Here is a 105,786-nt window from a genome sequence, read left to right on the forward strand (position 1 = left end):
TAAGGGTCCAGCTTGCTGGGACGATCTGGCGCGTGAAACGCAGGTTCAACAATCCCCTCCCGCAAATACTTCTTGATCGTGTTGCGAGACACGCCCGTCCGCCGCGCGATCTCGCGAATGGGCATCTTGTCACGCAGCGCCCATTTCCGGATAACTTTTAAAAATCCCATGTCTATCACTCCAAGTGCTCCCAGCTGATTCAAGCCGGGGTAAGGTTGCACATGGGTCAATTCTCGATGACAATTTCTGCTGCTGCCGGGTCAGTTCTCAGTGACAATCAACAAAGATGGCTCAGACTCACCGTCCGCTCGGTTTGCAAATCGAAAAACCTGGGTTGCGGACTCCAGCGTCCGATTTCGTCAGGTTGCCCAATTTAGTTTGCGGGCACAGCTAAGGTCGGCTCGCCGCCGATGTCGATCGCCGACCATCAACCCTGGACGCCATACAACTCCCGCAACTGCTGTGGTACCGGCTCGGCAAGGTCGCACTGCACCGTTATCGGAGCTTTGCCCTCCCAGCCTGCGAATTGCACCGGCCCAGCATAACGGAACGGGGCTGCGCGCCCATCGCGCAGTTTCGATTTTCGAAGGAACAAGTGAACCGTCCAGCCGGGCTCCACGCCAGAAATTACGCGACCGCGCATGTCGTCGCGGCGGGTACTGGTCTGGGTCTGCCAGACAAAGCGCGTAGGGCTGGCGAACTGGTCGGCGTAATGGCTGCCGACTGACATGCTACCTTTGTCCATTGTTACCAGCAGGATCATGCTCGCACGCCCTTGAGAACTACGATACCGGCGTTCCATGACCCTGTGTTGAACACCGCTCCGAAATGCGGCGCGATCTGGTCGCGCTGGTATTCCTGCCATAGGGTCAGGCCATGGGTGGGGGCGACCGGTGCGGGGGCTGCATCTTCGGCGGCTTCCGCCAGGCTGGTGCCCTCGGGCATGTCATAGGTCACATCGCGCGCTTGGAGATATCGCAGCAGCCGCCAGTCCACGAGTTCCGAGGCGAGCGCGGCAAGGGCCGCGTTCTCGCCCTCCGCAAACGTGGTTTCGAACGTGCCTGGGCCCAACTGGAACCAGACCGTCTCGGCCAGGATCTTCAGCGGTTGCTGCATTAGGACCGCGCGCAGCCGGGGCGCGTCGTCCGGATCGACGCTCAGGTCCGCCTTGATCTGCGGGTTTCGCCGGGCGAGACGGGAAACGCGCTCCACCAGGTCGCTCAGGGCGATCCGGCCTGGGAAGGCGTCGGCCTCGATCATCGCGCGCAACACCAACATCTTGTAGCTGCGGGTCATGCGGGTTGTCTCGATCTCGTCCAGAAGCGCGCGATGCGCAGTCCAGGCGGTGCGTTGCGCCTCTGAAAGGTCGCCCATGTCGGCCACGAACCCCAGCCAGCCCGCATGCCCCGTGCGGCCGGGGTTGAAGCCCGCGTGCTGCACCTCGGACGCTGTAGGCCGTGTGCCGTGGCGTTCTCGGAAGTCGCGGTAGAAGGCGGCCAGTTCCTCGCCGTCGCGCGGCTGGCGGATCAGGGACCGCAGGATGTCGAGCGCCTGCAGATCATACTGCACCTCGCAACCGACTGGGAACTGGATCAGCTTGTCGGTCAGCCGCTCTAGCGCCAGCCGCAGCGCACCGTCGCCTGCTCCTAGTTTGAGAAGCGTGCGGAACTTCGTCAGGAAAATCCGGTGGTTGCCGATATAGTCGATGACAGCCAGATGTGTTTTCTCTGCCGACTTACGAAGGCCGCGCCCCAGTTGCTGCAGCCAGATCACCGGGCTCTCAGTCGGGCGCAGCATCAGCACTGTGTCGATCGAAGGTACGTCCACGCCTTCGTTGAACATGTCGACGGCGAAGACGATGTCGAGATCACCGTCTTCCAGCGCCTTCAGCGCGCTGGCGCGTGGGGCGGAGGTGTCCCCGGAATGGACCGCCACGGCCCGCAGGCCGCGCGCTTGCGCGAAATCGGCCATGAAATCGGCATGGCGGCGGGAAACGCAGAAGCCGATTGTCTTCTTGCCGCCGCGTTTCGCGAGCTGTTCAAGGGCATTCTCGGCGCGGGCCTGAGTGGCGACGGCTTCGGTAAGCGCAGCCTCGTCGAACCGCCCGCTGCGCCAAGGGATCTGGGAATACTCGACCGGGTCGGGCACGCCGAAATAGTGGAAAGGGGCCAGAAGCCCCCGGTCGATACCCGACCAGAGATCGCATTCGTAGACAAGGTTTTCCTCGCAAAGCCCCAGCAGATCACCACCATCGCTGCGGTCGGGCGTGGCGGTCAGGCCCAGCAGGAAGCCGGGCTGGAAATGGTCGATGATCCGCCGATAGGTGGCAGCGGCCGCGTGGTGGAATTCGTCGACGACGATGTAATCAAAGGCCCGGGGGTCGAACCGGGTCAGGTGCGCATTGCGCGCGAGAGTCTGGACCGAGGCGAAGACAATGTCGGCCTCTGCGTCCTTCTCCTCGCCGTTGTAGCGTCCAAGTCGGGCGCGGGGCCGGACCGCGCGGAAGGCGGCCATGGCTTGGGTCAGGATTTCCTCTCGATGCGCGACGAACAGGACGCGGGCTGCATCCGCGCTGTCGAAGGCCGCAAGGAAGGTTTTGCCCAGCCCCGTGGCCAGCACGACCAGCCCCGCACCATAGCCTTTCGCCCGGGTTGCGCGCAGGCCCGCCAGCGCCTCGTCCTGAACCTCGTGCGGGGTGGGGGCGGTTTCCTGGGCTTCGTTAGGTGCGCCGCTGGCCGTGGGCTGGGGTGCGATGCGGCGCGCCTCGTAGGCGTCGATCCAGGCGGGCGTCAACTCGATCACCTCGGGCCGGGCAAGCAGCGCCTCGAATGCCGCGCGGGCGGCCAGAAGCGGGGCAGGATCGACCGGATCGACATGGCGCAGGTTCCACTCAACGCCATCGGTCAGCGCTGAGCGCGACAGGTTCGACGACCCGACGATCAGCGCCCCGCCGTCACCCGTGAAGGTGAACATCCAGGCCTTGGGGTGAAACGGGATCTGTGCGGCCTGGAACACATGCAGCCTGCGCGCGCCCTCAAGGTCGGAAATCAGCCGAAGCGCCGCCGGTTCCGTCACGCCCAGATAATCGCCGGTCAAGAGCCGCAGCACGCCGCCACGGTCTAGCAGATCGCGCAGATGCGGCAGCACCAGCCTGACGCCGGAGGTCATCAGGAAGGACACCGACAGATCGACGGCGCGCGCCCGGTCGATCATGGGACGCAGATGGGCATGCAGCGCATCTTCGCCGCCCGAGATCAGCGGGCGATCATGGGGCATGCCCGGCAAGGGACCGGGTGCCGCCAATGGCGGATCGAGGCTCAGGTGGACATGGTCGCCAGTCTCGACCAGCGTTACTCGCGCGTTCGTCCCCTCGGTCTCGAGGAGGGCTTGCGCGGGTCCGATCCTAGCGGCAAGGGCCGCTTGCTCTCCGGCGGAAAGCTCCCCCCAGCGGGCCACATGACGGCGGGGCGCGAGAGCAAGGCCTGCGCCGTGGCGGATCAGGATAACATGGGCGTCACATTCCACGATATCGCTGGCGGCGGCATCGCATACAGAGCAGGCAGGGTTGCTTGACCCCTCAGCAGGAACACTCGATCCGCCGGTCACGTCTTATTCACCACTGCATTTACCCACACCTCCGACGTCCGATCCGGGCGACAATCGCGGCTCTCCCAGAGGTCAGGTTCGTTGAACGCGCCACATCCGTCGAGCAACGCCGCCAGACCTTCCGCCGTCATGTCGGTAAACCGGCGTCCGTCCTTCACCCGCGCGCCGGTGCCGCGCTTGAAGGACAGGTAGAGCGCGCCACCAGGAACTAGATGGGCGGCAAGGCGGTCGACGACCCCAGACAGGTCCGCATCGGACACATGCAGTAAAGACGCGCAGGCCCAGATGCCTTCGAACGAATGCTCCCAGGCGAAATCCTCGAAACACATCAGTCGGGTCTCGACTGCCGCATGCGCTTGCGTGGCAGCAACCATGGCAGGCGAGGCATCGAAGGCCTTCACATCGTAGCCCAAGACGCGTAAAGCCAGCGCATCGCGCCCCGACCCTGATCCGGCATCGAGAATACGTGCTGGACCATTCGCCCGCGCAGGTACAGCTGCCAGAAACCGCTCCCTTGCGTCTGACATGTCGACGTCGCGCGTGGTCGCGATGAAAATGGTAGCGTGGCGGTCGTAGTAGTCGGCCAAAATGGCGCTCCAATCGGTCTGATCTCATATCTTCGCTAGAAATCAGAGATTTGACCAGGTGTGGTGCAGCGGTTTTCTTATCAAAGCCGATGCAAGGCCGAGTGCCATGCGATTAGGGGCGCAAATGGGCAAATATGCTCTGCGGTTTATAATCCAGACGACATGGGTGCGTCTTGCTTAGCCTAGCCTATCCGTGCTGATCACTCAGACCGATGATGCGCACCCTCGCATCTTCGAAACAGGCCCTTAGCGATTCTTTCCGGCTACCAAGGCCCTGCACGCAATAAGTATTTAAAAACTGCCGCCCGGCAAAAAGCTTGGCATCCACGGGGCTCAGTGCCGCCTCGTCGCACAAGGCTGCCCAGTTTTCAGAAATGGTCTCGATCTGTCGTGCGATGATCGCGGCAGCATCGTCTTCGCTCAGGTGGTAATCGGTCGCCGCCGACAGGCAGGCGGCAAGCGTGCTCATCCGCGACCCGCCCTTGATCAGCATCGCTTGGGTCGCCTCGTTGCCTGCGCGGCCCTGCGGGCAAATGTCATAGGCTGGCGTCAGAGTCAGCATCTTGCCGTCCCAGAAGGCGGCATGGTTGCGCGCGTGATCGTCGATGTTCCCGCAGAGCACGTTGAAGCAGATCCGCCCGTAAAGCTCGCGCAGCGTTTCCTTGGGATCGGCGAAGCGGTGGCGGATTAACTCGGCAAGGTCCTCGTAGGACGCATAGCGCGCTTCCATCTCGCCCAGACCCAGAATGGTCAGCGCCGAGACCATGGCGCGGCGGTGCCATCCGGCCTCCGCTTTGATCCGGTCGAAACGTTCGATCAGTAGCACGTCCTTGCCCGCCGTCTCGAAAATCGCGACACGGGCCACATTCAGCCCTGACAGCGCCGCCAGACGCATAGCTATGAACTCTGCCTTCACGACGCTGTAGACGTCCTTGCTGGACGAGAATTTGGCGATCAGCTTGCGGTCGTCATCGTCGATCAGTGCTTTGGGTCGGGCGCCACCGATCGAGGTGCCATGATGGATCGCCTGGTCCAGCGTCGGCGTCAGGGGCAGGCCCTTTTCCACGCGGTCCGCGGCCTCAATCAGCTCCTGATAGCTCGCCTGCGTCGACAGACGTGGGACGTATTCGCTGGCTGAGTGCTGGAAATCCAATGCGCCGATCCTGTCCGAGCCGGATTCGAGCAGGTAGGTCAGTTCGTTCAACTCGCCCGCGCCTTGATCCGCGGCTTTTGGGCCGACGAGCCGGTTGATGATCACGCGGCGGCCCCAGGCGTCTGGCGATCCGTCGCGCAGGCAGCTGGCCATTTCCATGTTCGGCGGCGGATCGAGCCGGCCACGTCGGAGGGGCAGCTCGGGCGTGTAAAGAGGGATGGCGTTTGCCCGGTCCAGATAGCTTGCACCATAGTTGAAGGCGTAGCGGCCGCCCTCAGACGTGATGCGACCGGCCACGACTGGCTCGGTCTCGCCCGGCAACCAGACCCAGACGAAGGCGCTGTCAGGTGTCCTGCGGTCAGAAGTCATCATCGACCTCCGTACGGGAAGGGCGGACACTCTTGGGCAGAAGGGTCAACTTTTCGGCAAGCCGGGCGTTTTCCGTGCGCAGGGCCGCGTCGTCCTGGTCGAACAGGCGAACGCCTGACAATGCCGCGGCCTCGAACACGGTGCCGATCTCGGGCCCCGGCGCGCCCTTCTCGATGTTGTAAAGCGTTGTGCGGCTGATGCCGACGCGGTCTGCGAGTTCTTGCGCCGTCATCCCGCGCTCCATGCGCCCGATCCGGATCAACTTGCCTAGAACCGACAGGGCTTCACGCGTCTGGCGCGCGTAGGTTCTTTTGCGCTTCATGGTGGGCTCCAGACGTGTCATTCAGTTTGATGGACGTGAGCTTTCCTTGCGTCCGCTTAGTTGAACATCGTTGGCGTGACTTGATACCATTGTCAATGCATTCGTTCGGTTAAATGAACATTTGGCATCGTTGTGTTTACTTAAATGGACGCTATCAGTCCCTTCTGGTCGATAGAGGGCGTTGCGCGACTTCAAATTTCGACGAGGCCGCCCGAAGCGAGACATGTTCCTCGATGACCAAGGCCGGTCGGCATTCGGTGACCTGCCTCGCCGACGCGACTGATCTCTGCTTGCAGTCCGTGGACTATATAGCTCGAGCACTGTATTCTTGTAATATAGCTCATGAACTATAGGTGTCGGCCGATGGACTTGTCCTTGTTTCCGATCCGAAGCCTGCGCTAGGCAGGTGTTGCGCTCCGCGCCCGGCGGATCGCGCGAAAGCTCAGCCAGAAGGCGTTGGGCAAGATGACCGGCACCGCCCAGTCCACCATTTCGGACGTCGATAATAGCGTCGTGTCCGTGAGCCTTGATGTCTATTTGCGCCTTCTCGAGGCTCTTGGTGCCGAGCTGTCAGCCAAAGACCGTCAGGTTGACGGGGCGAGCACTGATCGCGTAAATCGTCTTGATTTGCTGCCATAGCTCAACAATCTTGGGTCCCGACCCCGGCGATCAATAGGACGCCGGCCCTTTCGATTGCACCCCCTCCAGCGCCTTGTCGACCTTGCGCGTCTTTGCGGCCAACTGTGCCTCCCACAGGATGCGAAACGCCTCGGCGAATTCGACCAGCCCCCCGGCGAAGGTGCGGATCGTGGTCATGTCATCGTCGGTAAACGGGATCGGGCGGCCGCGCAATTTGGCCTCGTTCAGCTTGCGGGCGATGTGGTTGACAGCGGTGCCTTCGGTCGCGACCTGCGCGCACTAGGCTTGCAGATGGTCCAGCACGACCGGATCGACCGGACACAGCAGGATGTCGGCCGCCCCCATAAGGCGGCGCAGCGCGGCAGGTTGGTCGGTGATGCCGCGGCGCTCAAGCGCGCCCTGGAACCCCTTCAGCTGGCGTGCGCTCAGGCGGGTGCTGATCGTCGTGGTGGGGCCAGGGCGCGTGCCTTTGGCCCGGCTCAGCGTGTTGTAGATCGTCCGGATCGAGACGCCGAAGCGGCGGGCCAGCACGGCGGCAGGCGTGCCCCCGGCGCGTGCCTCGATGATCTGGCGGCGTTCGTCGTCGGTCAGTTTGCGATGGTGGCGCATGTGAAGTTTACGTTCCTATTTCTTGCCAACTTCCTCCAAGCCTCCCGCCTCCCAGCGTCAGCGGAGGCGGGTCAGCGGCTTGGAGTCCGTTTCGGTGGGTTCTCTCGGCGGGACGGGCTGCGGGATGCGCGATGCGGGAAACGCGATACGCGCAACACAGTACAGTACACCGGACGCGGCGCAAAGGACGCGATGCGAACGACACGGCGCAGGGGACGCAGGACAGGGCGCACGCTTCGGAAAGCGCGATGCACAACACGCGATACGCGGCGCATTTTGCAGAGGACGCGCCGTTCATCCCGCCAAGCCCGCGGCGCGCAACTGGCCGTCGGTCACCAGCCCCGCCGCCACCAGCGCGGTCACCTGCGGGGCGGTGATGTGTTTGCACATCGGGCTGCGGTCGCGCACCCAAGCGGCCAGCCGTGGATGATGATCGGCGGCCAGCGTTGTTCGGGCCTCTCGTTCATCGGCCGCCACTTCGAGGAAGCGCTGCCAGCGGCGGCCAGCGAACCAGTTGTCGGCGAAACAGACCTTCGCACGTGTGAAACCCGCGCTCTCGGTCGCGTAGGCCTGCACGGCGCGCAGCAGGTCGTCCGGGTTGATCCCCTCGGCCAGCGCTTCGACAATCGCGCTCAGACTCGCCGCCTTCCCGCGCTGCCAGTCCTTCGGGTAGGCAGCCCAGATCTTCTCAACCCTGTCATCTACCGCCGCCTCCGCGCGCTTGCGCGTAGGTGGTTTATGGACGGTTTTAGGGTGGTTTGGGGTCCACGCTGGACGGGGTCCACTGTGGACCCCGTCCCTTCGTCAGGTTCGGCAGAGCTTTCCAGCGCCATCACCCGGTCCAGCGCGATCCGGTAGATCACGGTGAATCCGTTCTTGCAGGGCCGCCGCCCGGTCTCGACCAGGATGCCCTCGCGCAGGAAATCGGTGATGGTCCGCTTGACCGTGCTTTCGCCCAGCTCGGTGTGGCGCTGGATCGTGCCCTTGGAGCACCAGATGCCGGAGCCGTCGTCGCTCGCCTTATCGGCCAAGAACATGATGATCTGTTTGCGCGAGGCGCTGCCGAAGATCCGGTCGGCGCAGAGATTGGCGACCTTCCAACTCATGCGCGGGCCCCCGGGAAGGAGGCGCGGCGCCCCCTTGACCGTGATGGATCAAACCGCTTGACAGAACGGAAAACGCCTCCGCACCATCCGCCCAAAGCCCCTTTCCGGGCCCACAAATGGTTTGACAATCGGCCCGTAAGTGCCTGATTTTCCATGGTGGGTTTGACAGAAATTTCGCGCCTAACCGACTGATCTTCCATCCACAATTTGGGATTGAAAATCCTCGTGTCGGTGGTTCGATTCCGCCCCCGGGCACCACTTTCAGGCACATGGCGCTGCGTGCCGCGGCTGCCGGACGTCCGTGACTCAGAAACTGAATTGCATACCGACAAATCCGGATATCGCGCTTTGCCCGGTGATGTTGCCGTCGTTTCGGCTGTGCATGAGGCCGACGCTCAGATTGCCCGCTCGGGACACGGGAACCTGATATGCGAGGCCCAGATCAAGCTGACGTGCGACTGGCGCAAGGCTGATATCGTGGCTGGCAAAACGAACCTGGCCATTCGTCAATTGCACCGGCAAATCCATGCGCGCCGACCCCCGCGTTATGCCGATCGGCTGGCGGACGAAAATCGAGAGGACATCCCCCGCTTTGCGGACATCCGCCTGCGCAACAGCCAGCCCGACCCGGTCATAGCTGAGCGCGCCGAGATTGCTGAGCAGTCCCGCGCCGTCCCCTGTCGCGATGCCGATCTCTGCGGTCATGCGCAGGGCTGTGACCGGCGACAGGCCAGCTGCCACATCGATATGCAGCGCATTGGTGACAGAGCTGATGTCATCCGCATTGCCGGGCTGGCCGATGCCAAGGATCGTGCCATCCGTGCGCATCGTCGTCAGCCCGACTTGCGCCTGCCCCCAAGCCAGATCAAACCTGCGATGCAGCGAGAGCCCGGTCGTTGCGTTGCCTGTGACGAGCGCGGCACCAAGATCGCCCTGCGGCGCCGTGAGCGGAACAATTTCGCCGCCCAAAAGCTCGGCGCCGGATTGATCGCGCCAGGCATTCCGATAGCCGGCAAGATCACCGCCGCCGCGGATTGCAGCGTTCATCGCGTGACGGTTGCCCCCCATATCGGTCCGCAACACCGCCATCAACGCCGCGGCCGCGGGGTCTTCGCGGCGGTCAGTGCCCGCCAACACGGCTCCGGACACCGAAAAACTGCCGTAAAGCTGGTCCGTGGTCAGAATATCCACAGCGGCCAAGGCCTGCGACAACCCGTCCCCGACAGCTGCGCCAGCCGTGATCGCCGCCGTGCCCAGATCAACAAAGCCACCATCGGCCATCGGCACGATTGCCTGCCCGATCGGCAGCAAGGCCGACCGGAGATCCAGAAAGCCGTGCCCGAATTCCGCGTTGTATCCATGCGTGATGCCCGGCGCGAATTCGTGCACGAAGTCATGCGTGAAAAATCCATTGTCCGCCGTCGCAAGCAGCCTGTCGCGCAATTGCGCAGCGCTCAGTTCGGGGAACGCCTCGGCCAAAAGCGCGATGGAGCCTGCGACCTGCGGCGCAGCAAAGGAGGCACCGACGCCGATCTGATAGCTGCTGTCGCTGCTTTGCGCGGCAACCTTGATCTGCCCGTTCGCCGCCATGCAGAATCGCGCGGTTTCAAGACAGGCCGTGGACACGCGTATTGCGTCCCTGATGCCGGTATCGTCGAATTCGGGGATCACGTTGATCACGCTGATCCAGTTGGCTTCCAGGTCAGGGGCGCCCAGGGGCAGCGCCGCCATCAGGCTTGCACTCGTGGCATTGTAATCGTTTTGCAGCGCGAACACGATCACACCGTCTTTTGCAAAGGTGCGCAGGCCGCTGACATAGGGGCGCGTCGCCCACAGGAAACTGCCCATGTCGCTGTTCTGGACGGTCTTGTCGGCCAGACCCCAGGAATTGTTGGATACAATCGCGCCGATCTGGGCTGCGTCGCGCATGTGGTTGCCAAGCGTCGACCAGCTGACCGAGGTTGCATAATTCAGATAGCCTTGATGAAGGTCGGCCCCCGGCGCAAAGCCAAGAGTGCCGCCGTTCGTCCCGTTTCCCGCCAACACAGACGCGACGGCGGTGCCATGAAAATCGCCCGATGCAGGTGCGCCCCCGGACGTATGGATCGTCTTGCCGCTGAATTGGTCGTGCGACAGCCGGATACCATCGTCGATCATCGACACTGTCTGCCCCGCCCCGGTCAGCCCCGTTGACAGCGCGTAATCAAGCCGTGCCGCAACAAGCGGGTGCGATCTGACGATCCGGCCACCACCACGAAAGACCGGGTGGGCGGTGACGCGCAGGTTGAAACCAAAGCTGTTCGCGACAAAGCCCGACAGGCTGCGTATCCGTTGCACGTCTGCCGGATCGAATTCCGTAACGAAGTACCGGTTCCAAGGAAAAGGGTTGTCGCCCGACGTCGTGCCGATGATCGCCGGGGGCCCATCATCGGGCGGCGCGGTGACGACGCCTCCGGCTGTCCCCGACCCTGCGTCATCCAGATTGCAGGCTGCAAGCGAAAACAGCAGAACAAGAGAGAGCGATCTTTTCACGTCGTCTGGTCCTTTGTCAGATGCCTGTCGGATCAAAGGCCCCGAGTGTTAAAAAACCCCTTCAGTCGCTGGACTGATCGCTTAAAACACTATGAAAAATTGGGGCTTTTCAGTCCGCCAAGGCGCAAGCACAGGCAAGACCGCCTGCGCGCAATCGGTGACTTTCGCGTCCCGACGCCCTGGGCGATCGCAGGTCTGCGATGTCAAAAACCTGTGTCAGATGCGGCGTGATCGGTGCTGCCTTTCGGCACGGGGCTGCATCATCGCGCCAAGGTCAGGCGGCCTCTGTCGGTAATCGTCAAATGCAGTTGCAAACGCTTCTCATTTGCATACATATTGCGAACACCACGTCACGATTCGAAGGAAACCCGCATGTTGGCCAAAAGGTTGAACCCCACACTTGTCGCGACGGCTGCCGCCATCGCAATCACAACGCCTGCCCTGTCGCAGGACCAGCCGCTGAACGTATTGACCACCGTTACGATGATTGCGGATGTTGCGGCCAATGTGGCGGGCACATGCGCCGAGGTCACTTCGCTGCTGGGTGCTGGCAGCGATCCGCATCTTTACCGGCCGACCGCAGCGGATGTCCAAAAGCTCGCCAGTGCTGATCTGATCCTCTACGTCGATCCCGCACTCGAGGCGCGACTGGCCGAGGTGCTGGCGGGCTTCACCGACAGAACCGCGACAGTCGGCCTTGCGCGCGCGGCCTTTGACGACAGCATATTGATGGGCGATGCCGAAGACGCGGATCAGATCGACCCGCATCTGTGGATGGATGTCAGCCTCTGGGCACGGATTGCCCCCGTGATCGCCGATGCCATCGCCGCCCAGCGCCCCGATTGCGCCAGTGATCTGGCCGCGAATGTCGCGGATTACACGGCCCAACTGGACGCCCTGCATGGGTGGGTGACAGCCGCGATCGGTTCGATCCCCGAGGACCAGCGCCTGTTGGTCACCGCACATGACGCGTTCGAATATTTCGCTGCGGGCTATGATATGCAAGCCTCGGAAGCCATCGAAGGCATCAGCACTGAATCCGAGGCGAGCATCGCAGATATCCGCGGTGTCGCGGCCTTTGTCGCTGACAGCGGCGTGCCTGCGGTTTTTGTCGAAACCACCATCAACCCCCGCACGATCGAGGCATTGGTCGCAGAGGTACAAAGCCAAGGCCATGATGTCGTCATCGGCGGCGCGTTGTTTTCGGACGCGATGGGTGATGACGGCACCCCCGAGGCGACCTATATCGGAATGATCCGCGCCAATACGGTCACTCTCACCGAAGCGCTTGGCGGAGAGCTGCCGGACTGGCCTGCGGCGTTGCAGGACTGGGCGCAGGATTGGAACTTGGACTGACGCCACCGCGCTAGCGGCGCATGGCTTGCCCTGCGCCGCCCGCACTGGAGAGATGATGATGCGTGACGACACCCTGCACGAGCCTGATCAGGCGCTGCATGTCGAGGACCTGACCGTCACCTACGGCGCCAATCCGGTGCTATGGGACATCGACCTTGATGTCCCGCCCGGTGTGATGTGCGCCATCGTCGGCCCCAATGGAGCGGGCAAATCGACGCTGATCAAGGCGGCGCTCGGACTGGTGCGCCCGGTGGCAGGTCATGTCCGTTTTCTGGGTCGTCCCATCGGGCAGATGCGCGGGCAGATCGGCTATGTCCCGCAGCGCCACAGTGTTGACTGGGATTTCCCCACAACCGCGCGCGATGTGGTGGAAATGGGGCTTTACCGGCATCTGGGCTGGCTGCGTCGTCCGGGCAAGGCCGAACATGCCCGCGCGCTGGCGGCCTTGGCCGAGGTCGGGATGCAGGATTATGCCGACCGCCAGATCAGCCAGTTGTCGGGCGGCCAGCAGCAGCGCGTCTTTATCGCCCGCGCCCTTGTGCAGGACGCACCTATCCTGATCCTTGACGAACCGATGGCGGGCGTCGATGCCAGCACCGAGGCGATCATCATCGCCCTGCTGAAAAAACTGCGCGACGCCGGGCGCACAATCATCGTCGTGCATCACGACCTGACAACCGTGCAAAGCTATTTCGACTGGCTGGTCATGCTGAACGTCCGCATCATCGCGCAAGGCCCAGTCAGTGAGACCTATTCGGCGGATAACCTGCGCGCGGCTTATGGCCGTCATCTGGCGATGATCGCGGTGCCCGCAGAGGAACCTGCGCCGTGACCGCAATCGCCGCTCTGCTGTCCAGCAGTATCGTTCAGACCGTTCTGGTCGGTGCGGCGATCCTTGGGGCGATTTCAGGGATGCTCGGGGCTTTTGCCGTTCTGCGGCGGCAGAGCCTTCTGGGCGACGCGCTGAGCCATGCCGCCCTGCCCGGCGTCTGTCTGGGTTTCCTGATCGCGGGCGGGCGCGATCTGGGCAGCGTGATGGCCGGAGCCTTTGCCACAGGCGCGCTTGCCGCGCTGATCATGATGCTGATCGTGCGGCGCACCACGCTCAAGACCGACGCCGCACTTGGCATCGTGCTGAGCGTGTTTTTCGCGGTCGGGATTGTCCTGCTGACGGTGATCCAGTCAGAGGGCGGATCCGGCAGCCTTGGGTTGATGACTTTCCTCTTCGGGCAGGCCGCCGCGATCCTGCGGAGCGATCTTTGGATCATGGGCGGGATCGGCCTTGCCGCCTTGATGCTGGTGCTGGCCTTGTGGAAGGAATTCAAACTGGTCAGCTTCGACGCCGATTTCGCGCGTGCGCAGGGCTTTCCGGTCACCGTGCTGGAGGCCGGGCTGACCGTGATGGTGGCCCTCGCCATCGTTGTGGGCTTGCAGCTTGTCGGCGTGGTTCTGATGGTGGCGCTGCTGATCGCACCGGCGGCAGCCGCGCGGCAATGGACCAATTCGCTGGGCGGCATGGTGCTGTTGTCAGCCTTGATCGGGGCTGCGTCCGGTGCGGGAGGCGCATTGGTCAGCGCCACGACACGGGGGCTGGCCACCGGCCCGGTCGTGGTGCTGATCGCCACGGGCATCGTTGTCGTGTCCTTGCTGGTCGCCCCCGGGCGGGGGCTTTTGTGGCAGGCAGCCGCGACGCGTCAGGCGCGCGCACGGATCAGCGACGGGCGGGTGCTGGCCACCTTGCAAGGCTTTGCGCGGATGCATGACGACGCGGGCTATCCGTCCGAGCGCGGCATGTTGCAGGTCGCCTTGGGCGCCAAGCCGCCCGCAGCACGGCTGGCATCGCTAGAAAGCCGCGGGTTGATCCGGTCGGTCATGCATCCGCCCGAAACCACCCCGCATTGGGAACTGACGACCGCGGGCCATACCGAGGCGGCCGCTTTATCAGGCCAGCCGGGCGACACCGCGAAGGGGGGCACGGAATGATCGCCGCCTTCTTCAACTCAATCCCGATGATGATCGTGCTGACCGGCGTGCTGACAGGGATTTCGGCGGCGCTGCTGGGATCGTTCCTGATCCTGCGCGGCAATGCGATGCTGACCGATGCGATCAGCCATTCCATCGTCTTCGGGATCATCGTGGTCTGGCTGCTGACAGGCCAGACGTCGGGCCCGGTACAAGTGTTGGGCGCGGCCATCACGGGCGTGCTGACGGTAGTGTTGTCCGAGCTTCTGGCACGATCACGGCTGGTCAAGATGGACGCCGCGATCGGGCTGGTCTTTCCCGCCCTTTTTGCCGCCGGTGTGATCCTGATTTCGATCAACGCGCGCAACGTGCATCTGGACGTCGACAGCGTCCTGCTGGGCGAGATCGGGTTTGTCTGGCTCAATACTGTGCCGCTGTTCGGCGTCAATGTCCCTGTTGCCGTGGCCACGCTTGGCGTGGTGACGGTCGCGAACCTTGCCTTCGTGCTGGTGTTCTGGAAAGAGCTGAAGCTTGCGACATTCGACGCAGGACTTGCTGCCGCGCTGGGGTTCCTGCCGGGCATCTTGCATTATGCGATCCTGACGCTGACCAGCGTGACGGCAGTCGCGGCTTTTGACGCGGTCGGCGCGATCCTGTTCATCGCGTTTGTGATCGTCCCGCCTGCAACCGCCTATCTGTTGACCCGCCGCCTATGGCTGATGGTCGTGCTGGCAGTGGTTTTTTCGGTCGCAGCCTGTGTCAGCGGCTATTTTCTGGCCCTGCGCTGGAATGTGTCGATTGGCGGCATGATGGCCAGCATGACCGGCGTCTGGTTCGCGCTGGCCTTGCTGTTCGCGCCGGCGCAGGGGTTGATCGCACAGGCGCTGCGCTGGCGGACCGAGCGGTTGGACCATGATTGCCGGGCGCTGGTGGCGCATCTTTTCACCCATCAGGACACCCCCGCCATGGCCGAGGAAAACACGCTGCGCGCCTTGGTGGATCACCTGCGCTGGACCGAGCCGCGTGCCCGCGCCGCCGTGCTGCGCGCACATGACCGCGATCTGATCGAACGCCGCGCGGGGCTTTTGGCCCTGCGCCCGAAAGGCAAGGCCGAGGTGGAGGCGATCTTTGGCCGCTAAGCGGCGCAACACGCGTCCTTTCAGCAGCTGCGCTCCTGACGCTCTGGCCGCCGCCGGCACGGGGGGAAGGGGCCGGCGGCGTCACCTCGCCGGGTGAGACGGCGGAACGACAAGCGGCGTCAGAGGCTGCGCCGCGCTGTGATCCGAATATGTAAATGGTACTCACTTGCGTCAAGCGGAAAGTGAGAGAGACTTACTTTTGGTACGGCAAACCGTCGGAATCAGCCTTGAGAGACGACTTTCTGCGTCTGCACGCCCAACCCGTCGATGCCGAGCCGGACGGTTTCGCCCCCGGCAAGATAGCGTTGCGGCTTTTGGCCCATTCCCACGCCCGGCGGTGTCCCGGTCGAAATGATGTCGCCCGGTTGCAGGCTCATGAATCGCGAACAATAGGCGATCAGATGCGGCACCTTGTAGACCATCGTTGCGGTGGTCCCATCCTGGTAACGTTTGCCGTCCACATCGAGCCAAAGCCGCAGGTTGTCGTGGTCGGCCACTTCATCAGGCGTGACCAGCCAAGGCCCCGTTGGCCCGAAGGTATCGCAGCCTTTGCCTTTGTCCCATGTACCGGCGCGTTCCATCTGGTATTCGCGCTCCGAAACGTCGTTGATCACGCAAAAGCCCGCGACATGGGCCATGGCATCCGCCTCGTCGATATGGACGCCGCCCTGCCCGATCACCACGCCCAGTTCCACCTCCCAGTCGGTCTTGACCGATCCGGGCGGAATCATGATGTCGTCGTCGGGCCCGATGATCGCCGAAGTCCATTTGCCGAAGATCACCGGTTCGGGCGGTACGGCAAGACCGCTTTCGGCGGCGTGATCCGCATAGTTCAGCCCGATACAGATGAATTTTCCGACCTGCCCGACGCAAGGACCAAGGCGCAGATCATCCTGCGGCGTGCCGTCGACGATGGGCAGGCTGTCGATCTCAAGCGCCCTCAACCGGGCGATTTCATCCGGCAGCAGCGCTGCGCCGGCGATATCCGCGACATGGGCAGACAAATCGCGCACACGCCCCTGCGCATCCAGACATCCGGGTTTTTCCTGACCGCGCGCGCCGTATCGCAATAGTTTCATCTGCTCTTCGTCTTTCCAGTTTTGGGCATTGGCGAACCCGGACGACATCAGGGGCCGCGTCTGTTTGCAGGGCCGGTCACAATGGACGGCATGGGTTTCACCGTCATCGATAGTCGACCGATCACAAAAGTAAAAGCCGGTGTTGATGCTTGCGGAACCTTCTGCGCCGCTTATCGCGGCGATCGCGGCTTGGCCCTTTGCATGACCCCAGCCGACAAGGTGCTGCATGATTCTCCCGGTCCGGGCAGTGCCGCCAGTATGCTTGCGCCAGCGTGAAAAGGTCTGCGGCATCCACCCAGATGCAGGTTTACCCCGGCCTTGATTTGGGCAAATATGCCGGAATACGGGAAAACGTGCCAGAAGAGGCGCAGGAGTCACGCCACGACCTGCTGAGTTCAATGACACATTTCTTTCATGACAAAGCGTTTTTCGAGACCCTTCGCGACGAGGTGCTGCAACCCCTGTTCGCCAACGTCCCCGATGATGGTATTCGTGCATGGACGGCCGGCGTCGCAGCCGCCACAGACGCTTACAGCCTTGCGATCCTTTTGCTGGAAGACACCGCGCGTCGCAACGTCTCCGTCCCGATCCACATAGTTGCCAGCGATGAGGACGAAAGCGTGCGCGCCGGACGCTTTCCCCGCACCATCGAAGCCGATGTGTCGCAAGAACGGCTCAGCCGCTTTTTCATCGACAAAGGCACGCATTACCGCGCCTGCAAAGACTTGCGCGCGCTGGTGCTGTTTTCCGACAACAACCCGTTGCAAGACCCGCCTTTCACCCAGCTTGACCTGATCATCTGTCGTGACCTGCTGATCAATCTTGAACGTCCCGTCCGGGACCGGGTGCTGCGCCAGTTTCACGACGGGCTGCGGCCCGGCGGTGCGCTATTGCTGGGCGCGGCCGATCCTCCGCCATCGCTCTCGGACCTGTTCAAGATGCGCAATCCGACAGCGCAGCTTTACAGCGCGCTTGCGGGTGCCGGACAACGCAATCGGGCGATGCCCCTCGCATCAAGAGACCAGACAGCGCCGGATCGGGTGTCCGAAGTGCCCCCCGCCACGATGCCCGGGCTGACACAGGCCGCGGCGGCGGACCAGCTTGCCCCGCCCGGCATATTGGTCGACGCAGCGGGCAAGATCATTCAGATGTCGCCGGGCGCTGGCCGCTTCATCCTGCCGTCCGGCGATGTCTTGACGATGCCGCTGGTCAAAGTGCTACGGCCCGAATTGCGCGCAGGTTTTGGTCCGGCCTTGGACAAGGCCCGGGAGAGCGGACTGCCGATACTCAGCCAGCCCGAAAACGTGGCCCTTGAAGGCCACACGCACGGTATCGCGCTGCATATCCTGCCGGACATCAGCGATGACGCGACAGGCGGTCAGGCGATGGTCATCTTCATCGACGCAGGTCCCAGCCCCGACGACAGGCGCAATGACTTGGCAGAACTGATGGCGGCAGCCGGGATCGGCATGCTTTCACTGGATACGCACATGCGTATCCGCGTGTTCACGCCGCCCGCGGCGGACCTGTTCGCCATCACCGAAACGGACACCGGGCGCCTGATCACGGATGTCACAAGCAGGCTGGTCTATGACACGCTGGACAAGGACGCACGCCAGGTCTTGCGTGATCTGATCCCCGTCGAGACCGAGGTCCAATGTCAACTTGGCAGATCGTACCTCCTCCGCATCCACCCCGACCGGCGGACCGACGGCAGCATCGCAGGTGTCGTTCTGAGCTTCGTCGATATCTCGCCCGCGCGGCGGATCGAAAGCGACTTGCGCGAAAGCCAGCAGAATTACCAGACGCTGTTCGATTCCATCGATGAAGGTTTCGCCATCATCAAGGTGCTGTTCCAGAACGACATTCCCGTCAATTACCGCTTTATCAAGGTCAACAGCGCCTTTGAGCGGCAAACAGGCCTTGCCAATGCCCAAGGCAAGACAGCCCGGGATATGGTGCCGCACCTCGAAAGGTATTGGCCACAAAGATACGGCAAAGTCGCCATCTCGGGCGAACCGGAAAGGTTCGAGGCCCCGTCCGACGTGATGGGCCGCTATTTCGACGTCTACGCCTTTCCCGTCGGGCAGAAGGGCGCGCACATGGTCGGCATCCTGTTTCGCGATGTCAGCGCACGCAAGGAGGCCGAACAACAGCGCCAATTGCTGACCGATGAGTTGAGCCACCGGGTCAAGAACACGCTGGCCGTCGTGCAGGCACTTGCCCGGCAACCGGGATCACCGCAGATGACGGTCGAACAATACCGCGACCGTTTCATCGGGCGCATTCAGGCGCTGGGCCATGCACATGACCAATTGCTGCAAACGCATTGGAAGTCCGCCGATCTTGCGACGCTGGCACGCAAGGCGCTGGCACCCTATCGTGTCGAGGGACGGCGCGACGTGGACATCAGCGGCCCAGAGGTCGTGCTGACCCCCAAGCAGGGGCTTGGGCTGGCGCTGATCCTGCATGAGCTGGCGACGAATGCCTCGACATATGGCGCGCTGTCGGTGGAAGGCGGGACGCTTGGCATGACATGGGAACTGACCTCGGTCGGGACGGCGCAGATGGTCCATCTGATCTGGCACGAAAACGGGGGGCCACCTGTCGAACCTGCCCACGATCCCGGCTTTGGGATGCGACTGATCAAGCAAGCCTGCACCTACGAGCTTGACGGAAACGTGGAACTTTTGCCGCTGGCGACGGGTTATCACGCAGAGATTTCTTTTCCCATGGATAGGACAGGGCATGGATGACCAGATACCGCCCGCAACCGCGCTGGCCGGGAAAAAGATCCTGATCGTCGAAGACGAGATGCTTTTGGCGCTCGATTTGCAGTTGCTTCTCGAAGATGAGGGCTGCGAGGTTCTGGGGCCCGTTCAAGACGCAAAACGCGCACTTGAAATGCTGGCGGACAACCGCCCTGACGCCGCGACGCTGGACATGAACCTGAACGGGCGGTCGTCGGCACCGATTGCGGTCGCCTTGCGTGAAAAAGGAATTCCCTATGTCGTGATCAGCGGATACAGCGCCCCGCCAGACGCTGAACCCGCGCTGCGGGATGTACAGCTGTTGGCGAAACCGATCTCGAACGCCCTGCTGCTGCGGGAATTGGCGGCACTTCTGGATGGGTCCGCGCGCGCCTGACGTGCCATGGCCAAGCGGTCAACGGGCAGATCCGTCAACAAGGCATCGACGACGTGGCAGTCCGCTCAGCGCCGGGACGCACCGACAGAGCGCGCATCCGGTTGCTCGCGTTCGAGATACCGGGCGACATAGGTTTCGCGCACAAGCGTAAGCCCGACCGCCGCCAGCGGGGTCGCCAGCGCCAAGCCCAGAATGCCGAACAGCGTGCCCATCAACAGCTGCGCCGAGATGATCAGCGCGGGCGGCAATGACACCTGTTCCTGCTGGATCAACGGGGTGATCACATAGCTTTCCAGCGACTGCACCGCGACATAGACGCCGACGGCCAGCAAGGCGATTGTCGGCCCCTGCGAAAACCCCAGCAGAACCCCCGGCACAGCCGCAAGAATGGGGCCGATATTCGGAATAAAGGCCAGTAGCGCGGCGATCAGCCCGAGAACCGGCGCAAGCGGCACACCGATCGCCCAAAGCCCCAGCCATGTCAGCACCCCGACGATCGCCATCGCAAAAAGCTGTGCCAGCAACCAGCGTTTCAACGTATTCACGATTTCCATCAGAACGTCCTTGCCTTGGGACCGCAGGGATGGTGCAAGCATGGCGATCACGCCCTTGCGGTAGATGGTTGGTGCCAACGCGACATAAAGGCCGATGAACAGCATGATGATCATGTTGCCCAGCGCGCCGAAAGTAGACGTGACCGCACCCGCCGCCGATGCGCCACCTTCTGCCGACAGCAAGGCGCTTGGGGTTGCCCGCGCCAGCAACGCGTCGCCCCAGGAATATTGGGCGATCCGGTCACGCAGATCGCTGATCGCCTCGGGGACGCGCTGCAGCAATTGTTCGAACTGGTCGGCGACAACAGGCGCAAAGCCGACACCGAACATCACAAGGGCCGCGATGATCCCTGCGATCACAACAAACACACCGAAAATCCGGTTCAACCCCAAACGCCGGGCCAGCCAATCCGCGCTACCGCCGAAAAACACGCCGACCAGCAACCCGGTGAAGACGACAAGCAACACGTCGGGTGCAAAGATCAGGACAAGGATCAGGACCGCTGCCAGTACCGCCAGCGACACCGGGCGCGGTGCCCATCCGGGTGATGTTTCATCGTGATGCGTCAGATCGTCGGTCAAGATAGTGCCCCGTGCTAAACGCCTTGCAGCCTTGGCCGCGCGTCATTGCCTATGCGCGCCCAACGCGCCGCTGCACAAAACAGTTCCCGTCAGGATCGCGCGCGCGCCCGCTCGCCCCGGTCTTACCTGCGCCGATACAGCCAGAGCACGACCGGGGCGAGCGTGATCGTCAGCACGACCGGCGCGATCAATGCAAGGCAGACCTGTGTCAGCGTCGCCGTTCCCGCCATCAGCCCACGCAAAGCCGTCGTCATCAGGGACACCGGATTGACCGCGACGAAACTGCGCAACCAATCGGGCATGGTGGCCGGATCGACAAGAATGTTGGACGCAAAGGTCAACGGAAACAGGATCGTGAAGCCCAGCGTCATGACCGTCATCGGCGTGCGCACCAGCAGGCCCAGCACGATGAACACCCAGCCCATCCCGAATCCGATGGTCAGCAGCAGCGCAAAGGCCAACGCCGTGCCGACAAAACCCGCCTCGGGGCGATACCCAAGGATCAGCCCGATCCCGAGGATGATCCCGCCCGCGATCAGGTGGCGCATCACATCACCGACCATCAGCCCGGCAAAGGGGGCCAGCGACCAGATCGGCAATGTCCTGAACCGGTCGAACAGCCCCTTCTGGAAATCCGTCGACAGGCCCATCCCCGAATAGACCGAGTTGAATACAACCGTCTGGACCAGAATCCCCGGCAGAAAGAATTGCAGGTAGTCCCCGGTCGACCCTGCCAAGGCGCCGCCGAAAACGAACGTAAAGAGAAGGGTGAACATCAGCGGCGTCATGACCAGATCGAACAACTGCTCGGGGACATGCCGAAACTTCAGGATGGCGCGCCAGCCGAACACGAGCGCATTCGACACCGGCCCCGGAGCGCGCGGCGGCGCGACTTGGCGCAAGGCCGCGATCGTCACATCATTTTGCGCCGTGTCAGCCGGCGACATTCGGGCGGTTTGCGCGGCTGCATCCGTCATGTCATAGCCTCCGTTGTATTGCGCTTGCCGTCTTTCGCCCTGTCGGGTCCGCCGGTCAGCGCAAAGAACACCTCGTCCAGACTGGGCGCGCCCATGCGGAAATCCGTCAGATCAAAGCCCGCTTCGATCAGCGCGGCCAATGCGGCATTCGCCGCCGTCGCGCTGCCTGCCAGAACCGACAATTCGGCACCTTCGGGGCTGCGCTGCACACTGCCGCCAAGATGCTGCATCAACAAGGCGGCTGCCGCGTCGCACTGCCCCGGATCTGCAAGCGACACATGCAGGAACCCCGATCCGGTCGCGGCCTTCAGTTCGCGGCTGGTGCCTTCGGCGATCTTGCGGCCGTGGTCGATGACCGCGATCCGTTCGGCAAGCTGATCGGCTTCTTCCAGATATTGCGTGGTCAGCAGGATCGTGACGCCTGCACCGGCGAGTTGCCGGATCAGATGCCAAACGCCCTGCCGCGCAGATGGATCAAGGCCCGTCGTCGGTTCATCCAGAAACAGCACGCCCGGTGTCACGATCAACGATGCCGCGATATCCAGCCTGCGGCGCATCCCGCCGGAATAATTCTTGACCTGTTTGCGGGCCGCCGCCGACAGATCGAAGGCCGCCAAAAGCTCGTCCGCCCGCGCCCGCGCGGCACCGGACCGAAACCCCCACAAGCGCGCCAGCATCACCAGATTGTCGCGCCCCGTCAGATCCTCGTCCAATGATGCGAATTGGCCGGTCATAGCGATCGAGGCGCGTACCTTGTGCGGCGCGGTGGTGATATCGTGTCCCATCACTGTGGCCGTGCCCGCATCGGCCGCCGTCAGCGTCGCCAGCATCCGCAGCAAAGTGGTCTTGCCGGCCCCATTCGGCCCAAGCACGGCAAAGATCGTGCCGCGCCGCACATCAAGGTCGATCCCGGCAACCGCTGTCAGGTCGCCGAACCGTCGCACGAGACCGCGAGCCCTGATCGCCAGATCCTGTTGGTCCGTCATCCGGTCACCTCTCGCGGGTATGCCCTTGGCCAAGGCGGGCCTGTCGGGGTCAGATTAACCGCGGTGCCGGGTGATGGGAACCGTGTTTTGGGCTCAGACCGTCCGCTCGCCGGTGATGGCAGCGTCCAGTTCGCGGATCAGACGGCTTTCCTCTTGCGCCTTGGGCTGCGAGAACCGCGCCAGCAAAAGATAGGCGACCGGCGTCAGATACAGCGTCGATACCGTCGCAAGCCCCAGCCCGCCCACGATGACCCAACCCAGCGCCTCGCGCGCTTCGGCCCCTGCGCCAAACGACAGGATCAGCGGCACACCACCCAGCACGGTCGAAATCATCGTCATCATGACCGGGCGCAGGCGGATCGTGCTCGCATGTTCGATGGCATCGCGGATCGGTTCGCCCCGGTCGCGCAACTGATTGGCGAATTCGACGATCAGGATACCGTTCTTGGCCATGATCCCGATCAGCATCACCAGTCCGATCTGGCTGTAAAGGTTCAGGCTTAGCCCGGTCAGCACCAGCGCGACCATGGCACAGGCAATCCCGAAAGGCACCGTCGCCATCACGACGATCGCCGAGATGAAACTCTCGAATTGCGCCGATAGCACAAGGAACACCACCAGCAGTGCAAAACCGAAGGTCAGCAGCAGCCCGGCAGAGGTTTCATCCAGCGTCGCGGCCTCGGCCAGCGGCACAAGGTTGTTCTGCGGTGCCAGCACATCGTCCGCGATCGCCTGCACCTGCGCCAGCGCTGCCCCCAGCGGCAGGTCAGGCGTAAGCCCTGCCGAAATCTCGACCGACCGGTTCTGCCCCTCGCGTTCGAGTTCGGGCGCGACTGCGCGTTCCTCAAGCCGGACGAAAGTCGACAGCGGCACCATCTGCCCATCCCCGGATTGCACAAAGACATTCTCCAGATCTCCGGGATCATTCACCGGGTTTGTCGTCGCCAGCAACTGGATGTCATAGCTTGTATCATCAAGGAACACCGTCCCGACGCTGCGCCCGTCAAGTACCGCGCGCAGGGCATCGCCCAATCCCGTGATGTCGATACCCAGATCGGACGCGCGGGTGCGGTCTATCTCGATGAACAATTGCGGCTGGGTGGTTTCATATTCCAGCCGAACCTGTCCGAACGCGGGGTTTTCCTGCATCCGCGCCACCAATTGTTCGGCCACGGTTGCAAGTTGGTCATAATCGTTGCCGGTGACCGCAAAGGTCAGACCGCGCCCTGCCCCGCGAATACCCAGCGAATTGGGCTGGATTGCAAAGGCACGCACCCCGATCACATTGCGCAAGGCCGCGTTGATGTCGCCCACGATCTCTTGCTGGCTGCGGGCGCGGTCGTCCCAATGCGCCAGCGTCATCACCATGAAGCCGCGTGCATTGGACCCCGTGCCGCTGATCGAAAACAGGTTCGTGATCTCGCCGCTGTCGCGCAAAGGCTGCATCAGGTCCTCGATTTCGCGCATCTTGGTGGCGGTATAATCGAGCGACACACCCTGCGGCGCCGACACGCTGAGCAACGCGACCGCCCGGTCCTCGGGCGGGGTCAGTTCCTGCCGGATACCTGTGGCCATCATCGCCGCGGTCAGGGCAAACAGAACGGCCACGATGATGACGACCGCCGGATTGGCCAGCGCGCTGCGCAGGGTCGCGGCATAGAATGCCGCAAGCCTGTCGCCAAGCCATCCGAAAAACCCGCCCGAGGACGGCGCACTGGCATCCGCACGCAACAGGCGGCTGGCCAGCACCGGGCACAGGCTCAATGCCACGACCGAGGACAGCCCCACCGCAAAGGCCAGCGTAAAGCCGAATTCGCGGAACAAGCCGCCCGCCTGCCCCGGCAGGAACGACAGCGGGATGAACACCGCGGCCAGCGTCGCCGTTGTTGTGACGACGGCAAAGAACACCTCTTGCGTGCCCAGAACGGCGGCGGCGCGCGGCCCCATACCTTCGGCGCGGCGGCGCACGATGTTTTCCAGCACGACGATCGCATCGTCCACGACCATCCCCGTCGCCAGCACCAATGCCAGCAACGTCAGAATATTGACCGAAAACCCGACCAGATAGATCGCCGCAACCGTGCCGATCAGGGCGACCGGGATGGTCAGCACCGGGATCAGCGTGGCGCGTAGATCGCGCAGGAAAATGAAGATCACGACGACCACGATCGCGACGGCCAGCATCAGCGTCTTGAGCACCTCGGAAATCGATCCGCTGATAAACACCGCATCGTCGGAGGTGATGAAAATGTTGACGTCCTCGGGCAGCGTCCGCCGCAGGGTCTCGACCGCCTCGTGCACGCCTGCGGAAATCGCCAAAGTATTGCTGGTCGCCTGGCGCACGACACCAAGGCCAAGGCCGGTTTCCCCATTCGCCCGCAAGATCGTTTCGTTCGGCGCCGGGCCAAGCGTCACGCGCGCCACGTCACCAACACGCACGTTATCGCGGATCACCAGATCCTCGAACGCTCCGGGCGTGGCCACGGCGGCGGTCGTGCGCACATTGATTGACTGGCGATCACCCGCCAGATCGCCCGCAGGCGCATCATAGGCGACATCCGCGAGGGTGTTGCGCAGATCGGCGAGCGTCAGCCCCCGGCTGGCCAGTTCCATCAGGTTGATGTCGATCCTGAAAATCGGGGTACGGTCGCCGTAGACCTGCAAATCGGCGACACCGTCGATGGAAATCAGCCGGTCCTCGATATTGTCGCTGACCAGGCGGGTCAGGTCCTGGGCGCTGCGTGTCGCCGACGTCACAGCGATCCGCACCACCGGCTGTGCATCTGCATCGGCTTTGACGATGCGCGGGGCCTCTGCGCCATCGGGCAGGCTGTTGATGATCCGCGCCACCGCATCGCGCGCATCGGTTGCGGCGACGTCGATATCGGCATCGCTTGCGAATTCCAGTGTCACGCGGCTGCTGCCGAAACGCGACGTCGACGAAATCGAGCGCACGCCGGCGACGCGCCCCACGGCGCCTTCGATCCGTCCGGTGACTTCCTGATCGACTGTTTCGGGGGACGCGCCGGGAAAATCGGTCGAGATCGAGATGACCGGACGGTCGACATTAGGCAATTCGCGGACTTCGACCCCAAAGAGGCTTGCGACACCTGCGATGATGATCAACGCGCTCAGCACGAAGGCAAGTATCGGCCTGCGCACGAACAGCGCGGTACCCGAACGTCCGGCATCCTCGGCTGTGCGTTGTTTCATCGTCCGTTTCCTTTCAATGTCTCATGATTTTCGGCTCATGCCATACCGCAGTGCGGAACCGGCGTTCGCCGCATCGTCGGTGGCGATATCCACCGATGCACCGGGGCGCAGGGTCTGGACGCCCTCGATGATCACCAGATCGCCGGGCGCAAGATCGCCTTCGACGATCACGCTGTCGCTTGTGCGCTGTCGGATCATGACGGGCACGCGCTGGGCCGCGTTGTCTCTGACCACCCAGACAAACGATCCGTCGCCGGTCCATTGGATCGCCAGCGGATCGACGACGGGCAGCGTGTCACCCGGAAAGGACAGCGTCACCGAAAACGCCTGACCCGCACGCAGGTTGTCGTCGGTATTCTCGACCTCACCCTGCACGCGCAACGTCCGGCTGGCACGGTCCACAACGTTGTCGAGCGCGGTGATCCGCCCTGCAATCACTTGGTCGGGCCGCGACAGCGGGGTCACATCCATCGACATCCCGATGGACAATTCGTTGATATAGCGTTCCGGAACGCGGAATTCGATCTGCAGGCTGGATCTGTCGGTGATCACGGCGATCGGTTCCTGCGCGCCGACGCGGTCACCCAATGCGGCCTCCAGCAGGCCGACCCAGCCGCTGATCGGCGCGGTGATGCGCCGCTGCTGAAGATCAAATTCCGCCTGCTCGACCTCAAGCTCGGCCGTGCGCAGCGCCAGTTCAGCCGCACGTATGCTTGCGCCGGCCACGGTGCCCGACGACCCCAACTGGCGCAGACGATCAACCTCGTCCATGGCATCGGCCACGACAAGGCGGGCGCGTTCCAGCGCGATCCGTTCGGCGGCATCATCGAATTGCGCGACAAGCGCGCCCGCTTCGACATAGCTGCCGGGGGCGACGGGCATATCGCGGATGATCCCGGTCGTGACGGACCGGATCGTCACCGTCTGCGCGGCACGGCCGTCACCGATGGCCGATATCCGGGCATTGACCTGCCCTCTCGTCACCTCGGACACGATGACCCTGCTTGCCCCGCCACCGAACCCGCCGCGACGTTCCTCTTCGGGCGCGGGTGGTGCAAGGCCGATCAGATCGTAGAAACCGGCCCTTTCCAGATAGGGCGCGGCCGCAGGGACGAAAGCGACCCAGATCGCGATGGTCGCGACAATCGCGACGATGCCTAGAACAAACTGCTTCATCGGGTTCACGCGGCTCCTGCCGTTCATCATTGGTACACTTGCTAGCCTGCGACGGGATATAGCGCCGCGCGCCCTTGACCCAAGAAATAATTTCAAACGCCAGATCAAACCGGGTCGTCATCGGCACCCGATCCACGATTGGCCAGCGACAAATCAACCGGCCCGGTCACCGCAGACGCGGGGCTGGTGACATGCGCCATCCTCTTTATCTGCGGCGCGTGTTTGGCTCTCGGTTCATTCGACAAGGACCGCGGCAAGCACAGCGTTCAAACACAGTGCGAAGAGGTCAAATATTTTGTGTATGATGCGCCCCATAACGGCAGGTTTTCTCAAATTTGTGAGAGAGACGCATGAAATTTCAGCGCAAACGCATGACTGCCTGCGGCACTAAGGCAAAAGCAACTGAGCCGGATCCTGCACCAACCCGACCGGGCGCGAATGCGCGTCGCCTGGAAACGACGCAGCCTGCCGGGCGGCCTCGATGCTTTGCGCAACCAACCCTGAAAGGGCTGACATCGCGGCGGCGTCGGTGCATCTTGCCGCGCGCAGCCCCTGGCATTGGGTGCCGACCCGCCACAGGCCCAATGTCATCGCCGCCCCTTTCAGCGTGTGCAAAGCGTCGTCAAGCCTATCGCCGGTGGAATAATCACCGTCCGGCGTGGCGATCAACGCAAGCGCATCGGCATCATGACGCAGCTGATCAAGCAGGTCACAGAACAGGTCCGACCCCAATTCATCCCGCACCGCATGCAATTGCGCCAGATCAAGCAGCGTGTCAGGGTCGGCGCGCGCGGTGGCGGCGTTGTCAGGCGGAACAGACGCAAAGCCGCGCAGCACCGATCCAAGCTTGTCTCGGGTCACCGGCTTGGCCACGAAATCCGTCATTCCCGCCTCAAGGCAGCGCTGGCGATCCTCGGCAAAGGCATTGGCGGTCAGGCCGATGATGGGCAGGTCGATGCCAAGCGCACGGATCGCGCGGGTCGCGGACAGACCGTCCATGACGGGCATCTGCAAATCCATCAGGACAAGGTCGAACACATCCTGCTGCACCCGGGCCAGCGCGATCTGCCCGTCCGCAGCTGTGACGACGCGCGCTCCGAAACTGTGCAGCAATGCTGCCGCCACCTCGCGGTTGACGGGGTTGTCCTCGACAAGCAGGACCCGCATGTCACGCGGCACGGCCGGCACGACAGGTGTTTCGCTGGCGGTGGGTGCCGCCGCCGGGGCAAGAACCGCAACAGGCAATTCCAGACAGAACGTGCTGCCCTTGCCGATCGCGCTGTCCACGCCGATCCGGCCTCCCATCCCCGTGACGATCCGTTTGCAGATCGCAAGGCCAAGGCCGGTGCCGCCGAAGCGGCGTGATGCCGAGCCTTCGATCTGGCTGAAATCGCGGAACAGCTTGTCGTGATCTGCCGGTGCGATCCCGATACCGCTGTCCTGCACGGCGATCCGCAAGCCCCCCTGCGGCAAAAGCAGGCCGCGGACGTTGACAGAACCTTCGGGCGTGAACTTGATCGCGTTGGCGACAAGGTTCAGCAACACTTGCCGCAGCCGTGTCTGATCGGTCACAACGGTGACGGCCGGCAAGTCGACATCGAACGACAAACCGGCATCCGCGACCCGCGTCTGGAACACGTCGCGCAAGACCACCGCGATTTCCGGCAGCGACACAGGCGCGTTGTTGAAAGTGACGCCGTTCGCGTCGAGGTTGGAATAGTCGAGAATATCGTTGATGATCTCCAGCAGCACGTGGCCGGACCGCCAGATCGTCAACGCGCGGCGGGCTTGCTCCGGATCAAGATTTGTCGTCCGCAACAGATCAGCGGATCCGATGATGCCGTTCAGCGGCGTTCTGATTTCGTGGCTCATCGTCGCAAGGAACATCGACTTTGCGGCGCTCGCCGCCTCGACTGCGGCGGCGCTGCGGGAATTGCGCACAGACAGGTCGCGCAATTGCTGCTGCGTCTGGGAAATGATGCGCAGATCCATGAACTGCAAGGTGATCGTCCCGACAAATGCCAGCGCGGCGATAGCCACAATCGTGGCCAGACGCTGGTACGCGACGAAGGTCTGTTGTCTGCCGTCGACCCGCGCGATGTTCAGCTGTTCGTTGGTGGCGATGACCAGATCGTTGCTCTTGGTCTGGATCAGACGGGCCTGATCCCGGATCAGCGGCAAGGCCTGTTCCAGCGCCGCCCTGTCGCTCGTACGCGCGTCTATGACTTTTGAAAGTGCGACGATCTCGTTCAGGACATCGCGGCCGATAGCCTGCAACGCATCAGAACCGCGAAAACTCTCGGCGAACACGCCCTTATGCAGCAACGTGATCCGGCTATAGACAAGGTCGAAACTGAGAACGACAGCGTCGATTGCCGCTGGGGCCGGGGCGTTCTTGGCCTCGAGCACCGTTTCGACCAGGCGGGATGCTTCGCGGTGGGTCTGGAACACCGCCCACATGGCGTCTTCACGGACGCTTTCCACCACGACTTGCTGACGGTCCTGCAAATTGGTGAAGAGATAGGCCGTGGTCGCGATCAGCACCACACCCAGGGCCGTCAGGACAAGCGTTGCCCATCCAACGGGCACCGACCAGCCCAGGGCCTTGGGCTGGTCCATATCAATCCTGCACTTCAATCCGGGCGATCTGCCAGACAGACCGCCCGAAATAGACTTCGTCGAACAGATCGGGGTTATCGTCGAACGGATAGATCAGGAACAACGGCCCCTTGTCGCGCACGGACATCATCTGCCCGTCGAGATGGGTTGCAAGCACCGCACCGAGATCGCGCAGGTCGGCAGCGGGCACGGTGGCGGCATAATCATTCAGCGCGACAACACGCAAGGTGCCACCTTGCGCGCCGACAGCTTCCAGCACGGCCAGTCCCAAAGGTCCGCTGAAATCATGCGTCGCGTCGAACCAGGGCGTTGCCGCGGTGATGGTGGCCTGTTGCAGGTCTTGCAGCATGGCGCGGTCGAACCGCGCGACGCCATCCCCGTTGGTATGCGTGATATTGCCGGAAACCGTCAGGACCACGTCACCCTCCGGGGAGCGCAATCCATCGGCCTGCGCCACCGATGCGATCAGCAGAACAACAAAAGTCATATTGTGTTTCATCTTGGGCATCTTTCCTTGTGGCATGTCAGGCTACATGTGTGGCCACAGAGTGATCGGGGTAATATCTTGCGATTTCGTTCAGTCCCGCGGTGAAAGCGGTGACGCATTGCGGGTCAAAATGGCGGCCGGACTGACGCAGGATTTCTGCATAGGCCTCATCGAACGACCAGGCCCTCTTGTAGGGCCGATCCGAACACAATGCGTCAAAGACGTCGGCAACGGCGGTGATCCGGGCCGCCAGCGGAATATCGGTGCCAGCCATGCCTTGCCCGTAACCCGTGCCGTCCCATTTTTCGTGGTGATGCAGCGCGATCTGGTGGGCCATGCGGATCAGGTCGCTTTCGCCGTCCTGCAGGATATCGGCCCCAATATCGGTGTGGCGCTGGATTTCGGTGCGTTCCGCGGGCGTCAGCGCGGCAGGCTTGTTCAGCAATGCATCGCTGATCCCGATCTTGCCGGTATCGTGTAGCGGCGCCGCCAGATAGATCGTCCGGCAATAGGTTTTGCTTTGCCCAAGCGTGCGGGCGATGATTTCGGCCACTGCGGCAACACGCGAAATATGCTGCATGGTCGTGCCATCGCGTCGTTCGATAGCACACGCGAGCCGCCAGATCAGTTCTTCCTCACGTTCGACCAGCTTGCGTGTCGCCTCCCGCACCTCGGCGTCGAGGTGACGTGCGCGATCCATCAGCGCAAGCTGCGCCTCGCGCAGCGCCAAAAGGTTGTGCGTCCGTACCCGCAGTTCTTCGGGGTCAAAGGGCTTGTTCAGGAAATCAGTGGCCCCTGCCCGCACCGCCGCAAGGCGCAGGTCCCTGTCATGATCAGCCGTCAACATGATGATCGGCACGAATTGGTAATCGGGTAACGTGCGCAGATGGGTGATGCAGGTGATCCCGTCCATATCCGCCATGCGGTAATCGACGAGCACCATGTCAAAGACGATATCCCGGCATCTGGCCAGCGCCGATATCCCGTCGGAAAAGCATTCGACGTCGTAGGTGTCGGTGCGGGATAAAACCGCCCGGTTGACACTGCGGCTGATCCGTTCGTCATCGACGATACATATGCGCATTGTCTGTCCTTCCTGTTGGTCTTCGTCCGGATTTGCCAGGCCCACTTATCCCAACGTCTGCCGGTTCGTTAAGCCTCTAAGAATAGACAATTCTAAGCGAATTCAACGTATCGGTGTTCCCCGACAGCAGCCAACCCGCGGGCGGCATCACGGTGCCAGCCGCGCCTTTCGGGCTGCCAGAAATACCCGTGCCGCCGGATCATGGCTCAGTGCGATCGCGCGGTCATAGGCCAGATCGGCGGCCTGCGCCTGTCCGGTCGCGGCCAGCAGATGGGCCCGGACGGCCCACCAGGGTTGGTACAGCGCCGCGCACGCGGGCGCGACCTCGTCCAGCACGGTCAGTCCCGCCGCAGGCGCGCCGGCGGCTGCCGTTGCAGCGGCAAGACCGGTCAGCGCGCCGGTCGTCGGATGGAGCGCGACCAGACCACGGTAAAGATCGACGATGGCCCCCCAGTCTGTCGGTCGCCCACTGCGCCGGTCGGCATGCGCAGCCGCGATGGCCGCCTCGATCTGGTAACGGCCAAGCGACGGACGGCGCGCGGCCAAGCACAGCGCCGCGTCTGCATCGTCCATCATGCGCGCGTCCCAAAGATCGGTGTCCTGGTCATCAAGTGGGACAAGGCACCCCGCCGCATCCACCCTTGCAGCCCGGCGCGCCCGCGTGAACAGCATCAGCGCAAAAAGCGCCTGCGCCTCGGATTCCTCGGGCATCTGTGCCGCAACAACGCTGCCCAGCCAGAGCGCCTCTTGCGCGAGAGAGTTGGATTTCGCGTCGCCCGCACCGCCGCCGTCGATCCCGACGGTAAAGGCCGCATAGATCGCATCAAGCACATGACCAAGGCGCGCAGCGCGTTCGGCCCCATCGGGCAGCGCAAAGCCGATCCCAACCGCCGCAATCTTTGACCGCGCGCGTGTCAACCGCTGGCCAAGCGTACCGGGCGCAATCAGAAAGGCCGCCGCCATCCGCCGCGCATCCAGCCCCAGCACGAGTTGCAGCATGAGCGGTGTGCGCATCCGGGCGTCGATTGCCGGATGGGCGCAGACGAACATCAGGTTGAGCGTCCGGTCCGGGGTCGCGTTTGTTCCCGCCGCGCGGCGTTCGTCGTCCAGCAGCGCAAGAGTATCGGCGGCGCGCGCGGCACGCGCTGACCGGCGCCCCGCATCGGCTGCGCTGTTGCGCGCCGTTGCAATCAACCATGCCTCTGGATTGGCCGGGATACCACGGTCAGGCCATGTTTCAAGCGCACGCACCACCGCCTCGGACAAGGCGTCCATGGCGTCTGTCATGCCAGTGCTGGCGGCCAGAATGGCGACGAGCCTGCCATGCGACAGGCGCGCCACCCTTTCGATCTCGTCAAATGCGCTCATGCCGTCGCGCGCATGACGACCGGTCGGACCTCGACCGCACCGGCCGCCGCCGCGGGGTTGAGCGCGGCCCAGTGCAATGCGGTATCCAGATCGGCCACGTCGATGATATAATATCCGCCGAATTGTTCCTTGCTCGCGGCATAGGGACCGTCCTGGATGTCGCGTTCCCCTGCACGCAGACGCAGCGTGGTCGCGGTATGCGACGGGTGCAAGGCGTTGCCGCTGACGAACACGCCCGCATCAATGAGGGCGCGTGTATACCGCTCCCAGACGGCACCGTCAGCGGCGGCGGCAATGGCCGCGGCATCGGCATTTTCGGACGCAAGCGTATAGTTGAGGATCATGTATTGCATGGCATCGGTCTCCTTTTCAGCGGGCGACGACGGCGGGCAGCAGCGCGGTCGGAGTCTTGTCGGCAGAGCACATGTCGTTGTCGGCGGGTCGGACGCCAAAATGCAGTCCATCGTCCGAAAATGCCAGAAGATCGTGATCCTGCCCGCAATCAGCCACCGGACGCCAGGCGGCGCAGCCCGTTTCGGAAATGTCGGCTTCGAGGTTAACGGTCAGTCCGCAGTCGGCCATCCCCATCGCAGCGGCAATTTCGGGGACCGGCGTCAACAGCGTCAGATGCTTCCAATCCTCATCAAAGACAGTGTGAAACGCGCCCGGCAGCTGGGTTGAAGCCGCCTGGACGTCATACCCGCCGCCGGTGCGGAACTGAAACGTGCGCTGGGTCATGCCGGGATCGAGCGCGTGGATGAATGTCAGGCTCCACTGGCCATCCGAAAAGACGAACTCTCGGGTGCCAAAGCCGCCATACCATTCCTCGACATGGGGACTGTGAAAGGTCCCGTGCAGGCCAAGAAGGGCCGCGCGGCCAGCATCTTGTGCAAACGCAGGTGTGGTCAGGGCCGTTGCGACTGCAAGGGCTGCATAAAGTGATTTCATGGGATCGTGCCTCCTTGGTTGGCGGCGCCCCCGATGGGCACCGATACCCCATGACGTTCGACCTACTCCCGTTTTCTACAAAGGCTGCGATTTTTTTCTCGACGACCACCGCGCATCTGCCCCGCGGGGGCAGGATCTGCGACACGGACGGGTCCGCCAGATTTGGTCCCAGTGCAGGCCTGCTGCCCGTGCGCTGATGGCGCAGGTTCCGCGCGCATGCCGGACCTTTCGGCACCCAATCACCGGACGGTCGAGATTGCCAAGGCATCGGGGCGCGCGGCCCCCACTGTTGATCATGGATGAGCCGACCGCCGTCCTGACGACGACGTGGTTATCGGTGCGCTGGAAGCCATCGCGCAGAACGCAGCGCAGTTTTGTTTGCCCGACAGCCCGTTCTGATCCTTTACCGTATCGGCGGATACCCGTCGGTCTGGGCCCCGTGATCGGCAAGATCGACGTTCGGCAGTCTTTTTTGCGACCCGTGCTTTCGCCCCCAGATTTGCGCGCAACCGGGCTTGCATTCTTGTAGCCTGCGGAAACCTTCCCATATCTCTCGGTGACGGCAACGGACGAGTTTGCGGAGACGACGATGGGCTATCTGAAAACAGGGATCCTGATGGCGGCGATGACCGCGCTTTTCATGGGCATCGGCTATCTGATGGGCGGTGTCGGGGGCGCTGTTATCGCGCTGGCGGTCGCAGCGGCGATGAACGCCTACACCTGGTGGAATTCCGACAAGCTGGTCCTGCGGATGCACGGTGCCCAGCCCGTGATGCCTGGTGATCGCATGGGCCTGCATGCCCTGACAGCCGACCTCGCGCGGCAGGCAAGCCTGTCCGAACCAAAGGTCTATCTGATCGACACGCCCCAGCCCAATGCCTTTGCGACCGGGCGCAATCCCGCGCATGCGGCGGTCGCCGTGACGACGGGCCTGATGCGCAGCCTGAACCGCGAGGAACTGGCCGGGGTGATCGCGCATGAACTGGCCCATATCCGCAACCACGACACCGCGATCATGACGGTGACCGCGACCTTTGCCGGTGCGATTTCAATGCTGGCCAATTTCGCGCTGTTCTTCGGCGGCACCCGGGAACGGCTTGGGCTGATCGGTACGTTGTTGCTGATGGTCCTCGCGCCCTTCGCGGCGGCGCTGGTGCAGATGGCGATCAGCCGGACGCGCGAATATGCCGCCGACAAGGCCGGGGCAGAGATTTGCGGCAACCCGCTCTGGCTCGCCTCGGCGCTGGAAAAGATCGCCGTGGGCGCAGCGCGGATCGACAACACCGCTGCGGAACGGAACCCCGCAACCGCGCATATGTTCATCATCAATCCACTGCATGCGCACAAGCACGATAATCTTTTCGCGACCCATCCCGCGACCCAGAACCGCGTGGCCGCGCTGCGTGCCATGGCGGGACAGGCCCGCCCCGAGGCCGCACGACAGCCCGCCCGCACGGGCGTCCCGTCGACACGCAGGCGCAGCGGACCCTGGTCCTGACGCGCGGGGCGGCGGCCGGGGCGCCCCCGGTCAGGCGCCTGTCGCGTTGCGCTGTGCTGCGATCGTCACGGCGGTATTCCAGCCACGGCACTCAGCGTCGAGTCTTCTGGGCAAGGCCGCGTCCGTATAGAACCCGTCAATCTGCGCAATCGACCCGATCCGCGCAGGCGCGCGCCGTGCGAATTTCGACTGGTCGGCCACCAGAAAACTGCGCCGTGCCTGCCGCAGGATCGCCTGGCTGACGCCCACTTCGTGAATGTCATAATCGAGCATGTCGCCGTCTTCATCCAGCGCCGAACAACTGATGACGGCCAGATCGAACTTGAACTGGCCGATGGCCTGTGTCGTCACGGTGCCCACAAGCCCCGCATCGGTGCGCCGCAGCAATCCACCGACGACGATGATCTCGCAATGCGGATTATCGACCAGAATGTTCGCGACATTCAGATTGTTGGTCAGCACCATGATATCGCGATGCCGCAGCAGCGCGCGGGCCACAGCCTCGGTCGTGGTACCGATGTTCAGGAACAGGGAACAGCCATTCGGAATATCGCGTGCGCAGGCCTGCGCGATGGCGGCCTTGCCTGCCTCGTTCAGGTCGCGGCGGTCCTGATAGCCGATATTGGCCACCGTCGAGGGCAGGATCGCGCCACCATGCACGCGCTGCAACTTGCCCTGATCGGACAATTCGGACAGATCGCGCCGGATCGTCTGCATCGTGACGGCAAATTTCGCGGCAAGATCTTCGACGCTGACCCGCCCGTCGCGGCGGGCGATGATCTGGATATCGCGCAAGCGTTCAGCCTGTGACATGGCAAAGACCCTTTCCGGGGCGGAGTGTATCAATTTTTGCCGACGATCCGAATCGCGGGTTTCGGACGGAATGTTCGTTTTCACGATATGCTGCGCCGCCGCGATCATGCAACAAGGAACATAATGGCAACAAACCGCTTTTAATTTTTCGTTTTTACGAAAACGAACAAATAATGCGGCGAAAACGAAAAAACTTGCGCATCGAACGGGGCCGCGTCTAGGTTTGCGGTGGTCGTCCCGACGACCCACGCGAGGGGAGAGCGTATGGCACAATCTGCGCAAAACAGCGCTGACATCCACGACCTGCTGGTCATCGGAGGCGGCATCAACGGCTGCGGCATTGCGCGTGATGCGGCCGGGCGCGGGCTGTCGGTGGTGCTGGCCGAAAAAGGCGATCTGGCGGGAGCCACATCCTCGGCTTCGACCAAGCTGTTTCATGGCGGGCTGCGGTATCTGGAATATTTCGAATTCCGGCTGGTCCGCGAGGCGCTGATCGAACGCGAGACCCTGTTGCGCGCGATGCCGCATATTTCATGGCCGATGCGTTTCGTGCTGCCGTATCACAAGGACATGCGGTTCGACAGCGACACGCCGACATCGCGGCTTTTGGGCGTCGTCATGCCGTGGATGAAAGGGCGCAGGCCCGCATGGCTGATCCGGCTGGGTCTGTTTCTTTATGACAATCTTGGTGGGCGGAAAATCCTGCCGGGGACGACGACAATCAGCCTGACGGACACACCCGAAGGCAAGCCGCTCCAGGACCGCTTTACCCAAGCCTATGAATATTCCGACGCCTGGGTCGAGGATTCACGCCTTGTCGTGCTGAACGCCCGCGACGCCGAGGCGCGCGGCGCCACGATCATGACACGGACAGAGGTTGTGTCGGCGGAAGCCACGAACGGCATCTGGCGCGCCACGGTCCGCGACGACGACGGTGATCGCATCATCGCAGCGCGGATGCTGGTCAATGCATCGGGGCCATGGGCCGGAGAGATCATCCACGAAACGCTGCGTCTGAACAGCCCCGAGAACGTGCGCCTTGTGCGCGGCAGCCATATCGTCACGCGCAAGCTTTACGATCATGACAAATGCTATTTCTTTCAGGGCACGGACGGGCGGATCATTTTTGCGATCCCCTATGAGCAGGATTTCACGCTGATCGGCACAACCGATGCCGAACATGATGATCCATCGCGCAACCCCGTCTGCACGGACGAGGAACGCGATTACCTGTGCGCTTTCGCGACCCAGTATTTCAAACGCCCGGTGAACGAGGACGATATCGTCTGGACCTATTCCGGGGTTCGCCCGCTTTATGATGACGGTGCAAGCTCGGCCACCGCCGCGACCCGCGACTACACGCTCAAGGTCGACACATCGGCGGGCGCGCCCGTGCTGAACATCTTTGGCGGCAAGATCACGACATACCGGCGGCTGGCGGAATCCGCACTGGACAAGATCGGGGCCGTGCTGCCCTTGTCGCAGGACAAATGGACGGCGGGTGTGGCTTTGCCAGGGGGCGATTTTCCGCATGACGGCGTGGCCGATCTGGTCGCGGGATTGCGCCGTGACTACCCGTTCCTGACCGATTTCTGGGCGCGGCGGCTGGTACGGGCCTATGGCACCGAAGCCCGCGATCTGCTGGGCCAGGCCAAGGACGCCGCCGGTCTCGGCCGCGATTTCGGCGCGACCCTGACCGAGGCAGAGGTCCGCTGGCTTCTGACCCGGGAATATGCCCGCAACGCCGAGGATGTCCTTTGGCGACGGTCGAAACTGGGCCTGCGGCTGAACCAACACCAAGTGGCGGCGCTGGAGGAGTGGATCGCCAGCCATGCAAGGAAAATCATGCGCGCCGCAGAGTAACGACGGCGCATCGGGGGAGGAGAGAACATGTCGCTTGAACTGGATGGCGTCAGCAAGGTGGTTGACGGGCAGAGCCATATCTACCCGACGGACCTGACGCTGGAACGCGGGACGATGAACGTGCTGTTGGGGCCGACATTGTCGGGCAAGACCACGCTGATGCGCCTGATGGCGGGGCTGGATGTCCCCGCGACCGGGCGCGTCATCTGGGAAGGCCGTGACGTGACCGGGATGCGCGTGCAGGACCGCAAGGTCGCGATGGTCTATCAGCAATTCATCAACTACCCGTCGATGACGGTTTACGACAACATCGCCTCGCCGTTGAAGCTGATGGGGCTGAACCGCGCCGAGATTGACCGCAAGGTGCGCGAGGCTGCCGACCTGATGCAACTGGCCCCCATGCTGGACCGCAAACCATTGGAATTGTCGGGCGGGCAGCAACAGCGCTGCGCGCTGGCCCGCGCGCTGGTCAAGGGCGCGGGGCTGGTGTTGCTGGACGAACCGCTCGCCAACCTCGATTACAAGCTGCGCGAGGAGTTGCGCGCCGAAATCCCCCGCATCTTTGAAGAATCCGGCGCGATCTTTGTCTATGCCACCACCGAACCCGAAGAGGCGCTATTGCTGGGCGGCAATGTCGCCACAATGTGGCAGGGCCGGATCACGCAGTTCGGACCGACGCCCGCAGTTTACCGCCAGCCCAAGGATGCCACGACCGCGCGGGTCTTTTCGGATCCGCCGATGAATTTCACCGGCTTCGTCAAGACTGGCGACAAGATCGACTTTGGCAAGGGCCCGATGCCTGCAAGAGGCGCCTTGGCGCATCTTGCCGAGGGCCGCTATGTGGCCGGGTTCCGTCCTGATCATCTGCATCTGAAGGCGCAGGGCAGCGACGGTCTGGATTTTGACTGCACGTTGCGGGTGACGGAAATCACCGGGTCCGAAACCTTTGTGCATCTGGACCATACCGGCGACCGTTGGGTCGGGCTGATCCACGGCGTGCATCACCTGCAATTCGGTGCGCCGATCAATGTCTGGCTTGATGTCGCCCATGTCTATGTCTTCACCGAAGCGGGCGATCTGGTCGCGCCGGCATCTTATGCGGCGGCGGCCTGAGGGGAACGGCATGGTACAAATCACACTCGACAATCTGGCACATTCCTATCTGCCCAACCCGCAGGGCGAGGATGATTTCGCGCTCAAGCAACTTGATCATGTCTGGAAGGACGGCGAGGCTTATGCCCTGCTGGGGGCCTCGGGCTGCGGGAAATCGACGCTGCTGAATATCATCTCAGGCCTGCTGGTCCCGTCACGCGGGCGCATCCTGTTCGGTGACCGCGACGTGACGCATCAGGACACCGTGGCACGCAATATCGCGCAGGTGTTCCAGTTTCCCGTGGTCTACGACACGATGACCGTGGGCGACAATCTGGCCTTTCCGTTGCGCAACCGCGGGATGGCCCCGGCCGCAATCGCCGAACAGGTGCAAAAGATCGCTGCCATGATCGGGATGGAAGATCAGCTCAAGCGCAAGGCGCGCGGCCTGACGGCGGATGCCAAGCAAAAGATCAGCCTTGGCCGCGGCATGGTGCGCGAGGATGTGAACGCGATCCTGTTCGATGAACCGCTGACCGTGATCGACCCGCATATGAAATGGGAATTGCGCACGCAATTGAAGGCGCTGCACAATGAATTCGGTCATACGATGATCTATGTGACCCACGACCAGACCGAGGCGCTGACCTTTGCCGACAAGGTCGTGGTCATGCATGACGGCCGCGTCGTCCAGCTTGGCACGCCGGAGGAATTGTTCGACACGCCGGAACATACCTTTGTCGGCTATTTCATCGGATCACCCGGCATGAACCTGATCGACGCAGAGGTCGCGGGCGACACCGCCCAGTGCGGCGGTCATGCGATTGATCTGGGCGGCCATTACCGCACGCCCAAGGGCCGTGTGCAAATCGGTATCCGCCCTGAATTCGTCACACTGACGGCGGGCGATCGTGGCCTGCCCGTCACGATCAAACGGATCGAGGATGTGGGCCGTCACCAGATCCTGCGCGCCGAATTCGCAGGCAAGCCGATCAACGCGATCCTGCCCGAAGGCTTTGCCGTCCCCGCAGGCGCGAACCGTCTGCATTTCGCGCCTGACCGGATCAACGTCTATGCCGATGACTGGCGCGTGGCACCGCTCCATGCTGTCGCAAACCCCGTGAAAGAGGCTGTCTGATGGATAAGGTACAAAACAACAAGGCATGGTTTCTGGTGTTGCCAGTGCTGGTGCTGGTGGCGTTTTCCGCCGTCATCCCGCTGATGACCGTAGTGAATTATTCGGTGCAGGACACGTTCGGCAACAACGTCTTTTTCTGGGAAGGTCTGGGCTGGTTCGAACAGGTCCTGACCGACAGCCGCGTGCATGGGGCCTTGGGCCGGCAGCTTGCGTTTTCGGGGATCATTCTGGCGATCCAGATTCCGCTCGGCATCGCGATTGCGGTCTGCATGCCGAAAAAGGGGTTCTGGGCCTCGGTCTGTCTGGTGCTGATGGCACTGCCCTTGCTGATCCCGTGGAACGTGGTCGGCACGATCTGGCAGATCATGGGGCGCGGCGATATCGGGCTGGTGGGCTACAGCCTGTCAGCGCTCGGCATCGACTGGAACTATGCCCGCGACCCGCTGCATGCCTGGATCACCGTCATCGTGATGGATGTCTGGCACTGGACATCGCTGGTGGCCCTGCTGGCCTATGCCGGTCTGCAATCCATCCCGCAGGCCTATTATCAGGCGGCGAAAATCGATCAGGCGAGCCGCTGGTCGGTGTTCCGCTATATCGAATTGCCCAAGATGCAGGGCGTGCTGCTGATCGCGATCCTGCTGCGCTTCATGGACAGTTTCATGATCTATACCGAACCTTTCGTCGTCACTGGCGGCGGGCCGGGATCGGCGACATCGTTCCTGTCGATCGATCTGGTGAAAATGGCGCTGGGACAGTTCGATCTTGGCCCTGCGGCGGCATTTTCGCTGATGTATTTCCTTGTGATCCTGCTGGTGTCCTGGGTGTTCTACACCGTCATGACCAACCTTGATAAAGCGGAGGGCCGGTAGAATGGTTGCCACAACAGAAACCTTCACCGCCACCGCCCGCAGGTCGGCATTTCCCAAGGTGCGCGCCCGGCATGTCGTGATGGTCGCCTACCTGCTGTTCATGCTGATCCCGATCTACTGGCTGACCAAGATGAGCCTGCAGACCAATCAGGAGATCCTGGGTGGTTTCACGCTCTGGCCGCAGAACCCGACGCTGGACAATTACCGCGTCATCCTGACCGATCCGTCGTGGTACATGGGCTATGTCAATTCGATCACTTACGTCGTGATGAACACCGTGCTGTCGCTGGCGGTGGCGCTGCCTGCGGCCTATGCCTTTAGCCGTTACCGGTTTCTGGGCGACAAGCATCTGTTCTTCTGGCTGCTGACAAACCGCATGGCGCCACCGGCCGTTTTCGCGCTGCCATTCTTCCAGCTTTATTCCAGCGTGGGCCTGTTCGACACGCATATCGCGGTCGCGCTTGCGCATACGCTATTCAACGTGCCGCTGGCCGTCTGGATCCTTGAAGGGTTCATGCGCGGCGTGCCCAAGGAAATCGACGAGACCGCCTATATCGACGGCTATTCGTTCCCGCGCTTTTTCATCAAGATCTTCATGCCGCTGATCGCCAGTGGCATCGGGGTCGCCGCGTTCTTCTGCTTCATGTTCTCGTGGGTCGAATTGTTATTGTCACGCACGCTGACGGCGGTGAACGCGCAGCCCATCGCGTCGATCATGACGCGGACGGTGTCGGCCTCGGGGCTGGACTGGGGCGTGCTTTGTGCGGCGGGGGTCCTGACCATCGTGCCGGGTGCCTTGGTGATCTATTTTGTCCGCAATTACATCGCCAAGGGCTTTGCCCTGGGCCGCGTCTGAAGGGGGGGAAACCGATGTCATTTGCATGGATGGCCTGGACCGGCCCGACCGCGATCTTCTTTGGTGTGATCGCCTGCGTGCTGCTGCTGTTCACGTTTCTGGGCATAAAGTACCCCGAAACACCCCGGCGCGGCATTCTGATGATTGAAACGACGCGGGGTGACCGGTTGTTCATCACGCTGCTGGGATCAGCCTTTATCAACGCAGGCTGGCTCGCGACAACTGGGCTGCCGCAATACTGGGCTTTGGGAATTTGCGCGTTCTATGCCGCAGCGGTGTTCCGCTGGGTGTAGGTGCGCGCAAGTAAAGGCATGACCGGACCGGAGGGATGAGGCCCGATGACGTCCCGGTCATGCAAGACTGAAAAGAAGGTTCAATCCATGGGAGGATTTACACAATGAACCACATGTTTAAGACGTCCACAGCGCTGGCTTTAGCGCTGACAGTGACGGGGGTTCCGGCATTCGCCGATATGGACGCCGCCCGCGCTTTCCTTGACGAACATATCGGCGACATGTCCGCGCTGACCCGCGAGGAGCAGGAAGCCGAACTGCAATGGTTCATCGACGCCGCCGAACCGTTCCGCGGCATGACGATCAACGTCGTGTCCGAGACGATCACGACGCATGAATGGGAATCCAGCGTGCTGGCCCCCGCCTTCAGCGAGATCACCGGCATCAATTTCACCCACACCCTGATCGGTGAAGGCGATGTGGTCGAACGGCTGCAAACGCAGATGCAGACCGGCGAGAACGTGTTTGATCTGTACATCAACGACGCCGACCTGATCGGCACGCACTGGCGCTATCAGCAGGCGCGCAACCTGACCGACTGGATGGCCGGCGACGGTGCTTCCGTGACCAACCCCGGTCTTGATCTGGACGATTTCATCGGTCTGTCCTCGGCCACCGGCCCGGACGGCAAGCTCTACCAATTGCCGGTCCAGCAATTCGCCAACCTCTACTGGTTCCGCCACGATTGGTTCACTGACCCTGAAATCATGGCCGCCTTCGAAGAAGCATATGGCTATCCGCTGGGCGTGCCGGTGAACTGGTCGGCCTATGAAGATATCGCCGCCTTCTTTACAGGCCGCGAGATTGACGGGCAGACGGTCTATGGTCACATGGATTACGGTCGCCGCGACCCGTCCCTTGGCTGGCGTTTCACCGATGCGTGGCTGTCGATGGCCGGTGCATCCGATCTTGGCCTGCCGAACGGTGTGCCTGTCGATGAATGGGGTCTGCGCGTCAACGAGAACTTTCAGACTGTCGGGTCCTGCATGGAACGCGGTGGTGCCACCAACAGCCCCGCCGCCGTCTATTCGATCGAGAAATATGTCGACTGGCTGCAGAACTACGCACCGCCAGAAGCCAACGGCATGAACTTCTCGGAATCGGGGCCTGTGCCTGCGCAGGGCGCGATCGCGCAGCAGATCTTCTGGTACACGGCCTTTACCGCCGACATGGTCGCCCCCGGTCTGCCCGTGATGAACGAGGACGGCACACCGAAATGGCGCATGGCCCCCAGCCCGCATGGCACCTACTGGCAGGACGGCATGAAGGTCGGCTATCAGGATGTGGGTTCCGCCACCATTCTGGAATCGACCCCCGTGGACCGCGCACAGGCCGCATGGCTTTACGCGCAGTTCATCGCGTCCAAAACGGTGGATGTGGCCAAGTCGCACTACGGCCTGACCTTCATCCGCGAATCCACAATCAACCACGACAGCTTTACCGAGCGTGCGCCACAATTGGGCGGTCTGGTGGAATTCTACCGGTCGCCAGAGCGTGATCTGTGGACCGACACAGGCTTCAACGTGCCCGACTATCCACGTCTGGCGCAATTGTGGTGGCAGAACATCGGTGACGCCTCATCCGGCGCACGCACCGCACAGGAAGCCATGGACGCGCTTTGCGCCGAACAGGAAGCCGTGATGGAACGTCTCCAGCGTGCGGGCGTGCAAGGGGAATTCGGCCCGTTGCTGAACGAACCGCAGGATGCGTCCTTCTGGCTGGAACAGCCCGGCGCACCATGGCCCAAGCTCGACGATGAAAAAGGCGCACCGCAGACCATCGCCTATGAAGAGCTGATCCGCCGCTGGACGGAATAACGATCATCGGGGGCGACCTCCACGCCCCCGATCCCGTGGCGAAGCGGCCCGCTGGCTGCTTCGCCACATTCATGACAGGCTGCCAAGAAAATACACAGGAGCGAGCACATGGGATATATTCTGGCACTGGACCAGGGCACGACATCCAGCCGGGCAATCGTCTTTGGCCCCGACATGAAGATCGCCGCCACCGCACAGGAAGAATTCCCGCAGCATTACCCTGCATCCGGCTGGGTCGAACATGACCCCTCCGATCTGTGGGCCTCGACGGCGGCGACGGCGCGGGCCGCCATCGAAAAGGCGGGCCTGAACGCGCGCGACATCGCCGCGATCGGCATCACCAACCAGCGCGAAACGACGATCGTCTGGGACCGCAAGACCGGCAAACCGATCCATAACGCCATCGTCTGGCAGGACCGTCGCACCGCAGATTTCTGCGCCAAGCTGCGCAAGGACGGTCACGAGGACATGATCACGCGCCGCACCGGGCTGCTGGTCGATCCGTATTTCTCGGCCACCAAGGTGAAATACATCCTCGACAAGGTGGACGGTGCCCGTGACCGCGCGCGCAAGGGCGAACTGGCCTTCGGCACCGTGGACAGCTGGCTGATCTGGAACCTGACCGGCGGGCGCAGCCATGTGACCGACGCGACCAACGCCGCGCGCACGATGCTCTACGACATCCACAAGGGCCGGTGGAGCCGGACAATCTGCGACCTTTTCGATATTCCGCTGGACATGCTGCCGGACGTGCAGGATTGCGCCGCAGACTTCGGTATGACCCGCGCCGACCTGTTTGGTCATGAAATCCCGATCCTTGGTGTCGCGGGTGACCAGCAGGCCGCGACCATCGGGCAGGCCTGTTTCCAGCCCGGCATGGTCAAATCCACCTATGGAACCGGTTGTTTCGTGGTGCTGAACACGGGCGATACGGCGGTGACATCAACCAGCAAGCTGCTGACCACCATCGCCTATCAGCTGGACGGCAAACCGACCTATGCGCTGGAAGGGTCGATCTTCATCGCGGGCGCCGTCGTGCAATGGCTGCGCGACGGGATCAAGGTGATCCGCGCCGCACCCGAAACCCAGGGGCTTGCCGAAACGGCCGATCCTTCGCAAGACCTGATCCTTGTGCCTGCCTTCGTCGGGCTTGGCGCGCCTTATTGGGCGCCAGAGGCGCGCGGCGCGATCTTCGGCATGACTCGCAATTCCGGGCCTGCCGAATTCGCGCGCGCGGCTCTCGAATCCGTCGGCTACCAGACCCGCGACCTGCTGGAGGCAATGCAGGCCGACTGGGCCCGCGATGCCGCCCAGCCATCCTTGCGCGTCGATGGCGGGATGGCCGCGAACGATTATGCGATGCAGTTCCTGTCCGACATCATCGGTGCGCCGGTAGACCGCCCGCAGGTGCTTGAAACCACCGCGCTGGGTGCGGCATGGCTGGCGGGGATGCGCGCGGGCGTCTGGCCGGACATGGCCGAATTTGCCAAAGGCTGGGCCATCGACCGCCAGTTCACCGCTGAAATGGGCGCAGATGCACGCGACGCCCGCTATGCCCGCTGGGGGCGCGCGGTCAACGCCGTGCTGGCCGTGTGATGATCGCACCTTTCGGTTTCGCCACGGCCGGGACGCTCCGGTTTGGCCGTGGTGTCCTGTCAGAGGCGGCCCCCTTTGCCGCAAGGTTCGCGCGGGTGCTGCTGGTGCGGTCCGCATCGGTCACGGCGGCGGACAGGCTGGCACATGACCTGCGCCAGACAGGCGAGGTGCTGGATCTGGTCGTGAAAGGCGAACCAGACCTGCCAACCATCACTCGGCATCTGGCGCGCGTGCGGCCCTTCGCCCCCGATTGCGTGATCGCGGTCGGCGGTGGTGCTGTCATCGACCATGGCAAGGCGCTCGCCGCGCTGATCCCCGCCCCGCATGACGCGCTGCGCTATCTGGAGGTCGTGGGCGAGGGCAGGCCGCTGGACAAGGCCCCCCTGCCCCTGGTCGCGGTCCCGACCACGGCAGGAACCGGCACCGAAGTCACCCGCAACGCCGTGATCGGCGTGCCTGAGGCGGGCCGCAAAGTATCCTTGCGCGATCCACGGTTGTATCCGACGCTTGCGCTGGTCGATCCCGACCTGTGCCTGTCCTGTCCCAAGGGCGTAACGCTGGCATCAGGGCTTGACGCGATCACGCAGGTGATCGAACCCTTCATCAGCGCACGTGCCAATCCCGTGACCGATGCTTTGTGCCGCGATGCGATCCCGCGCGGTCTGGCCGCGCTGCACCAGATTCTCGATGACGCTGACACCAGCGCATGGGATGACATGGCCCTGACGAGTGTTTGCGGCGGACTAGCCCTGGCGAATGCCGGTCTGGGTGCCGTGCATGGATTTGCGGGGGTGATCGGCGGCCGGACAGGCGCGGCGCATGGCGCGATCTGCGGCACATTGCTGGTGCCGGTCCTGGAGGCCAATCTTGCCGCCTCTGACCATGACGGCGCTGCGCGCATCACTTGGGTGATCACGCGCATCGCGGATGAATTCGGCAGCCTGTCCGACTTTGAAAAATGGACCCGCAGTCACGGCCTGCCACGGCTGGAGACGCTGGGCCTCACGACTGCAAACCACGATCAGATCGCACGCGAAACCACGGCGTCGTCATCCTACAAGGCAAATCCGGCCGATCTGGACATGGCGGCCCTGCTGGGCATCCTCGCGCGCGGCTAGGTTTTCCCACCAACGCTTGCGTTTTCCGGCCCTGTGGGCGGTGACACGCTGCGCGGTTGGCCAGTGAGGCCGTGGCCATCTTTGCCTGATAAGCCGCCACTCCCGGACTTTGAATTGTGTGCGAATGACCACGCCCGCAGCCGGGCAATGTGGGCCTGCCGCCTTTCAACTGCCCCTGTAGGTCGAAAAACCGAAGGGCGAGACCAGAAGCGGCACATGATAATGCGACGCAGGGTCGTTGATGCCGAACCGGATCGGGATGTCGTCCAGAAAGCGCGGGTCGTCGCTGCGCGCGAAATACGCGCCAGCCTGAAACACCAGTTCATAGCGACCGACAGTGAAATCCGCGGCTGGCAGGATCGGGCCATCGGTGCGCCCGTCGGCATTCGTGACCTTCGTCGCCAGATGCACCCGCGCACCGCCGTCCAGACGGTAGAGATCGACATTCATGCCTGCGGCAGGGACGCCGTTTGCGGTATCAAGCACATGGGTCGTCAGAAATCCGGTCATCGTCGTCCTCGGGTTGCCTAAAATTGCGCGCGACAGGGGGCTGACATGCGATTCATGTCGGCGCGAAATCAACCGCTTGACGGCTCCGCGCCTTGCTGTCGCACCCCACTGACACGGTGGCTATACCTGCTATATGAGGGTCAACGATAGCGTAAAGGCGAAATAAAATGATGGAAACACTCCTTTTGTCCCGCATCCAGTTTGCGGCGAACATTTCATTCCACATCCTGTTTCCGACGATCACCATTGCGCTGGGCTGGCTGCTGCTGTTCTTCAAAATCCGTTACAACCAGACCGGTCAGGATCGTTGGATGGAAGCGTATCGCTTCTGGGTCAAGATCTTTGCGCTGTCCTTCGCAATGGGGGTGGTATCCGGCATCACCATGTCGTTCCAGTTCGGGACAAACTGGCCGGGCTTCATGGAAAAGGTCGGCAATATCGCGGGCCCCTTGCTGGCCTATGAGATCATGACCGCCTTCTTCCTTGAGGCGGTGTTCCTCGGCATCATGCTGTTCGGCTTCAGCCGCGTGCCCAACTGGGTGCATACAGGGGCGACGTTCCTTGTGGCCTTCGGCACGCTGATGTCGACTTTCTGGATCATCGTGCTGAATTCGTGGATGCACACGCCCCAGGGCTTCGAGATGCGTGACGGTGTCGCCCATGGGACCGACTGGTTCGCGATCATCTTCAACCCTTCGATGCCCTATCGCTTTACCCATATGGTGCTGGCCAGCTTCCTGACCGTCAGCTTTCTGGTCGCCGGTGTCAGCGCGTTCCGCTGGCTGATCGGCGGGCGGACCGAAGGTGTGCGTGTCGCGCTGAAAACCGCCGTCTTCACCGCTGCCCTGTTGATGCCGGTGCAGATCCTTGTCGGCGACATGCACGGGCTGAACACCAAGGAATTCCAGCCCGCCAAGGTCGCGGCGATGGAAGGGCATTGGGAAACCGGCGGCAACGTGCCCCTGATCCTGTTCGCCCTGCCCGACGAGGAAGCGCGCGAGAACCGGTTCGAAATCGGTATCCCGAACCTCGCGTCCTTCATCCTGACCCACACATGGGACGGTGAAGTGCAGGGCCTGAACGATTTTGTCGCCGAGGATGGCACCGTTCTGCACCCGCGCGTGGCACCCGTGTTCTGGTCGTTCCGCGTGATGATCGGCACCGGCATCGCGATGCTGCTGCTCAGCTGGACCGCCGCTGTGATGATGCTGCGGCGCAAGCGCGGGGTCGAAGGCCTGCCCAAGCCGATGCTTTACGCCTTTGTCGGGATGAGCTTCAGCGGCTGGATCGCGACACTTGCGGGCTGGTACACGACCGAGATCGGCCGCCAGCCGTGGCTGGTGCAGGGCGTAATGTCGACGGCAGAGGCCGTGGCGGATGTGCCCGCGCCGATGGTTCTGTCAACGCTGATCGCGTATCTCGTGGTCTATGCCCTTTTGTTGGTGGCCTACATCTATGTCATCTTCTATCTGGCGCGCAAAATGTCGCGCGGCGAAGAGATCGGCACACGGATCGCACCGGCCCCTGCGGCGGTGCCCAAAGCCATGCCGGCGGAGTAACTGATATGAATACCTTTGGTGATCCCACGATCTGGCTACCATTCGTCTTTGCGGGGCTCATGGGCCTGTCGATCGTGATCTACGTGGTGCTGGACGGTTTCGACCTTGGCGTGGGCGTCCTTTTCCCGTTCGCCACCGAGGACGAAAAAGACCGCATGATCGCGTCGATCGGCCCGTTCTGGGACGCGAACGAGACGTGGCTGGTGCTGGCGGTCGGGCTGTTGCTGGTGGCCTTTCCGGCAGCACATGGCGCGATCCTGACCGCGCTTTACCTGCCGGTCGCGATCATGCTGGTGGGGTTGATCCTGCGCGGCGTCGCCTTCGAGTTCCGCGCCAAGGCCCCCGCGCCGCACAAACGGCTCTGGAACAACGCGTTCTTTGCAGGCTCGCTGATGACGTCACTGTCGCAGGGGTTCATGCTTGGCATGTATATCATGGGGCTGGAATGGACGCTGCCACATGCGGCCTTTGGGATGCTGACGGCGGTGTTCCTGACCGTGGGCTACAGTTTTATCGGGGCGACATGGGTGATCCACAAGACCGACGGGGACTTGCAGGCCAAATCCGTGGACTGGGCCAAGGGCGGTATCTGGGGGCTGATGCTGGGCATCGGGCTTGTGTCGATGGCGACGCCGCTGGTCAGCACGCGGATCTTTGACAAATGGTTCAGCTGGCCCGAGGCGCTGTTGCTATCGCCATTGCCGATCGTCTCGGCGCTGCTGGTATTCGGCCTGTGGTGGATGCTGCGCCGGATGCCGTTCACCAATGACCGGCTGTCGTGGTTGCCATTCGCGGCCGCCTCCTCGCTCTGGGTGATGGCGTTCATCGGGATGGCCTACAGCTTTTATCCCTATGTGGTCCCCGAACGGTTGACGATCTACGAGGCCGCCAGCGCGCCCGAAAGCCTGTTCATCATCCTGATCGGCACGCTCTTCGTGCTGCCCACGATCCTGGCGTATACGGTGCTGGCCTATACGGTGTTCCGCGGCAAGGCGACGGAACTGCGCTACGACTGATGCAGAGCGGATCATGATCCACCTGACGGGGGGTGAAATCGGGCAGAATCGGTTTGACACCCCCCCGCCCTTTGCGTAATCGGACGCACAAGGTTCGGCGCGGTAGCTCAGTTGGTTAGAGCGATCGACTCATAATCGATAGGTCGGGAGTTCAAGTCTCCCCCACGCCACCACAACCCTTTCCACTGCCTCAAAACCCCATTAGCTTGCGGCCAAGACTGCACGAAAGGCCGCCCCATGTCCGTCATCGACCAGATCGCCGCAGCCATCGGCGCGGATCGCATCCTGACCGGCAAGGACGCCGCCCCCTACGGCGCGGACTGGACAGGGGCCTATACATCCACCCCTCTCGCCGTGCTGCGGCCCATGTCCACCACCGAAGTCGCGGCCATCATGCGCATCGCCCATGCGACGCGCACGCCGGTTGTGCCCTGTTCCGGCAGGACAGGGCTGACGGGGGCCACGATGGCCGATCGCGCGCTGATGCTGTCGGTCGAACGGCTGAACAAGATCACCGAGATCAATGCCACCGGCCGCACCGCCACTGTCGGCGCTGGCGTGATCCTGTCGAACCTGCACGATGCGGCGGCCAAGCATGACCTGATCTTTCCGCTCACCTTGGGCGCGCGCGGGTCCGCGATGATCGGCGGCTTGCTGTCCACCAATGCGGGCGGGTCCAATGTCGTGCGCTACGGCAGCACACGCGGCCTGTGTCTGGGACTGGAGGTCGTGATGGCCGACGGGCGCGTGATGAATCTGATGAGCGCGCTGCACAAGGACAATTCCGGCCTTGATCTGCGCAATCTGATGATCGGGGCCGAAGGCACGCTGGGTGTCATCACCGCCGCCGTTTTGAAACTGCTGCCGAAGCCGCAGGCCTATGCGACGGCGATGGTCGCGCTGCCGTCGCTGGCCGATGCACTGGCGCTGCTGCACCGCTTGCAGGACGAAACCGGCGGCGGGGTCGAGGCATTCGAATACATGCCGCGCAGCTATATGGCCAAGCACCGGCAGATGTTCCCCGACATGCCACCGCCTTTCGCGCAGGACCACGATGTCAACATCATGATCGAGGTGGCCGCCACGACGGCCCGCGACGCGCAAACAGGCGCCGATGGCCAATTGCCCGTTGTCACCCTGCTGGAGGATGTGCTGTCCCAGATGCTCGACGACGGCACGTTGCTCGACGCCGTGATCGCACAGAACGAAACGCAGCGCCGCGACATCTGGAAACGCCGCGAAGACGCGGGCCATGTCGCGTTCTTCGGCGGCCATTTCGTGAATACTGACATCGCCTTGCCTCTGGACAAGGTGGCGGCATTCGAGACGGCGCTGACACCCCGCCTGCGCGCCATCGACCCCGATGTGGAAGAGGTCATGGTCGCCCATCTGGGCGATGGCAACATCCACCATACCAGCTATGTCAGCCGCAACGATCCCGACGCGATGGCCGCCTTGGTCGAAGCGGTCGAGGATGTCGTGCAGGAACTGGGCGGGTCGTTCAGCGCCGAACACGGGATCGGCGTGTCAAAGCTGGACACGATGAAGCGGCGCAAGGACCCCGTGGCGCTGGACGCGATGCGCGCGATCAAGGTGGCACTTGACCCGCACAATATCCTGAACCCCGGCAAGGTGATCCCGCCCGCCTGAACCCCATGAAGGGCGACCGATGATCAAGCTTTTGTTCGCTAGACTCTTGCAGGTGCGTCAGAACTACTGGTTCTGGCCCAGCATGATGACCTGCGTCGCGGTCGTCCTGGGGATATTGATGCCGATCCTTGACAGGCGTCTGGGCGCTGTCTGGCTGCAAGATGTGGCCTTTGCTCCCATCGCCGATGTCGATGGCGCACGGGCGGTCCTGACCACGCTTGCCGCGTCCTCGCTCGGGGTGGCGGGTGTCGCGTTTTCGGTGACGATGGTCGCCGTGTCCTTTGCCAGCGCCAATTACGGGCCACGGCTGATTAGCAATTTCATGGCCAATCGCCAGAATCAGGTCGTGCTGGGCGTGTTCGTCGCGACCTTCGCCTATAGCATGGTCGTGCTCAGCACGGTGAACGACGACACCTCCCTGCCCGATCTGACGCTGGACGCCTTCGTGCCGCAGATCGCGATCCTGTTCGCGCTGGTGCTGACGCTGGCCGCCGTGGGTGCGCTGATTTTCTACATCCACCACATCCCCGAATCGATCAACATCATGAACCTGCTGTCCGAGATCGGCGGCAAACTGGAACGCGCCGTCATCGCGATGCTGGACGCCGAACAACGCTCCATTCACAAAAAGCCCATCGATCTGGTACCGGTGCCCGAAGGCCCGGATGCGCCCGGCAGTCACGTCACCGCCGATTGCGCCGGGTTCCTGCAGCATGTGAATTACAAAGGCCTGGTCGAGATTGCCGAGACCAACGACATTCAGGTCACGCTGCACCGCGCGCCGGGGGATTTTCTGGTGCCGGGCGATCTGGTCCTGTCAGCGCGTCCATCGGGGCGCTGCGGCGACCGGGCGGTCGGCCAGATGCGCAATTGCTACACCAGCGGGGCGAACCGGACGGAACATCAGGACATATTGTTCCTGTCCGACCAGTTGGTCGAGGTTTGCGGGCGCGCGCTGTCTCCCGGCGTGAACGATCCGATGACAGCGATGCTGTGCCTGAACTGGCTCAAACCGGGCCTTGTTGCCTTTGCACAGCGACCGGCAGCCCAACAGGCGGACCCGTCGGACCCCGTGATCTATCGGCGGATGACGTTCAAGGACATGCTGGACCAATCTTTCGACGGGATGCGCCAATATGTGGCGACCGACCACAGCGTAACTTTGCGCGGATTGGAGATGCTGGCCGATATCGCCGTGGCTGCTGGCAAAGACGATGTCACCGCCGACTGCAAGCGACAGGCGCAACTTTTGGGGGCGTCGGCGATCGCTGTGCAGCACGACCCCAGCGCGCGGGCCGACATCGCGCGCGCCCTCGGTGCAACGTTGCAGCGCATGGCAGGCTGATCCGCCCTTGGCCGCAGCTTCGGGGCTTAAACCTCGCGCGCGGTCGGGTCTGGAATGGCACTTGGGACGTTGTCGAGCTTGGTCTCGTCCCAGCCTTTGTCCTGCCGCTTGATCCGGCGTGAAATCGCATAGCTGATCGGCCAAGCGATCACGAACCCGATCGCGGTAGCCACACCGATCGCCAGCCAAGAATACCAGCCCAGCGTCATCACGGCGACAACCAGCGCGCCCGTCGTGACGCTGCCGACCATGAATGTCAGGTAGATGCTCAGGCGATCCATAACGTATCCTTTCACGTTGAAAAGATAACGTCCGAACGCGTCGCAGGTTCCATAGCCCTATTTGTGGTCGAAGAACCCCGGGCCTGCCTGTTCCAGCAGCTTGACCGCCATTTCGCGCCCCATAGCTACGCCATCCGCAATCGCGCCGGTCATGTCGTCGATCAGAACCTGCGACCCGTCCGTGCGCAGGATTTCCCCGCGCAGGCGCAGGCTATCGCCATCAAGGTCGGCAAGGCCGCCGATCGGCGTTTCGCAAGACCCGTCCAGATGCGCCAGAAAGCTGCGTTCAGCCGCAAGGCGCTGGCCGGTGGGGCCGTGGTGGATCGCCTCCAGCATCGCGGCGGCGCGGGTGTCATCGGCGCGCCGTTCGATCCCGATGGCCCCTTGGGCGATGGCGGGCAGCATGTCCTCTGGCGCGATCGGGGTGCGCGGCACATCGGTCATGTTCAGCCGGTTCAAGCCTGCCATGGCCAGAAACGTGGCCCCGGCCACGCCATTGCCCAGCTTCATCAGGCGGGTCTGTACGTTGCCACGGAATTCCACGATGTTCAGGTCGGGCCGCCGCACCAGCAGTTGCGACCGCCGCCGCAAGGACGATGTGCCGACCGTGGCCCCCTGTTCGAGATCGTCGAATCCCTTGGCCGTCAGCGACACAAACGCATCGCGCACATCCTCGCGTGGCAGATAGGTATCCAGCAGCAGACCGCCCGGTTGTTCGACCGGCATGTCCTTCATCGAATGGACAGCGATGTCGATGGACCCGTCCAGCAGCGCCTCTTCGATTTCGCGGGTGAACAGGCCCTTGCCGCCGATATCCTTCAAGGCGCGGTCCTGAATCGCATCGCCCATGACCTTGATCACGACGATGGCAAAAGCGTCTTCGGGCAGATCGAAGGCCGCCATCAGCCTTGCGCGCGTCTCATGCGCCTGCGCAAGCGCAAGCGGCGATCCACGGGTTCCGATGTTGAAAGGCGAGGCGGGTGTGGGCAAAGCAATGTTCATGGCGCGATTGTTAGACGTGTCAATCTGGCCTGACAACTGCCTTGACAACATGTTCCGCAATTGGGACGACAGACGGGTTAAAAAAGGACAGACCATGGCGCAGCAAAAGACCATCCTGAGGGCCCTTGCGGGCGAAACGCTTTCCACGCCGCCCATCTGGATGATGCGGCAGGCGGGGCGTTACCTGCCCGAATATCGCGCGACGCGCGAACAGGCGGGGGATTTCCTGTCGCTGTGCTACAACCCTGAACTGGCGGCGGAAGTCACGCTGCAACCGATCCGCCGCTACGGGTTCGACGCGGCGATTCTGTTTGCCGATATCCTGCTGTTGCCGCAGGCTTTGGGGGCGGATCTGTGGTTCGTCACCGGCGAAGGCCCGCGCCTGTCCACCATCACCACGCCCGATGAACTGGGCCGGCTGAAGCCGGTCGAAGAAATCCACGACACGCTGAACCCCGTCTATGAGACAGTGAAGATCCTGTCGCAAGAGCTGCCCAAGGAGACCACGCTGATCGGTTTCGCAGGTGCGCCTTGGACGGTCGCCACCTATATGATCGCGGGCAAAGGCACGCCGGACCAGGGACCCGCCCATGCGCTCAAGGCTGAAAACCGGCCCGTTTTCGAAGGAATCATGCACCGTTTGACCGAAGGCACCATCGCCTATCTGTCCAAACAGATCGAATCGGGGGCGGAATGCGTCAAGCTGTTCGACAGCTGGGCCGGGTCGCTTGAAGGCGACGATTTCACCGAGTTTTCGATCAAACCGATGCAGCGGATCACCGCAGCCCTCAAGCAAATGCACCCCGGCATCCCCGTCATTGCCTTTCCGCGCGGGGCGGGCACGAAATACGCAGGCGTGCATGCCGCGACGGGGGCCGATTGCGTTGCCGTCGACGATGGTGTCGATGCCGCATGGGTCGCAGAGCATGTCCAGAAAGACGGTTGCGTGCAGGGCAATCTGGCGTCCTCACATATGGTGACGGGCGGTCAAGGGCTGGTCGATGAAACCCGCCGCATCTGCGACGCCTTGTCGGGTGGCGCGCATATCTTCAACCTTGGCCACGGCATCACGCCAGAGGCGGACCCCGCCAATGTGCAACTGATGATCGACACAGTACGCGGGGCCTGAAAGGACAACCATCATGCGCCTGCCGCTGACCCTTCGCCTGATCTTTCACGGTCTGCGTGGGGTCATGCTGGCGCTGACCATCACGCTTTTGGGATGGGTCACGCTGGTGCCTGCAACCGCCGCAGAGCGCGCCGCGCTGAACGCACCGCTCGGGGCCACGTCACCCGATGGGCTGCTGGAATTGCGGATCGCGCGGGCGATGATCCATTTCGCACCCGAACGATCCGCACAGATGCTGAGCCGCGCCAGCAACGGCGAAATCTCGCCAGAGCTGGCTGAAATGATCCTGCGCGACATCGCATTTGGCACGCAGGACGTCCCCAGTAGCGCTACCCCGCCAGAACGGCAAACCGGCGGGGCACGTTTCGTTACTGTCGACTAGACCCATTTCGCAAGCGGCGGCAGGCTCATCAGCACGGCATTGGCGTCATGGCCCGTGGTCAGTCCGAACTTGGTGCCCCGGTCATAGACAAGGTTGTATTCCGCATAAAGCCCGCGGTGAATCAGCTGGATATCCTTGTCAGCGTCGTTCCACGGCGTATCGCGGCGCTTTTCGACCAATGGCACATAGGCAGGCAGGAAGGCGCGGCCGATATCCTGCGTCACGGTGAAATCAGCCTCCCAATCGCCGGTGCAGTAATCATCCATGAAGATACCCCCCACACCCCGCGCGCGGTTGCGGTGGGGGATGTAGAAATACTCGTCCGCCCATGCCTTCAACTTTGGGTAGTGATCCAGCCCGTGCGGGTCGAGATGCGCCTTTTGCGCGGCGTGGAAATGGGCGGTATCCTCGGCATATTCGATGCAGGGATTCAGGTCGGACCCGCCGCCGAACCACCAGGCATGCGGGGTCCAGAACATGCGCGTGTTCATATGGACCGCGGGCGCATGGGGGTTCTGCATATGCGCCACCAGCGAAATGCCGGAGGCCCAGAACCGCGGATCATCGGCCATGCCGGGCACACCGCGTGCGGCCATCGCGCGCTGCGCGGCATCGCCCAACTGGCCATAGACGGTCGAGATATTGACCCCCACCTTTTCGAACACCCGCCCCCCGCGCATCACCGACATCAGCCCGCCGCCTGCATCGGACCCGTCATCGGAATGACGCGCTGTCTCGGTCACCTCGAACCGGCCTGTGGGGGTGTCGCCTCGATGGCTGTCCTCCAGCGCCTCGAACGCTGCGACGATGTCGTCGCGCAAGGTGCGGAACCATGCCGATGCCTTGGCTTTTTGTGCTGCGAATTCTTCTGCCATGTGACGACTTAGCCCCTGATATTGTATAGCGATGCGTGATACTGTGACGGTACCATACCGAACACGATCCGATGTTCCAGATCAAAACCGGAGAAGATGATGCGCCCTGCCCTGATGATCCTGCCGCTTCTGGCACTGGCGGCCTGCGCGACGCCGCGCGAACAATGTATCGGGCAGGCGACGCGTGATCTGCGCGTGCTCAACAGCCTGATCACTGAGACGCAAGGCAACCTTGCGCGCGGGTATGCGATCGAGCAACAGCAGGAAGTCCGCACCGTGCGCCAGACCTGTCGCGGCGAAAACAGCGACGGCACGACCTTTCGCTATCGGTGCGATGACACGCAGACGTATACGACGAACCGCCCTGTCGCGATTGATCTGAACGTCGAACGCGCCAAGCTCAATTCTCTGATCGAACGGCGCAATCAGCAGCAGGCGACGGCGGATCAGGCGGTGCTGCAATGCATTGCCACACACCCTGAATGATCAATGCGCCGACACGCAGGCCGGGTCGATCAGGGTCCGGCCGCCGTCCACGGTGATGATCTGGCCGGTCACGAAACCGGCCGCGTCCGACGCCAGATATTGCACGGCATCCGACACCTCGCCCGGGCTTGCGATGCGGTGCAACGGCGTGTTTTCGAGAATCGCATCGCGCATGTCGTCGTCGTCTTTCAGCGAACCTTTCAGGCTCGCGCTCATCACGCTGCCAAATGCAACGGCATTGACCCGGATGCCATGGGGCGCAAAAGCCACCGCAAGCGACCGCGTCAACTGGTCCAATGCGGCAGAACTGACCGAATAGGCCAAAAGATCCGCATGGGTGCGGCGTGATGCGATCGACGAGATATTCACGATTGACCCGATCGCCGCACCGCCGCCCTTGCCCGCCTGCTTGATCATCCGCCGCGCCACAGCCTGAGAAACGCGCATCGCGGTCAGCATGTTCTGCTGCAACAATTCATCCATCGACGTATCGTCAGGATCAAGCGGATCGGTCGTCATCACTTGGCGCGACGCATTCACCAGAATGTCGACCCGCTCGAACGCGTCGATGGTCGTTGACAGCAGGTTGGTGATCGTCAGCTTCTTGCGCAGGTCGCCCGCGAAAAGCCGGATGTTCGGTTCCTTGTCGGCTTCTTCACCCATCTGGGCGCGCAATGTCTTTTCGTCCATGTCGGCAAAGACGACATTGGCCCCGCCCTCGGCGAAATGCCGCGCGATGGCGAGACCGACACCATTTGCCGCCCCCGTGACGATCGCGGTCTTGCCGCTGATGGAAAAGGACATGCGGTGGCTCCCCTGCGCGGTCAGCGTATCGGTTTGGTGGCGTGGAACAGTTTGAACGCGTTGTTGCCGCCGATTATGTCGACATTGCGGAAACTTTCCGACATCGCCTGTTCATAAGGCAAGTGCCGGTTTGCGACCATCCAGAGCTTGCCATGCGGCGCAAGCAGGCGGGACGCCGCTTGGATAAAAGCGCGGCCCAGCCCCGCATCGGCGGCGCGCCCGGTGTGAAACGGCGGGTTCATGACGATCCCGTCATAGGCTTTTTCAGGGTTGAACCGCAGCGCATCGGCCCAATGGAAACGCGCGCGCGGGTCGGTCACGTTCAACCGCGCGCAATCCAGCGACAGCGCCTCGGCCTCGATCAGATCGAGCGATGCAACCGTGTCCCGCGCCAGCACCGCCTGCGCCAGATAACCCCAACCCGCGCCCAAATCGGCCATGCGTGCGGGCAGTTTCGGCGGCAACGCATCGGCCAGCAGCGCAGAGCCTGCATCGACCGCGCCATCGGAAAACACGCCAGCAGTGGTGAAAAATCCGTGCGGCCCTTGCACCGGCCCGGTGGTGGCCCAATCGGCCAAGGCCGTCGTCGCAGGAAACCAGAACAACCGCCCATGTCCTTTGGTGATCGAGGGCAGATCGCCAAGACGGGCGCGACAAGCCTTGAACAGGCTGTCCACGCCATCCGTGCGCTGGCCATCGACGACGACCAGATCGGCTTTGGCGCAGGCTTCGGCAATCATCGCCTGCGCCAGCGCCTTGGCGCGCGGCACAACGACGATGGCGGTTCCGCAGGGCGGCAGGTCTTGGGTGACGGTATGGCCCGCAATCTGCCAGTCGGCCACATCGGGGAAATAGCCATGCGTGATCCGCAGCGCATCGCGCGGCAGGTCCGACAGGTCATAGGTGGCGGATGGGCGCATCAGGCCGATATCGCCCGCGCGCAAAACCAGAAGGCCGTCTTGGATGGCCGTGCTGAGGCGTGACTGTGGCATATCTGTTACGAATAACGCGGGCGCGCTATTCTTTCTCCATCGTGCATTGCAGAGGATGCTGGTGGCGCTGTGCAAAATCCATGACCTGCGCGACCTTCGTCTCGGCGATCTCGTGGCTGAAGACGCCGACGACAGCGACGCCTTTCTTGTGAACCGTCAGCATCAGCTCGAACGCTTGGGCATGCGACAGGCCAAAGAACCGTTCCAGCACATGCACGACGAATTCCATCGGGGTGAAGTCGTCGTTCAGGATCAACACCTTGTACATCGGCGGGCGCTTGGTCTTTGGCTTTGTCTCCAGCGTGACGCCAAGATCGCCGTCGTCACGGTCGGTCTTGTCGGCCATCATGTGGAACGGTTTATGCATAAAAGGTCCTGTCATCCTGTGCCTACATATAAACCATGCCCGCCCAGAGAAAAGGGGTCGCGTCAGAAAGAGGAAACCCGCCAATCGCCGATCTAGCGGCTTGGCCGCGCCGATCTACCACATGTTTGAAATTCGCCTGATGATCACCCGCAAAGTGTTTGAAATTAGGGTGTTTTCGGCAAAGCAAAGTTGTGCTAGCGTTTCCCGATAATAATAAGGTCACCGGAAAAATCCGGGGCCAGAGGCAGCAAGAGGCAAACGACATGGCACGTCGTCCGGGACAGTTGGCCCATTACGGGCTTTATATCTGCGTTCTGATTTTCGTTCTGGTATCCGCACCGATCCGCGGAATGGCTGCGCCTTATGCGGCGCTGGTGATGGACGCGCGTACGGGCGAGGTGCTGCATGCGCAGAATGCCGATACAAGGCTGCACCCGGCCTCGCTGACCAAGATGATGACGCTTTACGTCGCGTTTCAGGCGATCGAGCGGGGCGAAATCTCGCTCGATACCGAGGTGACGATCACCGCGCAGGCCGCCAACGAGCCGCCATCGAAACTGGGGCTGCGCGCTGGTCAGCGCATCCGCCTGCGATATCTGATCCGCGCGGCGGCCGTGCGGTCGGCCAATGACGCGGCCACTGCCATCGGCATCGCGATTTCGGGGTCCGAAGAGGCTTTTGCCACGCGCATGAACCGGACCGCCGCCGCGATGGGCATGTCCAACACCACATTTCGCAATGCCCATGGGTTGACCCAGTCGGGACATATGTCGACGGCGCGTGACATGTCGGTGCTTGGCCGCCATGTGATCTATGACTTTCCGCAGTATTATAACCTCTTTTCGCGCCGCACCGCCGATGCCGGCGTCGCCACCGTGCAGCATACCAACCGCCGCTGGCTTGACAGCTATCCGGGCGGTGACGGGATCAAGACCGGCTTTACCAATGCCGCCGGTTTCACGCTTGTCGCTTCGGCGCAGCGTGGTGATCAGCGCATCATCGCGACCGTCTTTGGCGGCACCTCCACGGCGGGCCGCAATGCACGGATCACCGAATTGATGGATATGGGCTTCAGCATGGCACCGAGCCGCGCCAACGTGAACCGTCCGACACCGCCCGGCGCGATGGCAGAGGCGCCGGTGGCACCTGGTGCAAACCAGACCGTCGCGGCCGCCGACAGCGTGCGCGGCACGGCCGGCAAGACAATTCGCGTCAATGGCCTGGTGACCCGCAGCTATCGCCCCGTCAGCCGCCCCGCGCCAGAGGCGCCGGCACCCGATCTGCTGCTGTCCGCCGCACCCGAGGCGGATACGGCGGTCGTGGTTGCGGCTGCGCCCGAACCTGCCGTCGAGGTCGACGTCGCAACGCTCGTCGATCAGGACGTGATCAATGCCGTGCTGGCAGATGCGGTCAACGCCGCGCTGATGGATGTGCTGGCCGAGGAAACGGCGGCACCCGTACAGGTTGCCGAAGCCGCACCTGCCGTCACACCGCAACCCCGCCCAAAGCCCCCTGCGCAGGTGCAGATGGCGGCGATCGCGGCGGCCCCGATTGCGCCTCCGGTCGAGGATTTCGCGCCTGCCGAACCAGAGGTCGTGACCCGCGTGTCCACCTCGGGCGGGCGGCATTGGGGCGTCAATGTGGGCCGCTATCCCAGCCGGTTCGACGCCGAACGTGTCCTGTTGCAGGTCGCCCTGAACGAGATGAGCACGCTTGACGGGTCGCTCCGCCGCGTCGTGCAACGGTCAGGCGGGTTCGATGCCAATTTCATGGGGCTGACCCGCGAAGGCGCCGATCTGGCCTGTCGCCGGTTGCAGGCGCGCGGCACGACCTGTTTCATGATCGGGGCGGACGGGTAGATATCGACGCCACAAAAAGAACTTTCTGGCCTCCGGCGGGAGTATTTCTGGAAAAAAGAAGTGGGGGTCAGGCCGAAATGGCGCGCCCTTCAAAGGCGGCGGCCATCAACTGGCGGGTATAGGGGTCTTGCGGGGCGTCGAAGATCGCATCCGCGTCGCCCGCTTCGACCACGTCGCCCTGTTTCATAACCATGACCTTGTGCGACAGCGCGCGTACGACCTTCAGGTCGTGGCTGATGAACAGATAGGCGAGCCGGTTCTTCTGCTGCAATTCGCGCAGCAAATGCACGATCTGCACCTGCACCGTCATGTCCAGCGCGGATGTCGGTTCGTCCAGCACCAGCAAACGCGGCCGCAGGATCATCGCGCGCGCGATCGCGATCCGCTGGCGTTGTCCGCCCGAGAATTCATGCGGGTAGCGGTCCATCATCGCGGGGTCGAGCCCGACCTCGGCCATGATTTCCGCCACCATGTCGCGCCGGTTGCGCCCCGGATCGACACCGTGGATGCCCAGACCTTCGGCGATGATCTGTTCCACCGTCATGCGCGGGCTGAGTGATCCGTAAGGGTCCTGAAAGACGATCTGCATGTCGCTGCGCAGCGGCCGCATCTGCCGCTGGGTCAGTTTGTGAATGTCCTGCCCGACAAAGCTGATCCGCCCTTCGGACCGGATCAGCCGCATCACGGCAAGTGCGAGCGTCGTCTTGCCTGACCCGCTTTCGCCTACGATGCCCAGCGTTTCGCCTTCGCGCAGGGTCAGCGTGGCGCTGTTGACGGCCTTGATATAGCCGACAGTGCGTTTCAGCAGCCCCGCCTGAATTGGAAACCAGATGCGGGTTGCATCGGTTTCAAGCACGGTGACTGCGTCTGCGGGCACGGGTACCGGCACGCCGGTGGATTCTGCCGCCAGCAGGGTTTGCGTATAGGGATGCTGCGGATTCGCAAAAAGGTCGGCTGTTGGCCCTTCCTCCACTATCTCGCCGTTTTTCATCACGCAGACGCGGTCTGCGATCTTGCGCACGATCGTCAGGTCATGGGTGATGAACAGCATCGACATGCCGTCGCGCTGTTTGAGATCGGCCAGCAGATCGAGGATCTGCGCCTGAATGGTCACGTCAAGCGCGGTCGTCGGTTCATCCGCGATCAGCAGGTCCGGTCCGTTCGCCAGCGCCATCGCGATCATGACACGCTGTCGCTGCCCGCCCGAGAGCTGGTGCGGATAGGCACCAAGCCGGCTTTCGGGGTCGCGGATGCCGACGCGGTTCAGCAATTCGATGATCCGCACACGCACCGCCGGGCCGCGCAGCCCTTGATGCAGTTCGATGCTTTCGGCCAATTGCTTTTCCAGCGTATGCAGCGGGTTCAGCGACGTCATCGGTTCCTGAAAGATGAAACTGATGTCGTTGCCGCGCACCTTGCGCAGCGCAGCCTCGGTGGCGCCGACCATCTCGACGCCGTTATAGGTGATCGACCCCGCCATCACCGCACTGTCGCCCAGCAGCTGGACGGTGGACAAGGCTGTGACCGATTTGCCCGACCCGCTTTCGCCGACGATGGCCAAAGTCTCGCCGCGGGCGATCTGGAACGACACGCCGCGCACCGCGTGGGTGGTGGCCCCATCCTGCCGGAAGGCAACCCGCAGGTCGCGCACATCAAGAAGAGGCCTGGTCATTTCGCGGTGGCCTTTTGCGCGACGCCGAGGTCTTGCGCGGTTACCACGGGCACCGACCCGTCGGCGATGAAGGTCTTGCGTGGATCGAATGCATCACGCACCCCTTCGAAGATGAACACGAGCAGCGACAGCATGATCGCGAAGGTAAAGAAAGCCGTGAAGCCAAGCCAGGGCGCTTGCAGGTTCTGTTTGGCCTGCAATGTCAGCTCGCCCAGCGACGGGGCCGAGGACGGCAAGCCAAAGCCCAGGAAATCCAGCGAAGCCAGCGTGCCGATGGCGCCTGTCACAAGGAACGGCAACATGGTCACCGTCGCGACCATCGCGTTGGGCAGCATGTGGCGGAACATGATCGTGCGGTCGGGCACGCCCAGCGCCTTGGCGGCGCGGACATATTCGAGGTTACGCGCGCGCAGGAATTCCGCGCGCACCACGCCCACCAGCGCCGGCCAGCCAAAGAGCACCGTCAGGAAGACGAGCAGCCAGAAACTTCGCCCCAGAATGGCAAAGACAATCATGATCACGTAAAGCGACGGCGTGCCTGTCCAGATTTCGATGAATCGCTGGAACGCAAGATCGGTCCAACCGCCAAAATAGCCCTGCACCGCCCCCGCCGTGATCCCGATGATCGACGCCGAGATCGTGACGATCAGCGCGAAAACGATGGAAAGACGAAAGCCGTAGATGACCCGCGCCGTGACATCGCGTTTGGTGTCGTCGGTGCCCAGCCAGTTCAGCGCAGATGGCGGTGCGGGCGCGACACCCGGCACATCGACGATAGTGTCATAGGAATAGGGAATGATCGGCCAGATCATCCAGCCACGCTGGAACCCTTGGCCCAAATCCTCGCCCGCGTCCACGGCGGCGACCAGCCCTTCGGGACCATCGAAGCAGGATTCCATGCCGCCGGTCATGATCAGGCATTGCACTTCGACATCCTGATAGCGTGCCTCGGTCGGGAAATCGCCACCAAAGTCCCGTTCGGAATAGAAGGTCGCAATCGGCATCCGCCATTCGCCCTGATAGCTGACCAGAATCGGTTTGTCGTTGGCGATGACTTCGGCCATCAGCGACAGGCCAAAGAGGACACCGAAGATCATCAGCGACCAGACCGCACGGCGGTTACGTTTGAAATTGCGCCAGCGGCGCTGGTTCAGCGGGGACAGGCGCATCATGTGTTGCGCGCCTCGAAATCGATGCGGGGGTCGATGAAGACATAGGTGATGTCGGTCAGGATACCCACAACAAGACCAATCAGGGTAAACGCGAACAATGTCCCGAACACGACAGGGTAGTCGCGTGCCACGACAGCCTCGAACCCCAGTCGCCCCAGACCGTCGAGCGAGAACAGTGTTTCGATGATCAGCGATCCGCCGAAGAAGACGCCGATGAACAGCGCCGGAAAGCCCGAGATCACGATCAGCATCGCGTTGCGGAACACATGGCCGTAAAGCACGCGGGATTCCGACAATCCCTTGGCCTTGGCGGTGATGACATATTGCTTCTTGATCTCGTCGAGAAAGCTGTTCTTGGTCAACAGCGTCAACGTGGCAAAGGCCGAAATGGTGGATGCCAGCACCGGCAGCGTGATGTGCCAGAGGTAATCGAGCACCTTGCCGATCAGGCTCAGATCCTCGAAATTCGCAGATGTCAGGCCGCGCAGCGGGAAGATGCGGAAGTACGACCCCCCTGCAAACAGCACGATCAGCAGGATCGCGAACAAAAAGCCGGGGATTGCATAACCCACGATGATGGCGCCACTGGTCCATGTGTCGAAAGGCGTACCATCGCGCACGGCTTTCTTGATGCCCAAGGGGATCGAGATCAGATAAGCGATCAGCGTGGACCACAGGCCCAGTGTGATCGACACCGGCATCTTTTCCAGCACCAGATCGACAACGCTGATCGACCGGAAATAGCTGTCGCCGAAATCGAACCGGATGTAGTTCCACATCATGTTGAGGAACCGTTCCAACGGCGGCTTGTCGAAACCGAATTCGCGTTCAAGTTGTGCGATGAATTCAGGCGGCAGGCCCCGCGCACCGACATAATCGCTGCCGCTGTCATTGCCGAAATCAGCGTCGCCACCCCCGCCGGAAAAGGATTCGAACACATCGCCGCGCCCTTCCAGATTGGCGAGGATCTGTTCGATCGGGCCGCCCGGCACGAATTGCACCAGCGCAAAGTTAATAATCATGATCCCGAGCAATGTCGGAATGACCAGCAACAGCCGTCGAAGGATATAGGCGCCCATGAACCTGCCTTACCGCAAAGCGCCGGCGGCGATCAAGGCATCGGCCTTGTCCTGATTGAACCACCAGTAATCCAGATACCCAAGGCCGAATTCCGGCAGGTTTTCGGGATATTCGTACATGTCGAAATAGGCGACCCAATTCGCGCCAAGGTACCACGTCGGCACCATGTAATATTCATGCCGCATGACGCGATCGATAGCACGGACCCCTGCCGCCATTTCATCGTAATCGTCAGCCCCCGTCACAAACTGCGCCAATACGTCCACGGCGGGAGAACAGAAACCCGCCGGGTTGAACACGTCGTCACGGTCTTCGCAGCCGTATTTCTGTTCGATCCCGGTGCCCTCCTGCAATCCGCTGCTATAGGCGCCAAAGATCATGTCGAAATCGTTGGACTGCGTGCGCGCCTGATACTGGGGCGGGTCCACGCGGGAATAGGTGGCGTTCACGCCAAGGCGTTGCAGGTTTTCGATATAGGGCGTGATGATCCGGTCGAAGGCCTGCCGCGTTTCCAGAAACTCCACATCAAGCGTCCGGCCATTGGCATCGCGCAGAAGCCCGTCGCTGCCCGGCGTAAAGCCCGCCTGTTCCATCAGGTCGAGTGCGCGGCGCAGATTGTCGCGGTCCAGCGGACGGTCGCCGCTGGTATGCGGCAGCAAGGCCTCTTCGGTGAAAATCGCCTCTGGCACCATCCCGCGCACAGTATCGAGCATTTCAGCCTCACGCCCTTCGGGCAAACCCGCCGCGCGCAGCCGGTCGTTTTCCCAGAAACTGGTGCGTTGCTGGAACAGCCCGTATTGCAGGTTGTCATTGGTCCATGTGAAATTATACATCAGCCCCAGCGCCAGCCGGACATTGCGGTCCTGAAACTTTTCGCGGCGCAGGTTGAACACGAACCCGGACGCGGCGGGCAAGGTGCCATCAGCCAGCGTTTCGCGCACGACCCAACCTTCGCGGATCGCGGGAAAATCATAAGACGTCGCCCAGTTGATTGACGAATTTTCGCGCCGGAACGTGAATTCACCCGCCTTGAACGCCTCGAACGCGGCGGAACTGTCGGCGAAATACTCGATACGGATCGCGTCGAAATTGCTGCGGCCGATGTTGATCGGGTGGGTCAGCCCCCAGTAATCAGGGTTGCGGCGATAGATGATCTGACGGCCCGGATCGACATTGCCGACCATATAGGGGCCCGTGCCGGGGGCTGTTTCCAGCCGGCTTTCATCCAGCCGCGCGCCGGTTTGCTCGAACCAGGCTTTCGGCATGACGATGGCGTTTGCCATCTGGCTGACACGGCCACGGCGGGGCGATTCCGGGTTGAAGGTGAATTTGACGGTGTGATCGTCAAGCGCCTCGGCACCCGTGACAAGTTGGGTGATGCCCGCGCGGAACGACGGTGTGCCCTGTTCGGCAAACAGCTGGTGGGTGAAAACCACATCCTCGGCGGTCATCGGCGTGCCATCCGAAAAGGTCACATCGTCGCGCAGGTTGAAGATGACCCACGCCTGATCGGCGGGATATTCCAGCGTCGTGCACAGCAGGCAGTAATAGGACCCGACCTCGTCATCCGTGGTCTCCATCATCCGCTCGTACATCACCGAGGACAGCGCCCCCGGCGAGCCGGACAGCGTGGCAAAGGGGTTCATGCTGTCGAAAGACCCATCAGCGGAAATACTGATCTCGCCGCCTTTGGGCGCGTCGGGGTTCACATAGTCCAGATGCGGGAAATCGGGGCCGTATTTCAGATCGCCATATTCGTTGAACCCGTGCGAGACGATGACGTCGGGTTCCGTCTGCGCGCGCGCGTCATGCGCGGCCAGCATCGCCATCGCTACGATCGATCCCACGGCCCATAGTCGCATGCGGTGCGTCGCGTTGTCGTGTTGCTGTGCTATGGCGCGGACCTTGGGGCGGTGGGACATCGTGAACTCCGGTTGCGACAAAATCTTTAAGTGAAATAAGGCTACGGCGCGCGAGGGCAAACATTCAAGTTGAGAATGCGTGATCACGCGGTGTTCATGTGCAATCGCCAATAAAAAGGCCGCCTTGGGACAAGGCGGCCAATTGTTGCAGTCTTCGGTCCGATCAGCCGTCGATAGAGTCGAGATAGGCGATCAGGTTGGCGCGGTCGGTGATCGAGCGCATGCCATTATACCCCATAGATGTGCCGGGGGCGTAGCCGCGGGGGTTTTCCAGAAAGCCGTTCAGCGCCTCGGGAGTCCAGACATCCGCCGCCTCGATCAATGCCCCGGAATAGGCAAAGTCGTCATAGAACTGCACCGGACGTCCCACGACACCGTACAACGCAGGCCCCGTGCCGTGTACGCCGGGTTCCAGCACGTGGCAGGCGCGGCAGTTGCGCCACAGCGTTTCACCATCCGCGGCACTGGCGGATGCCATCACCACGGCAAAGTCGACTTCTTCGACGACGTCATCCTCGGCGACATCCGCGCCTTCGACTTCGATGATATAGGCCTGTTCGGAATGACCGTGCCCACCACCAAAATAGATCGAGGACGCAAGCCATGCCCCGAGCAGATAAACAAGGAAAGTCGCGCAAAGCGCGCCCATGGCTTTGGTGATTGTCATTGTGTCGAACATGTCGCGGTCCATCCAGAGTTCAAAGTTGGCGCACACCTATCCGCTTCCCCCCCGCGGTTGCAAGGTATAGTGGCGCGACGAAATGCCCATTTTTCGTCGTTGCCGTCAGGAGAACACAGTCATGTCGCGCAAAATCGCTTTCCAGGGGGAACTGGGTGCCTACGGCCACGAAGCCTGCGCCACCGCCCGCCCCGATCACGGCCCCCTGCCCTGCGCCACGTTCGAGGATGCGATCGAGGCCGTACGGAACGGCGATGCCGATCTGGGGATGATCGCTGTCGAAAACTCGACCTATGGCCGCGTGGCGGATGTGCATTCGCTGTTGCCCGAAAGCGGGCTGCATATCGTCGATGAAACCTTCGTGCGGGTGCATATCAACCTGCTGGCAAGGACCGAGGCAAAGCTTTCCGATATCAAGATCGCGGTGGGTCATCCGGTGATCCTGCCGCAATGCGCGGGCTTTCTGCGCCAGAACGGGATCATGGGCCGCACCAGCACCGATAACGCCCGCGCCGCGCGCGAAGTGGCGCAGGGGTCGGATGTGACCACCGCCGCACTCGCGTCCGAACTTGCGGCGAAAATCTATGGCTTGCAGGTGCTTGCCCGGCATATCGAGGACCACGACCGCAACACCACGCGGTTCCTGATCATGGCGCGCGATCCCGATCATTCGCGGCGCGGCGACTATGGCATGGTGACCAGTTTCGTGTTCCGTGTACGCAACATTCCGGCCGCGCTGTACAAGGCGATGGGCGGTTTCGCGACCAATGGCGTCAACATGACCAAGCTGGAAAGCTACATGGTCGGCGGCCAGTTCACCGCCACCCAATTCTATGCCGAGATCGAAGGCCACCCCGAAGACCGCAACGTGCAGCTTGCGCTGGAAGAATTGCGCTATTTCACCGATCATCTGCTGGTGATGGGCACCTATCCCGCCGCTGCACGGCGACACGAAACGGCAAACGACTAGCGGCTTTTGCGGTAATCCTCAGCGATGCGGTGTGCGTAATCCTGCACACGGGCGCTGATCCGCGCGGTCAGCCGCGCCTTGGCGAGCTTCAGTGATTGGACCAGCAACCGTGCTGTCATCGTGCGGGCCACAAGGTCGACCGCCACCGTCACCCGCGTATGACTGCGCGACAGCGCGACCAGATCGACATGGGTGATCACAATCAGCCCGTCCGACTGGGTGGTGACCACATAGCTGTCCGGTGCGGTCATCGCTGTCAGCGCAGCGGCAAAGCGGCGGTCCCTCCCGCGCACAGCCACGGTGATATCCCACGCAGAGCCCACCTGAACCTGCCCGGCATCCTGGCGCAGGACACTGACGCCCTCTCGCAAGGCGCGCCGTTCGAAGGTCGCGAAATCGCTGACACCGGCGAACACGTGGTCGATCGGGGCGTCGATATCGGTGTGGGTGCTAATGCGCATCCGGCTGTTCCTCGTAGTGGCGGTCAGCCAGCCAGTTCTCGATCAGGAAATGCGCGATGGCGCCTTTGCGGGCGGGCTTGACCGTCGGATGCAAGTCGGCGAAGGACAGCGCCATATCCTCGCGGCTGACCCAAAGCGCATCCTCGATTTCGGTCCGGTCGATGGCCAGATCGGTGCCCAGCGCATCGCCTGCACAGCCGAACATCAGCGATGCCGGAAACGGCCAGGGCTGGCTGGCCAGATAGCGGACGGCGCCCACGCGGATGCCCGCCTCTTCCAGCACTTCACGGCGCACGGCGGCTTCGATCGTCTCGCCGGGTTCGACGAAACCGGCCAGCAGGGAATACAGCCCCTCGGGCCAGCCCGGTGACCGGCCCACCAGCACGGCATTGCCATGCGTGATCAACATGATGACGACAGGGTCGGTGCGCGGGAAATGATGCGCGCCGCAGGCGGGGCAGTTGCGCTGCCAGCCCGACATCGCAACGACGCTTTGCGCGCCGCAGCGCGCGCAGAACCCATGCGTCTGGTGCCAGCCCAGGACGGCCTTGGCGGTCGCGGCCAGTTCTGCATCGCGCGGGGTCAGCCGGGTCATGATCGCGCGCAATTCAGCAAAGCTCGCGCCCGCAGGCATGGCGGGATGCTTTTGCTCGGAGGGATCAAGAAACGTGTCCAGATGCGTGATATCAAGATCCGGCGGCGTCCAGCGCGACAGATCAGCGGCAAAGATTGGTCCCGCATCGTCGCGGCCCAGCAGGATCAGGTCGGACGCACTGTCAGCCATCACCGGATGGTCCAGCGCTACCTGCACCAGCGCATCCTCCATCACCAAGGGCTTGCCGCGCCACGACAGAATCGCGCGCGCGCCCGGCAAAGCCGTCACCGCCGCATTGCCACGCAATTCCGCTGCCCGGTCCAGCGCCGAGCCACCAAAAGTCACTGTCTCACTCAACATCATCCGGTCGAAATGACACGGCCTTGGGTGAAGTTCAAACTTTTCCGACCTTGCGCTGTGGCCAGTCCGAATTTTCCCGCTATTGTTGTCCCATGGTCGGAGGTTCAACACGTTCAAGATGTGCGCTGGAGGCTTGCCACGGCAGCCTGCGCATTCTGGAGACCACCGACCTGCACATGCAGATCCTGCCTTACGATTATTTCGCTGACCGGCCCGACCCGTCGGCGGGACTTGTCCAGCTTGCCGATCAGATCGCAGACTTGCGGGCGGACCCGTCAGCATTGACGCTGCTTTTCGACAATGGCGATTTTCTGCAAGGCAATCCGCTGGCCGATACGGTAGCGCAGGCAAGCCTGCCGGATACGATACATCCGATGATCGCCGCCTTTTCGGCGTTGCATTATGACGCGGTGGCGCTGGGAAATCACGAATTCAACTATGGGCTGCCCTTTCTACGCCACGCCATGAAAGACGCCCCTTTTCCGGTCCTTTGCGCCAATATCGACTGGCGCGCCCAACCGGCCATTGCCCAGCCTTTCGCCGTGCTCGACCGTGTCATCCGCTGCGACAACGGCTGCGATCATGCGGTCAGGATCGGCGTGGTCGGTTTCGTGCCGCCGCAGATCACGCAATGGGACAAGGTCACCTTGGCAGGCACGATCGCTGCGCGCGATATCGTCGAGACCGCCCGCGCAATCATGCCCCGGATCAAGGCCGCGGGTGCTGATATCGTCATCGCCCTGTGCCATGCGGGCATCGGAGACGCAGACCACGCGCAGGGCATGGAAAACGCCGCTGCTCCACTTGCGGCAGTGCCGGGGATCGACGTGATCCTGACCGGCCACACGCATGACATCTTTCCCGACCCCGCGCGCCTGCCCACCCCAAGCATCGACCCGGTCGCCGGGCGGCTGCATGGCAAACCCGCGGTCGGGGCGGGGTTTCACGGCAATGCGCTGGGGATGATCCTGCTTTCTCTGCGGCATGATGCAGAGGGCTGGCATATCGCGGGCCACGAAAGCCGGGTCATCCCGGCCCGTCAGACACCTGCGAACAGCAAGGTGGGCGCACGGATCAGCGCGGCCGTGCAGCCTGCCCATGACGCCACCTTGCGGCGGATCAGACAGCCGGTCGCCAGCACGTTGGTCCCGATCCACAGCTATTTCGCCTGCGTCAGCCCGGACCTGCCGGGCCAGCTTCTCGGAGCGGCATTGATCGACCATGCGGCATCCCGGCTGCCGGATCACAATCTGCCGATCTTGGCTGTCGTGTCACCTTTCCGCGCCGGCGGCTTGGGCGGCCCTGGGCATTATGTCGCCATACCCCCCGGTCCGGTCACGTTGCGCGATGTCTGCGCGATCTATCCCTACGCCGATACGCCGGTCATCGCCCAACGGACCGGGGCACAGCTGCGTGACTGGCTGGAACAGGCGGTTTCGGGCTATCACCAGATGACACCGGGCGTAGCGCGCCAGCCGCTGCTGAACCCTGCATTCGCCGCCTATCTCTTTGATGCGTTCTGCGGACTGACCTATGTGATCGATCTGACCCAACCGCCGCGACATGACGCGGCGGGTCGGATCATCTCGGCCGGGGCCTGCCGGATCACGGATCTGCGGTACAATGGCAAAGCGGTGCGGCCCGACGACCGTTTCGCGGTCATCGCCAACAGCTACCGCGCCTTTGGCGGCGGTGGATTTCCCCCGCTCGCGATGCATGATGTGCTGTCACTGCCGCAAGAGCCGATCCGCGATATTCTGGCCGCGCGCCTGCAGGCCCGGCAAATCATCGACGAAACCGTGCAGGATAACTGGCGTTTCGCGCCAATCGCGGGGACGAGTGCCTGTTTCAGCTCTGCCCCGCAGGGCAAACACCATCTGACAGACCGGATCAGCCATGCAGCTTCGGGGATGGGCGGGTTCGACACCTATCTTTTGACGTTCTGAGACCTTGCGCTCGGCCCGCTCCTGTCTTAGGTAGCGATTGAGGGGTTGGCGCGGGCGAGTGCCTCGCCAACCTGGTCAGGTCCGGAAGGAAGCAGCCATAACGAGCCCCACTTGGGTCGTTGTCCAACCTCTCACCTTATCTTCCCGAATGGCCGAACGATACGTAGGACTGGCAATTTTTGATCTGTTCCGGGTCAATGCCGCCCAAGAAAATGCGTTTTCAGTCACTCTGATCAGAGCAAAAGACACGAAACGTCGGTCACGGTTGTCGCGCGCTGTCATCCTCGTCTGAGGACCGCGCTTTCAAACTCTGCCTCTTGTGTGGCCCCCCATGCCTTTACAGAGAAACGTTTGACCATGCGACGCAGCGCGCCCATACGTTCGTGTCGTTCCTCGGCGGGCATGTCCAGTGCCTGAAGGATCGCCTGGTCCATCGATCGGCTCGAAAAGGGGTTGGTGATGATGGCTGAGCTCAGCTCGACCGCGGCACCCGCGAATTCCGACAACACCAGCACCCCGTCATTGTCGGTCCGCGCCGCGACATATTCCTTGCAGACAAGGTTCATGCCATCCGCCAGCGGCGTGATCCAGGCGACATCCGCCGCGAGGTAATACTTGATCAGGTCATCAAACGGGATTGCCCGCGAAATCAAGGCGATGGGCTGCCATTCGAGCGTGCCGAAACGGCCGTTGATCCTGCCTGCCGCCTCTTCGATCCCGGATTGAATGGCCTGATAGCTCGTCATGTTGCGGTTGGCGCTGACCGACACATGCATCAGCCGGACCTTGCCGATCAGCCGTGGGTTTGCTTCCAGTACCCGCTCGAGGCTTTCGAGCTGCTCCATGCCACCTTTGGTGTAATCCGTGCGCCCGACCGAGACGATCAGCTTGCCATCGCCCATGCTGTCCTTGATGGCTTGCGCGTCTTGCTTGACCTCGGGGTCATTGGCGCGTTCTTCGATGAAATCGACCGCAACGCCCACAGCCGAAGAACTGATCGAAATGGTCCGGTCCTGATACGAGATCAGCTTTGGTGCGCTGCGTTCGCTGAGCGCTGTGCCTTCGAAAATCAGGTCAGGATCGACAGGTTGGCGTTCCACGACGCTGACGTCCAGCAGACTGCGCGCCACCGACAAAAAATTCGCCGCATAGCGGGGAATGTGAAATCCGATCACGTCGCAGGCCAGAAGGCTTTCCACGATTTCCTTGCGCCACGGCAGGACGTTGAACATATCGGCCGAAGGAAACGGCGTGTGGTGGAAGAAAGAAATCACAACGTCCGGACGCAGCTGGCGCAAATAGCCGGGGACCAGCCACAGATTGTAGTCGTGGACCCAGACCCGCGCGCCCTTGCTCGCCTCGCGGGCGGCAGCCTCTGCGAAGGCCCAGTTCACCTCTCGGAAAGTCGGCCAATCGACGGGGTCGTAATTGTAGCGATCCTTGAAGCTGTGCAGGATCGGCCAGAACGCTTCTTTCGAGGAAACATGGTAGAAGCTGCTGACCTGTTGTTTGGTCAGCGGTAAGCGCGACACGGTATAGCTGCCATAAGCGTCGTCAATCTCGACGATCCGTTCGAAATCCGGATTGGCGGGGTCGTCTGCCAGTTTCCAGGCAACCCATGCCCCATGGTCGGCATTGCCGAAAAAGCTTTTGAGGGTTGGGACAATGCCGTTGGGGCTCGCATTTTCACGGAAGGTGGTTTTCCCGTCTTCGATGACCTCTTCATAAGGTTGCCGATGATAGACGATGACAAAATCTGACGCCATTTCTAGGTCTCCGTCCTGCTCGGTTCTGCGATGGGATGCAGGTCGAACACCCTGATCGCCTCCATGATGCCGGCGGCGCCGATGGCGGTTGCGCGGTGGATGCGCCCGTCGTCGGGTAACGCGCGCAGCAGCGCGTCTTCCGCGCCACCGACCGCGACAGCAGGGGTGCCTGCCACCAGCATCGACAAATCGTTCAACGTGTCGCCCGCGGCCAGCACCCGCGATCTTTCAACACCAAGATGGTCGATCAATCGCAACAAGGATGGCCCCTTGCTGATCCCGCGCGGCAAGACGTCGAAAAAGCGATTGTCAGAAATCAATGCGTCCGCCCCTAGGTGTTTCACAACGTCAACCGCCGACGGATCAAAAAGATCCGGGTCCATGTCATAGCTGACCCTGTAGCGGAAAGATGTGTCTTGCACCGTCAAACCCGGATGCCCGGCCAGCCGCTGGCGCACTGTTGCGCCGCGATCGCCCCAGACCGCCGCGATATCGGACTCTAGCGCAGGCAAAGGCGTTATGCCGCGCACCCGGTCCACATGCGCAATCGTCGTCCCGACATCGCCGACCACGTAATCCGGCCATGGCACCCGCCCCGACGCGCAAAGACTTGCGATGAATTCCGGGTCGCGCCCCGTTACAAAGACCAGGCCGACAGTGTCACGGCGCTTTTGCACCCAATCATACAGGTGATCTCGGTCGTCATCGCTGCCACCCAGAAACGTGCCGTCAAGATCCGTCGCCAGAACCATGCGGTGCCCGGCCAGATGCGTCATCGTATTGTTCATATCAGCTTATGTCCGTGTTGATCGCGGCGCTGATCTGCACCGGATTAGCCAGCGAAATATCCAGCGCCCGCGGTTCGCCCTCGATCGGCCGGGTCCAAAGCGCCTGAAAGGCCTCGCGCAGGTCGGCCTTGTCGGTCAGGATGCTGTGGACGGTTTCGCAAATGGGCATCGACACGCCGACCCGGCGGGCCAGATCGACGACAGAGGTCGCGTTTGCGTCGCCTTCGACCACCACGCTGCGGCCGCCAAAGCAATCGGCCCGCGCGATGCCTTGGCCAAGCTGCACACCCAGCGACATGTTCCGCGAGGTGGTGCTGGAGCAGGTCAACATCAGATCACCCGCACCGGACAGGCCGGTCACGGTTTCACGTTGGCCGCCCAGAGCGCTGGCGAGGGACTTCATTTCATCCATGCCGCGCGTGATCAGCGCCGCACGCGTGTTTTCTGCAAACCCGGCGCCGGTCATCATCCCGCAGGCGATCGCAATCACGTTCTTGACCGCACCACCGATCTCTACCCCGACCAGATCGTCAGAGATATAGGCACGGAATGACGCGGTGCTCAGCGAAAGCGCAAAGCGCGCAGCGGGGCTTTCATGCGGGGCCAGACGGTCCTGATGGCTGAACGTATAGGCGACTGTCGCGGCCGTCGGATGGCCAAGCGCGGTTTCCCGGGCGAATGTCGGCCCCGAAATTGCGCCAATGCGGGTGCCGGGCAGCTCTTGCGCGACCAGTTGGCTCATCAAGAGACCTGTATCAGGCTCGATCCCCTTGCTGCACACGGCAATCGGCAGCCCCATGGGGATAAACGGCGCGATCTGCGCGGCGACCGACCGCAGCGCCCGCGATGGCACCACCAGCATGACAGCGTCGACGTCCCTCAGCGCTTGGGCAAGGTCGGATGTCGCGCGCAGTTCAGCGGGAAGCGGCACATCCGGCAGATAGGCGGGGTTGCGATGATCTTCGTTGATCGCTTTCGCAACCTCTGGCTGGCGGGTGTAAAGGCACACATCCCGCTTGGCAGAGGCAGCAATGGCGGCCAATGCCGTGCCCCAAGCGCCGCCGCCGATGACAGCGATCCGGTGATAAGGGCGGCTTTGCAGCCCGATCCTGGGTGGTGGCGTGGTCATATTCATCGTTTGTTTGTCCGTTCTGTTGCCGCCCATCGCGCTGAAAAGCGCGGGCGCACCCGCGGTGGCAGCCCCACCCCGGTCAAATGATTTGTCTTTTGAACATGCATCTTACCTATGCGATCTGGGCGACAGTGCAACCTGAATAGTCTGAAAACGACATATTTGCCAGCGGAGCATCTTTCGATCGCCCGGAATTCAGGCAATATGAACGAAAGAATGGCAGCCCCGAATACACAAGCAGCCGACCCCGCAAGGGTGGTTCGCGCTGTCGGGTGATCTGACGATCCATGTTATTTTGCTGTTTTTTATACAATTTCTCAAAATCGCAGAGGGCGTAGCCCGTGTCGGCCAGGGCGCATTTTCGCTTTGTCACCCGTTCATTTTGCGTCACCCGCGCGATACCGCCTGATGTCGTTTTTTGACTTCTCTCGCGTCATGCGTCACTAGTCGGGTATTGCTGCGCTGCGGCGTCAATCAACAACAAGGAGAAATCACAATGTCAAAGGGCCCTGTCAGAACTGCTATCTTTCCGGTCGCAGGTCTGGGAACACGATTTCTGCCTGCCACCAAAGCGACCCCCAAGGAATTGTTGCCCGTGCTGGACACACCCCTGATCCAGTTTGCCATCGACGAGGCGCGCGATGCCGGTGTCGAGCGGATGGTGTTCGTCAGCCACCCGTCCAAATCGGCGATCGAACGCTATGTCATGGATGATGCAGAGCTTCGCGCCACCTTGCGCGACCGCGGCAAGGCGAAACTGGCGCGCGATCTGCACAAGGCTGCGATTGACGAAGACGACCACGAGGTGACATTCGTGATGCAGCATGACCCGCTTGGCCTTGGCCATGCCGTCTTGTGCGCGCGCGACGCCGTTCTGCCCGGCCCGGTCGCTGTCATACTGCCCGACGATCTGATCGTGGGACAGAAAGGCTGCCTGTCAGAGATGATCGCCGCCTATCAGGATATCGCGGCAGGCCATCTTGTGGCGACCATAAACGTGCCACGGCAAGAGGTGTCCAAATACGGCATTCTGTCGGTCGTTGGACAAACCGGACCATTCACCAAGGCAGATGGCATGGTCGAAAAACCGGACCCCAAGGATACGCCATCGACGACAGCCGTTGTCGGCCGCTATGTGCTGGACCCCTGCATCTTCGATGCACTCGCCCGTCAAACGCCCGGCGCGGGCGGCGAGGTGCAGTTGACCGATGCCATCGCCAAGGACATCCTGACAACCGGCCTTGCCGGTTTTCAGTTTTCCGGCCAGCGTTTCGACTGCGGAACCAAGCAGGGAATGCTGTCCGCAATGCTGCACCTTGCCCGGCATGACCCGGCGTTCGACGACGTGCTGGGCGTGTTCCTGAATCAGAACCCGACACCGAACGCGGCCTGATCAGGCTTCTATCCGACAAAGCGTCACATCACCCGCGACAAAATCGTATCGCGCCGCGTGACGGACGAGCGGTTGTCCCGGTCGCCCGTCTTGCGGCGCGGTGTTGGATCAGCGCAAATGATCCTGCGCCGCCGGGCTATTCGGCCGCGCCGAGCAGAGCGAGGATCTGATGCGCTGCCGCCTCGGACGATGCGGGGTTCTGGCCGGTGACCAGCTTGCCGTCAGTGACCGCGAAAGACCCCCAGTCGGCACCTTTCTGATACGTGCCGCCGTTCGCTTTCAACATGTCCTCGACCAGGAAAGGCACAATATCGGTGAGGCCGACACCTTCTTCTTCGGTGTTGGTGAACCCGGTCACGGTTTTGCCGGAAACCACAGGTTTGCCATCTGCGCCCTTGGGGTGTCTGAACACCGCAGGGGCATGGCAGACTGCGCCGATGGGCCGGTCGCTCGACGCGAACGTTTCGATCAGCTTGATGCTGTCGGCATCTTCGGCCAAGTCCCAAAGTGGACCGTGACCGCCGGGATAGAAGATCGCATCGAACCCATCGGCAGAGACGGTGGACAACACGGCGGTCTTGGCAAGATCGTCTTGTGCCGCCTTGTCAGTCTTGAACCGCTCTGTCGCCTCGGTCTGGGCGTCATCTGCGTCGCTGGCGGGGTCCAGCGGCGGTTGGCCACCCTTTGGCGACGCGATCGTGATCTCTGCGCCCGCGTCCTTGAACACGTAATAGGGGGCCGCGAATTCTTCGAGCCAGAAACCCGTGCTTTTGCCGGTGTCGCCCAGTTTGTCATGCGATGTCAGCACCATGAGAATTTTCATAAGAGTGAAGCCTTTCGGTTTGTTTGTTTGTTTGTCAGGCGGGCATACGGTCCTTGCCGTGGCCCGTTCTGGTTGGGTGAAAGCAATTCGGTGGCTTTCCATAGCCCGTTCATGTTGTCACGGTGATCCGCGTGCGCCGACCCGTGGCTGGGGGTAGATGCGGCAGGGACACCGTTAAGCGTCCCCGCCCCGAGATCATGCAGACTGCATATCCTGCGCCATGCCATCATATCGGCCGGTTGTGGCGGCTTCGGCAAGGACATGGGCGACATCCGCGCGTGCGGCGGTCGCGGATTTGTCCACCTTGTCGCCAAGGATCACATCAGCGCCGCGCCCGTCATCGGTCAACGCCACCGGACGCAGAATCGAGAATGTCAGTCCTGACGCCTTGAGATGTTCGTCCGCCGCGTGTTTGGCCCTGAGATAATGCGCCATTTCGCCTGTGGGGCCGGATTGGTCCGCCCCGACCGAGCTGAGCATCACGAACCGGTCGACACCTGCGTCACGGGCAAGATCGATCAGGCGCTTCGCCCCTTCGCGGTCGACCTTGTCGGTCATCTCTGGCCCGGTCGCGCCGCCGGAGCCCGCGGCAAAAATAACGGCCTGCATTCCATCGCAGACGCCGTCCTGCAGGTCGGTCAGATCACCCTGCCGGTGTTCCACGCCTTCGGGCAGCGCAGTCGTGTCAGAGCTTGCGCGCACCAGTGCTGTCGGGTTGTGGCCTTGGTCCACCAGTTCCTGAACAAGATGCAGGCCGGTTTTGCCGGTGGCACCGGCGACAAGAATATTCATGGTCATGTTTTCATTCCTTTATAGGTCAGAGTCCGGGTGAAACCCCGCGTTTCTGCGAAGTCAGGGCAGGAAGATCGCCTTCACATTGACGAATTCCTTCATGCCGAAACCGCCATGCTCGCGCCCGTAGCCGGAATCCTTGACGCCGCCGAACGGCATGTTCGGATCAGCCGCCCCGAACGAATTGATGCGGATCATACCGGTGTCGAAATGGTCACGAGCCAGCTTGATCGCGCGGTCTTCGTCCTCGGAAAATATGCCGCCACCCAGCCCATAGCGGCTTTCATTGGCAAGACGCATCGCATTCTCGTCATCCTTGGCACGGATCACCGATGCCACAGGGCCGAAGATTTCATCGTCATAGGCGGGCATTCCGGGTGCCAGATCGGCCAGAACGGTGGCCGGGTAATAGGCCCCCTTGCGGTCCGGCACATCACCGCCGCACAGGATCGTGGCCCCTTTGGCAACGCTTGATTCGACCTGGTCCTTGACCTTGTCGCGCTGTTCCTTGCTGGACAGCGGGCCAAGCTGGCTGTCGTCATCCGTCGGATCGCCCATGACGATCGCCTGCATCTGCGCCACATAGGCATCGACGAAAGCGTCATAGACCTTGTCCGTGACGATGAACCGTTTGGCGGAAACACAGGTCTGGCCGTTGTTGTAAAGCCGCCCCATGACAGAGAATTTCACTGCCGTTTCGATGTCAGCGTCTTCCAGCACCAGATAGGCGTCGTTCGACCCCAGTTCGAGCACCGTCTTCTTGAGCGCTTTCGCCGCCGCCGCGCCAACGTGCCGCCCCGCACCATCGCTGCCGGTCAGCGTGACACCGCGCACCTTGGGATGCGTGATCAGCTTGTCGCTGGTGTCGTGGTCGATGATGACGACCTGAAACAGATCCTCGGGCAGCCCCGCTTCGATGCAGAGCGCGCGCAGCCGCAGGCCGGACCCTGTGCAGACGCTGGCATGTTTGAGAACACAGCCGTTGCCCGCCATCAGATTTGCCGCAAGCACGCGGATCGGCTGATAGAGCGGGAAATTCCACGGCTGGATCGAATAGATCACGCCCAGCGGCTGATAGCTGACGAGGCCGCGTTTCTGGTCGGGACCATAGGTGCGGTCTTCGTCCGCCAGCGCGTCGGGTCCGTGCTGGGCGGTATAATCACAGATCGCCGCGCAGATTTCGACCTCTGTCAGTCCGTCCTTGAGCAATTTGCCGGTCTCGCGTGTCATCAGGGCGGCCAGTTCATCGGCATGCGCGCGCAGCTTTTCAGCTATCTTCGTCAGATAGGGTGCCCGTTCTGCGTGGCTTCGTTTGCGCCAGTCCAGAAACGCGGCGTGACACGCCTCGATCCGGTCGGTCGCCTGCTGTTCGGTCATGATGTCGTAGGTTTGGACGTCTTCTTCCGTCGCGGGGTTGATGGTCGTAAAAGTCGACATGTGAACTCCTTATCGGTCTGCTACGGCAACGCAGGGGTCCACCATTCGTTCCTTGTCTGCGAAAGCCTCACGGCAGCGGCTTGCGCAGACATCCCCCGAACCAGCAATGGCGATCGCGGCGCAAAGGCGTGGTTCAAACGCCGGCCCTGTCTGTGCCGGACGCATGCGCCAGCAGGCCGGTCATGGCCAGAGAGCGCGCGCGACATGTCGCGGCTTGCGTCACTTTGCGCGGGTCACATGTGACGTGGCGGCAGGCTTGGCGCACTGCAGGCTCGGGCTGGTCACTGGTTTGCGCCACCGCTTACAGCGGCTCAAGCACCAATGTCCCTGAAAAGACCTCGCGCGCGGCGCTCTGGATCAGGCGCGCAATCCGCGGCGCGGCATCGTCTATGCTGCCACTGCGGCACACGAGGCCCACCGATCGCAGGGTGCGGGGTCCGTCGATCGGCACGACGGCGACGTCCGCATCGTTTGGCCCGATTTCAGACCGGACATAGAGCGCCGGCAAAAGCGCGATCCCCATGCCCATACCCGCCATCAGCCGGATGGCGTCAAGGCTGTTGCCTTCGTAATCCGCCCGCAGCCGTGCGCCCAGCGTCTCGCATAGGTCGGCGACCTGCTGGCGCAGGGCAAAGGCAGGGCCCAGCGCCAGCACCGTTTCGCCGCGCAGATCCTCGCGCGTAATGCGGCCGCGCGCGACGAACGGATGGTCGCGCGCCACGACCAATTCCAGCGGTTCGCGGAACAGCCGGATCGGGGTGATGTCGCCACGCACGGGCAATTGCACAAGGATCATGTCGAAATCCCCCCGCGCCAGCCCGGTCGCCAGCGTCTCGGGCGGGCCTTCGCGGATGAACAGTTGCAGATCGGGGTGGCGCGCATGCAGCCGCGCGATCACATGTGGCAAAAGGTAAGGCCCAAGCGTGCCCGACGCGCCGAAACGGATGACCCCCGACAGGCCGGACCGGGGCGCGTCAAAGCGGTTGACCAGCGTTTGCGCCGCATCAAGGATGGCGCGGGCGCTGTCATAAACCTCGCGGCCGGCGAGCGTCGGGATCACCCCTGCCCGCCCGCGTTCGACCAACCGCTGCCCCAGCCGTTTTTCCAGCGTCGCAAGTTGCACCGACAAGGACGGCTGGCTGATCCGGCAATGTTCGGCCGCCGCCTTGAAGCTGCCGGTCTCGACCAGAGCCACAAAGTATTCAAGCTGGCGCAGGCTGGGCAGATCTCGCATGGCGGCCTCAGAGGAAATCGTCTTCGCCGCCGCCTGCGTCAAAGGCGGGGGGTGGCGGTGGTGCGCCTTCACCGCCGGGCGCATCCGCGCGGAACAGCACATCGGGCAGCCATGTTGCGAGTTCGGGGAAAATCCACAGCACCGTCAGCGCGATCAGCTGGATCGCGATGAACGGCAGCGCCCCGCGATAGATCATCGGCGTCGTGATCGTGCGTGGGGCCACGCCACGCAGGTAAAACAGCGAAAAACCGAAAGGCGGGGTCAGGAACGAGGTTTGCAACAGCATCCCGATCATGACGCCCAGCCAGATCGGTTCGACGCCCATCACCAGCAGCACGGGTGCCGTGATGGGAATGACGATGAAGATGATCTCGAATGTATCCAGAAAGAAGCCGAGCACGAAAATGATCACGAACACCACCAGAAGTGCGCCGAACTGCCCGCCCGGCATGCCTTCCAGAAAGCCGCGCACCATGGCGGTGCCGCCGAGCTGGGTAAAGACCAGCGCAAAGGCGGTCGCGCCCAGCAGGATGATGAACACCATCGAGGTGATCGACATGGTCGACAGCGACGACTGAAACAGCGTGCGCGCATAGCTGCGCCGCAGATCACCGCGCAGCGCGATCCCCAAAAGCGCCAGAACCAGCAGGACCAGCATCGTGTTGAGCAGACCGACCGCACCAAAGGCCCAGGCGGTCGTCGCAAGACCCAAAAGCGCGATGATCCAGAACCAGAACAGCCGGATATCGCGGCGCGGGTCGCCTTCTTCGCCGAAATAGGCATCGGCGAACAGTTTCACCGCCGCCAGAAACAGCGCGCCGACCGCGCCGACGCTGGCGCTTTCGGTGGGCGTCGCAACACCGGTCACGATCGAGCCCAGCACAGAGACGATCAGCAACAGCGGCGGGATCAGCGCGCCAACGATCCGCAGCCCCAGACCGGCCTTTTCGGCCTCGGTCATGATGACGGGCGGGCAGCTTTTGGGATCGAAGATCGCCTTCCAGATGATGAACGCCGAAAACATCGCGACCAGCGCCAGACGCCGTTGTTGCGCAACTCCGGCCCGAGGCGTGACTGCCCCTTTCCCCACTGACGTCATGCCACGCGGATGATCTCAGCGGTGCCGAGGGCGTTGAAGCGGTTCATGAGGGCGATGCGGATGTGGATTTCGGCGGTTTGTCGGTCGGGGTCTCTTGCCATGATGCGCTCGCCGAAGGATTTCAAGCAGACCATCCTCGCTTCGATGCGGCTGCGGGCGTGGTATCCCGTCCAGCGTTTCCAGAATGCCCGACCGTAGTGCCGTGTGACCCGCAATGTCTCGTTTCTGACGCGTGCGGCCGGGCAGTCGTCTTTCCACAGGCGGCCGTTCCTGCGGATCGGGATGATCGCAGTGCCCTGCCGGTCGACGATGGCCTTGTGGCAGCGGCGCGTGTCATAGGCGCCGTCGGCTGTGACGGTGCCGATCTGCTCGTCCGCCGGGATCTGCCCGAGCAGATCGGGCAGCACGGGGCTGTCGCCGTCGCGGCTTGGGGTGAATTCCACGGCGCGGATGTCGGATGTGGCCGGGTCCATGGCAAGATGGACCTTGCGCCACTAGCGGCGGCCCTGCACCCCGTGCTTGCGCGCCTGCCATTCGCCATCACCGAGGCATTTGATACCGGTGCTGTCGACGAGCAGGTTCAGCGGCCCGTCGGCGCGGCGATAGGGAATCTGCACGGCTAAGGTCTTCTGCCTGCGGCACAGGGTAGAAAAGTCGGGCACCGGCCAGTCCAGCCCCGCCAGTTTCAGCAGGCTCGCCACCATCCCCGCGGTCTGTCTGAGCGGCAGCTTGAACAGTATCTTGATCGACAAACAGAACTGTATGGCCGCATCGGAAAAGACCGGCGGACGTCCAGGCCGCCCGTCATGCGGCGCGCGCCAGGTCATGTCCTTATCGATCCAGATCAGCAGGGACCCCCGCTTGCGCAGCGACGCGTTGTAGCTGGACCAATTTGTCGTGCGGTAGCAGGCAGGTGATGGCTTGCTCATGCGGCACGTCTAACGGCATGGATTCACAAAGTGAATCCTCCGTCGTCAGACTTTTGCAACAACGCCCTTTGCCATCCCCAACAGGGCATTACCGCAGAATTTCAAAAAGCACCTGGCCGGGATTGGAAAGCGGCACCCGCCGCAGCCAATTCGCGGTCCCGCCTTGTGCAAGATCGGTCGCGAATGCACTGTCGTATGTGCCTCCGGCGCATAAGAGCAGATAGGTCGCTCCGGTCGCCAAAAGGTAGGATTCCATGTCGTCTTCTTCCAGGGTGAACGGGGTATAGCTGTTCGCAAATGCCGCTGCGCTGCGATGAAACGCAGCCGACAGGGTATCATGATGCGTCGCCCAGATAATCTGCGCGCCGAAATGGGGCGAAACGATAATCTTTCCAGGAGGGGCTTCGTTGAGCGTGACCAACGATGCGTAGCTCCGGCAACTGGTAAAGGTCGTCCTTGCCTCAGACGCGCTTGCTGCCTTGTTCTGTTCGAGTATCGGACGCAAGTTTATCGCGATTGCGGTCGGCGTGATCATCACAACCGTCATCAACGTCGCATAGACAACCTGCACGACATCACGACCCGCATGATACGCGATCAGACGGCGCGCGATGACATAGCCCGCAATCATTGGGACGACGGCAGCCGGAAGGTTGACCATGCGCATCTGCAAACAAACAAGACCCGCTCCGGCAAGACACAAGAGCAGCAGCAGACCAAGTGCCCGCGTCCTTTCACGTGAAATATCCGGGTTGCGGCGGTCAAGGAAATGCTGGGTTGCGCCAGCGATCAGTGCGGCAAATACCGGAAGAACAAGGACAATTGCACCGACAGGGTTGCGCGCGATCAATTCCCAAAGCGGTGCCATCTCGATAAAATCATTTTTCATCATCTGCTGTAGATAAAGCGGAAGCTCTGCATATGGCCCAGCGGTACACGGGCCAATCAAGGGCCATGTCAGACCAAGACCGAGGACCGATATGATCGCGGTGCAGGCAAGGTAGACGAGAGGCTGAGAATGGAGACGACGCGACACAAGCGGCAATAGACACGCGGCAGCGGCAACCCCGATCAGCGCAACCACAGGCAAAGCAAGCTGATCACAACGCGGCATCAAAAGCGCGCTTGGCGCCGTCTGACCAACCCAAAACACCACCGACGACATCCCGATTGACAGGCAGAATGCGACAAGCCTGGCGCGCGACGGGCTGGTCAGGGAGGACAGGTAAACCAGCATCCCTACGGTCAAGACAAACAGCAACGCCTCGAGGCCCACGGCCAACGAAAAACCTGCCGCAAGGCCGATTGCGACCCCTGATATTCTAGGACGGTCGGGCCAGACAAGGCCGAATGCCATGGTGAGCATCATCAATATCTGCACATTGTGATGGTCAATCATCCCCGGCCCCATATACAGGTCCGCAAAGACAGGCCAAAACATCAGACAGGCCACCGCGACACAGGCCGCTGCTGTCCCAAAAACGCGGCGCGTGCCAAACCCGACAATCAGAAAGCCAAGGATGACCATCAGCGTCGACCAAACGGTGACGCCGATTTGCTCGGCCGTCTGCATCGGCAGCACAAGCGACAGCGGGTAAATGATCGACGCAATGCCGGCATCGATATAACGCGACCAATGCACCGGCAGCCCCACCGGCGGGTTGATCCGGTATTGGGTCATGTCGAACCAGCCTTGCCCTGCAATCAGGTGGCGCACGGACATCAGCCGCAACACATCGTCGTTGTTGAGGCGCGCGAAACTTTCGGGGCCGCCAATCGCGAATATCACCCCGTTGACAAGAGCAAGTGCCAGCGCACACGACAGGGCGATCAGGAAAGCGTTTTCTTGCAGATAGCGGATCAGCCTTGCCGAATTCATCGGTCTCTTTCCGGCGTTAGGTTCTTTGAACGCATATCACGGAGGGAAACAGCCACACACCTTAAACGCGCAATCGATTCCGCAGAATTATGGCTGTTGCACGAGGGCCGCAAATCTGATCCGCCATGCGGAACAGAAATCGGGATTGCATCCGAATGACGGCAGATCCGCAGCCTGAACACAGAATGACTTATGCAACAGGGGTGAACCAACAATCTTGATGCCCAGTCCGCATCAGACAGAGACGCTTGAAACATCTCTCGTCCAAGCAAGGATGCGTGCCATCAGGCAGGCCTTTGGGTCAGGTCGCGAGATGATCGTGATCGCTCTGCTATGACCGGCGGCCCGCGCGGTTGTTGCGATAGCGGAGGCTTTGATCACCTTGGCGCAACGCAACGGGATGCAACTTTGCAGGCGTTGGCAGTTTGGACGAAGCGCATCACCACGTCCGATGATGCGCGCCATCTTTTCGTCAGGGGTTGATCGCAAGGCGTATGGCGTAGGCGACAACAAAGAGAGCCAGCACACTCAAAAGCCAAATGGCGACGAACCAGCCGAGTTTGCGAAATGTGGCAGCCATCAGTGATATCCCTCTGCTGGGTCAATCTTGCCGCGGAACACCCAATAGGCATAGGCGGTATAGGCAAGGATCATCGGGACCAGCACGACGGTGCCCACCAATGCAAACCGCAAGCTTTTGTCAGGTGCGGCGGCCTCTACGATCGTCAGGCTGGGCGGAACGATATTGGGATAGAAACTGATCCCGATGCCGATGAAGCACAGCACAAAGATGCTGATCGCGGCCAGAAATGGTTGATTGTCCTTGCCCGCCTTCAGCCCGGTAAACAGCGCCCATGCGGCGGCCAGCAGGGCACCCGGCATCAACACACTGAATATGCTGCCCGGCAGGTTGAACCAGCGATGGAAATACACCGGATCCTGGAACGGGGTCATGATGCTGACGATCCCGATAAAGCCAAGTGTCCCCGCCCCGAGCCACCACGCATGGTTTTGCATCTGGCGCTGCAGGTTACCTTCGGTCTTCATGATGATCCATGTCGCGCCCAACAAAGCATAGCCGACGACAACGGCAAACCCCGTCAGGACCGAGAACAGGCTCAGCCAATCCCACCATCCGCCCGCATAGGCCCGGTCCGCCACTTCGATCCCCTGAACCAAAGCACCCAATGCGATCCCCTGCATGAACGCCGCGACAATCGAGCCACCAAAGAAAGCGATATCCCAGACCGGTTTCCATCTTTCGGTGCGCCAACGGTATTCAAATGCGACGCCGCGAAAAATCAGGGCCAACAACATCAAGATGATGGGCATGTACAATGCCGGCATGATGACCGCGTAAGCCAGCGGGAAAACGGCAAACAGCCCTCCACCGCCCAGCACCAACCAAGTCTCGTTGCCATCCCAGATGGGCGCAACAGAGTTCATCATCATCGCCTTTTCCCGCTCTCCCTCGGCGAGAGGGAAAAGAATCCCGACCCCAAGGTCAAACCCGTCAAGGATGACATAGGTCAGGACCGCAAAAGCGATGATGCCAGCCCAGATAAAGGAAAGTTCAAACATGTCGTGCTCCTTACTCGCCTGGAATTGCGTCAGGGTCGGTCTGCATGATGGGCGTGATCCCAGCTGTCCGGATCGGACCATCCTTGAGCCCCAGATGAACGGTTCCGGCTGGCTTGTTCATCATGCGCAGCAAATAGAACGTGCCCGCGCCAAAGACGAAGAAATAGACGACGATAAACGCCAGCAGAGATGCGGCCACTGCGGGTGCGGCAACCGGGGCCAGACTGTCGCTGGTGCGCAGCAGGCCATAGACCGTGAAAGGTTGGCGTCCGACTTCGGTCGTAATCCAGCCTGCCAAAACGGCCACAAATCCCATTGGTCCCATCACCATGGCGGCGCGGTGCAGCATCGGTGTGTCATAGAGCCGCCCGCGATACCGCCGCCAGGCGGCCCATGCACCCAGACCCAGCATGGCAAACCCAAGGCCGACCATCACGCGGAAGCTCCAGAAGACGATCGCCACAGGCGGCTCGTCTTCGTCGGGAATTGTGTCCAGCCCGTCAAGCGGCGCACCCCATTCGTGTTTCAGGATAAGGCTCGAAACCTGGGGAATTTGCACTGCATAGTCGATCCGCTTTTCGTCCGGGTTGGGGATGCCAAACAGGATCAGTGGCGCGCCATCAGGATGGCTGTCATAATGCCCTTCCATGGCCATGACCTTGGCTGGCTGATGTTCCAATGTGTTGATCCCATGAAAGTCGCCCGCAAGGATTTGCAGCGGAGCCACAACGATCAACATCCACATTGCCATCGAAAACATCCGACGGGCGGGCGCATCTTCGCGGTTGCGCAAAAGATGCAGACCTCCGACGCCGCCAACAACAAGGGCCGTCGTCAGATAGGCAGCTAGAACCATGTGAACCAAACGGTACGGGAAAGACGGGTTAAAGACGATCTGCCACCAATCTTCTGGTACGAACTGTCCAAGGTCATTGATGCTGTATCCAGCAGGTGTCTGCATCCAGGAATTGACCGACAAGATCCAGGTGGCGGACATCAGCGTCCCAAAGGCCACCATGGCCGTGGCAAACATGTGTAATTTGTCACCGACGCGTTCCCGCCCGAACAACATGATCCCAAGAAACCCTGCCTCGAGAAAAAACGCCGAGAGGACTTCGTAAGCCATCAACGGCCCTAAGACCGGTCCAGCTTTGTCGGAAAACACCGACCAATTCGTCCCGAACTGGTAGGACATGACAATGCCCGACACGACGCCCATGCCGAAGGCGACCGCAAAGATTTTTTTCCAGTAGTTGAACAAGGTCAGATATGTTTTGTCCCTCGTGCGGAGCCACAAGCCATTCAGCACGGCCAGATAGCTGGCCAGCCCGATAGAAAACGCAGGAAAGATGATGTGAAACGACACTGTGAATGCAAACTGCATTCGGGCGAGTGTTTCTGCGGTCATACCGTCAAACATGGTGTTTGCCTCAGTTGAGTACCCGGCACTTCAGAGCGCCGCTAAGTGCCGTCAATTGCCCTGTGGACCAAAATCGCCACTGGTGATCGCGCCATCGCCATCGCGGTCCACTTGAGCGACCCAAGCGGCAGAATTGGCGATGAATTCGTCCAGAGAGACTGCGCCATCTTGATTGGTGTCATTGAAGGCCAAGGTCAGGCCGACCTGCATCCGGTCGCCCCCTTTGCCGTGGCCGTCCGCATTGTTGTCCATGTCCGCTGCACGGGTTTCGTCGAACATCACATATTCTGCTGCATCCAGCATGCCGTTCTGATCATTGTCGAACATGTTGAAGACCATTTCACGGCGTTCGACGACTTCGGCAACTGTGACCGCGCCGCTTGCGTCGAGATCCCAGTTGGCAATGAAATGCGACCCGGGCGTGTCCTGGGCCAAAGCGGCGAATGGGACAAGTGCAGTTAATGTGGCGATTACGATGAGGTTTTTCATTGTAGTTTCCAATTTTGTCAGAGGGTCAGACTAAAGTTTCACGGTCCGCAGGTAGGATCGGATCGTGTCATAGCCCTGCGGGAAAGCGATCGTTGCATCGGCGTCTGTTACCGACGGCGGGATGATCACCTTTTGGCCCGGTATCCAGTCTGCGGGGGTTGCGATTTTGTATTTATCGCCAGTTTGCAGCGCATCGATCACGCGCAGGATTTCATCGAAATTGCGTCCGACATTCATCGGATAGGTCATGGTCAGGCGAATTTTCTTGTCCGGGTCGATGGTGAACACCGACCGCACGGCAGCCGTCTCGCTCTCGCTGGGGTGGATCATGTCGTACAATTTGGCGATCTTCAGATCTGCGTCGGCGACGATCGGAAAGCGCAACGTGGTTTTTTGCGTGTCGTTGACGTCATCAATCCACTTCAGGTGCTCTGCAACGGTGTCGGTCGATAATCCGATCGGCTTCACGCCACGCGATGCAAACTGCGCGGCCAACTGCGCGGTGCGACCCATCTCTGTCGTACACACAGGGGTGAAATCTGCCGGGTGGCTGAAGAAGAACGCCCAGTCGTTGCCAATCCAATCGTGAAACCGGATGGGACCAGTCGTTGTCTCTGCAGAAAAGTCTGGGGCCGTGTCGCCGATTCTGAGGCTCATGATGCTTATCCTATATTTGAAATAGTAGTTTTCTTTGCCTGCGTAACCGAAGCCATTTACAAAAGCAATACTTTCAATGTAACTTTAAGCTGCGACAACAGGAAGCATCATGAAACTGACCAGCTATACCAACTATGCCTTGCGTTCCTTGCAGCTTGCAGCGCTCAAATCGCCTGATCTTGTCCGCGTTGATGATGTGGCGAAGATCCACAACCTCTCACGCCCCCACATCATGAAGATCGTGCACGAACTGGGAAGGGCCGGTTATCTTGAAACCGTTCGGGGGCGGGGCGGTGGGTTTCGTCTTGCCCGTCCGCCCGAAGACATCATCGTCGGCGATGTGGTCAGGATCACGGAAGGTCCGCTTGATGTCGTCGAGTGCTTCAACCCAGAGAAAAACACTTGTCCGCTGATGGGGATCTGTATCTTGTCCCGGAAAATGCAGGACGCGACGGCGGCTTTTATGGCTGTCCTCGACGATCTGACGATAGCGCAAATTGCGTCAAACCGTGGCCAACTGATGGAACGGATTGCCCCGTTGGAAATGCCTCGGACAGAGACAATGTCCCGATGACAGAGACACAACAACGAGCAGAATGTTTCTTCCAAGCCCGGCAAGCCGCGTTCTGGGAACACCATCCTTTCTGACTTGCGAAAACCAGCCGGCAGAACGCTCGGATTCAAATTCAGACGATCACGTTGCGGCCCGCGCAGGAGTATTTGCGGGCGTTGATCCCTATGCGCCAGACTTGTCGGCCACATGGCATGGACGACCTGCTGACAACGGAAGTGCTGGCAATGCGCGAGGAATGATCGGTTGAGTCACGCTTCGGGGACCGGATGATCGCAACTGGCGAAACCATTTTCGGCAAAACCCACTGGCGATTGTCCGTCCGCCCCTTTAGCATTTTCGCGCAGACGGCGACAAAACAAGGAGCAAAGGCGCGTGAAACGACGGGATGTCCTAAGCCAGACCATCGCGCTCAAGCTGGAGGCCGCCATCATTGCTGGCGAATTGGCGGCCGGAACGCGCCTTGACGAGGTAACGCTGGCCGACCGCTACGATGTGTCCCGAACCCCCGTGCGCGAGGCGTTGCAAATCCTTGTGTCGCGCGCCCTCGTTACGCGCATCCCCTTTCGCGGCACTGTCGTGACCGAGATCACCCACCAACGCATCAATGAATTGTTCGAGGCAATGGGCGAGATCGAGGCGCTCTGCGGGCGTTTTGCCGCCGAACGGATGGGCATGGATGAACGCGCCAAGCTTGAATCGCTACACGACGACATGGCGCAGATCATGCTGGCGCAGGATGTCGGGGCCTATGAACAGGCCAATACCGTCTTTCATCAATTGATCTATCTTGGCGCGCGCAACAGCGAATTTCAGGCCTTGGCCGAAGCGATGCGCCTGAAACTTGCCCCGTTCCGACGGCGGCAACTGGCGGATGAACACCGTATCGCCCGATCACACCGTGAACATGCCCAGATCGTCGAGGCGGTGATGCAACGCAACGGCGCTGCCGCCGACAAGGCCTTGCGTCGGCATCTGACATCGGCGGCGAAAGCGATGTTGCTGCACTGGCCCGAGGATACGCCGTTCAGCCAAAGGCGGACATCAGCATCTTGATCGACGTGACCAGCAGAAACACCGCAAAAGCGCGCTTGATCCAGACCGGTTCCAACGCATGCGCCAGTCGCGCGCCCACCGGCGCACAAGCCACCGACAGCGGCAGGATCAGCGCGACGGCCGCGATATTGACATAGCCCAGCGAAAACGGCGGCCTGCCTTGCACGCCCCACCCCGCCACGATCATCGCGAGCGATGCAGGCACACCGATGACCAGCCCCAGCGCCGCCGCTGTGCCGACTGCACGGTGGACCGGGACGGAAAACGCGGTCAGCAACGGCACACCCAACGTGCCGGACCCGATCCCCATCATGGCGGAGACCAGCCCGACAAAGCCTGCCATCGCCGGTTGCACGCCGTGTGTCGCTGGCAGACCCGCGGCAAGGATGCGCGTCTTGGGCCGCGCCATATTCCACGCCACCAACAGCGCGATGACGCCAAACAGCGCCAGCAAAGCCCGCCCCGACACGATCCCCGCCAAAGCCCCGCCCGCCAAGGCACCCAAGCCCATGAACGGCGCCCAAAGCCGCAGAATATCTGTATCGACCGCGCCGCGCGCATGATGCGCCCGCGCCGACGAAGAGGCCGTTACCGCGACAGCGACCAACGATGTGGCAACGGCCACCTGCATCCCCAGGCCCGCAGGCAGGCCCAGCCAGCCAAAGACCCAGAACAGCACCGGCACGATGACGATCCCGCCACCCACGCCCAGCAATCCTGACAGCACGCCTGCGACGGCCCCGGTCGCCATGATCCCCAAGATCAGCGGGATCAGCTCTGCCCAGTCCAGCGTCACGCTCAGAACCCGAGCGCCGCGCCGTCAGAACGCGGATCGGCCCCCACCTCGATCACCCCATCAGGCCACAGCGCGACACCGCCGGCATGGCCTGCCAGATCACTGAAATCGGGGATCATCTCGACATGATGCCCTGCCGCACGCAGACACGCGATCAATGCGGGGTCAAAGCGGCTTTCCAATTTCAGGCTGGTCGTTGCATCGCCCCATGTCTTGCCCAGCAACCAGCGCGGCGCGGTGATCGCCTGCTGCAAATCCTGCCCGAACAGCGCGTACCGGCTGAACAACGCGGCTTGCGTCTGCGGCTGGCCTTCACCGCCCATCGTCCCATAAGCCAGCACCCGCCCGTCATCCAGATGCGCCAAAGCGGGGTTCAGCGTGTGAAACGGCCGCGCGAAAGGGCGCAACTGGTTGGGCCCCGCAGCAAGGCTGAAGCCCGCACCACGGTTTTGGAAAAACACGCCGGTGTCGGGACAGACCAGACCAGACCCGAATTCCCAGAACACCGACTGGATAAAGCTGACAACGCAGCCGTCCTTGTCCGCCGCCCCCATCCAGATCGTGTCACCGGGTTTGGCCACCTCGGGCCACGGGCGCGCGCGTTCGGTGTCGATCTGTTCAACCAGAACATCCAGTTTGTCAGGGTCCAACCAGTCCTGTGCGGACCCGGCCATGTAATCCGGATCGCCCAGTTCCGCGTTGCGTTGCAAGAACGCCAGTTTGGTCGCCTCGATCAAGCCATGCAGATGCGCGAAACCTTCTGGCTGTGTCACACCCAGCCGGTCAAAAAGGGCGAGGATCATCAACGACGAGATGCCTTGTGTCGGCGGGTTGCTGTTGAACAATCGCCCCGCGCTGATCCGTGTGGTCAGGGGCGGTGCCACCTCTGCGTCAAAGCGGCTGAAGTCATCAACACGCAGCGGGCTGCCTGCCGCTTGCAGAAACCCCGCATGGGTCCGCGCCAGATCGCCGCGATAGTAATCATCAAGCCCCGCTGTCGCCAGTTGCGCCAACGTCCGGCCAAGCGCGGATTGCACCAGCCGGTGCCCCGCCTTGGGCGCCTGACCCTGATGCAGAAAGGCCTGCGCAAAGCCCGGCACATCGCGCAGCCCATCCAGCTTTTCGCGTGTCGTGCGCGCCTGATTTTCCGTCACCGCCACCCCGTCACGCGCCAGCGCAATCGCCGGGGCCAGCAGATCAGCCAGCGGCAGACGGTTGTCTTTTGGACACAGCTGCAACGCCGCGCGCCAGCCCGCAATCGTGCCGGGTACGGTCAGTGCCGCCAGCGGACCGCGGGCAGGCACCGCATCAGCGATACCATGCTCCGCGTACCAGTCCACCGATGCCAGCCCAGCGGCACGTCCGCATCCGGCCACCGCCACAGGCGGCTGGCCCGGCCGATGGATGATCCAGAACCCGTCGCCGCCGATCCCGTTCATATGCGGATAGGCAACCGCAATGGTTGCGGCAGCGGCAACCATCGCCTCGACCGCGCTGCCGCCAGCGGCCAGAATATCGCGCCCGGCCAGCGCCGCCGCACGGTGCGGAGCGGAAAAGCCGCCGTTGAACCCATAGGCTGAACTGATCATCCTACCACCCGATCGCTGCGGGCAGCCATGTCGCGAGACCAGGCATAAAAAAGACCATCGCCAATGCAACAAATTGCAATCCGATGAAAGGGATCGCCCCCTTGTAGATGTCCATCGTGGTCACACCGGGCGGCGCCACACCTTTGAGAAAGAACAGCGACCAGCCGAAAGGCGGCGTCAGGAAACTGGTTTGCAGGTTCAGACAGATCAGAATCCCCAGCCAGACCGGATCCACGCCCGCCTGTATGAAAAACGGAAGGAACAAAGGCAGCGCGATATAGCTGATCTCGATCCATTCCAGAAAAAAGCCCAGGACGAAGATCAACAGCATCAGAAACACCAGCGCACCTGTCACACCGCCGGGCACCCAGTCGAACATACGCTCTACCAGATGTTCGCCGCCCAGCCCGCGAAACGCCAGACCAAAGACCTGCGCGCAGATCAGAATGAAAAACACCATCGCCGAGATCAGCAAGGTTGACCGCGCCACCGCAAACAGCATCGCACCCGTCAGGCGGCCCGATAGCGCGACAAACACCAAAGCACCGACAGCACCCATCGACGCAGCCTCGGTCGGGGCAGCGATACCGCCGATGATGCTGCCCAGCACTGCGATGACAAGCCCAACGGGCGGGCCGACCACCAGCACCACTTTGCGCAACAACGCAAGGCGCGACAGCGCGCGGCGTTCTTCGACGGGGATCGGCGGCATCGCACCGGGCACCCACCAGGCATAGGCCAGAATGGCGACAATATAGACCGCGGCCAGCGTCAGCCCCGGCACCATCGCCGCCGCAAACATCGTGCCGACGGATTGTTGCAGGATATCCGCCAGCAGGATCAGCACCAGCGACGGCGGGATGATCTGCCCCAAGGTGCCCGAGGCTACGATCATCCCTGTGGCGATGGTCTTGGGGTAGCCACGCCGCAGCAACGTTGGCAAGGTCAGCAGGCCCAGGGTTACGATCGTCGCGCCGACGATCCCGGTCGCAGCCCCCAGCAGGACGCCGACAAAGATGATCGCCACCCCCATGCCGCCTTGGACATTGCCGAACAGATGGCCCACGACGTCGATCAGTTCCTCGGCCAGTCGCGACTTTTCAAGCATGACCCCCATAAAGACAAACAAGGGTATCGCCATCAGCGTGTAATTCGTGACCACGCCGTAAACCCGTGAAGGCAACAGATTGAACAGCGACGCCCCGAACCCGAGATACCCGAAAACAAAGGCCGAGGCCGCAAGCGCGATCCCGACGGGGATGCCGATGATCAGCAGCACGAAAAAGGCGACGATCATCGCGATCGCCAAAAGTTCCATAGGTGTCATAGGTATTGACCTTGAATGAGGTTTACGCCGTGTCGCGCATCGGCAGCGCAAAGGCATGACGCAGCACATGCGCCAGACCTTGCAAAGCCAGCAGACCAAACCCGAGCGGGATCAGCGCCTTGAGCGCATAGCGAAACGGCAGCCCACCGGGATTGGGCGATCCTTCACCGCGCACATAGGACATGCCGACCCAGGACCAGGACAGTTTGATCAGCAAAACCCCAAGCGCGATGGTCAGCAGCCCGCCGACCACCTCGATCACTTGCTGCGCGCGGGGCGAAAAGCGTTCATACAGCACATCGACCCTGACCTGTTCGCCTGCATAGAGCGCATAGGACATGCCGAACAGCGCGATGGGCGAAATCAGATGCCACTGCAATTCCTGCGCCCAGACAGCGCCTGTGTTGAAAAGGTAGCGGGTGAACACATCACCCGCCACCAAGAGCACCAGCACCAGACAGAGCCATGCCGCAAGGATACCGAACAGCCTGACTGCCGCCTCCAGCGTCAGAACCAACCGCAAAAGTGCCGGTTTCATCTGGGTCACATCTCCAGAATGTTGTTGAACCACGACACTTCGCTGATCCGCGCCCAACCGTCATGGTCGGCCTTGAAAGCAAAATAGCTGTCATGCACCTTACGCGTGATCTCTGATGCGGCGGCCTCGGTTTCCAGCGTGTCCATCGTGGCTTCGCGCAAGGCAGCGATCACGCTGGCAGGCAGCGGCGCAGCAGTGACGCCGTGATTGGTCACCAGATCTGTCAAAGCGGCACCGTTGACCGATTCCGACCACAGCAGGCTTTCCAGACAGGCGGCTTGGCTGGCCTGACGCACCATCATCTGCAAATCTTCGGGCAGGTTGTCCCATGCGGCCTTGGAGATCAGCAATTCGCCGGTGGTCGCGGGTTCGTGCCAGCCGGAGGTGTGATAGAATTTCGCGGCCTGATGCAGCCCCAACGCGCGGTCCTGATAAGGTCCGACAAATTCCGCTGCATCGATCACGCCCCGTTCCAGCGCGGGGAAAATCTCGCCGCCGGGCAGCAGCCGGGTATCGACACCCAGCGATGCATAGACCCGCCCTGCCAGCCCCGGAATACGCATCCGCAACCCGTTGAACTGCGACAGATCCTCGACCGGTTCACGGAACCAGCCGGTCATCTGTACGCCGGTGGAATTCATTGGAAACGCGACAAGGCCGAAGGGTTCGTAGACTTCCTGCCACAATTCCAGCCCGCCGCCGTGAAACAGCCACGCCATATGGCCCATATAGGACATGCCGAACGGTACGGTCGTGAAATATTGCGCGGCAAAGACATTGCCCGACCAGAAATAGCTGTTCGAAGCGTTCATCTCGACCACGCCTTGCTGTACAGCGTCGAAGCCTTCGAACGCCGGGATCAATTCGCCGGCCGCGTAATGTTCGATGTTCAACCGGCCGCCCGACATGATGCGGATTTTCTCGATCATGTCAGTCGGACTGCCGCGCCCGACAGTATAGAACGGCGCGGTCGGGCCATAGCTGTTGGTCATGCGCCAGTTGAACGTATCCTGCGCGCGGGCGATGGTCGGGGCAGCGAGCCCCACTCCGGCAGCAAGGGCTGTGTTGGAAAGAAACTTGCGTCGGTCCACGATGTTTTCCTTTCAAATGATATCTGGTTTTTTCCACAATCGGTCGTGGTTTCGACGCCTAAGGTCAGCACCGGCCAGAGTCTCACATCGGGATACTGTTTTTCTGCATTGCAGAAATATTGTATACAATTTGGGCATAAATTTTTGCCTTTGAACACATCGTAAGCGCTCATCGAGGCCGGATTTGCGCTGATTTGAAGGCCGGGCATCGTCGGTCAACGCCCGATGGACCCAGACTTTGCGACATCAGCAGATGCGCTGAAATCTCAACCGGTCTGTCGCAGAGCGCAGGTGCCAGCGCTTTGGGGGACGGACGGCCCAATGATCTGCGGTCCATAAAGACGCGCTTTGGCACATGGCGATGCCGGACTTGGGCCGTCCAAGCGGGCAAGGTGGATCAGCGCTGATCCCCGCAGGCGATGATCGCATCACCCAAGTCGTGCGCAGCTAGAGCAATCCCAGCGCGAACCACGGCACCGCGATCACAAGCGCCAACCTGAACAAATCAGCGACCCAGAACGGAAAAACCCCGCGGAACACTGTCGCCAGTTTAATGTCAGGGATCACAGAGCGCATGACAAAGACGTTCATTCCCACCGGCGGCGTGATCAGACTGATCTCGGTCACAACGACCACGACGATCCCGAACCAGATCAGGACATCTTCCGGGTCACTGAGCAATCCGCTGCCGAAATTCAATTGCTGCACCACCGGGTAAAAGACCGGCACCGTCAAGAGGATCATCGACAGGCTTTCGAATACGCAGCCCATCACCAGATAGACCAGCACCATAAATCCGATGACCAGCCATGGCGACAGGTCCATCGCATAGATCAGATCCACCAGTTCAGCCGGTAGCCCTGCGAAATTGATGAAAATAGAAAAGATCTCGGCCCCGATAATGATCGCAAAGATCATCGCAGTCGCAAGCACGGTTTCGCGCACGGCCGTCCGGAATCCAGCCCAGTCAAGTCCGCGAATTGCCAGCGCCAGCGCCAATGCGAACAAAGCACCCATGCCGCCAGCTTCGATCGGCGTAAAGACGCCGCCGTAGATGCCACCCATGATGAAAGCGAACAGCCCGAGCGTTCCGAGAACACCGATCGTATCCCGGCGGGTCATGGGTGTAACCTCGCTCACTTCGGGGGCCTGTGACGGGTCAAGACGAACCGTGACCATGACCGCCAAAAGATAGAACAAAATGCCAAGCGCGCCGGGGATCAGCCCGGCAATGAACAGATCCCCGATATTGGATTCCGTCAGCAGCCCATAGATGATCAGGATGACAGACGGCGGAATGAGAATTCCCAAGGTTCCCCCGGCCGCGATGGCCCCCGAGGCGAGCCGATCATCGTAGCCAAACTTGCGCATTGGGGGCAACGCAACGCGGCTCATGGTGGCGGCGGTCGCCAAAGACGATCCTGACACCGCGGAAAACCCGCCGCAACTCAAGACGGTCGCCAGTGCCAGCCCGCCCCGCATCCGGCCGAACAGGCGATCTGCGCCGGCGAACAGACCCTGGGCGATACCGGATTGCGCAAGCACGTTTCCCATGAAGATGAACAAAGGCACGACCGACAGCGTATAGCTGAGCCCGGTGTCGAAGACAGTCGTCGCGATCATGGCACCCGCCGCACCTGCATCGCGCAGGATGGCAAAACCGACACCCCCGACAAGGGCCATCGCAAAGCCGATCGGAACGCGCAGAAAAACGAGCGTCAGAAGAACGGCGATGCCGATCAGAGCCGCCGTCATTTCCGCGCCGCCCGCACAAAACCGAAGATAGCGGCCACAAAACAGCTGGCCGCTGCGAAAAAGGCGATCGGCGCGAACGGAATTCTCAACGAAATAGAGCGTGTCCCGTCCTCGGCCTGGCGCAGGCCAAGCCCGTATAGCTGCCATGCAAAGAAAAGAAGGGCGACGGCCGTGATTCCCGCCGCAAGCCAAAGCAGATAGACGCCGATGCGTTCTGGCAGCACGGTTGCCAGAAGATCGACCTCGACGTGTCCGCCGGCCTGACTGACCAGCGGAAGCGCAGCGAAAACAAGGGCGCCCAAAAGCAATTCGGTCATCTCGAAAGCCCCTGACAATGGCGTATCGAAAAGATAGCGACCGATCACATCGACGCCGGTAATAAGCATGAGTGCAACGAGAAGCAGGCCCGAGAATATCTCGAGCCCGCCAGACAGGATACGCAGCATCAGTTCATCGCTGCTTGGATACCAGTCATTGACCGCAGGCGTTCCAGCGCGGCCAGTCCATCGCGCTCTGTGCCAAGGCCGACGGCCCATTCCTGTTCGGCCTTGTTCGCGACCTCTTGGATGGCAGACAGAACCTCTTGATTTGCCGGGCTCGTCACAATGCCCGCCTCGGCAATCTCGTCTTCGGCGGCATCGTCTGCGTTGTTCCAGGCGTCTCCAACCCGCTTGGCGAAGGCGAGGCCAGAGATTTCGCTGATGGCCTGTTGGTCCTCCGGGCTGATCTGCTGCCATTTGTCTTCGTTCATGACGAGGAACCAGGTCGTGTTGTAAAGACCGCCCGGAACGGTCATCGAATGTGCGATATCCTCGGTCAGGTTGAAGGCGGTCAATGCCTCTTTGGTGAAGGTCGCTCCGTCAATGACGCCGCGCGAAAGCTGCTCGTAAACCTCTGTGGAGGAGGTGAAGACCGGCGTCGCACCAAGGTCTTCGATAAGCGTCGCCGTATAGCCGCCCGGGACGCGGATCTTCAGGCCACCGAAGTCATCGGGCGTCTCGATCGGACGCTCTGCGTTGTGAAAAACACCGGGGCCGTGCGTAAACAAGCCAAGGATATGCGTCCCCGCGTGATCCTCTGCTGCGCCAAGGTCTTCGGTGTAGACGGTGTAGAACGCCTCGGAGACGCTGACAGCGTCATCCCCCAGAAAAGAGAACTGACCGACTTGGCTGGCGTCGAAGCGGTCGTCCTGGCTGAACGAATGCAAACCGTAGGTAATGTCTGCAACCCCGTCGCGGGCCATGTCGAAATGTGCAGGGGGCGCACCAAGCGGCGAAGCCAGAACCCGGACGCTGACGCGGCCCTCGGTCACGGCCTCTACCTCTTCGGCCCACGGCTTCATCGCATTGACCACAACCGGATGGCGCGGCGGCAGCCAGCTTGACATGACAAGTTCCATGTTCTGCGCAAAAGCGGTGCCGCCCCCCGACAGCAAGCTTGCGGCAACGACGCTAAATCCCAACAATTTTCTCATCTGCTTCTCCCAAAGTTGAGGTCTCCCCCTTTGCCAGCTAAAGATTGCATTTGTAACTATCAATTGTTTTTGGAAATTTCTTTCAGTCGGGCAGATCCTCGAACGCAGCGAGCCGCTGAAGGCAATCAATCAGCAAGGCCTTTTCGCCAACGGAAAAATTTGCCATCAAATCAGCGTTGTGCTGTTTGGCGACGCCGACGAGATCATCAAATGCCCGCTGCCCCCGCGGTAGAAGCGTCAGGATCTCGGCCCTTCTATCCTCGGCAACTTCAAGCCTGGCGACGAATTTCTTCTCAACAAGCGCATGAACAGCCCGGCTGATCTTGGTTTTGTGCAATTTGGAAAGCTGCCCGATTCGGGTCGCGGTCATGTCACCATAGCGCCCAAGGTGGAACAGAACCCGCCATTCCGTCCGGAGCATCCTGTAGCGGTCCTTGTATATCTGCGAAAAACCGATGCTGGTTTTCTCGGCAGCTTGATTGAGAAGGTATGGAAGAAAGTTCCGCAGATCAAAGTCGCTCATGTCGTCATCCTCAAAGTTTGGCCTTGTTGGTTGCAAAAGCAACTACTATCACTCTTCGCAACAGTACGGAGAATTGAATATGAACGTCCAGAAAAGGATTTCTGGCCTGACACAGGCCGCCATCCCCCAAGGCACCACAGCAGGTTACATGCCGGGTTTCGGCAACGATTTCGAGACCGAGGCCCTTCCCGGGGCTCTTCCGCAAGGCATGAACTCGCCACAAAAGGTGAACTACGGCCTTTATGGCGAACAGCTTTCTGGCACTGCCTTTACAGCCCCCAGCCACCAGAACGAACGGACCTGGTGCTATCGCATTCGCCCGTCGGTCAAGCATCAGGGCCGCTATGAGCGTATTGAACTGCCGTACTGGAAAACCGCGCCGCATATACCCGAAAACGTAACGTCTTTGGGACAATACCGCTGGGATGCCGTGCCCCACAGCGATCACAAGCTGACCTGGCTGACCGGAATGCGGACCATGACGACCGCGGGCGATGTGAACACGCAGGTCGGGATGGCCGCACATATCTACCTTGTGACGGAATCGATGGAAGACGCCTATTTTTACTCTGCCGACGGTGAATTGCTTGTCGTCCCGCAAGAGGGAAAACTGCGCTTTGTCACCGAACTCGGAATCATCGACATCGAACCGCAGGAAATTGCCATCATTCCACGCGGACTGGTCTACCGCGTTGAAGTGCTGGACGGACCAGCACGCGGATTCGTTTGCGAAAACTACGGCCAGAAATTCGACCTGCCCGGACGTGGACCGATCGGCGCGAACTGCATGGCCAACCGGCGCGACTTCAAGACGCCTGTTGCCGCATTCGAGGATCGCGAAACGCCCTCCACCATGACCATAAAGTGGTGTGGCCAGTTCCACCGCGCGGATATCAAGTATTCTCCGCTCGACGTGGTTGCATGGCACGGCAACTATGCGCCCTGCAAATACGACCTCAAGACATATTGCCCCGTCGGCGCGATCCTGTTCGACCACCCCGACCCGTCGATCTTTACCGTCCTGACCGCGCCGTCGGGCATCGAGGGCACTGCGAACATCGATTTCGTGTTGTTCCGAGAGCGTTGGATGGTGATGGAGGACACGTTCCGCCCCCCTTGGTTCCACAGAAACGTCATGTCGGAGATGATGGGAAACATCTACGGGCAATACGATGCAAAGCCGCAAGGCTTCGTGCCGGGCGGTCTTTCCCTGCACAATTGCATGCTGCCCCATGGCCCGGACCGCGAGGCCTTTGAAAAGGCATCGAACGCCGACCTTCAGCCCGACAAGCTGGACAACACCATGTCCTTCATGTTCGAGACCCGTTTCCCCCAGCACTTGACCGAGTTCGCCGCAAAAGAAGCACCTTTGCAGGATGATTACGTGGCGTGTTGGGAAGGGCTGGAAAAGCATTTCGACGGAACACCGGGCCGGAAATGACTGCCGCCAAAGACAATCACACGGTTCCGAATGGAATGGGCAAGGATGAAGGGAGATCGGCTTGCTGAAGAAAAGCTGGATCGACAGTGCAAACGACGCTGCAGGAGAGTTCCCCCTCAACAACCTGCCCTACGGCGTGTTTTCGACTGACCGCCTGTCGCCGCGCTGCGGTGTCGCGATCGGCGAGATGATCCTTGACGTCGCGCGCCTCGAACAGGCCGGGAGGACCGGAACGAAAGACCTTTTGCAGAACGCGACGTGGAACAAGCTGATGGCCGCAGGCCCGTCAGTATGGTCGGCGTTGCGTCAGAGCCTGACACACCTTCTGGCCGAAGCCGCGCCTGATCGCGCGATGGTGGAACCGCTTCTGGTCCCGATGAGCGAGGCGACCCTGCACCTGCCGCTGCAAGTCGCCGAGTACACCGATTTTTACGCAGGCAAACAGCATGCCCTGAATGTCGGCACCATGTTCCGCGGACCGGAAAACGCGCTGCCGCCGAACTGGCTGCACATCCCCATCGGCTACAATGGCCGCGCCTCGACAGTGGTGGTGTCCGGCACCGACATTCGACGCCCCGTGGGCCAAACGAAAGCCAGTGACGCCAAGATGCCCAGCTTCGGTCCAAGCAAGCGGCTGGATATCGAACTGGAAATGGGTGCCATCGTCGGCATGCCGTCGCAGATGGGCGAGCCGATCACCACAACCCGCGCGCAGGAGATGATTTTCGGCTACGTCCTGCTGAACGACTGGTCGGCGCGCGATCTGCAGGCGTGGGAATACCAACCGCTGGGCCCGTTTCAGGCCAAGGCGTTTGCGACCTCGATCAGCCCGTGGATCGTCACACGCACGGCGCTTGCCCCGTTCGCGGTGGATACGCCGGAGCGCGAGAAAGAGCTTCTGCCTTACCTCAAGACTGACTTTCCCGCAAATTACGACGTGACACTCTCGGTCGAGATGAATTGCCACTGCATAAGCCGCACCAACATGCGCGAACTGTACTATTCTGCCGCGCAGCAGCTTACGCATCACGCCTCTTCGGGGTGCGCGATGCGGACAGGCGATTTGCTGGGGTCAGGCACGATATCGGGACCTGACCCGTCAAGCTATGGCTCCCTGCTCGAAATGACCTGGGGTGGGGAAAATCCGCTCGATCTTGCGGGTGAAACCCGGACCTTCATCGAAGACGGTGACACGCTGACACTGAAAGGTCACGCCCAAGGCGACGGCTACCGCATCGGCTTCGGCGCCTGTACCGGCACCATCCTTCCCGCCCCGAAGTTCCCATAAAACGACGATAGGAGGTCACATGGCCAAAGCATTCGCATCTGCCGGCGACATGGCGGACAAGAAAATCAGCTTCACCGAAGTCGGTGAGGGCCTGTGGGCCTTTACCGCCGAGGGCGACCCGAATTCAGGTGTCATCATCGGTGACGACAGCGTGATGATAGTAGAGGCGCAGGCCACACCGCGCCTTGCCAACCTCGTGATCGAAAAGGTGCGCGAAGTCACTGACAAGCCGATCACCCATCTTGCACTGACCCATTATCACGCCGTGCGCGTGCTTGGCGCCTCTGCCTACCATGCGCGCGAGATCATCATGTCGGACGTCGCGCATTCCATGGTCGCCGAGCGCGGACAAGAGGATTGGGACAGCGAATTCGATCGCTTTCCGCGCCTGTTCCAAGGGCACGAGAGCATTCCCGGTCTGACGTGGCCGACCACGACATTCAGCGAAAAGATGTCGGTCTATCTGGGCAAACGTCGCGTCGATCTGATGAAAATCGGGCGTGCCCATACCGCTGGCGATATCGTTATTCACGTGCCCGATCAGAACGTGATGTTCACCGGGGATATCGTCGAATATCACTCGGCCTGCTATTGCGGCGACGGTCACTACACGGACTGGCCGCAAACGCTCGAAGCAATCCGTGCATATGATCTCGATGCGATCGCACCGGGTCGCGGCGACGCCTTGGTGGGACGTGACAAGGTAAACGCGGCACTCGACAATACCGCCGATTTCGTGGCCTCGACCTATGACGCGGTAAAACGGGTCGCAGTCAAAGGCGGTTCGCTTCAGGACGCAATGGCCCATGTGCGCGAGGTCTGCGATCCCAAGTTCGGCGACTACGCCATCTACGAGCATTGCCTGCCGTTCAACGTGGCCCGTGCCTATGATGAAGCGCGCGGCATCGACACGCCCCGCGTCTGGACGGCCGAACGCGACAAGGAAATGTGGGCAGCCTTGCAAGGCTGAACGCGGTCCCCTTGTCGACCCGGATGGGCAAACGCCCGTTCCCGATCACTTGAGAGGAAACGTCATGTTAGATGACCGAGACACATTGGCGCACCGCCTTTATCCCTACGCGCGTTCCGTCGATCAGGATGCCAAGGGCACCGCGCATTATCCGGCGGTGGTGATCGGTGGCGGCCCGGTCGGAATGGCGGTGGCACTCGATCTTGCCCAGCAAGGTATCGAAACGCTTGTTCTTGATGACCATGAAGGTGTGGGCGAAGGATCGCGCGCGATCTGCTTTGCCAAACGCACCTTGGAAATCTGCGGCCGTCTTGGCTGTGGCGATGCCATGGTGGACAAAGGTATCGTCTGGAATCTGGGCAAGGTGTTTCACGGCGAAGACAAGGTCTTTGAATTCAACCTTCTGCCCGAGGGCGGCCACCGCCGACCCGCCTTTATCAACCTCCAGCAGCCCTATTTCGAGAAGTTCTTGGTTGAACGGATCCGCCAAGTTCAGGAACAGGGCGTGCCGATCCAGATCCGTGGCAAGAACCGCGTCGAAAGCATCGCGACGCAGGACGACGGCGCACGGATCGAGGTGCTGACGCCCGATGGCCCCTATCACATCACGGCCGACTGGGTGCTGGCCTGCGACGGGGCCGGATCGCCGACCCGAAAGGCGCTAGGTCTTGGCTTCGAGGGCACCGTGTTCAAGGATAGTTTCCTGATTGCGGACGTGCGGATGAAGGCCGATTTTCCGGTCGAACGGCGCTTCTGGTTCGAACCGCCGTTTCGCGGCGCGGGAGACTCGGCACTTCTGCACAAACAGCCGGACGATATCTGGCGGATCGACTTCCAGATCGGCTGGGACGTTGATCGCCAGCAGGAATTGCAAGAGGATCGTATTCGCGCGCGCATCGACGAGATGCTGCCCGATACCGAATACGAGATTGTCTGGACCTCGATCTACACGTTCCAGTGCCGCCGCATGGCATCCTTCCGCCATGGTCGCGTGCTTTTCCTAGGTGACAGTGCGCATCAGGTTTCGCCCTTCGGTGCAAGAGGCGCCAATGGCGGCGTGCAGGATGCCGACAATCTTGCCTGGAAGCTTCGGATGGTGCTGAAAGGCGATGCGCCCGAAACGCTGATTGACAGCTATGATGCGGAACGGTGCTATGCGACCGACGAGAACATCCGAAACTCTACCCGATCGACCGATTTCATCACGCCGAAATCCCGCATCAGCCGTATCTTCCGCAATGCCGTCCTGCACCTGTCCCGCGAACACGACTTCGCACGTCCTTTCGTGAATTCCGGGCGCTTGTCGATGCCTTGCATCTATGACGGATCACCGTTGAACACAGCCGATGAGCTGGCCCAAGGTCCTGACTTGGCCCGGCCCGGCGCCCCCTGCCCTGATGCACCGTTTGAAAACGGCTTTCTTCTGGACCGTCTTGGCACGGAATTCCTGCTTCTTGGCATCGGGCAGGAGGCTGTCACAGTGCGGGGATTACGTAGCCTGTCGATCCCAGATCCGACCGAAGAGATCCGCGCGCGATACCTTGGTTCGGCTGAACGGGCGCTTTACCTGATCCGCCCCGACCAGCATGTCGCTGCACGGTGGGAAACCGCGCCGCCATCCCGGATCATGGCAGCATTGAACCGCGCAACTGGAAAGGACATGGTATGACCGCGCTTGTCACGACCCGCAACATCAACGCCCCCGACGACGCTTATGACCTGCTCCTTGCGGCGCATGAAGGCTTGACCGAGGAGGAAAGCGACGCCCTCAACGCACGGCTGATCCTGACATTGTTCAACCACATCGGCGATTTTGAGGTCATTCGCGAGTCGATCGCGGTCGCCCGGCAGTGACTGCGGTCCTCTATGATTACTGGCGCTCTACCGCAAGCTATCGGGTTCGGATCGCGTTGAACCTTGCCAAGGTTGACTATACGTCGGTGCCGGTCGATCTTGTCGCCGGGAGCCACCGCACCGTCGAACATATGGCCCGCCTGTTGATTGTCACTGAGAACTGACCCGGCAGCAGCAGAAATTGTCATCGAGAATTGACCCATGTGCAACCTTACCCCGGCTTGAATCAGCTGGGAGCACTTGGAGTGATAGACATGGGATTTTTAAAAGTTATCCGGAAATGGGCGCTGCGTGACAAGATGCCCATTCGCGAGATCGCGCGGCGGACGGGCGTGTCTCGCAACACGATCAAGAAGTATTTGCGGGAGGGGATTGTTGAACCTGCGTTTCACGCGCCAGATCGTCCCAGCAAGCTGGACCCTTA

Annotated in this window: 98 protein-coding genes, 2 tRNA genes, 1 other RNA gene and 3 pseudogenes; 41 read left to right on the forward strand and 63 right to left on the reverse strand. The window is 61.7% G+C overall.

The window, feature by feature from the left end; translation table 11 throughout:
- The 6 genes from H147_RS0113910 to H147_RS0113935 all read right to left on the reverse strand — a co-directional run.
- Positions 1 to 170, reverse strand: a 170-nt coding sequence (locus H147_RS0113910; RefSeq protein WP_019955989.1) for a helix-turn-helix domain-containing protein, incomplete at its 3' end; no start/stop codon positions are given.
- A gap of 257 nt (positions 171 to 427) precedes the next feature.
- Positions 428 to 763 carry a DUF3427 domain-containing protein gene (locus H147_RS20555; protein WP_019955990.1) on the reverse strand — a complete coding sequence of 112 codons (336 nt, stop codon included), beginning with the start codon at positions 761 to 763 and terminating at the stop codon, positions 428 to 430.
- The gene (locus H147_RS19800; protein ID WP_245541150.1) at positions 760 to 3,525 is read right to left on the reverse strand and encodes a DEAD/DEAH box helicase family protein; all 2,766 of its coding nucleotides are present in this window, start codon (positions 3,523 to 3,525) and stop codon (positions 760 to 762) included. Before H147_RS19800 ends, H147_RS20555 begins: the two co-directional genes overlap by 4 nt.
- A 77-nt stretch (positions 3,526 to 3,602) precedes the next feature.
- A complete protein-coding gene (locus H147_RS0113925; RefSeq protein WP_019955993.1) occupies positions 3,603 to 4,193 on the reverse strand; it encodes a class I SAM-dependent methyltransferase in 591 nt (196 codons plus the stop codon).
- Between the two features lie 187 nt (positions 4,194 to 4,380).
- Positions 4,381 to 5,715, reverse strand: a complete 1,335-nt coding sequence (locus H147_RS0113930) for a type II toxin-antitoxin system HipA family toxin (RefSeq protein WP_026352534.1) — start codon at positions 5,713 to 5,715, stop codon at positions 4,381 to 4,383.
- The gene (locus H147_RS0113935; RefSeq protein ID WP_019955995.1) at positions 5,705 to 6,037 is read right to left on the reverse strand and encodes a helix-turn-helix transcriptional regulator; all 333 of its coding nucleotides are present in this window, start codon (positions 6,035 to 6,037) and stop codon (positions 5,705 to 5,707) included. Before H147_RS0113935 ends, H147_RS0113930 begins: the two co-directional genes overlap by 11 nt.
- Positions 6,038 to 6,454: 417 nt before the next feature.
- Here H147_RS0113935 and H147_RS20560 point away from each other — a divergent pair.
- Positions 6,455 to 6,676 (forward strand): annotated as a pseudogene (locus H147_RS20560) (helix-turn-helix domain-containing protein); the annotation flags it as partial.
- A 30-nt stretch (positions 6,677 to 6,706) separates the two neighbouring features.
- Here H147_RS20560 and H147_RS0113945 read toward each other — a convergent pair.
- From H147_RS0113945 to H147_RS21375, 4 genes are all read right to left on the reverse strand, one after another.
- Positions 6,707 to 6,853 carry a hypothetical protein gene (locus tag H147_RS0113945; RefSeq protein WP_211216563.1) on the reverse strand — a complete coding sequence of 49 codons (147 nt, stop codon included), beginning with the start codon at positions 6,851 to 6,853 and terminating at the stop codon, positions 6,707 to 6,709.
- Between the two features lie 102 nt (positions 6,854 to 6,955).
- Positions 6,956 to 7,285: a helix-turn-helix domain-containing protein gene (locus H147_RS0113950; protein WP_019955998.1), complete on the reverse strand. Its 330-nt coding sequence runs from the start codon at positions 7,283 to 7,285 to the stop codon at positions 6,956 to 6,958.
- A 294-nt stretch (positions 7,286 to 7,579) separates the two neighbouring features.
- On the reverse strand, positions 7,580 to 7,861 hold the full coding sequence (locus tag H147_RS21370; protein ID WP_019955999.1) for a hypothetical protein: 282 nt from the start codon (positions 7,859 to 7,861) through the stop codon (positions 7,580 to 7,582).
- Between the two features lie 125 nt (positions 7,862 to 7,986).
- Positions 7,987 to 8,391 (reverse strand): hypothetical protein, encoded by a 405-nt coding sequence (locus tag H147_RS21375; RefSeq protein ID WP_019956000.1) that lies wholly within the window; start codon positions 8,389 to 8,391, stop codon positions 7,987 to 7,989.
- A gap of 131 nt (positions 8,392 to 8,522) precedes the next feature.
- Between H147_RS21375 and H147_RS21040 the strand changes: the two genes are divergently transcribed.
- A tRNA-Ser gene (locus H147_RS21040) sits at positions 8,523 to 8,649 on the forward strand.
- A 48-nt stretch (positions 8,650 to 8,697) separates the two neighbouring features.
- On the opposite strand, the gene H147_RS0113960 is transcribed toward H147_RS21040, so the two are convergent.
- A complete protein-coding gene (locus tag H147_RS0113960) occupies positions 8,698 to 10,923 on the reverse strand; it encodes a S8 family peptidase (RefSeq protein WP_110570985.1) in 2,226 nt (741 codons plus the stop codon).
- Between the two features lie 372 nt (positions 10,924 to 11,295).
- Here H147_RS0113960 and H147_RS0113965 point away from each other — a divergent pair, with 372 nt between their 5' ends.
- From H147_RS0113965 to H147_RS0113980, 4 genes are read left to right on the forward strand one after another with little or no spacing between them, the layout of a single operon-like run.
- Complete coding sequence (locus tag H147_RS0113965; RefSeq protein ID WP_019956002.1) at positions 11,296 to 12,279, forward strand: metal ABC transporter solute-binding protein, Zn/Mn family; 984 nt, start codon at positions 11,296 to 11,298, stop codon at positions 12,277 to 12,279.
- Positions 12,280 to 12,331: 52 nt separating this feature from the next.
- Positions 12,332 to 13,111, forward strand: coding sequence for a metal ABC transporter ATP-binding protein (locus H147_RS0113970; protein ID WP_019956003.1), 780 nt, complete (start codon positions 12,332 to 12,334; stop codon positions 13,109 to 13,111).
- A complete protein-coding gene (locus tag H147_RS0113975) occupies positions 13,108 to 14,262 on the forward strand; it encodes a metal ABC transporter permease (RefSeq protein ID WP_019956004.1) in 1,155 nt (384 codons plus the stop codon). The genes H147_RS0113970 and H147_RS0113975 overlap by 4 nt, the downstream gene beginning before the upstream one ends.
- Positions 14,259 to 15,380, forward strand: a complete 1,122-nt coding sequence (locus tag H147_RS0113980; protein WP_019956005.1) for a metal ABC transporter permease — start codon at positions 14,259 to 14,261, stop codon at positions 15,378 to 15,380. The genes H147_RS0113975 and H147_RS0113980 overlap by 4 nt, the downstream gene beginning before the upstream one ends.
- Before the next feature lie 221 nt (positions 15,381 to 15,601).
- Here H147_RS0113980 and H147_RS0113985 read toward each other — a convergent pair whose 3' ends face one another.
- The gene (locus H147_RS0113985) at positions 15,602 to 16,459 is read right to left on the reverse strand and encodes a fumarylacetoacetate hydrolase family protein (protein ID WP_026352536.1); all 858 of its coding nucleotides are present in this window, start codon (positions 16,457 to 16,459) and stop codon (positions 15,602 to 15,604) included.
- 81 nt (positions 16,460 to 16,540) lie between these two features.
- On the opposite strand from H147_RS0113985, the gene H147_RS21045 reads away from it, so the two are divergent.
- The 3 genes from H147_RS21045 to H147_RS0113995 are packed head-to-tail and all read left to right on the forward strand — an operon-like array spanning position 16,541 to position 19,606.
- Complete coding sequence (locus H147_RS21045) at positions 16,541 to 16,735, forward strand: hypothetical protein (RefSeq protein WP_211216566.1); 195 nt, start codon at positions 16,541 to 16,543, stop codon at positions 16,733 to 16,735.
- Between the two features lie 23 nt (positions 16,736 to 16,758).
- A complete protein-coding gene (locus H147_RS0113990; RefSeq protein ID WP_019956007.1) occupies positions 16,759 to 19,215 on the forward strand; it encodes a CheR family methyltransferase in 2,457 nt (818 codons plus the stop codon).
- The gene (locus H147_RS0113995; RefSeq protein ID WP_019956008.1) at positions 19,208 to 19,606 is read left to right on the forward strand and encodes a response regulator; all 399 of its coding nucleotides are present in this window, start codon (positions 19,208 to 19,210) and stop codon (positions 19,604 to 19,606) included. The genes H147_RS0113990 and H147_RS0113995 overlap by 8 nt, the downstream gene beginning before the upstream one ends.
- A 65-nt stretch (positions 19,607 to 19,671) precedes the next feature.
- Here H147_RS0113995 and H147_RS0114000 read toward each other — a convergent pair whose 3' ends face one another.
- From H147_RS0114000 to H147_RS0114055, 11 genes are all read right to left on the reverse strand, one after another.
- Complete coding sequence (locus H147_RS0114000; RefSeq protein WP_019956009.1) at positions 19,672 to 20,742, reverse strand: AI-2E family transporter; 1,071 nt, start codon at positions 20,740 to 20,742, stop codon at positions 19,672 to 19,674.
- A gap of 122 nt (positions 20,743 to 20,864) precedes the next feature.
- Positions 20,865 to 21,719, reverse strand: coding sequence for an ABC transporter permease (locus tag H147_RS0114005; protein ID WP_019956010.1), 855 nt, complete (start codon positions 21,717 to 21,719; stop codon positions 20,865 to 20,867).
- On the reverse strand, positions 21,716 to 22,705 hold the full coding sequence (locus H147_RS0114010; RefSeq protein ID WP_019956011.1) for a daunorubicin resistance protein DrrA family ABC transporter ATP-binding protein: 990 nt from the start codon (positions 22,703 to 22,705) through the stop codon (positions 21,716 to 21,718). Before H147_RS0114010 ends, H147_RS0114005 begins: the two co-directional genes overlap by 4 nt.
- 93 nt (positions 22,706 to 22,798) lie before the next feature.
- Positions 22,799 to 25,918: an efflux RND transporter permease subunit gene (locus H147_RS0114015; RefSeq protein WP_019956012.1), complete on the reverse strand. Its 3,120-nt coding sequence runs from the start codon at positions 25,916 to 25,918 to the stop codon at positions 22,799 to 22,801.
- Between the two features lie 21 nt (positions 25,919 to 25,939).
- Positions 25,940 to 27,094: an efflux RND transporter periplasmic adaptor subunit gene (locus H147_RS0114020; protein ID WP_019956013.1), complete on the reverse strand. Its 1,155-nt coding sequence runs from the start codon at positions 27,092 to 27,094 to the stop codon at positions 25,940 to 25,942.
- A 387-nt stretch (positions 27,095 to 27,481) separates the two neighbouring features.
- Positions 27,482 to 29,713 carry a hybrid sensor histidine kinase/response regulator gene (locus H147_RS0114030; RefSeq protein WP_019956015.1) on the reverse strand — a complete coding sequence of 744 codons (2,232 nt, stop codon included), beginning with the start codon at positions 29,711 to 29,713 and terminating at the stop codon, positions 27,482 to 27,484.
- 1 nt (position 29,714) lies between these two features.
- Positions 29,715 to 30,200: a putative pterin-binding protein gene (locus H147_RS0114035; protein WP_245541151.1), complete on the reverse strand. Its 486-nt coding sequence runs from the start codon at positions 30,198 to 30,200 to the stop codon at positions 29,715 to 29,717.
- A gap of 37 nt (positions 30,201 to 30,237) precedes the next feature.
- Positions 30,238 to 31,284 carry an HD domain-containing phosphohydrolase gene (locus tag H147_RS0114040; RefSeq protein ID WP_043700036.1) on the reverse strand — a complete coding sequence of 349 codons (1,047 nt, stop codon included), beginning with the start codon at positions 31,282 to 31,284 and terminating at the stop codon, positions 30,238 to 30,240.
- 147 nt (positions 31,285 to 31,431) lie between these two features.
- The gene (locus H147_RS0114045; RefSeq protein WP_019956018.1) at positions 31,432 to 32,652 is read right to left on the reverse strand and encodes an RNA polymerase sigma factor; all 1,221 of its coding nucleotides are present in this window, start codon (positions 32,650 to 32,652) and stop codon (positions 31,432 to 31,434) included.
- Entirely contained in the window at positions 32,649 to 33,005 is a 357-nt protein-coding gene (locus H147_RS0114050) for a YciI family protein (RefSeq protein WP_019956019.1), read from the reverse strand. Before H147_RS0114050 ends, H147_RS0114045 begins: the two co-directional genes overlap by 4 nt.
- A 16-nt stretch (positions 33,006 to 33,021) precedes the next feature.
- The gene (locus tag H147_RS0114055) at positions 33,022 to 33,600 is read right to left on the reverse strand and encodes a hypothetical protein (protein ID WP_019956020.1); all 579 of its coding nucleotides are present in this window, start codon (positions 33,598 to 33,600) and stop codon (positions 33,022 to 33,024) included.
- Between the two features lie 589 nt (positions 33,601 to 34,189).
- Here H147_RS0114055 and htpX point away from each other — a divergent pair.
- On the forward strand, positions 34,190 to 35,098 hold the full coding sequence (htpX, locus tag H147_RS0114065; protein ID WP_026352542.1) for a zinc metalloprotease HtpX: 909 nt from the start codon (positions 34,190 to 34,192) through the stop codon (positions 35,096 to 35,098).
- Positions 35,099 to 35,128: 30 nt separating this feature from the next.
- Here the strand turns inward: htpX and H147_RS0114070 are convergent, their stop codons facing one another.
- Complete coding sequence (locus tag H147_RS0114070; protein ID WP_043700039.1) at positions 35,129 to 35,911, reverse strand: DeoR/GlpR family DNA-binding transcription regulator; 783 nt, start codon at positions 35,909 to 35,911, stop codon at positions 35,129 to 35,131.
- Between the two features lie 264 nt (positions 35,912 to 36,175).
- Here H147_RS0114070 and glpD point away from each other — a divergent pair, with 264 nt between their 5' ends.
- From glpD to H147_RS0114115, 9 genes are all read left to right on the forward strand, one after another.
- On the forward strand, positions 36,176 to 37,774 hold the full coding sequence (gene glpD / locus H147_RS0114075) for a glycerol-3-phosphate dehydrogenase (RefSeq protein WP_019956024.1): 1,599 nt from the start codon (positions 36,176 to 36,178) through the stop codon (positions 37,772 to 37,774).
- Between the two features lie 27 nt (positions 37,775 to 37,801).
- The gene (locus tag H147_RS0114080) at positions 37,802 to 38,887 is read left to right on the forward strand and encodes an ABC transporter ATP-binding protein (protein ID WP_019956025.1); all 1,086 of its coding nucleotides are present in this window, start codon (positions 37,802 to 37,804) and stop codon (positions 38,885 to 38,887) included.
- A gap of 10 nt (positions 38,888 to 38,897) precedes the next feature.
- Complete coding sequence (locus H147_RS0114085) at positions 38,898 to 40,004, forward strand: ABC transporter ATP-binding protein (protein WP_043700043.1); 1,107 nt, start codon at positions 38,898 to 38,900, stop codon at positions 40,002 to 40,004.
- Positions 40,004 to 40,876, forward strand: coding sequence for a carbohydrate ABC transporter permease (locus tag H147_RS0114090; protein WP_019956027.1), 873 nt, complete (start codon positions 40,004 to 40,006; stop codon positions 40,874 to 40,876). The genes H147_RS0114085 and H147_RS0114090 overlap by 1 nt, the downstream gene beginning before the upstream one ends.
- 79 nt (positions 40,877 to 40,955) lie before the next feature.
- The gene (locus H147_RS0114095) at positions 40,956 to 41,732 is read left to right on the forward strand and encodes a carbohydrate ABC transporter permease (protein ID WP_245541153.1); all 777 of its coding nucleotides are present in this window, start codon (positions 40,956 to 40,958) and stop codon (positions 41,730 to 41,732) included.
- A gap of 14 nt (positions 41,733 to 41,746) precedes the next feature.
- Positions 41,747 to 42,025: a DUF2160 domain-containing protein gene (locus tag H147_RS0114100; RefSeq protein WP_019956029.1), complete on the forward strand. Its 279-nt coding sequence runs from the start codon at positions 41,747 to 41,749 to the stop codon at positions 42,023 to 42,025.
- A 104-nt stretch (positions 42,026 to 42,129) separates the two neighbouring features.
- On the forward strand, positions 42,130 to 43,842 hold the full coding sequence (locus H147_RS0114105) for an ABC transporter substrate-binding protein (RefSeq protein WP_026352543.1): 1,713 nt from the start codon (positions 42,130 to 42,132) through the stop codon (positions 43,840 to 43,842).
- Between the two features lie 108 nt (positions 43,843 to 43,950).
- The gene (gene glpK / locus H147_RS0114110) at positions 43,951 to 45,438 is read left to right on the forward strand and encodes a glycerol kinase GlpK (protein WP_019956031.1); all 1,488 of its coding nucleotides are present in this window, start codon (positions 43,951 to 43,953) and stop codon (positions 45,436 to 45,438) included.
- Positions 45,438 to 46,556: an iron-containing alcohol dehydrogenase gene (locus tag H147_RS0114115; RefSeq protein ID WP_019956032.1), complete on the forward strand. Its 1,119-nt coding sequence runs from the start codon at positions 45,438 to 45,440 to the stop codon at positions 46,554 to 46,556. Before glpK ends, H147_RS0114115 begins: the two co-directional genes overlap by 1 nt.
- A gap of 165 nt (positions 46,557 to 46,721) precedes the next feature.
- Here the strand turns inward: H147_RS0114115 and uraH are convergent, their stop codons facing one another.
- Positions 46,722 to 47,066 (reverse strand): hydroxyisourate hydrolase, encoded by a 345-nt coding sequence (gene uraH, locus H147_RS0114120; protein WP_019956033.1) that lies wholly within the window; start codon positions 47,064 to 47,066, stop codon positions 46,722 to 46,724.
- A gap of 167 nt (positions 47,067 to 47,233) precedes the next feature.
- Between uraH and H147_RS19810 the strand changes: the two genes are divergently transcribed.
- The 5 genes from H147_RS19810 to H147_RS0114145 all read left to right on the forward strand — a co-directional run bounded on the left by H147_RS19810 (position 47,234) and on the right by H147_RS0114145 (position 52,636).
- Positions 47,234 to 48,625 carry a cytochrome ubiquinol oxidase subunit I gene (locus tag H147_RS19810; RefSeq protein WP_019956034.1) on the forward strand — a complete coding sequence of 464 codons (1,392 nt, stop codon included), beginning with the start codon at positions 47,234 to 47,236 and terminating at the stop codon, positions 48,623 to 48,625.
- Positions 48,626 to 48,630: 5 nt separating this feature from the next.
- Positions 48,631 to 49,641 carry a cytochrome d ubiquinol oxidase subunit II gene (locus H147_RS0114130; RefSeq protein WP_019956035.1) on the forward strand — a complete coding sequence of 337 codons (1,011 nt, stop codon included), beginning with the start codon at positions 48,631 to 48,633 and terminating at the stop codon, positions 49,639 to 49,641.
- A gap of 96 nt (positions 49,642 to 49,737) precedes the next feature.
- A tRNA-Met gene (locus tag H147_RS0114135) sits at positions 49,738 to 49,814 on the forward strand.
- A gap of 64 nt (positions 49,815 to 49,878) precedes the next feature.
- The gene (locus H147_RS0114140) at positions 49,879 to 51,291 is read left to right on the forward strand and encodes an FAD-binding oxidoreductase (RefSeq protein ID WP_019956036.1); all 1,413 of its coding nucleotides are present in this window, start codon (positions 49,879 to 49,881) and stop codon (positions 51,289 to 51,291) included.
- Positions 51,292 to 51,310: 19 nt separating this feature from the next.
- The gene (locus tag H147_RS0114145) at positions 51,311 to 52,636 is read left to right on the forward strand and encodes a DUF2254 domain-containing protein (RefSeq protein WP_019956037.1); all 1,326 of its coding nucleotides are present in this window, start codon (positions 51,311 to 51,313) and stop codon (positions 52,634 to 52,636) included.
- 26 nt (positions 52,637 to 52,662) lie between these two features.
- Here H147_RS0114145 and H147_RS0114150 read toward each other — a convergent pair whose 3' ends face one another.
- The gene (locus H147_RS0114150; protein ID WP_019956038.1) at positions 52,663 to 52,917 is read right to left on the reverse strand and encodes a hypothetical protein; all 255 of its coding nucleotides are present in this window, start codon (positions 52,915 to 52,917) and stop codon (positions 52,663 to 52,665) included.
- A gap of 57 nt (positions 52,918 to 52,974) precedes the next feature.
- Positions 52,975 to 53,919: a hydroxymethylbilane synthase gene (gene hemC / locus H147_RS0114155; protein WP_019956039.1), complete on the reverse strand. Its 945-nt coding sequence runs from the start codon at positions 53,917 to 53,919 to the stop codon at positions 52,975 to 52,977.
- Between the two features lie 94 nt (positions 53,920 to 54,013).
- Between hemC and hemE the strand changes: the two genes are divergently transcribed.
- A complete protein-coding gene (gene hemE / locus H147_RS0114160; protein ID WP_026352545.1) occupies positions 54,014 to 55,048 on the forward strand; it encodes a uroporphyrinogen decarboxylase in 1,035 nt (344 codons plus the stop codon).
- Positions 55,049 to 55,061: 13 nt separating this feature from the next.
- Entirely contained in the window at positions 55,062 to 55,430 is a 369-nt protein-coding gene (locus tag H147_RS0114165) for a hypothetical protein (protein ID WP_019956041.1), read from the forward strand.
- On the opposite strand, the gene hemF is transcribed toward H147_RS0114165, so the two are convergent.
- Positions 55,427 to 56,305: an oxygen-dependent coproporphyrinogen oxidase gene (hemF, locus tag H147_RS0114170; protein ID WP_019956042.1), complete on the reverse strand. Its 879-nt coding sequence runs from the start codon at positions 56,303 to 56,305 to the stop codon at positions 55,427 to 55,429. The genes H147_RS0114165 and hemF overlap by 4 nt on opposite strands.
- A gap of 96 nt (positions 56,306 to 56,401) precedes the next feature.
- Here hemF and H147_RS0114175 point away from each other — a divergent pair, with 96 nt between their 5' ends.
- Complete coding sequence (locus tag H147_RS0114175) at positions 56,402 to 56,791, forward strand: hypothetical protein (protein WP_019956043.1); 390 nt, start codon at positions 56,402 to 56,404, stop codon at positions 56,789 to 56,791.
- Here H147_RS0114175 and H147_RS0114180 read toward each other — a convergent pair whose 3' ends face one another.
- The 3 genes from H147_RS0114180 to clpS are packed head-to-tail and all read right to left on the reverse strand — an operon-like array spanning position 56,792 to position 58,969.
- Entirely contained in the window at positions 56,792 to 57,595 is an 804-nt protein-coding gene (locus tag H147_RS0114180) for an SDR family NAD(P)-dependent oxidoreductase (protein ID WP_019956044.1), read from the reverse strand.
- A gap of 20 nt (positions 57,596 to 57,615) precedes the next feature.
- Positions 57,616 to 58,587 carry a class I SAM-dependent methyltransferase gene (locus H147_RS0114185; protein ID WP_019956045.1) on the reverse strand — a complete coding sequence of 324 codons (972 nt, stop codon included), beginning with the start codon at positions 58,585 to 58,587 and terminating at the stop codon, positions 57,616 to 57,618.
- 25 nt (positions 58,588 to 58,612) lie between these two features.
- Positions 58,613 to 58,969, reverse strand: coding sequence for an ATP-dependent Clp protease adapter ClpS (clpS, locus tag H147_RS0114190; RefSeq protein WP_019956046.1), 357 nt, complete (start codon positions 58,967 to 58,969; stop codon positions 58,613 to 58,615).
- 248 nt (positions 58,970 to 59,217) lie between these two features.
- Here clpS and H147_RS0114195 point away from each other — a divergent pair, with 248 nt between their 5' ends.
- Positions 59,218 to 60,813, forward strand: coding sequence for a D-alanyl-D-alanine carboxypeptidase family protein (locus H147_RS0114195; RefSeq protein ID WP_026352548.1), 1,596 nt, complete (start codon positions 59,218 to 59,220; stop codon positions 60,811 to 60,813).
- A 67-nt stretch (positions 60,814 to 60,880) separates the two neighbouring features.
- Here the strand turns inward: H147_RS0114195 and H147_RS0114200 are convergent, their stop codons facing one another.
- The 5 genes from H147_RS0114200 to H147_RS0114220 all read right to left on the reverse strand — a co-directional run bounded on the left by H147_RS0114200 (position 60,881) and on the right by H147_RS0114220 (position 67,350).
- Complete coding sequence (locus tag H147_RS0114200; RefSeq protein WP_019956048.1) at positions 60,881 to 62,485, reverse strand: ABC transporter ATP-binding protein; 1,605 nt, start codon at positions 62,483 to 62,485, stop codon at positions 60,881 to 60,883.
- On the reverse strand, positions 62,482 to 63,657 hold the full coding sequence (locus tag H147_RS0114205; protein ID WP_019956049.1) for an ABC transporter permease: 1,176 nt from the start codon (positions 63,655 to 63,657) through the stop codon (positions 62,482 to 62,484). Before H147_RS0114205 ends, H147_RS0114200 begins: the two co-directional genes overlap by 4 nt.
- Positions 63,654 to 64,736, reverse strand: coding sequence for a microcin C ABC transporter permease YejB (locus H147_RS0114210; protein ID WP_019956050.1), 1,083 nt, complete (start codon positions 64,734 to 64,736; stop codon positions 63,654 to 63,656). Before H147_RS0114210 ends, H147_RS0114205 begins: the two co-directional genes overlap by 4 nt.
- 9 nt (positions 64,737 to 64,745) lie before the next feature.
- On the reverse strand, positions 64,746 to 66,566 hold the full coding sequence (locus H147_RS0114215; RefSeq protein WP_019956051.1) for an extracellular solute-binding protein: 1,821 nt from the start codon (positions 66,564 to 66,566) through the stop codon (positions 64,746 to 64,748).
- 256 nt (positions 66,567 to 66,822) lie between these two features.
- Positions 66,823 to 67,350 (reverse strand): c-type cytochrome, encoded by a 528-nt coding sequence (locus H147_RS0114220; protein ID WP_019956052.1) that lies wholly within the window; start codon positions 67,348 to 67,350, stop codon positions 66,823 to 66,825.
- Between the two features lie 109 nt (positions 67,351 to 67,459).
- Between H147_RS0114220 and H147_RS0114225 the strand changes: the two genes are divergently transcribed.
- Positions 67,460 to 68,308, forward strand: coding sequence for a prephenate dehydratase (locus H147_RS0114225; protein WP_019956053.1), 849 nt, complete (start codon positions 67,460 to 67,462; stop codon positions 68,306 to 68,308).
- On the opposite strand, the gene H147_RS0114230 is transcribed toward H147_RS0114225, so the two are convergent.
- Both H147_RS0114230 and nudC read right to left on the reverse strand, forming a co-directional pair.
- A complete protein-coding gene (locus H147_RS0114230; RefSeq protein WP_019956054.1) occupies positions 68,305 to 68,769 on the reverse strand; it encodes an SRPBCC family protein in 465 nt (154 codons plus the stop codon). The genes H147_RS0114225 and H147_RS0114230 overlap by 4 nt on opposite strands.
- Entirely contained in the window at positions 68,759 to 69,727 is a 969-nt protein-coding gene (gene nudC, locus H147_RS0114235; protein WP_019956055.1) for an NAD(+) diphosphatase, read from the reverse strand. Before nudC ends, H147_RS0114230 begins: the two co-directional genes overlap by 11 nt.
- Before the next feature lie 89 nt (positions 69,728 to 69,816).
- Between nudC and H147_RS0114240 the strand changes: the two genes are divergently transcribed.
- Together H147_RS0114240 and ffs are read left to right on the forward strand one after the other, a co-directional pair.
- Positions 69,817 to 71,670 (forward strand): bifunctional 2',3'-cyclic-nucleotide 2'-phosphodiesterase/3'-nucleotidase, encoded by a 1,854-nt coding sequence (locus H147_RS0114240; RefSeq protein WP_043700022.1) that lies wholly within the window; start codon positions 69,817 to 69,819, stop codon positions 71,668 to 71,670.
- Positions 71,671 to 71,708: 38 nt separating this feature from the next.
- An RNA gene (gene ffs / locus H147_RS20565) (signal recognition particle sRNA small type) lies at positions 71,709 to 71,807 on the forward strand.
- Between the two features lie 141 nt (positions 71,808 to 71,948).
- Here ffs and ggpS read toward each other — a convergent pair.
- Genes ggpS through H147_RS0114255 form a run of 3 tightly spaced genes read right to left on the reverse strand, consistent with a single transcriptional unit; the run spans position 71,949 to position 75,353 of the window.
- Complete coding sequence (gene ggpS, locus H147_RS0114245) at positions 71,949 to 73,436, reverse strand: glucosylglycerol-phosphate synthase (protein ID WP_019956057.1); 1,488 nt, start codon at positions 73,434 to 73,436, stop codon at positions 71,949 to 71,951.
- A gap of 2 nt (positions 73,437 to 73,438) precedes the next feature.
- Complete coding sequence (locus H147_RS0114250; RefSeq protein WP_019956058.1) at positions 73,439 to 74,224, reverse strand: HAD-IIB family hydrolase; 786 nt, start codon at positions 74,222 to 74,224, stop codon at positions 73,439 to 73,441.
- Position 74,225: 1 nt separating this feature from the next.
- Complete coding sequence (locus H147_RS0114255; protein ID WP_051108216.1) at positions 74,226 to 75,353, reverse strand: NAD(P)H-dependent glycerol-3-phosphate dehydrogenase; 1,128 nt, start codon at positions 75,351 to 75,353, stop codon at positions 74,226 to 74,228.
- Between the two features lie 499 nt (positions 75,354 to 75,852).
- Between H147_RS0114255 and H147_RS0114260 the strand changes: the two genes are divergently transcribed.
- Positions 75,853 to 76,749: a UTP--glucose-1-phosphate uridylyltransferase gene (locus H147_RS0114260; RefSeq protein ID WP_110570989.1), complete on the forward strand. Its 897-nt coding sequence runs from the start codon at positions 75,853 to 75,855 to the stop codon at positions 76,747 to 76,749.
- Between the two features lie 136 nt (positions 76,750 to 76,885).
- On the opposite strand, the gene H147_RS0114265 is transcribed toward H147_RS0114260, so the two are convergent.
- The 13 genes and pseudogenes from H147_RS0114265 to H147_RS0114320 form a co-directional block, all read right to left on the reverse strand.
- Complete coding sequence (locus H147_RS0114265; protein ID WP_019956061.1) at positions 76,886 to 77,572, reverse strand: type 1 glutamine amidotransferase domain-containing protein; 687 nt, start codon at positions 77,570 to 77,572, stop codon at positions 76,886 to 76,888.
- A 195-nt stretch (positions 77,573 to 77,767) separates the two neighbouring features.
- A complete protein-coding gene (locus H147_RS0114270; protein ID WP_019956062.1) occupies positions 77,768 to 78,370 on the reverse strand; it encodes an SDR family oxidoreductase in 603 nt (200 codons plus the stop codon).
- Positions 78,371 to 78,424: 54 nt separating this feature from the next.
- Complete coding sequence (locus tag H147_RS0114275) at positions 78,425 to 79,801, reverse strand: NAD-dependent succinate-semialdehyde dehydrogenase (protein ID WP_019956063.1); 1,377 nt, start codon at positions 79,799 to 79,801, stop codon at positions 78,425 to 78,427.
- A gap of 301 nt (positions 79,802 to 80,102) precedes the next feature.
- Complete coding sequence (locus H147_RS0114280; protein WP_019956064.1) at positions 80,103 to 81,035, reverse strand: hydrogen peroxide-inducible genes activator; 933 nt, start codon at positions 81,033 to 81,035, stop codon at positions 80,103 to 80,105.
- A 7-nt stretch (positions 81,036 to 81,042) separates the two neighbouring features.
- Positions 81,043 to 82,134, reverse strand: a complete 1,092-nt coding sequence (locus H147_RS19815; RefSeq protein ID WP_081625868.1) for a TRAP transporter large permease subunit — start codon at positions 82,132 to 82,134, stop codon at positions 81,043 to 81,045.
- Positions 82,131 to 83,063, reverse strand: a pseudogene (locus H147_RS19820) (IS5 family transposase). Before H147_RS19820 ends, H147_RS19815 begins: the two are co-directional and overlap by 4 nt.
- An 88-nt stretch (positions 83,064 to 83,151) precedes the next feature.
- The gene (locus tag H147_RS0114295) at positions 83,152 to 84,942 is read right to left on the reverse strand and encodes a hypothetical protein (RefSeq protein WP_019956068.1); all 1,791 of its coding nucleotides are present in this window, start codon (positions 84,940 to 84,942) and stop codon (positions 83,152 to 83,154) included.
- 234 nt (positions 84,943 to 85,176) lie between these two features.
- On the reverse strand, positions 85,177 to 85,407 hold the full coding sequence (locus tag H147_RS21050) for a hypothetical protein (RefSeq protein WP_162561683.1): 231 nt from the start codon (positions 85,405 to 85,407) through the stop codon (positions 85,177 to 85,179).
- A gap of 7 nt (positions 85,408 to 85,414) precedes the next feature.
- A complete protein-coding gene (locus tag H147_RS20570) occupies positions 85,415 to 85,522 on the reverse strand; it encodes a DUF2474 family protein (protein WP_019956069.1) in 108 nt (35 codons plus the stop codon).
- A complete protein-coding gene (gene cydB / locus H147_RS0114305) occupies positions 85,522 to 86,523 on the reverse strand; it encodes a cytochrome d ubiquinol oxidase subunit II (protein ID WP_019956070.1) in 1,002 nt (333 codons plus the stop codon). The genes H147_RS20570 and cydB overlap by 1 nt, the downstream gene beginning before the upstream one ends.
- Positions 86,524 to 86,533: 10 nt before the next feature.
- Positions 86,534 to 87,943 carry a cytochrome ubiquinol oxidase subunit I gene (locus tag H147_RS0114310; RefSeq protein ID WP_026352554.1) on the reverse strand — a complete coding sequence of 470 codons (1,410 nt, stop codon included), beginning with the start codon at positions 87,941 to 87,943 and terminating at the stop codon, positions 86,534 to 86,536.
- A 51-nt stretch (positions 87,944 to 87,994) separates the two neighbouring features.
- Positions 87,995 to 88,432, reverse strand: coding sequence for an EF-hand domain-containing protein (locus H147_RS0114315; protein ID WP_019956072.1), 438 nt, complete (start codon positions 88,430 to 88,432; stop codon positions 87,995 to 87,997).
- A 30-nt stretch (positions 88,433 to 88,462) separates the two neighbouring features.
- Positions 88,463 to 89,089, reverse strand: coding sequence for a peroxiredoxin (locus tag H147_RS0114320; RefSeq protein ID WP_026352555.1), 627 nt, complete (start codon positions 89,087 to 89,089; stop codon positions 88,463 to 88,465).
- A 109-nt stretch (positions 89,090 to 89,198) separates the two neighbouring features.
- Between H147_RS0114320 and H147_RS0114325 the strand changes: the two genes are divergently transcribed.
- Together H147_RS0114325 and H147_RS19825 are read left to right on the forward strand one after the other, a co-directional pair.
- Entirely contained in the window at positions 89,199 to 89,663 is a 465-nt protein-coding gene (locus H147_RS0114325) for an RrF2 family transcriptional regulator (protein ID WP_019956074.1), read from the forward strand.
- 372 nt (positions 89,664 to 90,035) lie between these two features.
- Positions 90,036 to 90,716: a GntR family transcriptional regulator gene (locus H147_RS19825; RefSeq protein WP_019956075.1), complete on the forward strand. Its 681-nt coding sequence runs from the start codon at positions 90,036 to 90,038 to the stop codon at positions 90,714 to 90,716.
- On the opposite strand, the gene H147_RS0114335 is transcribed toward H147_RS19825, so the two are convergent.
- The 9 genes from H147_RS0114335 to H147_RS0114380 all read right to left on the reverse strand — a co-directional run bounded on the left by H147_RS0114335 (position 90,688) and on the right by H147_RS0114380 (position 99,809).
- Positions 90,688 to 91,512 (reverse strand): sulfite exporter TauE/SafE family protein, encoded by an 825-nt coding sequence (locus H147_RS0114335; RefSeq protein WP_019956076.1) that lies wholly within the window; start codon positions 91,510 to 91,512, stop codon positions 90,688 to 90,690. The genes H147_RS19825 and H147_RS0114335 overlap by 29 nt on opposite strands.
- A gap of 2 nt (positions 91,513 to 91,514) precedes the next feature.
- A complete protein-coding gene (locus H147_RS0114340) occupies positions 91,515 to 93,101 on the reverse strand; it encodes a gamma-glutamyltransferase family protein (protein ID WP_019956077.1) in 1,587 nt (528 codons plus the stop codon).
- Between the two features lies 1 nt (position 93,102).
- On the reverse strand, positions 93,103 to 94,428 hold the full coding sequence (locus tag H147_RS0114345; RefSeq protein ID WP_026352556.1) for a TRAP transporter large permease: 1,326 nt from the start codon (positions 94,426 to 94,428) through the stop codon (positions 93,103 to 93,105).
- Positions 94,429 to 94,450: 22 nt separating this feature from the next.
- Positions 94,451 to 94,966 carry a TRAP transporter small permease subunit gene (locus H147_RS0114350; protein WP_019956079.1) on the reverse strand — a complete coding sequence of 172 codons (516 nt, stop codon included), beginning with the start codon at positions 94,964 to 94,966 and terminating at the stop codon, positions 94,451 to 94,453.
- A gap of 5 nt (positions 94,967 to 94,971) precedes the next feature.
- Entirely contained in the window at positions 94,972 to 96,057 is a 1,086-nt protein-coding gene (locus tag H147_RS0114355) for a TRAP transporter substrate-binding protein (protein WP_026352557.1), read from the reverse strand.
- Between the two features lie 447 nt (positions 96,058 to 96,504).
- Positions 96,505 to 97,812 carry a TRAP transporter large permease gene (locus tag H147_RS0114365; protein ID WP_019956082.1) on the reverse strand — a complete coding sequence of 436 codons (1,308 nt, stop codon included), beginning with the start codon at positions 97,810 to 97,812 and terminating at the stop codon, positions 96,505 to 96,507.
- Positions 97,809 to 98,258: a TRAP transporter small permease gene (locus tag H147_RS0114370; protein WP_019956083.1), complete on the reverse strand. Its 450-nt coding sequence runs from the start codon at positions 98,256 to 98,258 to the stop codon at positions 97,809 to 97,811. Before H147_RS0114370 ends, H147_RS0114365 begins: the two co-directional genes overlap by 4 nt.
- Entirely contained in the window at positions 98,258 to 99,415 is a 1,158-nt protein-coding gene (locus H147_RS0114375) for a TRAP transporter substrate-binding protein (RefSeq protein ID WP_245541152.1), read from the reverse strand. Before H147_RS0114375 ends, H147_RS0114370 begins: the two co-directional genes overlap by 1 nt.
- Positions 99,369 to 99,809: a MarR family winged helix-turn-helix transcriptional regulator gene (locus H147_RS0114380; protein ID WP_019956085.1), complete on the reverse strand. Its 441-nt coding sequence runs from the start codon at positions 99,807 to 99,809 to the stop codon at positions 99,369 to 99,371. Before H147_RS0114380 ends, H147_RS0114375 begins: the two co-directional genes overlap by 47 nt.
- A gap of 79 nt (positions 99,810 to 99,888) precedes the next feature.
- Between H147_RS0114380 and hmgA the strand changes: the two genes are divergently transcribed.
- The 7 genes and pseudogenes from hmgA to H147_RS20580 all read left to right on the forward strand — a co-directional run.
- The gene (gene hmgA / locus H147_RS0114385; protein ID WP_019956086.1) at positions 99,889 to 101,250 is read left to right on the forward strand and encodes a homogentisate 1,2-dioxygenase; all 1,362 of its coding nucleotides are present in this window, start codon (positions 99,889 to 99,891) and stop codon (positions 101,248 to 101,250) included.
- A 61-nt stretch (positions 101,251 to 101,311) separates the two neighbouring features.
- A complete protein-coding gene (fahA, locus tag H147_RS0114390) occupies positions 101,312 to 102,538 on the forward strand; it encodes a fumarylacetoacetase (protein ID WP_019956087.1) in 1,227 nt (408 codons plus the stop codon).
- Positions 102,539 to 102,557: 19 nt separating this feature from the next.
- Positions 102,558 to 103,508, forward strand: coding sequence for an MBL fold metallo-hydrolase (locus H147_RS0114395; protein WP_019956088.1), 951 nt, complete (start codon positions 102,558 to 102,560; stop codon positions 103,506 to 103,508).
- A 64-nt stretch (positions 103,509 to 103,572) separates the two neighbouring features.
- Positions 103,573 to 105,177 (forward strand): FAD-dependent oxidoreductase, encoded by a 1,605-nt coding sequence (locus tag H147_RS0114400; RefSeq protein WP_026352558.1) that lies wholly within the window; start codon positions 103,573 to 103,575, stop codon positions 105,175 to 105,177.
- Entirely contained in the window at positions 105,174 to 105,362 is a 189-nt protein-coding gene (locus H147_RS0114405) for a DUF2783 domain-containing protein (RefSeq protein WP_019956090.1), read from the forward strand. The genes H147_RS0114400 and H147_RS0114405 overlap by 4 nt, the downstream gene beginning before the upstream one ends.
- Positions 105,359 to 105,502 (forward strand): annotated as a pseudogene (locus tag H147_RS20575) (thioredoxin domain-containing protein); the annotation flags it as partial. The gene H147_RS0114405 and the pseudogene H147_RS20575, both read left to right, overlap by 4 nt.
- A 114-nt stretch (positions 105,503 to 105,616) precedes the next feature.
- Positions 105,617 to 105,786: helix-turn-helix domain-containing protein (locus H147_RS20580; protein ID WP_019955989.1), on the forward strand; the 170-nt coding region annotated here is incomplete at its 3' end.

Source organism: Yoonia vestfoldensis DSM 16212 (genome assembly GCF_000382265.1).
In the GTDB taxonomy this organism is placed as follows: domain Bacteria; phylum Pseudomonadota; class Alphaproteobacteria; order Rhodobacterales; family Rhodobacteraceae; genus Yoonia; species Yoonia vestfoldensis.

Coding starts and splice junctions, on each gene's coding strand:
- H147_RS20555 (WP_019955990.1), bottom strand. CDS start 763: ATGATCCTGCTGGTAACAATGGACAAAGGTAGCATGTCAGTCGGCAGC.
- H147_RS0113930 (WP_026352534.1), bottom strand. CDS start 5,715: ATGACTTCTGACCGCAGGACACCTGACAGCGCCTTCGTCTGGGTCTGG.
- H147_RS0113935 (WP_019955995.1), bottom strand. CDS start 6,037: ATGAAGCGCAAAAGAACCTACGCGCGCCAGACGCGTGAAGCCCTGTCG.
- H147_RS0113945 (WP_211216563.1), bottom strand. CDS start 6,853: ATGACCACGATCCGCACCTTCGCCGGGGGGCTGGTCGAATTCGCCGAG.
- H147_RS0113950 (WP_019955998.1), bottom strand. CDS start 7,285: ATGCGCCACCATCGCAAACTGACCGACGACGAACGCCGCCAGATCATC.
- H147_RS21375 (WP_019956000.1), bottom strand. CDS start 8,391: ATGAGTTGGAAGGTCGCCAATCTCTGCGCCGACCGGATCTTCGGCAGC.
- H147_RS0113965 (WP_019956002.1), top strand. CDS start 11,296: ATGTTGGCCAAAAGGTTGAACCCCACACTTGTCGCGACGGCTGCCGCC.
- H147_RS0113970 (WP_019956003.1), top strand. CDS start 12,332: ATGATGATGCGTGACGACACCCTGCACGAGCCTGATCAGGCGCTGCAT.
- H147_RS0113980 (WP_019956005.1), top strand. CDS start 14,259: ATGATCGCCGCCTTCTTCAACTCAATCCCGATGATGATCGTGCTGACC.
- H147_RS0113985 (WP_026352536.1), bottom strand. CDS start 16,459: ATGAAACTATTGCGATACGGCGCGCGCGGTCAGGAAAAACCCGGATGT.
- H147_RS21045 (WP_211216566.1), top strand. CDS start 16,541: ATGGACGGCATGGGTTTCACCGTCATCGATAGTCGACCGATCACAAAA.
- H147_RS0113990 (WP_019956007.1), top strand. CDS start 16,759: ATGCAGGTTTACCCCGGCCTTGATTTGGGCAAATATGCCGGAATACGG.
- H147_RS0113995 (WP_019956008.1), top strand. CDS start 19,208: ATGGATGACCAGATACCGCCCGCAACCGCGCTGGCCGGGAAAAAGATC.
- H147_RS0114005 (WP_019956010.1), bottom strand. CDS start 21,719: ATGACGGATGCAGCCGCGCAAACCGCCCGAATGTCGCCGGCTGACACG.
- H147_RS0114010 (WP_019956011.1), bottom strand. CDS start 22,705: ATGACGGACCAACAGGATCTGGCGATCAGGGCTCGCGGTCTCGTGCGA.
- H147_RS0114015 (WP_019956012.1), bottom strand. CDS start 25,918: ATGAAACAACGCACAGCCGAGGATGCCGGACGTTCGGGTACCGCGCTG.
- H147_RS0114020 (WP_019956013.1), bottom strand. CDS start 27,094: ATGAAGCAGTTTGTTCTAGGCATCGTCGCGATTGTCGCGACCATCGCG.
- H147_RS0114030 (WP_019956015.1), bottom strand. CDS start 29,713: ATGGACCAGCCCAAGGCCCTGGGCTGGTCGGTGCCCGTTGGATGGGCA.
- H147_RS0114035 (WP_245541151.1), bottom strand. CDS start 30,200: ATGACTTTTGTTGTTCTGCTGATCGCATCGGTGGCGCAGGCCGATGGA.
- H147_RS0114040 (WP_043700036.1), bottom strand. CDS start 31,284: ATGCGCATATGTATCGTCGATGACGAACGGATCAGCCGCAGTGTCAAC.
- H147_RS0114045 (WP_019956018.1), bottom strand. CDS start 32,652: ATGAGCGCATTTGACGAGATCGAAAGGGTGGCGCGCCTGTCGCATGGC.
- H147_RS0114050 (WP_019956019.1), bottom strand. CDS start 33,005: ATGCAATACATGATCCTCAACTATACGCTTGCGTCCGAAAATGCCGAT.
- H147_RS0114055 (WP_019956020.1), bottom strand. CDS start 33,600: ATGAAATCACTTTATGCAGCCCTTGCAGTCGCAACGGCCCTGACCACA.
- htpX (WP_026352542.1), top strand. CDS start 34,190: ATGGGCTATCTGAAAACAGGGATCCTGATGGCGGCGATGACCGCGCTT.
- H147_RS0114070 (WP_043700039.1), bottom strand. CDS start 35,911: ATGTCACAGGCTGAACGCTTGCGCGATATCCAGATCATCGCCCGCCGC.
- glpD (WP_019956024.1), top strand. CDS start 36,176: ATGGCACAATCTGCGCAAAACAGCGCTGACATCCACGACCTGCTGGTC.
- H147_RS0114080 (WP_019956025.1), top strand. CDS start 37,802: ATGTCGCTTGAACTGGATGGCGTCAGCAAGGTGGTTGACGGGCAGAGC.
- H147_RS0114085 (WP_043700043.1), top strand. CDS start 38,898: ATGGTACAAATCACACTCGACAATCTGGCACATTCCTATCTGCCCAAC.
- H147_RS0114090 (WP_019956027.1), top strand. CDS start 40,004: ATGGATAAGGTACAAAACAACAAGGCATGGTTTCTGGTGTTGCCAGTG.
- H147_RS0114095 (WP_245541153.1), top strand. CDS start 40,956: ATGGTCGCCTACCTGCTGTTCATGCTGATCCCGATCTACTGGCTGACC.
- H147_RS0114100 (WP_019956029.1), top strand. CDS start 41,747: ATGTCATTTGCATGGATGGCCTGGACCGGCCCGACCGCGATCTTCTTT.
- H147_RS0114105 (WP_026352543.1), top strand. CDS start 42,130: ATGAACCACATGTTTAAGACGTCCACAGCGCTGGCTTTAGCGCTGACA.
- glpK (WP_019956031.1), top strand. CDS start 43,951: ATGGGATATATTCTGGCACTGGACCAGGGCACGACATCCAGCCGGGCA.
- H147_RS0114115 (WP_019956032.1), top strand. CDS start 45,438: ATGATCGCACCTTTCGGTTTCGCCACGGCCGGGACGCTCCGGTTTGGC.
- uraH (WP_019956033.1), bottom strand. CDS start 47,066: ATGACCGGATTTCTGACGACCCATGTGCTTGATACCGCAAACGGCGTC.
- H147_RS19810 (WP_019956034.1), top strand. CDS start 47,234: ATGATGGAAACACTCCTTTTGTCCCGCATCCAGTTTGCGGCGAACATT.
- H147_RS0114130 (WP_019956035.1), top strand. CDS start 48,631: ATGAATACCTTTGGTGATCCCACGATCTGGCTACCATTCGTCTTTGCG.
- H147_RS0114140 (WP_019956036.1), top strand. CDS start 49,879: ATGTCCGTCATCGACCAGATCGCCGCAGCCATCGGCGCGGATCGCATC.
- H147_RS0114145 (WP_019956037.1), top strand. CDS start 51,311: ATGATCAAGCTTTTGTTCGCTAGACTCTTGCAGGTGCGTCAGAACTAC.
- H147_RS0114150 (WP_019956038.1), bottom strand. CDS start 52,917: ATGGATCGCCTGAGCATCTACCTGACATTCATGGTCGGCAGCGTCACG.
- hemC (WP_019956039.1), bottom strand. CDS start 53,919: ATGAACATTGCTTTGCCCACACCCGCCTCGCCTTTCAACATCGGAACC.
- hemE (WP_026352545.1), top strand. CDS start 54,014: ATGGCGCAGCAAAAGACCATCCTGAGGGCCCTTGCGGGCGAAACGCTT.
- H147_RS0114165 (WP_019956041.1), top strand. CDS start 55,062: ATGCGCCTGCCGCTGACCCTTCGCCTGATCTTTCACGGTCTGCGTGGG.
- hemF (WP_019956042.1), bottom strand. CDS start 56,305: ATGGCAGAAGAATTCGCAGCACAAAAAGCCAAGGCATCGGCATGGTTC.
- H147_RS0114175 (WP_019956043.1), top strand. CDS start 56,402: ATGATGCGCCCTGCCCTGATGATCCTGCCGCTTCTGGCACTGGCGGCC.
- H147_RS0114180 (WP_019956044.1), bottom strand. CDS start 57,595: ATGTCCTTTTCCATCAGCGGCAAGACCGCGATCGTCACGGGGGCGGCA.
- H147_RS0114185 (WP_019956045.1), bottom strand. CDS start 58,587: ATGCCACAGTCACGCCTCAGCACGGCCATCCAAGACGGCCTTCTGGTT.
- clpS (WP_019956046.1), bottom strand. CDS start 58,969: ATGACAGGACCTTTTATGCATAAACCGTTCCACATGATGGCCGACAAG.
- H147_RS0114195 (WP_026352548.1), top strand. CDS start 59,218: ATGGCACGTCGTCCGGGACAGTTGGCCCATTACGGGCTTTATATCTGC.
- H147_RS0114200 (WP_019956048.1), bottom strand. CDS start 62,485: ATGACCAGGCCTCTTCTTGATGTGCGCGACCTGCGGGTTGCCTTCCGG.
- H147_RS0114205 (WP_019956049.1), bottom strand. CDS start 63,657: ATGATGCGCCTGTCCCCGCTGAACCAGCGCCGCTGGCGCAATTTCAAA.
- H147_RS0114210 (WP_019956050.1), bottom strand. CDS start 64,736: ATGGGCGCCTATATCCTTCGACGGCTGTTGCTGGTCATTCCGACATTG.
- H147_RS0114215 (WP_019956051.1), bottom strand. CDS start 66,566: ATGGCGATGCTGGCCGCGCATGACGCGCGCGCGCAGACGGAACCCGAC.
- H147_RS0114220 (WP_019956052.1), bottom strand. CDS start 67,350: ATGGACCGCGACATGTTCGACACAATGACAATCACCAAAGCCATGGGC.
- H147_RS0114225 (WP_019956053.1), top strand. CDS start 67,460: ATGTCGCGCAAAATCGCTTTCCAGGGGGAACTGGGTGCCTACGGCCAC.
- H147_RS0114230 (WP_019956054.1), bottom strand. CDS start 68,769: ATGCGCATTAGCACCCACACCGATATCGACGCCCCGATCGACCACGTG.
- nudC (WP_019956055.1), bottom strand. CDS start 69,727: ATGATGTTGAGTGAGACAGTGACTTTTGGTGGCTCGGCGCTGGACCGG.
- H147_RS0114240 (WP_043700022.1), top strand. CDS start 69,817: ATGGTCGGAGGTTCAACACGTTCAAGATGTGCGCTGGAGGCTTGCCAC.
- ggpS (WP_019956057.1), bottom strand. CDS start 73,436: ATGGCGTCAGATTTTGTCATCGTCTATCATCGGCAACCTTATGAAGAG.
- H147_RS0114250 (WP_019956058.1), bottom strand. CDS start 74,224: ATGAACAATACGATGACGCATCTGGCCGGGCACCGCATGGTTCTGGCG.
- H147_RS0114255 (WP_051108216.1), bottom strand. CDS start 75,353: ATGACCACGCCACCACCCAGGATCGGGCTGCAAAGCCGCCCTTATCAC.
- H147_RS0114260 (WP_110570989.1), top strand. CDS start 75,853: ATGTCAAAGGGCCCTGTCAGAACTGCTATCTTTCCGGTCGCAGGTCTG.
- H147_RS0114265 (WP_019956061.1), bottom strand. CDS start 77,572: ATGAAAATTCTCATGGTGCTGACATCGCATGACAAACTGGGCGACACC.
- H147_RS0114270 (WP_019956062.1), bottom strand. CDS start 78,370: ATGACCATGAATATTCTTGTCGCCGGTGCCACCGGCAAAACCGGCCTG.
- H147_RS0114275 (WP_019956063.1), bottom strand. CDS start 79,801: ATGTCGACTTTTACGACCATCAACCCCGCGACGGAAGAAGACGTCCAA.
- H147_RS0114280 (WP_019956064.1), bottom strand. CDS start 81,035: ATGCGAGATCTGCCCAGCCTGCGCCAGCTTGAATACTTTGTGGCTCTG.
- H147_RS19815 (WP_081625868.1), bottom strand. CDS start 82,134: ATGACGTCAGTGGGGAAAGGGGCAGTCACGCCTCGGGCCGGAGTTGCG.
- H147_RS0114295 (WP_019956068.1), bottom strand. CDS start 84,942: ATGAATTCGGCAAGGCTGATCCGCTATCTGCAAGAAAACGCTTTCCTG.
- H147_RS21050 (WP_162561683.1), bottom strand. CDS start 85,407: ATGGCGCGCATCATCGGACGTGGTGATGCGCTTCGTCCAAACTGCCAA.
- H147_RS20570 (WP_019956069.1), bottom strand. CDS start 85,522: ATGGCTGCCACATTTCGCAAACTCGGCTGGTTCGTCGCCATTTGGCTT.
- cydB (WP_019956070.1), bottom strand. CDS start 86,523: ATGTTTGAACTTTCCTTTATCTGGGCTGGCATCATCGCTTTTGCGGTC.
- H147_RS0114310 (WP_026352554.1), bottom strand. CDS start 87,943: ATGTTTGACGGTATGACCGCAGAAACACTCGCCCGAATGCAGTTTGCA.
- H147_RS0114315 (WP_019956072.1), bottom strand. CDS start 88,432: ATGAAAAACCTCATCGTAATCGCCACATTAACTGCACTTGTCCCATTC.
- H147_RS0114320 (WP_026352555.1), bottom strand. CDS start 89,089: ATGAGCCTCAGAATCGGCGACACGGCCCCAGACTTTTCTGCAGAGACA.
- H147_RS0114325 (WP_019956074.1), top strand. CDS start 89,199: ATGAAACTGACCAGCTATACCAACTATGCCTTGCGTTCCTTGCAGCTT.
- H147_RS0114340 (WP_019956077.1), bottom strand. CDS start 93,101: ATGATCAGTTCAGCCTATGGGTTCAACGGCGGCTTTTCCGCTCCGCAC.
- H147_RS0114345 (WP_026352556.1), bottom strand. CDS start 94,428: ATGACACCTATGGAACTTTTGGCGATCGCGATGATCGTCGCCTTTTTC.
- H147_RS0114350 (WP_019956079.1), bottom strand. CDS start 94,966: ATGAAACCGGCACTTTTGCGGTTGGTTCTGACGCTGGAGGCGGCAGTC.
- H147_RS0114365 (WP_019956082.1), bottom strand. CDS start 97,812: ATGACGGCGGCTCTGATCGGCATCGCCGTTCTTCTGACGCTCGTTTTT.
- H147_RS0114370 (WP_019956083.1), bottom strand. CDS start 98,258: ATGCTGCGTATCCTGTCTGGCGGGCTCGAGATATTCTCGGGCCTGCTT.
- H147_RS0114380 (WP_019956085.1), bottom strand. CDS start 99,809: ATGAGCGACTTTGATCTGCGGAACTTTCTTCCATACCTTCTCAATCAA.
- hmgA (WP_019956086.1), top strand. CDS start 99,889: ATGAACGTCCAGAAAAGGATTTCTGGCCTGACACAGGCCGCCATCCCC.
- H147_RS0114395 (WP_019956088.1), top strand. CDS start 102,558: ATGGCCAAAGCATTCGCATCTGCCGGCGACATGGCGGACAAGAAAATC.
- H147_RS0114400 (WP_026352558.1), top strand. CDS start 103,573: ATGTTAGATGACCGAGACACATTGGCGCACCGCCTTTATCCCTACGCG.
- H147_RS0114405 (WP_019956090.1), top strand. CDS start 105,174: ATGACCGCGCTTGTCACGACCCGCAACATCAACGCCCCCGACGACGCT.